Source organism: Pedobacter lithocola (genome assembly GCF_042650845.1).
Classification (GTDB): Bacteria; Bacteroidota; Bacteroidia; order Sphingobacteriales; family Sphingobacteriaceae; genus Pedobacter; species Pedobacter lithocola.
The window spans coordinates 173,015-285,602 of sequence record NZ_JBHSBW010000003.1 but is presented as its reverse complement, the minus strand read 5'-3'; the positions used below and the strand labels follow the sequence as shown (position 1 = coordinate 285,602).

Here is a 112,588-nt window from a genome sequence, read left to right as displayed (position 1 = left end):
ATAAAAAAGGTAAAAACTTTGTCATGTTTGGATAGATAATTTTTGGACTAAAAAAATCCTCCCAATAATTTGCTCCCCACCGTTGAAGCGCATACCATTCGTATCTAATTCCTGTTTCTGCTTTATTTCTTCTTTCGAGATTATTTTTATAGGAATAAAGATGGTTGTATACTGCTGGATAAGTTGTTTTAAAAGCTTCCTCCGCTTTATCTGATGATCCAGTAACCTTTGGGTCATTGTGTAACGGAAAGTGCCATGGTATAAAAATAATATATAGATTTGAATACTCGTGCCCATAACGTTTAATATCTCTTCCTCTTAGAATTGGCTTAATTACTTCGATACTATTGATATCCTTTTCAATTAATTCCAATTTCTTCTCTTCAGTAATAATGAAAGCATCATTAAATCCAGTTTTAATGCCGTAATTAATATTGATTTTCCAGTCTTTAAGTGGTGTTCCGATCGCTTCTATTTTAGATTTAATTTGTCGTTCTATTTGTGACAAAACTACCCAACTACCTGCTGTAGTAAATTTTGTTACGTTACTATTCTGTTTAACAAAAACGCTCAAATTATTTAACATCTTATCTTTCACAATACAGGTTAAAGTTTGCTGTCTATTTTTATCCTTTGCAAACATTAAAATATTCGTATCAACAGTTGCGGTGTCAAAAATTTGTGAGCCACCAAAATCAACTAATATCAAAGGATTTGTTTTTTCCACAAAAAACTTTCTTAAACTTTCACCATAACCTGCACGCATCCATTTGTTTGAAGTAATAAAAATCAATAACCCGCTGTTTTTTAAAATCCGATAACCTAATTCGTAAAATAAACTATAAATATCACCCGTGCGGGCAAATGTTTCATAACCTATTTTCTCTAAAGCGTCACTATTTGCTCCCATTTTTTGCAATTGAATATATGGTGGATTACCAATTATCGCATCAAAGCCAATAAAATCTCCGTCGTCATTCAATACCTCTGGAAATTCAAAGCGCCATTCAAAAGCATTTTCGTAAATTTTATTGCTTTTAATTTCTTGTATAAAATCCTCTACTTTTTTGACTTTGGCTTCGAGCTCTTTTTTGTCTTTCTGTTGGGCTTTGGTTAGTGTAGTTTCAAATAGTTGGTTACTTCCATATTTTGTAAAATGCTCGGTCTTCCATTTTTGAAGAGATTGACTTTCCTTGCTGTTTTTATTAATCTCCGATTTAAAATCGGTCTTAATCTCATTAATCAGATTTTCTAATGCTCTTTTTTCCTCTTTGCTTTTAGCATTTCTATAATTTGCAACAGCATTTTTATAATCGTCGATAGAGATTTGTTTTCCTTTCAGCGCAACTTTTAAGTCACTATCTAAAGCAAACCTGCTAATTAATGAATTGCCATTTTTAATGTTGATATCAATATTAGGTAGCGTTTCTAGTTCTGTTGCGTTTTTGTAATAGGCATTTTTCAATAATTCTATCCATAAGCGTAAACGGCATATTTTTACAGAGTTTGGATTGATATCTACTCCAAATAAACAGTTTTCTATAATGTATTGCTTCTCATTAAATAAAGTTTCCTGAATACGCTGACTTTCTTTGTTCTTAGGATTATACTCAAAAAGATGTCCTTCTTCGTCGGTTACAATCATTTCATCATTCTCAACTTCAACCTCATAAAATTTAAGCAATTTTCCATCCTTATCTTGTAAGATTTTTAAATCACTTTTAATGGCGATAAGTTCATTTAAAGCTGATACTAAGAAGTGGCCAGAACCAACGGCAGGGTCACAAATTTTAATACTGTTTACAATCTCATTAGCTTCTTTTTTATCCTCAATTTTATTGTATAACTCATCAAATTCTAAGCAATTCCATCTTTTTATATCATTAAATTTTTGCAATACTGTTTTGCGTAGCGTTTCACGGCACATATACATGGTAATCATTCCTGGAGTAAAGAATGAACCATCTTTGTAGCCATTAATTTTCTCGAAAATTAATCCAAGAACTGAAGCATTGATTAAAGTCTTGTTTTCTTCCTGTATAGCTTCCGAACCTTCACTGCTAAAATCGTAGGCATTTAAAAATTCGAAAAGATAGGCTAGTGTAGTTAGGCTACCTGCACGTTTTTTTCCTTGCTCATCTTTTAATACCGTATTTGAAACAAGAGGAATTGTTTTATCATCTTTTAAATTACTAATGAAAAGTGTCTGATGTTCAATTTCAGTTGGTTCAAAAAGAGAACTATTTAAATATGGAACTTTTTCAAATAGTTTTTTTACATCATCATTTCTATTCTCATGTTTAACAGCAAGCACTTGAAAAAAAAGACTATTCAAATCATCATATTCTTTTATTCTATTTAAGTTTAGGAAAGCATAGGATTTATCGCCTTTATGATATGTAATTAATTGAGCTTCTAAAAGTTTTAAAAACAGAATACGATTTATCCAAGTAATGTTTAGTCCCAATGCAACATTAAATAAGCGTTCTTGATGATTTTCGCCATAAATGAATGCTTTACTTAGTCTACTAATTTTATCAAGACTATCAAGATGTATAATCGTATCTTCTAATATTGTTCCAGAATGTCGCTGACCTTCTTTATTTCTTTCTATCAATCGTTTACCACCGTCTTTTGTTTCAACTAATCCGATAATATGTAAAAGCTCGCTATAAAAGCGTTTATCTAATATATTACTATCATTTGTAAAAGGCAGTTTAAGTAAATGCTCAGGAGATAAAAGTTTAAATAACGCAATAAGTTGGTTATCATCTTCACTATTGTTATTGGTTACGATTTTTTTGTAATCTCTTATGTCAAAATGGGTAAACTCAATTTCATCAGTTAATCCATCTATAAATGGCTTTGCTATACTCGAATAAAATAAGTCAGTTGAGCTTCCAGAAAGCCTATTGTTTTCAAAATCTTCAAATTGCTTAACCAAGCTTTTATTTTCTGCAAATAAGCCTTCGAATGTTTTGGCATTAAAAATATACCATTCGTAAATGTTAGTAATTACAAGATTTTTAACTTCTAAATTTTTATGGGTTATTCTTTCTCGTAAATAATACAGTACCAATTCTTGAAATGCTTTAGTGTTTAACTTTGTTGCACTAACCATTTCTGATTTATTGACAGGGCTTTTAGCTTCAATAATTACACCTACTGAACTTTTTGCGGTGTTACCATTATGAATTACTAAATCATTTCTGCCTTTAGTATTTATGAAGTTATTTGGCTCGTAATATGTTTTCTTTAAAAAATCACTTACAATGTTCTTATGAAATTCCTCAGACTCTTTGTCATTAATCCTATCCAATAACTGAATAAGGTTGGCTTTGAAAAGCTCTATATCAGTTCTGTTTGGTTTTACTTTTAAGAATGCTTTGTTAATCGCTTTACGAGGGTTCAGTTCCTTTAATTGCATCTGAGTTTTATTGAGAGGGTTAAATTACCGTTTTTTGTTAATATCCTAAACTATTACTAATGACTTAGCTCAATTCAAGTTTTTTAATTATTATATTATAAGATATTTAAAATGCGGTTTCTCGTAAAGATGGTACTTTGATTATGATTAATTTAAAAGTTTAAAATTATCTGATATAAAGAATAGCTTTGTAAGCAATTAACAAATGTTAGAGCTAATTAAAAAAAAGACTTTAATGTTGCATGATTTGCTAAACTTTTAGATGCGACATATATTCAAATTAAAAGATGGGAGCTAAAGCAACAACTGTAGACGAGCAAATAGTATTATTAAAAGGGCGAGGTATGGTCATAGCGGATGAACTTAAAGCAAGAGAAATTTTACTCGATATTGGTTACTACAGATTAGGCTTTTACTGGAATTGTTTTGAATGTGATGATAAGCACACTCTTACTGCAGGAACAAAGTTTGAAGATGTTGTTTCTTTATATTATTTAGATGTCGATTTAAGGGAATTGCTTTTAAAATACATTTATCGAATTGAGGTTCACTTTCGTACCCAAATCATTTATCACGTTTCCAATCAGCATCAAAGTTCGCCAACTTGGTTTGTAGACCCTAAAGTGGTATCTTCAGATTACATCAGTGATTTTGATAAATTTTATACAAGCAAATTTATAAGAAACAACAGGCCTATTTATAAACATCACCAAAAATACATTAATGATAAATATGCTCCAGCTTGGAAAACTATAGAGTTCATTACTTTCGGAGCGAACTTAAAACTTTTCTTAGCACTAAAAGATAATGCAATTAAAGAAACCATTGCATCATCATATAAATTAAGAAAACTTAAAATATTTATTAATTTCATTAATTCTATAGTCTATGTTAGAAATATGTGCTCCCATGGAGGAGTACTCTATGATTTGGCACAACCTAAAAGTATTATAAATATCCCCGGGGGGATTACGCCTTTTTCAGATAACCATTCGTTAGATGCCTCGATTAAAGTAATAAGATATTTATTAAGTCAAATTTCGACCAATAGAGAAAAAGATTTAAAAAATAAATTAGAAGATTTATTTTCGAAATTTAAAGATAATGAGCCAATTAAAAATATTATTCAAACAAAAATAGGCTACAAACTGTAATATACTTGTTAAATAATGTTAATACATTTTGTATGTTATCAACATTATATTACTTTTGTTCCTATTAGTGCCTGACTAAACAGGCTTTAGTTGTGCACTTTAAAAAAAGAACATTTAAACCCGAGCAAGCCTCGGGTTTTTTGTTTTTATCTATTTTTACTTCAGAAATTCTGAGTTTTGAAATATAGCGATTTAGTGTGATACTTCGATAATTCTGCCACAATCCCCATACTAAACGCTACATCAACACAAAAATCCTTTTCAAGAGCAAAGCAAACGCTCGAATTATTCTATAAAAATTGTAGAAAACGTCAGTTACCCCAAACTTAAGTCTTAATCAAAATTGCGTGTGAGATTTGTTTTGGCCTCATGGAAATTCCTAAACTGCAGTTGGACAATTGCAGAAATTTGTTTTGCAAACGGTCATGGTAGTTTATCCGAAACGGAAACGTAATTAAGGGAGTTGTTGAAATTTGTGAGATCAGATAAAGCTATTCCGGCAATTTAACGGCTCTTGGAGTTTCTTGTGGGATTTGTGAGGATTTCTGCAAGAAACTTTTCTTTTTGATTTGTACGCTTTTTTAATTTTTCCTCTGAAAAGTGTAAGCGATGGATGTCATTGACCTTTTTGGCTAGTTCTGAGACGATATCGAAAAGTAGTTGATTGCTAACCTCGATATTTGGAGACTTATCTTCATTTTTCATAATATTTATCTTCACTTATGATGTGAAATTATGATTCACAACTGAAAATAAACTACCTTACCCTAGGAATACCTATAGTTTTCTTGAATATAGCTGCTCCCATTCAACACAGACAATGATGAATTCTTTGAACACCTATTTTGCTTCTTTGAGGTATTAGAAAGCATTTTGGAGAAAAATAAATTACAGAAAGCACTCCAAAATTCCCATAAAAAGTAAAAATATTGTGTTCTAAAAATTTTTCATCCTCATAGTCCGAGAGGTTTTTAGAACACTCTTTGATTGAACATAATATCCAAGTAATTTTAGTTAAAAAACTAGATTTATTTTCTGTTTTTTCAGTTTAACTAATTATAAACATTCTCGCAACCGGACTTTCAAATACAAATGTGATTGCTGTTTTAGTTCAATGAAAGAACCTAAAGGATATGTGTTACGGACTTTTGGAATTTTGCTGTCTGAAAATTATTTTAAAAATCTTTTTGTAGGGCTTAGACTAACAACCAGTAAAGATGATTTAGGTATCAGAATTGGGTATTTCAAAGCACTGTCCGGATACGATAGCTCATGGTTTTTCGGGGGGACGTTAGGACGTTACGAGTGCCTCATCTGTGGAAAATGATCCTAATGGACATGGAATCCAAAGGTTAACTGAACTTAAAAATAAAAAGAACCCTGATCGATAGATTAAAACAACCAGTTTGGCGCGGGGTAAAATGTAACTTTGGAGCGAAATCGGCTGTCAACAAAAATGCGGCTTATATGAACATGTTGGCCGAAATACGCATGCTACGGAAAACCGTAATAATTCCTAATTACATTTTATCATCTTCGGCAAAGCAATCAAAAGATAGCTTATGGGCATATTTTTTCGCAAATCTTTCAAAGTTGGACCCTTTCGCCTGAATTTTTCCCAAAGTGGGATAAGCTATTCAGCTGGTATTAATGGTGCCCGGCTGACCTCGGTTCCTCGGGGCACTTATGTCACCCCTGGTGGAAATGGGATATATTACAGGCAACGTATTGGAAGCGTGGAAAAAAAACAGCCCCGGCATAATCCGAGGGCACTGAAAAACTACCTATGAAAAAAGGGCTTATGACTTTTTTTATTCCATAAGCCCTTTTCTTTGTGATATTCGCAATCTTCTAAATTTTATTTTGCAATTAGACGATTCTAAGAGACCTTATCTGCCGTTTTTCTCAATATTTAATACGACATTTTTTTACAAGGACTTTTTCAGTGCCCTCGCATAATCCCCCACAGCCTTTTATTACCGAAAATCAGGGCGCCCACACCATCACCTCTGCCGATATCGACCAACTGACGGACGTGGATTTCAAAGCATTTATTGATGAGCTGACACAGAAGGCTTCCAAAATATCTTTTTTTCAATGGTTTGGAGCCCTGCCGATGATCGCTTTTACAGTCATCTTATCTGTTTTTTCGCTTAAGACAAAAGAGACGGTGTTGCACCCGGGTGGACGAAGGGAGGTTGTAACCGTCGATTCTTATGTTGGCTGCTACATCCGGGTGAGGGCTGATGCCGGTTCAGCTGTATTGGCAACCGCAAAAAATGTGGAGATATTTACGCTGCTATATGCCCCCAGCAGAAAATGGTTTAAGACCAAGGTCAAAGATACGGCCGGTTACATTGCCTCAAAATTGGCGAAAAAGGGCGTGGTCAACGACCCTAGGGAAGTCAGTTTGGAGCAGTATCTTATCAACCCCAGATATTACTGGCAGTTGGGCCTAGGGCTGGCGTTTTTCACCGTTTTGGTCATCTACCTGGCAAAGGTGGACAGAAAAGGTTTGAAATAGGGGTTTATTATCAAATGGGCCAGCAGATGGGCCTTACCTATCAGGCAATAGGCACCCATTTCCAGGCTTTTAATTCCTCAAGAAGTAAATGGCAGTACTTGCAGGAACAGCGGAATGACGATTGGAAGAGAAATGCGGGTGCGGGCAGGAACTTTGCGTTCAGCTTCGGGTGTCAACGAAGTCATTTCCACCTCAAGGATTGGGGCATTTGAAGGGTTTGCAGGTTTTATTCGACAAATCGGCAAGTTGCAAGCTGCTATGAAAGATGCTTCGAAGCATATAGGATAATCGTTTGAAGTAGGCCGGGGAGAAACCCGACGCCTGATATTCATTCACGCTCGCCCCAGTTGCCCGGCCTTGCCGGGCAACTTTTTTTATTCCAGCAACCCCGGGTGCGTCAGCACCCACCTTAACATTTTTTGCCCGGGACGTCTCAAAACTATCGGTTTATTGCCGAGTCGGGCAACTGCGCACTGAAATATTTTCTCAGCAGGTATATATTCAAGGGTTTTAGCTCCTTTGAGGGATATAAAGGGTGATGGCCATCCGCGGTAAAACATTCCAGCTTTGCGCCAACCGAGGTGTACCAAGTCCTGCCGACAGAATAAGCGGTCATGGTGTCCGGTTTTGTTATTTTCCTGAAGTGGTTAAGCTTCATGGTATCCAAGGCTATGCTCTGCACGCCATAAATGGGCTTATTGCAATCTACCGCCTCGTAGTGGTCGCCCGCCCAGTACATACACTGTTTCCCAGGTGATATTATCGATGTGACCAAAGTGATAATCGCCGCTGTCGCCAGTGCCATTACGCTTTGGCGCTGATATTTGCCTATCCAGACCTGTATCCTTGTAAAAATTGGTTTTTCATCTTTTTTCCCTTGCGGGGCCCTCGGCGGTAAAGGATCCTTTGGCGTTGCTGGGGGCAGGTCCGGATCTTTAGGTTTCATAAAAGTATCGAACCTAAAGGGCCTAGGCTCATAACCGGTCAGCCAGGCCAACAGTTCAACATTGCGGCTATGCGAATCCTTGCCGGTATCCTGCATCAACTGTTGCACCGGCCTGAAATTCGGCGTTTTAAAGGTGTTTATCGCCTCCCAGTAATCACCGTTTTTGTCTGGTGCACCAAAAAAATCTTCGAGTATCCGCCGATCGGTCTCCGGGCGGTACCTGAGCTCATATACCCTGAGGCACTCTGTTTTAAGGTTTGCAGGGCTGGGGTTTTTCAGGTAGGTCGATGGATCGGAGGAATGCAGGACCTGAAGATAGTGGTTGATGACAAGCTGCTTGTATTCTGGGAACATTTTTAAAAGCGTAAACGCCTGCAATGTAGTAGAATTTCAGGAATTCCAAAAGCTTTTTGCGCATTCGGCCGGTATTATCGGCACGATCGGAATCCGCTGCCTTCAGGTCGGTTAGGCGCTATACATTTGCATCATCATTCGTTCCTGGCCTATAAGATAAAAGGATAGTAACGGATAATAAAAACATGAGGCCCGGGAACGGTAGCCAACAGGTAAAACGGAAAGCTGCCACCGGCTTCCGTCCCCAGACCTCAAGCTTTCCAAAAATTTCAGAAGGCCTTCTGAAAAATTACAGCAACCCCAACGGCGGTCGTAGGGGCCTACATTTTTCAAACTTTTAAAATTAAGGAACCATGTTTTTACCTTATTTCATCGCACTTATGTTGGGATTAGTGTCCCCATCAAACCAGTCTAACAGCAACTGCCACCAAACCACACAGGTGAGTACTACCAATGACGATCCCGGCCAAGGGGGCGACACAGGTGATGATGATACCGATACAGGCGGCGAGACCGGACAGACCCCGCCACCGAAGATCGATTGATCCCAGGCGCGCTAACACTCTGGTCAACAGGATAAGGTGTCCGTTGACCAGTTGTTCTCCAAGCTGGCGTAAGCCGGCTTTTTGTGTTAGGCGGGATTTTTTGGATGGTTTTTGGCACATGCGGATATATTTTATAATTTCGGATAAAAACCCAGATCCCTTGAGACGCTTTCTTCATCCCTTAATCCTACTCGTGTCCCTCTGCTGTTGTAAGCGGCCATCGGAACAAAAAAAGGCAACTACCAATCCCGCCTATGACCAGGCTTTCGATTACCGTCAAAAGGAGATGACCGATAGCGCCTTCCGGTATTTCAATATTGCCAAGGACGTCTTTTTGCAAGAAAGGGATAGCTTGGGGGTAGGGAAATGCCTTTTGAACATGGCTATTTTTTCGACCGACAAGGGTGATTATTTCGGCGGTCAGGAACTCTCCTTATCGGCAATTAGGTTCTTTGACCCATCGGACACCCTGCAATATGTTTTCATCAGGTCGAACTATAACAACCTTGGCATTGCAAGTTACAAACTCAAAGACTATACCCACGCTTTGGGGTTTTATGACCAGGCCATCCGCTTCTCGGATGATCCTTTGGACACACGTGTTTATCTGAACAACCAAGCCAAGCTTTACCAGGAAATGGGCCGGTACGGAAAAGCGCTGGAAATATACACCCAGGTACTCTCAGGGTTGAGCAGGAACAGGAAAGATTATGCTCGGGCGCTATCCAACGTTGCCATGGCAAGGTGGCTCCAGCGGCCAAAGGCGGACGTACTGGAGGATTTTAGGCAGGCCTTGCGGATTAGAAAAGAAGAAAAGGACAATTGGGGGCTGAATGCCAGCTACTCGCACCTTTCGGATTACTATGCCTCAAAATCCCCTTCCAAGGCGCTTGCCTACGCCGACAGCATGTACCACGTCGCAGTCTTGTTGAAAAGTAGCGACGATGAAATCCTGGCGTTGAAAAAAATAATCCGCTTGAGCCCAGGGGAACAGGCAAGGCCATACTTCAAGATCTATGAGCAGCTCGATGATAGCCTTAAAACCGCCAGGAGCGGCGCCAAAAACCAGTTTGCGCTCATCCGCTACGAGAGCGAGAAGCATAAGGCCGATAACCTGCTTTTACAGAAAAAGAACGCTGCCAAGAACTATCAACTGGGCATGGTTGTTTTCATTGCTCTGCTCGTGCTGGTGCTGGTGGGCGTTCAATTCCGCATACGCAGGAAAAAACTCGCCCAGGCCGCGGAAAAAAAGATACAGGAAAGTGAGCTGACGACCTCCAAACAAGTACATGATGTGGTTGCCAACGGGCTCTACCGCATAATGAAAGAAATCCAGAACCGGCTTCATTCTAGCGCGGAGAGTTTGCTCGACAGGATAGAAGTGCTATACGAAAAATCCAGGGACATCTCCTATAACCGGCCGGCCCAGCGCGAGCAGCCCTTTGAGCTCCACTTAAGCGGGCTGTTGGGCTCTTTTTCGGGCGAGGAAACACGGGTGGTAATCGTTGGCAACGGGCCAGAGATTTGGGCTAACGTAGCATTGGACGTACTTTACGAGATTGAACAGGTCCTTCAGGAATTGATGATCAATATGAGCAGGCACAGTGGGGCAGACCATGTGGTGCTGCGCCTCCAGCGGGAAGAAAAAAGGGTAACCATCACTTACCGCGACAATGGCAAAGGCATGGCTGAAGGTGACGTCCAAGGAAATGGGTTGCGCAGTACGGGAAACCGTATTGATGCGATTTCTGGATCTATTATCTTTGAAGCCATTCCAGGGGCACGGGGACTTAAGGTCTCGGTTAGCTTTCCGGTGTAAAACAGTTTACCATGATCAAAAAAGTACTCATCGCCGAAGACCATTCCATGGCCAGCATCTCTATCGTTAAGATAATGGAAGATTTGTCCATCCCAGAAATCCTATACACTTATTACTGTGACGATGCGCTGATGCATATCCGAAAAGCCATCCAGGTGGAGGCACCCTTTGATCTGCTAGTTACCGATCTTTCTTTCGAAGCAGATCACCGAGAGCAGCATTTAAAAAACGGTGAGCAGCTTATTGCCTCCGCCAGGGCCATCCAACCAAGCTTAAAAGTACTGGTGTTTTCCGGTGAGGGCCGTCCGGCGATCATAGGTGCACTTTACCGCGACCTGGTCATAGACGCTTATGTTCGCAAAGGAAGGGAGGATAGTGCAGAACTCAATGCTGCCATGAAGGTCATCGATGCCAATAAACTATATATGCCGGCGGAAATCCGGCGCAGCGTTAACCAAAAGAACAGTTTCGAATTCAGCACGCTCGATGTCACCATAGTCTCACTGCTTTCCAGCGGGACCAAACAAAAAAATATCCCTGCCTTCCTACAGGCCAATGCCATCAAACCTTCGGGGCTCAGTAGCGTAGAGAAGCGCCTTAGCACCATGCGCGAGGTACTCGGGTTTTCCAACAACGAACAGCTGATCGCCTATTGTAAGGATTTTGGCATTATTTGATCCCATTTAATAGGCCAAACACAACCATCCCCGCCTTAGGGTTTCCCGTATAAATTTCATCTGCTAGGCTACTAGTTTTGGGCTACACCAAAAAGATAAACAGATGAAAAAGTATTATGTCAACAAAGTGGCCCAGTCTAATGGCGACCATGAAGTCCATCACCAGGACTGCAGTTTTTTGCCCGCATTGCAGAACAGGGGTTATTTAGGTGAATTTGTTTCCTGCAGCGGCGCGGTCACTGCGGCAAAGAAAACCTATCCATCGGCCAACGGCTGCTACTTCTGCAGCAATAGTTGCCATACAAGTTAAAAACCAATAAGTGCCTGCGCGAAAGTGCAGGCACTTTTGTCTGCACCGCCTAGCTTCCAGGCCGCCCCCCTTAGAAAAAAAACAGAAATATACCGCCCTTACGGTTTCCCGTAAGGAATCGCAAACAACCTTAGGTATTTTTGGATAACCTATCAGGCCTTGATACCATTTTAACCGCAAACAGAAGCATAACTGGCTTCAAGCAGGGGCAATGGCTAAATCCGTCCTGGTAATCATCCAACAAAACAAATATGAAGATCATCGATAAACCTCATCCATTTCCGCCCAAGCCTAACGGTGCCGGCATCCACCTAAGGCACATGAAAACGTATAACGCAAAGCACGTTATCAGCTGCTTACTGGCCTTGACCGCTATGCTTTCCGCCTGCTCGAGGGATGGCCAAAGCGAAAGCGAAGCGATACTCAACAATGACAATTGCTTACCGGTTGTGAAAGCAGTTGGAGATCAGCTAAACAGCGCGGAAATCAATCTTTTCGTGGAGACCTCGGGTAGTATGTCCGGGTTCATGTCCATAAAGGGCACCAGTTTCCAAAACAACATCTGGTCCATAGTGGAGGGGTTTGAAAGTAAAGTCGGGGCGCGTTTCGGGATCTTCCAGATACGTTCCAAATCGGAGGCTATCACAGAGGTCCCAGTTGCCAATTTTAAGCAAAAGCTCAATACAGGTGGCTTCCAGTCGGCCAAGTCCACCGATATCCCCGAAATGTTAGATAGTATTTTCCGTAAGGCAAACGACAATACCGTATCGATATTGGTTTCCGACTTGATCTTTTCGCCAGAAAATGGTAACCAGGCGCAGTTAAGCCAAATCAGTACCGATATCAGGCAAAGGTTCAAAGCAAAGAACAGGTCCAGCGAGCTGATCCAACTATATTCCAATTTTTATGGCAAGAGCAGCGTTGGGGCAAGCCCTTACTATATCTGGGTTATCGGCGAGGCCAAGCGGGTCAAGTCCGCCTCGGCACTGTTGAGGAAAATGATAACGGGGCCATTCAATAACGTCGATTTTGCCATTACCACACCGCGCCCCAAATACTCCGTTTTTCCGGCCTTTAGTCAAGTGACCAATGCATTGCCTATGGCCTGTCCCACAGATGGCTGCTATTATGTTTACCGGGAATACAGCGATGAAGATACCCCTGGGTTTAAATTCTGGGTGGGCATGGATTTTTCCGCCCTTCCCAGTTATATGTCCGAACCGGCATACCTCTTTAAATACCTCAGCGTTTCAGGCGGGACTTTGGTCCAGGTTAAAGCGGTATCCTCGCTTAAGGAAAAAGCCGACCGGCAGATCGCGGCCAAACATGGCCTGACCCACATGGCCCAGGTCCAGGTTGACCAGATAGGAGGCGAAGGGATCGTATCGCTCGACCTCGAACGCCATTTGCCCCAGTGGATCGATGCGCTCAATATCGATAGGGAGGATGGCCTACGCAAGCAGACCTATGGCCTTAAAAAGATGGTCAAAGGATTGGAAGAGGCGCAAGATGACAGGCCAATACCTGTTTTTACCGAACCTGTTAAAATTTATATCACCAAACAATAAACAATATGTGGAACTTTATCTATGACCGCCTGGTCCAACTGTTCGCCGGGCTTAAATGGTCTATTTTCCTTTACCAAAACAATAGCGACATCAACAAAGCAACCCAGTTGAGGAACCTTTTCAGGAATGACCTGTACACCATTTCCGGGATGGTCATGATAGCCATCACCGCGCTTGTAGCGGTTCTCTATTATTTCGTACTAAACCGAAGGGGGGGATCGGGCTATGCCTTTAAAACCAGGTTCTGGTTAACGGCGTTATCGGTCAACTCCTTTGTTGTGGCCATTGTGATGCTCTCAGTCAGCATCAGCATGACCAGAGGGTACAGTTTACTCCATCCCTTCAAGTATTGCCTTTCGCTGGGTTTTGTGAACCTGGTTTATTCGGCCATACTCTTTGTTGCACTGTCCCTTGTTTTTAAGCGGTACTCTGTTGCCAGAACCACACCTTTTTAATCAAAGTTATGCCAAGATTATTTGTATTTGCCATTGGGGGCACCGGGGCACGCGTGCTCAAGTCGCTCACCATGTTACTGGCTTCCGGGGTGAAGACTAGCGGTTATGACATTATCCCCATTATTATCGATCCACACAAGGATTTGCCTGAGCTAAAAGACTGTAAAAATATGCTCCGGTTGTACTCAAAGATCCATAAAAGCCTATTCAGTGGGCATCAGCCTGCATCAGAACGTATTTTTTTCCAGGTCAACATGCAATCCCTTTCAGAGACCGCAAAAAGTGGATTAAAGGAAGGTTTCGATTTTGACGAGCGCATCGATGAGACATTCGGGGAATTCCTATCCTATAACGCAATCGATAGCCAGGACAGTAACAGGGGTTTATTGGATTTACTCTACAATGAACAGACCTTGAATACCAAGCTATCAGTAGGCTTCAAAGGGAACCCTAATATCGGCTCGGTCGTACTCAACAGTTTCGAGGACAGCGATTGGTACAAGAGTTTCGAAAAGATATTCGATAGCGGGGACAGGATATTTGTGATCAGCTCGATTTTCGGTGGCACCGGCGCTTCGGGTTTGCCCTTATTGATCAAGAATCTAAGAAAAAGCAAAAATAAAGAGATCAAAAGTGCCTTTATCGGTGCCTTGCCAGTCATGCCTTATTTCAAGCTGTCCGAGCCTGATGCCGAGTCACAGCACAAGGACATCGATTCCAATAATTTCATCACCAAGACCAAATCGGCGTTAAGCTATTATGAAGGCCACTTGCAACAGGTCAACGCGCTTTACTACCTTGCCGATCCCCATGAACAATCGGTCCCTTATGTAAACGATGAGTCCAGGCAAAACAACAAGGCACACTTGGTCGAGCTCATTGGGGCTTCTGCCATACTTGATTTTGCAGGCCGGGATTTTATCGGAGACTCAGAAAACCAATTTCAATACTCGCTTAAAATGGGTACAAGTGACGTTGATTTCCGCAACATCGGCGAAGATTTAAACGATCGCATCCGTACCGAGCTCATCAATTACCACACTTTCAACATCATCCACCCATATATCAAAACCATGCCAAAGGCTACTGTGAAAGACACAGAGGGTTTTGACCAAGACTTTTTCAGGAGCGGTTTTATCCGTGACCTAGAGGAATTCAATACACAGTATTTCCAGGCCTGGCTTAGCGGCCTGGGTGAAAACGACAGGAGGTTCTACCCGTTTAACCTTTCCATCAAAGATGACCGCCTGCACAATATGGTCATCGGGGGCGAAGTGGGCGAGCGCACGATGCTGGGGTTTAGGAAGGTAAATTATGATACCTCCAATTTTATCAATCAAATGGAATCCATCAGGAAGGATTTTGCTGCGATCCCTTCCGCATTAAAGGCTACCAGGTATATCGTACTGGCAGAAGAGGCTATCCGTACCGTAAACGCAAATAAAATTAAAGTAAACTAATATGAGTGTCCTAAACATATTCGATGCGACCGGCGACCCGAACACCGGGTGGAGGCATACCGAAAAACTAAACGAGTCCGCCATCAGCCAACTTAAAGACAAGTCGGCCAAAACCACAAATGCCCTGAACTCGGTCCCTTCGCCCTTTTCTAGGCTGCACACCTTCGATACTGCTTTTAAACTGGTAACCAGGGACTTAAAAGAGGGGCAGGACCGCGCGTCCGAAATTTACAAAGAGCTCGTTTCGGACTGCCTGGATGCACTGGAACTCAGCTTTAACGCAAACTACCACGAATCCCAAGGCGATCCGCTCACCTTCGTGAACTGGGAACCGGCCGATCTGGAACGGCTTTACGGGGGGGATTACGGGCAGCAAGTATTTGCCAAAACGGTCAAGACCTTCATTGAGGCAGATTTTGGCCCCGGAAAATTGGATATTTCCATGATCAAATACAAAGGCCTTGCGATTGCCGGTAGCTCTCCCTTTACGCTGATGTTTACCTCGTCCAACCTGGATAAGTCTAGGTCCGATCAACCGGGCAACCGTTTTCGCAGTGCAAGGTATAATTCCACTTTTGATCTGGTAAACCCTGGCAGTGGAAAAGCCTATTTTTCCCGGGCCATTCCTTTTTCCAAACGGGGCGAAGCCTTTAAAAATTATCTCGTAGGCCTTTTCGCTAGGAACAGGTCGCTCAAGGAAGGCCGCTCCAAAGTCTTTTGGGACTATCTGGTCGCCGAGGGCGCAGAACAGGTCCAACTGAAGGACACGCCCACAAAGCCCAACCTTTCCGCAAATGGAGGGGTGTTCCGGCTGGGCGCCGTACAGCTCGACAGCAATGCGGATATCTTTTCGGCGGAAATATTCAACGACCATATCATCAGGGTGGAATACCGGCTCAATGAAAACTGTTTTTTCCTGCCCACCTTCCAGCATGAGCCAGAGGACCGGAAATTTGATTTCCTGCTACCATTGAAACCGGCCTTTTTTACCCACTTCAAACCGCAGGATATCCCTAAGTTTTTCAGCTACGAGCTGCTCGGCGAACGGGTACGGGTTAGTTATCGCAACCCAGGCCTGGAAAAGCCCTTTACCAAAGACTATGTCCTGCAAGGAAAGACCAAAACCGAAGGCAAGATCGTCAGCGCAGGCAAGGAAATGGGTTATACCTTTATGCTGGGCATCTTCCCCTTTATCAGGGTATTGGGGAACGACGGCTCGGTGCTGGGCAATTATAACGATTTTTACAAGGTCAGCCTCGCAGTAGATGGCGGACTGAAGCCGGCCCTTTTGGATACCGGCAGCTTTGGGCTTGATTTTTTCAGGATAGAAGCAAACGGCGTGGAAAAAATTTCGGCCGATGGAGAGCTGTACCATGCCAAACGCGAGATAAGGCGGGCATTTGAGACCCCGGACGTCTTGGCATCGATCTATTACCAGGTCAACGGGACCCATTTTGATCTGATCAACATTTCTTTGCAAAAGGTCGCTGGGCTGGACGCGGTCAATGGGCTGGCCGTGCCTAAGTGGAAGGAAAAGCGGGTCGGTGAAAAACAATTCGACTTTTCGGTTGATTTCGGTACCACTAATACCTTCATTGCCTACACCGATGATCCCAGGCACCATTCCATGCCAAGGCCATTCGATATCGACGTGTCCGAACTACAAATGGCCATGCTCCAACAAATACCGGCACCCTCCGGGGGATCTACCCTGACCGAGAGTTTCTGGCGGGAACCGACCACGCGCAACCTGGTCAAACTCACGGTCTGCAATGAATTTGTCCCACCGGTATTTCTTCCTACAGAACCCAACAGCATATTCAAGATGCCTTTTAGGACTGCCGTTTATCAAAAGAAGAACATTAAAAGCTTTAACCTTTTCAGCGACATGAACATCCATTTCGGATATCAAAAAACCGAAATCGACAGTACCGCGACCGAGAACCAGGAAATCATTGCCAATTTGAAATGGAATATCTCGAGCCTAAAAGACCTGGGTTCAAAATCGCGCGTGGAAAAGTTCATCGAAGAGCTTTGCCTGCTCTTTAAATATAAAGTCCTGCTTAACAACGGCAACCCAAAATTGACCAAGCTCAACTGGTTTATCCCGCAAAGCCTTTCGGAGGCTTCCATTGAACTCTACGAAAAAATCTGGGCCGAAAAAGTAAGCAAGGTCCTCAAGTCCAACCATCCTCCAAAAAGGGTCTATGAGTCCGAGGCACCCTTTTATTTCCTGGAACGTACCGGAAGGATCGAGAACAATGATGCCGTACTGTCCATCGATATCGGCGGGGGGTCAACCGATGCGATGCTTTTCGTCAATAAATTGCCAAGATTGGGTACCTCTTTCAATTTTGCAGGCAATATCCTGTGGTCTAATGGCTATAACCAATTGAGCAATGATGCGAAGGACAATGGCTTTTACCAAAAGATCAATGCCCAAATCGGCCAGAAGGTGCAAGGGGACACCTTCCTGAAAAGCTCGATGGATGCCTATTCGGATAAATCAACCGATGAGATCATCAATTTCTGGCTCAACAACGATGATAAGACCAACGTGACCAATTACCTCCGCGACCCCGAGTTTAAGATCGTTTACCTGTTGCACTACTGCTCGGTGCTCTATCATTTGGCACAGTTGCTCAAATCGAACAACTACCAGGAACCGACCTGCGTGATCTTTAGCGGGAACGGGAGCAAATACATCGATTTTATTTCCAATGAAAAGACATTGGCACAGATTACCGCTTATATCTTTGGCAAGGTATTCGAAAAAGAGGTCAAGCGGCCCCAGGTCATCTTGCCCGCAGAGAACCGGAAAGAAGCAACCTCGTACGGTGGGATATTCAAGGTCAATGAGGTGGAATTCCGTTCAAAGTCTTACCTGGGCACTACGCTCGATTTTGAAAGGGATTCCTTTGTCAGGACCTACAATGATGTGGAGAACCAAATCACCGAGATTAAGCCCAGCATCAAAGCGAATATCGTGCAAATGCTCGATATGATCGAAGGGCTGAACGAGGTGGTAAACTTCAAGGCCCAGCTGAATATCGAATTCAGCATCGGGGCAGTGCGCAACTTTATCGAACAGCAGCTGGATTCCAATTTTGACAAAGGTTACGGTATCCGCAAGGAGAAAATCTCCTATGAGGAAAATGTATCGGACAGCCTGTTCTTCTATCCGCTAATAGGGGTAATTTTTGAACTGTCCAAGATAACTAAAAGCCAATTGGAAGACTTTACGCCCAAGATCAGAAAATATTCGGTTGAGCCCAGTTCAGAGAACACCTTCGATTTCAGTGCGCTGACTGAGCAGCGGAGCTTCAACAGTGTATTCGAATTGGCCGTACCTACCAACAACCCAAATGAGGCGACTTTCTCGATCCTGGCCGAAGACCCGGTTTACCAAAGGGCCTATACCTCGAGGGAATTCGTACTTGCCCCGGTCTGTGAACTGATCAATATCCCAAGTGGGCACAAGATCACCATAAAACAGCACAATGTGGGCAAGTTGCGAAAAGATGGGAACAAATGGATTGTGACCGAGAAGTTGAAATTGGAATTTATATAAACCCTATCGCCATGTTAGTTTTAGAGGGGATTTCCCTGATCGTTATACTCATACTGCAATTCAAGGCCTACTGGCGTTCCATCACCGAGATCGCTGAACTCAAGGGCTTGTTCCCTGTGCGGGAAATCGGGCCGGAGGCAGTTTTATTTCTAGATGATGACCCAATCGCGCTTTACAGCTTTGGAGCAATTCTTAAAGATGCCGGTTATGAAGTAAGGTGTGTTGAGTCGACTGAATTGTTCTCTTCGCAGGTTGATGAATTTTTGCCCAATCTGATTATTTTGGATATAAGGCTAGGAAATACCGACGGCAGGAAGATTTGTAACGAATTGAAGCTTAATATGGCTACCCGGAATATTCCCATCGTAATGCTTACAGCATTATCTCATGAAGAAATCAGCGAGATGGAATGTGAGGCGGATGCTATTATTGGAAAATCCCTTGAATCAGCAAATTTACTCTTGACTGTGGGAGTTCTTTTAAAAAACCAAGTGTTCAGTGAGTATATTTAGAATATTGTCTGCAAATTTTCACTCACTCACATAGCAAACGCTACCTATTTTGTAAACCGACTAAAAGGGGCAGTTAAGAATATTTTTGATGCAGTTTTGTCGGCTTTAATATTTATGGAGTTGAAAGCTAGGGGGATCTAGGTTAGCCCTCAAATTGATTATACTGTAATGTTAGGTTGACCATAGGATGTACCCATCATCCGCCATAAACTCTGGTAAACGGATTAGTATAACTGTTTGTTGTGGTTCGTTTTCATGGCGTAAAGCCGCAACTCGACAATGGTTTTTTAGACAATTCTTCTCTTGCTTGAGAAGACGCTCTCATGTACGCTCACATAATCCACCGTCAATCAACAAAATAATCACGATTTAGCTACATCATTCATTGATTTGGTTACATCAGAAATTTTGCCAAAAGTTAATTTTGTAACATCAATTCAAATAGAAAATATAAGAATATGGAAACTAAAAAAGTGTGGTTAGTTACAGGAACTTCAAAAGGGTTAGGACTCTCTTTGGTTAAAAAGTTGTTAAAAAACGGTTATTATGTAGTTGCCACTTCACGAGACACAGAATCTTTAAATAAAGAAATCGGACAAATTTCTGAGACCTTTTTACCACTTAAAGTAAATTTAACAGATAACAATGATGTAAAAATTGCCATTGAAAAAAGCATTGCACATTTCGGTAAAATTGATGTGGTTGTAAACAATGCTGGCTATGGGCAAACAGGAACGTTAGAAGAACTCACTGATGAAGAAGCAAGAAAAAATTTTGATATCAATGTTTTCGGAACCTTGAATATTATCAGAAATGTAATGCCTTATCTAAGACATCAAAAATCTGGTAGCATTTTTAACATTTCATCGGCAGGCGGATTTTTTGGGGGTTTTGCAGGTTGGGGCATCTATTGCTCTACCAAGTTTGCAATTGCTGGATTTACAGAAGCATTGGCAGAAGAAGCAAAAGAGTTTGGAATAAAAGTTTCGGTTGTTTATCCTGGCTATTTCCGTACAGACTTTCTTAGCAATAGTTCTTTAATGTTACCAAAACATCCTATACAGGATTATGAAGCTGCCCGCCAATCAGAGCAATTACACAGCAATGCCATTAACGGAAATCAGCCAAACGACCCCGAAAAAGCGGCAGATGTCTTGATTGCCATAAGCGAAGAAGAAAATCCACCTGTTCATTTACTTTTAGGAAAGGATTCTTTTGAAATGGTGCAAAATAAAATTGATATCATAACCAAAGACCTTGAACAATGGAAAAAATACACTTTCTCCACAGCATGTTAATCCTGACTGTATTGACCACGAGCTGTACAATTAATAAGAATCGACCCATGGAAAAAAACAAAACGATGGAAGAAACCAAAGATTATATTGGTTTGTGGGTAACAAAGGACGACCATATTCGCCATGAACTATTGGCTAACAATAGATATGATGAAGCACGGGGTAATCTCAAGAGTGCCTATCAAGGTAGTTATAAAGTCACGGGAAATCATATTGACTACAAAGACGATACTGGTTTTACCGCAGATGGAGAGTTTAAGGAGGGAATTTTGTATCATGGTGGCATGATTTTGCGTAAAGAAAAAAAATAAATTTGTAGTTATGGAAAAAACATTTCGCTTTAATTCAATAGCAGAGTTTCATACATTCTGCAATTTGCCCAATCCTGAACATCCATTGATTAGTCTGATAGATTACAGCAAAGTTTCGTATTCGGCTAATGAAAATGAATTGAAATGGATACAGAATTTTTATTCAATTGGCTTAAAGCGAAATGTTAATGCCAAGTTCAATTACGGACATCAAGAGTATGATTTTAATTCTGGTGTTCTAACATTTGTTTCACCGCTTCAATTTTTGAAGATAGAAATCAATCAGAATGCTGTGGTCCAGCCAACAGGTTGGCTTCTGCTCATTCATCCCGATTTTTTATGGAATACCGCATTAACAAAGAAAATAAAGTCTTATGATTTTTTCCAATATGCTGTAAACGAGGCGCTGTTCCTGTCAGATAAAGAAGAGAAAGTTATTGTAGATGTTCTTGAAAATATTGAAAAAGAATACCAGTCTAATATTGATAAATTCAGTCAGGAACTTATTATTGCCCAAATAGAATTGTTACTTATTTATTCAGAACGATTTTATGAACGCCAGTTTTTAACCCGAAAGAAATCAAGCCATGAATTATTAGAACGATTTGAAAAAGTAATTGCCCAGTATTTTGAAAATGGAAAATTATCCGAAAATGGAATACCCCACGTAACAGACGTTGCAAAGCAACTAAACATTTCACCCAATTATTTAGGAACACTGCTACGATTGCAAACGCAACAAAATACGCAGCAGCATATTCAAAATAAACTGATAAATTATGCCAAAGAAAGATTGAGCACTACAAAATTATCTGTAAGTGAAATAGCTTATGAATTAGGCTTTGAACATCCTCAATCATTCAGCAAACTTTTCAAAAGTAAAACCAATCTTTCGCCTTTGGAGTTTAGGCAGTTATTTAATTAAAGTCTAAGACAATCCAAACAATTTGACTAGTTAATCCATCTATTCAAACTATAGCACAGCAAGATCTGCCAAACAAGAACATATACTTAATTTGAATGCAAATGGTCCGATTTGCCTAAAGCATCAATTCTTAAACGTAAAAAATTGCGGTATATAATTTTAAATAAAGGTAAATTATGCAAGCAACTTAAACACGGAAATTAAGTTGCAATCTTTCGATGGAAAAAATGTTTTTGTAATAGGTGCCAATCAAGGCGTTAATTTTTAAATCTACAAAGCCATTGAGTAGAATGGATATAACTTCCCCTTACTTTTGTCATGTATATATTTCGACATTTTTACTATAGCTTCAATGTTTCAATGGTTATCTGGCCGTAGCCGATTATTTGATTTTACCTAATGCTAAATTGTGATTCATATCACATCACAATATGTATTAAACCTTGGAACTTTGCTTTAAGAATAGCGGTTAAAAATTTCTAAGATTACAAATCATGCAAAGTTGCATAAGCAGGGGCTTAAAAATCTACCCTCAAAGTAATCAATAGTAATAGAGTAACCATAAAGGGAATCGATATGAAAAATGAAAAAATCAAAAATGAAGAAAAGAAAAATTCTACCCTTCGCCTTTTATTCCCTCAATGGCAGGGAGGCAATAATGAATCTTATGTCTTTGGATCGGAAATGTTGTCGTGGCTTGCCCCCGATGCTTCCGGACCAATTGAACGGGTCACAGTGCAACAGCCAGATGGCAATCCTTTAACTGTGGAAGATGGTATTGTAGCCAGGAAAGTGCTGCTTGAACAAGCCCGTGACGCCCGTAGATTAATCGATAAACATCAGCCTGAACGAATTGTTGTTCTTGGTGGAGATTGCTTGGTTTCTCTGTCTCCATTTGCTTACCTAAATGAGATATATGAAGGAGAATTAGCGGTATTATGGCTAGATACACATCCTGATATCATGACCAAAGATGTATTTCAACACGCGCATGCAATGGTCATGGGCAATTTACTTGGAGAGGGAGAAACAGATTTTACTCAATTGGTGAAAAAACCTATTAAACCTGGTAACGTAATGTTCGCCGGTATTCGTGATACTTTGCCAAGTTTACCGGATGTATTGAGAGTGGAAGAAAATTTGTTTAAGCGTCTTGATCTGCGTCGTGCTGGACCAAATACCCTAGCCAAGTCAAGCGAACCCGTTATTGAATGGTTAAGGGGCATCGGTGCTAAACAACTTGCTATACACTTTGACCTCGATGTTCTTGATCCTACACTTTTTCGATCACTACTTTTTGCCAATCCAGATCCATCAGTACCTAAAATTGAAGGTTCTCCTTCTGGCGCTATGAATATGGCACAAGTAATTCGACTTCTTTCTGATGTTTCCAAGGAAGTTGATGTTGTAGGTCTTACTATTGCTGAGCACCTTCCATGGGACTCGATGGCCTTAAAAAATATGCTCGGCAGACTACCACTAATAGGTAAAGTGCAAAAATAAACTTTACTATCATATTGGTGAAAAGTGTTTTTAAAAAAGCGAAATGCTTTTTTACCCATTGATTTTATCGTGATTTTACTATAGGACAGTAACAAAAATTCTATAAGCTAGATTATTGTAAATCAATGGGTTGTTTTATAAACGCAATTGCATATACTGCTAGTATTTGTAATTAAAAAACCCTGTTCGTACAGCCTTTCTAGGATTAAAACTCTTTATAGAGTTCAGATTATGCCTGACAACATACAATTGACTGGGTTTATTTTAGTTTCTGGGTTTATTACCAGTATTTATGTTACTCAGCGTTGCCGCTATGTTCATACCTAGGTAAATGAATATTAATTTCCTTTGCTTTGGATATTACATCCTGAACATAAGATTTTATCTCAATTGGGTTTGAATGGCTTGTAAGTATTATTCTTAAAGCAGGAACCCATTTGATGACAAGATTCATTATGATTGCTAAAAGCCAAGGCGGTAAATTAAACATTTTCAGATCTGATGCCGCATCTAAATCTACCTTCCTAAGTTTAAGCAATGGTATCAATTCTTTACCATTCAGAACAACATTTTTCCAAAACGTCGTAGTTTTCATAGCCTCCAATGAAATTAATCCTGTATTGGACCTCGCAGCTTCAAGATGTAATGCTGCATTAAAAACAAAGTGCCCAAATAGCCAGGAGCGAAAGTCTTTTGATTCTTTTATTTTAAAGTAAGAAGCTCTAAATAAATTTGCTACTGCCTCACTGCGTTGGCTTTGGACTACACCCAAAGTACCCATATAAATATGGTCAAGTAGTGCGCCATTTAATGTGCCTTTATCATCAAATCCACCACCTGCCATAGGAAAACCCCAAACCAACTGACCTTCTGGAAGTTTATGAACTGCTTGTTGAGGTTCTTCCCATAGATTGTTAAATACTAATACGGTAGCACTTCCAATCTTATTGGCTAAGAAATCAACTGCATCTTTAAAATGATAATGTTGTACACTCAAAATTATCAGCTCGTAATCGTGATTAGCATTCAAATCATCGATCATTGTAATCTTCCATTCATGCTTTATCTTAATTCCTTTGATGTTTTTACGGGTGTCTAGAATATTTAGATCAACGGTTGGACCATATTCAGCAATCCTGCCGGGCCTAACATAAAACGTAACCTCATTTCCTGCATTTTCAAGTGCCCAGGCATATTGTGTTGAAATTACCCCTCGACCAAATAATAATATTTTCATTTTTTCTCTTTCTTTTTCAACAAATATATGCTTCCTTTGGTATGTAATGTATATCAGTATACTAAAGTATACTAATCTGGATCTGCTATGTATAAAAATATTAAAACCTTAATAGACCTTAAAAATTGCAAACCTGATCATGCTATGGCACTAATTGAGATACTCAATATTTTTTCCGGAAAGTGGAAAATGATTATTATCTGTGCCTTATTTCAGGAAGATATTCGTTTTACTGATATTCGAAGATTAATTCCCGCCATTACACCTCGTATGCTTTCAAAAGAACTCAAAGACCTGGAAATGGATGGCATCATCAAAAGAACTGTTATAGACTCTACTCCAGTTCTAATTAAATATGGACTCACGTCATCTGCAATGGACTTGAGTGATGTTATTTTAAGTCTGATCGAATGGGGGGTAAAGCACAGAAAGGTTAGTATAGAGAGCAATGATTTACCATGCGCATCTTTATCAAAGTAGTTCGTATTCTGAATTTTTTTCATGATTACTGATTAAAACGCTTTGATGAGTTATCTTAATTGCCCAGGTAGATTTTGTCTGGAAGATTAATAATACATATCAGCCTTCCTAATCGATGAGGACAGCGCCTACATGTTAAATGTGCTAACCCGAGGTATCTAAACCATGAGTAATAATTTGATACTGTACTATTCGTTTAAATTCACAGGTACATCGGAGTATTATTAGATTTCTTTAACATAGATAACGTATTCACTATTTTACCAACAAGTCTATTTCATTAGTTCGGCAGGAAAAGTAAATGATCAACTATCTTGCTTGCAACAAGAGTGTTTTACTAACCAAAATTTTTCCTTTAATTTTTTGATTGCGTTTAGCTATAAACCCCTTATCGATAAGGTTCGGGCGAATAAAGTTCGTTTGTTGGGGAATACTTATACTCACGCTTAGGATCTCTAAATTCCTGCTTATTGCAGGACAGATTGTAATTAATGATGTGTGTTGGGCTTAAGAATCTGAATTTAGTGATTCATGTCACATTATTAATATTGCAAAGTATTTGATCTTTATGCCTATGTAAAAAAAGATATTATGAAAACAGCATCAGAAAATGAAAACATTATTCGCGAGCTTTACAGAGTTGCGGAAATTCAGGATCTCAAAGCCTTTGTTGACCTTTTTAGCAAAGATGGTTACTTTCTGGACGTTTCATCCGGTATTAAATATCAAGGGCAGGAAATCGGCGAAGCAATTAAAATTTATGCTAAAGCTTTCCCTGATATGCATAGGGAGCTCTTTGAATTTTATGTAAATGCGGAAGACAATGTGGTTATCGTTGAGCTTGCTTTGCAGGGTACACATAAAGGTCCGTTACAAATGCCCCTAGGAACTATTCCTTCGACCAATAAAAAGATCAACGTACCGTGTTGCGATGTATTTCACATGGAAAACGGAAAGGTAAAATCTTTTCACTGCTATAATATCGCTACTGAACTATTGGCCCAAATTGGTGTGCTTTCGAACCTAAGCGAAGTTGTAGAACCATCTTAATAGCTAATTGATATTCATTGCTCTAAGCAAGTTATAGATTAAGCTGCTAAAATGAGAAAAATAAGGATCTGTTTTTGTTAGAAGAAAAAGGTCTGTATTCTCATCCATCTTCCGATAAATGCATCGGTAAGTTGGCCACAGAATGATTAATATGCGTTTGGTGGGCACAGACAAGCATCGGCCAACTTAGTTCCTCGAGTTCTTTACCCTAATATGTCTTTTTAAAAAACCAGAATCAAATGGAAAAATATCAAAATGCAACATCATTACTGTTTAGCTATCTCGAAAACATTAATGACACGGAGAACGTTATCGAACTGTTCGCCGAAGATGCTGCTATAGAGTTACCATACCTGAATAGTTTGGGTATCTCCTGGCAGTGGAAAGGAAGAGATGCAGTATATGAATTTTTAAAAGCAATACCACGAACTTTTGTCGGATTTAGATCTGAGGATATAACCATCCAAATGGAAACATCCGAAAAGGTTTTTGCGGAATATGCTATAAGTGGCAAAGAAGTGGTTACAGGTAACCCTTATCAACAGTCTTTCATGGGTAGGCTGGTTGCCGAGAATGGAAAAATCACTTTGTTGAGGGAATTTATGGACATGACGCATGTTCCTGCGACGCTGTCATTTAATCATCCATATGATTTACTCAATGTAAAAAACAATATTACTGTTGGAATTGATCATATTGGTATCAATGTGCCCGACATAGAAAGCGCAAGTAGCTTTCTACAACAGGCATTTGATGCGGAAATTCTATATGAATCCTATAGCAAGCAACAGCCTCCTCTTGAATTTGATGGTAATGAAGCCAATTTGAATTTGTCGCCTCAAACAAAACTTTTCGCCTGCCGAATGATCAAGATAGGAAGTGGGCCAGACATTGAATTGTTTGAAGTTCACGTTAATGGGCAGCGCGAAGCTGTTAAGTCCAGTGATCTCGGGATACAACATTTTGCAATCTATACAGAGGACATTAAATCATCACTGGAAAAATTTTCGAAGGCGGGAGGGAAGTTATTATCAGACCCAGATCGACTCTTGTTTCCTTTGGAAACAGGTGAAAAGAATTTTTTCTGCTATGGTGTGACGCCTTGGGGCACTTCAGTCGAATTCATAACCTATCCCGATGGGATGCCTTATGAAAAGCAAACCAATCTTCGCAGATTCAAAGCTGGAAGATCAGTTTTCTTTACTCCAGATATTAGATGAGTTAATTTTTTTTAATAGCGAACTGAAACATTGAAAAGTGTTTTGAGATCAATGTTAAAAATGCTGCTGGGTTTTTTTAGAAGTAAACCTTTCGGATAAAACGATTGAGGAACGCTACAATGATATTAAAATTTGGCCTAAGTCTTGGACTTTTACGATAGGAAAAACAATTAGATAAAAAAGAAATCGAAATTCCAAGCAATGTTCTTTAAATCCATTTTATGATATCGAGCAGCATTATGGAAGATTTTTTCAAAGCCTCCCAAACACATGTTTCATAATGTATAGATATCCCATTTTGACTGAAAAAACAATATAAAGATCTTTTAAGCACCCATTGGTATGGGCTGTCTAGGCTACATTACATCGGTTTGGAAACCACAAACCATATTGTCCCTTCCGAATTGAAAACTAAGTATTTTAAATGAAAAACTTCATTCCATATTTATTCTGTCTGCTTTGTGCAGCACTAATTTTTGTTTTTTTAGGAATTAACTACTTTGCTGTTTATCAGCTTCTCCCAATTCTGATCTTTTGCGTCTTTCAAAGAAAACTATTCAGGGAAGTGAAAACACGCTCTTTACGTATATGCTATCTTTTATCCTTCGTGGCATTATTATTATATCCGCTCGCAATGCAGATCGGGTGGTATTTTGATATTAATAAGATGGCTTCAGGATCATCAACCAGCGGGCTATTATTTCTATATCTTCCCCTATATTCCACAGTCCTCGGTCTGATCCCATCGCTCACAGCGCTATTTATAAAAAGGGCGAGGCGATAGGTTCTTTGCAAATAAATGTATTGTTACAATGACCATCATTCTTAAAAGAACAGGCATTGAAAAAAGCGGTAGCTACATCGAAATACAAGGAGGTTTAGACGAGCCAGGGTTTGGGCATTTAAGCTGTTTTTGTATTTTAGCAGCTCGTTTTCTCTAAAGCGAATATTAAATTTATAAACCGCTGCCCATTTATAGGTAGTATAGAACAAAATTATGGAAAAGTTTAAAAAAGTAAAGGAGCTAGTATCCTCGATTGAGACAGATGCTTCAAAATTTTATGATGCTGGGAACGCTGCGGCAGGTACACGCGTGCGCAAAGCAATGCAGGAACTCAAAGTCCTTGCTCAGGAAATCAGAACTGAGGTTACAGAGAAAAAAAATAGCGATAAATAAATTCAGCTGTTTTGGGAAAAGATAAGTCCCGGCCAATGGCCGGGACTTATCTTATTCAATTGAATTGGTATCAGGTCTCTATTTGCAATCTGAAATCTTGCTCTTATAGCCTTTAACCTATCTTCGCTAAACCAAGCGCAATTCAGCTGATGGCGCTAATGATGATATAAAAAATTGATAACCGTCAGAAAAAGAGCACGATGGTAATTTGAAAGCATTCAGCAGCAGCGAAGGTATTACTACCGCTATGTATTTGAGTATAGCTTGTTATCACTTGTTCTTACTTTCATTTCTTATAAATTTATTTCTACGATAAATAATATGGTAGGGTATAAAATTCACCAGCTATTTTCCGTTAGTACTGCTTTAGGTAATTCAAAGTAATTTGCCTCCTCTATAAATCAATTTAAAATGACTGATCCAAGGTTTCCAGTTCTAACCCAGACACAAATTAATACACTAAAAGAGTTTGGTACCATTATAACCTTTGCAAAGGAAACCTTCCTTTTTAAAGTTGGTGATCATGATTATCCCTTTTATGTCGTATTAAATGGTGAAGTATGCATTACCGATCCCAATAATAAAGAGATAAAGGGTACACATGGAATTAATGAGTTTACAGGAGACAATAGTATGCTATCCAATAGGAGTATTCCATTCAACGCCCTAGCCGCAAAGGGCACTACCGTACTCAAGATAGAGCCTAAAGTGTTAATCCAGGTGATAGCAACCCATAGTAGCATAAGTGATGTACTGTTGGGGGCTTTTCTGCGCAGGCAGGAATACATGTTGAAAGAATATACCGGGGGGATAAAAATTATTGGTTCAGAGCGATCTAAAGAAACTTATGTTCTACGGGACTTTATGGAGAAAAATCATATCTGGCACTCTTTTTTAAATACCGATATCTCAGACAAAGCAAAACAACTGTTGCAAAGCTTCAATTTATCTGACATGGACCTACCTATAGTGCTGAGTATGTCGGGGGAAGTTTTTAAGAAACCTTCAATAGCAGAACTTGCCAAACTCACGGGTGTGCTTGTTGAGTTCGATGACCAAATCTATGATGTGCTGGTTGTTGGCGCCGGACCGGCAGGTCTGGCAGCAAGTGTTTATGCAGCTTCAGAGGGCCTGAGCGTAGTTGCTATAGATGGTAATGCACCTGGTGGACAAGCCGGAAAGAGCTCAAAAATCGAAAATTATCTGGGTTTTCCGATAGGAATATCTGGGAATGACCTTGCTAACAAGGCTTACATGCAAGCTCAGAAATTTGGGTGTAACATCTCTATTCCACGAAAAGCAGTAAAGCTTGAATACAACGGTGACTATTTTAACTTATGCGCTTCAAATGATAAGAATATTAAGGCAAAGTCGATTATTGCTGCTACCGGAGCGGAATACAGACGGCTACCCTTAGAAAACACCGAAAAATTTGAAGGCAATGGCGTTTTTTATTCTGCAACCGGAATGAATGCCTCGGCCTGTAAAAATGAAATCGTTGGTGTGGTCGGAGGTGGAAATTCAGCTGGGCAGGCAGCCCTGTTTCTTGCAGATCATGCATTTCAGGTTCATATTATCATTCGTAGTAATGATTTAGGGGATAAAATGAGTGATTATTTAGTTCAGAGAATCCTTACTACGACCAATATTATTGTTCATACCAAAAGTAATATCATTCAGTTAAATGGAAGCCATTACCTGCAATCGATAGTCCTGGATAGGCTTGGAGAAACACAAAAGATAGGGGTTTCAAATTTGTTTACTTTTATAGGGGCAAAACCATGTACCGAATGGCTTAATGGCACCGTCTCAATGGATGCCAAGGGATTTATCCAGACCGGAAATGATATAGAACAATCTGAATTGTTAGCGTGTTCAATATTTAGAAAGAGAAAACCACAAAGCCTAGAAGGGAGCGTACCGGGATTTTTTGCCATTGGTGATGTGAGGAAAGGCTCAGTAAAGAGAGTTGCATCTGCAGTTGGTGAGGGAGCGATGGCCGTAAGTCAAATCCATCAATATCTAACGGACCTTAAATCGCTCAAATAATCAGAAAGGTTACCGGTTTAAACTGCTTAGCCGGATCTTCCAGCCTATTTTAATCAAAATTGCGTGCAAGCCTGCTTTCTTCGGTTCAAATCGTATTAAAGGGATAATTTTAAACAAATTCAGCATCATTCCAATGCATTCTAAGCAGGCCAGAGCCGATAGATAGCTGTCCTGAGTTCCAAATATTCGCGTATGTTAACCCGTAAACTAATAAAAACCCAGGTTATCATTAATCCTTGTATACTTCATGCAAGAGTTATCCGCTAACATACATTTAAAGGCTTTTCCTTTACCGTTAAATTGAGACGTTTAGGATAAGTATTGATACACCATATATTTTGGGGTTTTTTATATTGCATATTAGCGCACCACAGCGAGCAGGGATGGTAAAGGGTTATATTGGTAAATAATGCTAGCGCTAAAGATATTCGGAATAGCAACTTTCCGTGAAATAGATTTGACAGTGATGTGCATTTGAAAAATCCTAACCATATAAACTATCATTATTATGAGAACTAGTATCACTCGCCGCCTTAAAGGCCTAACAGCTGCAGCAACTATCATCCTATTATTGTCCTCCTGTTTAAAAAAGGATCTCGATACACTGCCGTCGGCAAAAATTGATGCTCATCCTGATCTCATGGTTTCATCCAGTAATCTTATCGCGATGGCAGCACTAGGACAGATGAGTGGAAACCCCATACTACCCTCACCAACAGCTGATCCGGATATCTTATACACAAACGGCAAGTATTACATCTACACGACCGCTACAGGTCCCGGTGCAAGCCAGTTCCACTGTTACTCATCAACTGATTTGCTATCTTGGAATGATGAGGGTATTATACTGGACTTGGCAGGTGTCAGCTGGGCACAGCAAGATGGCTGGGCTCCAAGCGTTGTGGCCAGGAACGGAAAATATTATTTTTATTATACGGCAGAAAAAAAGATTGGCGTTGCGGTAAGCACAAGTCCTACAGGGCCATTTATCGACAAAGGATCGCCACTGGCAACTGGAGACGGCACTGACCCAATAGACCCGATGGTTTTTATTGATACCGATGGTCAAGCCTATATGTATTGGGGCAACACCTTGTTAAACATCCAAAAACTTAACCCTGATATGGTCTCCTTAACCGGAACGCTTGGCCATCAGAAACCGTCCAATTATTTTGAGGCTCCATATGTGATCAAAAGAAATAGCATCTATTATCTGATGTATTCTGTTAAATGGTATACTGATGATGACTATCATGTTGAATATGCGACCTCCAGCAGCCCGATGGGGCCTTGGACCAGTAAAGGAAGAATAACATCTCCCATAGGTGAGATAAAAGGTCCCGGACATAACGCGGTACTGGTAAAGCCAGGCTGTCCGGATGAATTTCTATTTATCTATCATAGGCGAACAAGCACCGTTGTCGACCAGAGGCAGGTGGCAATAGATAGGATGTTCTTTGATGCCTCGGGGAATATAATGCCGGTAAGCATTACCAAGTCTGGTGTCATCAAAGCTGCCGGAACTGCGGCTTGCATAGTTCCAAATCCGATTGCCAACGGCCAGTACGCAATCAAATCCAAAATGATTACCTCTTCAGGCGCCGGTCTATTTCTCGATATTCCAGCATGCTCAAATTTGAACGCAGATGTACGAACCTGGACCAAAACAACATGCAACGGGCAAAAGTGGAACATTAGCTATCAGGGAAACGGCTTCTATAAGATAATATCAGAACAACCTAGCCACAAATCTCTGGACTTGAGCAGCTGTGGCCTTGATAGGGGAACAGATGTGGGCGTTTTTGACGCTAATGGGAGCAATTGTCAGCTATGGAAAATCGAATCAGCCGGCAATGGTTGGTACAGGGTGATGGCCCGAGCAAGCAATAATGTATTAGATATCGAAGATGCGAGCAACGTAGCAGGAGCCAATGTAAGATCCTGGTCCTGGAATGCAACCGATGCCCAGTTGTGGAAGTTTGAGGCGCCTTAGCAAGATATTGGTTATGTGCTAATGTCAACAATATACCCTCCATAGTTAATCCTTCATTAGGAGGAATTTCTTTTCCATAAATATGTTTGTCTTTTGCTGTTAGTAAAAAGTGTCATTCATGCACGAGTTTTACTAACAGCAAGGACAGGCGTTAATTCCTAAATTTTTTACCAAATCAAAAAGTTTAAAATAGTATTTTGTCTTTGCCAACAGTTTGGGAAGAATAGTGCAATCACTACTAATTATGCTCAGAGAAATGGAGGGCTTGGCATATTCCCCTATTTCCATGATTCTTATTTTACGATGTCTGCCAATAGTCCCAATGTTATTAAATCGGTATGCGCTTGCAATTTCCCAGCAGCTCAATTTCCCAATCGGCATAATATGTATGTTCGGAAGGAGGCATCACCTTTAAAAAATGCAAGGGTTAAATTTCATCGAATAGACTTTTGTCGCAGGAAGCCCTACGTCCTTTTTATTCGTATATTACCTAATCGGGGGAAAATGGGGGGAGGTCAATCCTGCAATCCTATGTGCATCGATCTAATGTTATCAAGCCCGGATTTCTTCAGCGAAATCATGCCACCACCTAAGCACATGCCGAATGGTCAGAAAGTACCCTGCGAGCAGTGCCATCTCTCAATTTACTTGATATTCTGGAAAGACCATGCTAAGATAGCTGCCACAAATTCACAATATTCTGAGGTAGTTTTTTCTGACATTCAGCGTTGGTATATAAATATTTTCATTCTGAAAAAGTTTGCCCATGGCTATAAACTTGTCATAAGCTGGTTCTTGTTTTTAACTTTGTCTCCAAATATAAACTCAGCCAGTGCTACAAGATAAATGGATAATATTATGCATCAATGAAAAACTTAAACAATTTTAAATACTATCTGGCAGCAATAGTTGCGTTTTCAATCTGGGGTTCTTTTAGCTTAGTGTTACGACCACTGCAAAGTTATTCTTCACTGGATATCTTATTTTACCGCGTTTTTAGTTGTGCTGTATTGATGTCGGTGGTTTCCATGATATGGAAACGTAAGAAAATGAAAGAAAATCTTGAGCGCTTTATTGGTTTGCCAGTCAAAAAGCGAAATAAAATTCTTTGGCTGAATATTGGTGCAAGTATACTTTTAACCATAAATTGGTTTTCATTTATCTATGTAATGAACCACATTAATGTGCGTGCAACCTCAGTAGCTTATCTGATTTGCCCAGTGTTGACCACAGTATTGGCATATCTTTTTTTACGGGAAAAACTGAACTCTTCGCAATGGTTTGCTGTACTGCTAAGCTTTACGGGATGCATATTACTTTCCTATACAAGCTTGATTAACATGCTTTACAGTGCAATCGTCGGACTGAGTTATGCATGTTATCTGATTAGCCAAAATAAAAACGATGGCTTTGATAAGTTTTTGACCCTGAATATTCATATTGTTTTATCAGCAATTAGCCTGCTTCCTTTCTATCCATTCTATTCCGGTCCTCTTCCTACACAAATTCAATTTTATTTTTATGTTGAAATTATCGCAATCCTTTACACCATTGTAGCACTATTTCTGAATTTGTATGCGTTGAGTGGGATAAGTTCTTCAAAAGTTGGAATGATTCTAAATTTAAATCCCATCATTGCTTTCATTTTATCCATCACGCTATATCATGAGTCCTTTAGCTTGATAACAATTATCGCTTACAGCATTATTTTGATGGCCGTTGTTATTTTCAACAGTAGTAACCTGGTTCAATCGAGTAAGAGTAAATAGAAATGGTTTATGCCCCAATACAGAGAAAGGTGCTGTATTGATGCACTCTTTTTAAGAAGTTTAATACAATTCCAGTCTTGAAAAAATAAATTTATATCCTTATGAAAGACCTTAAACACTTACTAGATATTAATTACCCAATTGTTCAGGCACCCATGTTAGGGGTGAGTACCCCAGCTATGGTTGCAGCAGTAGCCGATTCGGGTGGATTAGGTGCTCTTCCTTTAGGCGGGCTTTCACCGGAAAAAACTTTAGCCTTAATTAGAGAAACCAAAGCTAAAGCTGATAAGCCTTTTTCGGTAAACCTTTTTGCCCATTCTCTGGAGGTTGAGCTTATAGAAGCGCATATTGCAAAAATGGAGACTTTTATGGAGATCCTTCACAAGAAATATAATTTGCCCTTCAAATCTCAATCAATTTCTGGTTGCCGATTTTATAACCATCTTGATCAAATCGATATCCTGCTGGATGAGCAGGTGCCCATTGTAAGTTTCACTTTTGGTTTACCGGAGGCAGGCGTAATTGAAAAGTTCATACAACGCGGTGTCAAACTAATCGGAACAGCAACCAGCGTTGAAGAAGCGGTCTTGCTGGAAAATGCAGGCATGGATGCTATCGTTGCCCAGGGTATTGAAGCCGGTGGGCATAGGGGCAGCTTTATAGTAGGTGAAGAGCTTCCGCAAACTGGCTTGATGGCACTTATTCCGCAGGTTGTAGATAAGGTGTCAATACCGATTATTGCTGCCGGGGGAATTTTTGACCACCGAACTATCAAAGCGGCATTTGCCCTTGGTGCAGTAGGGGTACAGCTCGGCAGTTATTTTCTTGCGGCAGATGAAAGTGCGGCGGGCGAAGTGTACAAAGAACAGGCACTAGCAGCTACTGATACCTCAACTGAACTAACCCAGGCATTTACGGGCAAATGGGCAAGAGGAATCAGAAACAGCTTTATGCAGGACATAAAAAATGCTGATTTGAATATCCCGCATTATCCCTATCAGAACAGTTTGACAACTGCATTAAGGGACTTTGGTAAATTAAATGGAATAGCGGATATCATCTCGCTCTGGGCTGGCCAGTCTGTATCTAAAAGCAAACGTGGAAGTACCGAAAACTTATTTAAAGAACTTATCAAGCAAATGCAGGTGAATCCTAATCCTGTATTTTAGATGACAATCTATTTTGTCAAAATTCTAATCCATATTTAATGCGCAGTGCCTTAAATTCAAATCAGTTCAGTGCCGCATGCGAGACCTGTTGGAGCGTTTTGAACCCCTCCCCAAAAACTAGCCGGGCAAATCTATGAAATTGACTGTTTTTGGGGAGAAATCTAGTCCTCACAGTTATAAATGAATTAGAATTGATAAAAATAAACATCTCACATACCAAGGCAAATATGGCGCACGTGCAGCAAAGTAAATAATATTTTACCACAACCGCAGGGGTGATTGGTCGCCTTGATATTGAATGAACTATTATTGTTATGAAAGATTATTTTTTAACTATATTATTTAATTCTGCGTCAAACAGTTTTGCAAATTCGGTGCTTGGTAAAATATAGCCTTTATTAAAAGCATTTTTGGCCAGTTTGTATCCCCACTCAGTGGCTGCCTTTCTTTGAGCAGGTGTGCCGTGGTGCGAATCAACAGTAAAATCGCAATCACCTGTATTGAAAAACACCTCAGCAACTTGTTGCAAATCATTAAGTTGCATATTTTCCCCCTTCGCATGCGCCAAAAAGTAGGCGGCATAAGCATCGGCCATTAATTCGATACGGCGCGATGTTTTCGGGACGAGTTTCATACCTGTTTTTAAAATACCCAATTCATATTGAATGTGATGCCCGAATTCATGGGCAAGAATTGCCTGAGGAGCATTATCTCCGTAACCAATTGCATCGAAACCTTCCAATAGGCCATCACAAATGATAATTTTAGCTGGAATTTGACCCACATTCGCAATGGTTGTGTCAGGAATAGCATATTGATTAAAGGTAAAAGCTGGATGTTTCCCGTTAAGATACTGCGGATAGGTTTTAAGCAATGTAGCTATCGAGTCGGCGTAGAGGTTTGCTTTGTCATCACTGTAGCTATATACATTCTTATACATTTTAAGTATTTTACTTCGATCCTGCAGCATGGATCCGTGCGCTGCGACTTTGATAATTTTATTGGACTGGATATTCCAAAAGCGTTTTACATCGATAAAGGCCTTATCAATTTTTTCGGTATATTCACCATTAACACCAAAGTATTGGTTTTCAGGGCTATTTTCATAATGCAGTGCGTACATATTTGGCAAGTTTGACATCTGCAACGCTTCACTAGCTGCAATGAGCGTTGGCTCCTGGCCCCACTTTTTAAATTCGTCAAATAACCAGACACGTATAGGAGGATTAATGCAGGCACTCGGTTCCACTTCAGCTAAATCCGGTGTTTGGGGATGTTCATTTGTTTTTCTACAGCCAGAAAATAAAATAAAACAGGTAGCAATTGTTGTAGTAAGAATATTAATGTGTTTCATAGGATGTTCGTCGTTTAAAACGATTTTTGCGGTAAATAAAAATTTATAGATTTAAAATTATAAATGTGCTTTGCTATTTAAAAATTGCACTTGCAAGCATAAAGTATAATCTGCTTTTACTAAGACTTGTTAGGAATATTTCTGTAATAGAAGGCTAAACTTTGCGTCTTTATATTCAATGTTGAATTCATATATATCCGCAAAAGTATACCACAACCGACAGCTTAAACTTAGCAATCAGGCGAACTGACCAAATTTAGATATGAACCAGCCAATCATTACCTTGGATAACAAAATTTACATCCCGTCCTGAGCAATTTTCAATATCACTATTTGCATTATTATCTGCGCTTTTGAAAAATTAAATCACGCCTAATGTTCAATTTGTTCACATTTCAAGACTGGATAATTTTTGATTTTGAATATTTATCTTGCATTGCGGTTTAAGCTCGCTTTAGAATGGTTTCATTCTTCCCGAAAAATGGATGTATGTCTGCTGTTTAATCTTTGAATTGTAGATGGTAAAAATACAGAAGGTTGTCAATAGTATTTGATATAGTAAATCATGCAGTTTTATGGAGCTGCTTAAAATCATTCTGGTAATATGTGAAAAGCATACTGGGCGTTGTAAACTTTTTCAGACAAGATATATTTAGTGAAGTACCCGATAAAGTCCATTTTTACAATTACGCTCAAATAGGTATACATCCATATAACTTTCAATTAATCCTCCCCCAGGAAACTCAAAAAGGAGTAAATCTTATCTGGAAGCATGATTGATAATAAAAAGGTTGTGCCAAACCAATACTGTTAAATAACGTTATTTAAATTTTAGCTAAAGCATGAGAAAAGGGGTGATAACAAGTATTATAACAACCGCGGGGTGTGGATACCTAGTTGATGAGAATGATCAGGAGATACAATTCTGTTTAAGGAATCTAAGGGGTCAGCTGAGTGTTGGGGATGTAGTATGGTTTGAAATAGACCTAACCAATCATGGACTTACCGCAATAAATATTAGGCTGGGAGCGAAATAATGGTTGGTCTAGGTGTTTCATCGTCTAATTTATTAACTGTGATACCTCTTAATGAGTCCGTTGTTAAAGTGGAAGATCAGGGAACAGCGCAATATTAGGGATATGGAATTATTTACATTGTGGGAGGGTCTAGTGGCAAGGCGAAGAGCATGGACCTGAAAGCTGATGGATCGGCCAATCTAGGCCGCTAAGGCAATGTGATTCGCTACATTTTTTTGATTTGGCGCCGCTACCATCAGCGATGAGGATAGGTATCGTTTTTTGGGGATCACACCAGTGCAGCAGATGGATTTGGCTACCTCGAGGCTGATAGGCGGGCTATTTTTGGCTAGAGCTTGCAGCTGAACCAGTTAAGCTTATTGATGAATTGTCAACAGATGAGGTGAGCCACCAAGCTGACACTATTTTATTTACCATACCCGATACATTGGGACTAGCATATATCGTTCACATTCTTTCTGCTATTATGGAACATATCGCTCCTGCATTAGGCTGGCGGTGAAAAGACTTAACATAATAACTATTTTTTTAATTATTCTAATTGGAATGCAGTGCCTGCCTGAGGTTTATTTACCAAATCAGGGCAGAGTATATCTGGTTATCTAAGTTCCCTGATATCAACTGCCCTTAATCCAAAGGTGGTAAGTTCGATATCGAAGCTAACCCAATCAAATTCTGTAATTTTGGAACTTCGACAGTCATCGAGCGAGAAGATAATATCCTGACCGTTTTCGTCAAAAATTATTCCCTTCATTTCGTTGGAATTAATCTCACTGATGATGCCTATCCTCATAGTGGTTGTTTGCTCTAATTAACAAATCGAAAAGTCGTTTCCCTTGTTGATGTTTTTCTTTCTATGGATAAAAGGAAAGTAAATGGTTTCTATGCATTCCCCAGTCAGTGATCGTTTCATCGCTAAAGATTTTTTTGAAAGAAGGGAATAAGTTTCTTCAGCGCCTCAACAGTCGCTTCTGGCTGATCATATAGGTCGTAATGGCTTGCACCTTTAACAACATGTATCTTTTTATTAATAGATGCTGCCTTGTTGAAAAGCGTAAATCCGTCCCGGTATGACCCAAACGCGCCAACCTGGTCGCCAACAATGATTAGTAGGGGCTGAGTGAGGTAACGCTCTGCAAGATGGTAGGCATCAAAAACCACCAAAGCGGACATACTATTGAAAAGCAACTTATTGTTCGCTGTTGGATATGCTCCACGGGGCGTTCTGTAATAATCAATAGCACCCAACATATCAAATTCTGCCGATCCTTTTTCTTGTGCATCCTTAGCAGATGCTGGCGTCCAGGGAACGATCATAGCGCTCGCTCCCCTGGCTTGTGCGGTTCGCTGTTTACCTACAGCCTCTAAGGTGCTTATGGCATCTGACTCTCCGAATGCTCTGCTGGCACTGGTCCCGACCACGGTCGCTACCGCTTTTACCCGCCGTTCGGTGAGTGCGGCATTGGCAGCATAACCACCACCCGCGCATATCCCCATCAAGCCAATTCTGGCCTCATCCACATACTCCAATGTAGTCAGATAGTCTATCGCGCAACGGATATCCTCCACCCGGGTAGCAGGATCTTCGAGATAGCGGGGCTCGCCACCACTCTCTCCCTGAAACGATGCATCAAATGCAAGGGCTACAAATCCGTTCTGCGCCATTCTGGCGGCATATCTTCCTGCGGTTTGCTCTTTGACGCTGCTACCGGGATGCACGCAGACAATTGCCGCGTATTTTTTATTAGGGTCAAAATCCATAGGCAGATGGATATCGGCCGCAACCTTCCAATCTCTATTATTAAAGCTTACTTTCTGCATTTGTTTATAATAATGGTTTAAATTTTGAGTTTTTGTGCCATCAGGATGATTAACGATAGGGTTGTGAGGATTACTTGGTTGTTTCGCACTTATACAGCTGGTCATAAATACCTTTGGTATGCCCAGGCTTGCTAGTGGTAAAATGGCAAGGTTTCGGATAAAAGTCCGACGGCTGTTTTTCATATCGCGAATATTTCTCTTAAAGTTCAGTATCCATCTGGTATAAAAAGTTTCCAAAACGGACTTTGTTGTATCCATAGCGGATTGATCAATCGCTGGTGCAACAGGCCCAGATAATAGAACTGAAATGGATACAACAAAGTCCGTTCTGGAAACATACCAATAACAGCTTTAGCTTAATTTGGCAGCATTTAACAAAATACAATGAGAAAGACGATATTTATCACCGGTGCGTCATCCGGTATGGGAAAGGCAGCTGCTAAACTATTTCAACAGCGTGGTTGGAATGTTATTGCAACGATGAGAAGTCCCGAGAAAGAAACGGAGCTTAATGCGTTGGAGTTTGTATCTGTACTTCCGCTCGATGTTACCAGTGCTGAACAGATTAGCTTAACCGTTTCCAAAGCAATAGCACTGCATGATATTGATGTCGTATTCAATAATGCAGGCTATGGTTTGATGGGTGCCCTGGAGTCTTATTCCGATGAACAAATAGTAGATGAGATCAATACCAACCTCCTTGGCGTGATTCGCGTCACGCGCGCCTTCATTCCAAACTTTAGGGAAAAGAAAAGTGGCCTATTTATCAGTACCACATCTATGGGAGGATTTTTAGGATTTCCACTGCACTCTATCTATCACGCTACTAAGTTTGGTGTTGAAGGGTGGTCCGAGAGCATGTCCTTTGAGCTAGCCCCCCACAATATCGGTATTAAGACGGTTGCTCCAGGTGCAACTGAAACCAATTTTTTAGTCTCTTCACTAAAAACAGCTCTACATCCCGCTTATACCGATATTGAGAATAGCTTATTTGCAAGCGCAGCAGAGATGATGGGCATGGCCATATCAGCCGAACAGGTAGCCGAAGTAGTTTATCAGGCCGCCACCGACGGTAAGGATCAGATACGCTATCTTGTTGGCGAGGATACGAAGGCCTTGTACGAAAGACGCTTGGCAATCGGTAGTGAAAAGCATCGGAAGGAAATAAGGAAGCAAGTAATGGGATAATATTTGATAGTTTGTAAAAAACTAATGAAAACTGCGTTTCTTTGAGGAGCATAAATTCAAAAGCATGAAGGTGATTAATTCCATATCCGAGAAACATCGGCTACTATCCCTGCCCGAACCACTGCACCCCTTAATCAGCATGGTTCATATCGCTAACATCCGTGTACTGGATGATTCTGTATGGAAATATTTTTCCCTGGATTTCTATTGCATATCACTAAAGAGAAATGTGATTGGCAAAATGAGATATGGCCAACAGTATTATGATCACACTAAGGGTTTGATGACCTTCGTTGCCCCAAGGCAAGTGTTCTCTTTTGATTCCCCACCACGTTACCATGCCGGAGCTGATGCAGGCTACGCACTGTTTTTTCATCCGGATTTCTTATATGGACATCCACTTGCCGCTGCCATAAGAAATTATGATTTCTTTTCATATTCGCTGAATGAATCACTCCATCTTTCTGAGAAAGAGGAAAATATTGTTGAGGATATCTTTCTCAAGATTGAGGAGGGATTACAGCATATCGACCGGTTTACCCAGGATATCATTCTTTCCCAGATTGATCTTCTATTGAATTTTAGCAAGCGTTTTTATGAAAGACAGTTTATTACCCGTAAAGCAGTCAGCCACGATGTTCTTTCTACTATGGAGCAGGTCCTGGATGAGTATTTAAATAGTGGCAAGAGTTCCCAGACTGGTCCACCTACGGTAGAATACCTTGCTAATAAGCTTAACCTCTCACCACATTACCTGGGCTCACTGCTGCGGTCCTTAACAGGAATGAACACCCAGCAGCATATACATGAAAGAATAATCCATAAGGCCAAAGAGTATCTATCCCTAACCAACCTTTCAGTCGCTGAAATCGGATACCGCTTAGGTTTCGAATATCCACAGTCGTTTAATAAGCTCTTTAAGAGGAAAACAAATATGTCTCCGCTCACCTTCAGAGAGGCTTTCAGTTAGGCCAGCTGCTAGGTAATTCTATTAGGCTTGGTCGCCAATGGACTTTGTAAAGGCTTTTCCATGACTAGGGGTATCAAGGCTTGCTCTCTTATTTAAGGAGTGTGACGCATGACTTTGCGCAATTCAACACAATAGTAAAAATGAAAATGCAACAGCAGTGTTCTTAATCGCTCACACCTGAAACATCAATGATGCTGGTGAAGCTATTGCCCAACGAAATAGCTGTGAAACTCAATATAAAAGCAATGCTGTTGTAATCCCTAGCCCAATACCAACTGAATCTTGATAAATCTGCTTATACAGCATGTCTCTATTAGAATAATCAATAGCGAACCAGGAGGTTTCACTTCAATGACTGTAACTCGAGGCTTTAATGCGTGTCGTACTAGGCTAGGGATTTCATGTAATCAAAATTAAACCACAGATAGAGAACCGCCATCAATTTGATAAACCGCTCCGGTGATGTAACTTGCCTCCTCAGAAACAAGAAATCTAACCAAGTCGCCAACTTCTTCAGGATTAGCAGGTCTTCCCAGTGGAACTCCCCCTAATTTTTCCATTATTGACTGTGTTGCTTCCTCCACCGTGATTTCTAATGTTTTAGACATTTCTTCCATTGCCAATTCCATTTGTGGCGTTTTAACAAGTCCGGGTGATACCGTGTTAACTCTGATGCCTTTACTTCCCAGTTCTGATGCTAATGCTTTGCTATATGCATTCAATGCTGCTTTTGCTGCTGAATAAGCCATGGTCATGTCCCAAATGGGTTGAATAGCGGGGTTCATTGATATGTTTATAATCACTCCAGTCTTATTTTCTAATATTAAGGGGAGTAATGCTTTATTTATACGAACAGCCGACATCAAGTTTAATTGTATCTCATTATCCCAATCCTGGTCGGTAAGTATGCTATACCCGCCGCCCGGTGATAGATGCGACCCCGCATTGTTTACAATAATATCTAGTTTTCCATATTTTGCCTTGATTTCGCTTAATATTAAATCTGCGCTCTCTGCTTTTGCGAGATCAGCTCCTATGAAGTAATGTCCGCTCGAGCTTTCTTCCGGCTTTGTTCGGGCGCTAATAATAACCGTTGCTCCTGCATTACTCAATTTATCTGCTATTGCTTTGCCTATACCCTTGGTGCCACCTGTAACAAGTGCCGTTTTTCCTTTTAGTGAATCATTCATAACAATTATTTAAATTATTTCCAAAATTACTCCCAAAACTTTACTTTTGCAAGTAGTTACATAAATGGTAAGTAATACCAAAAAGTAAAGTTTAACTGTAAATCAGCTGGTTATAAGATGAAAAAAATAAATAATTTTGAAGAGCAGTGTGCTTTTCAGGAAATTTTGAAGATTATTGGAGGAAAATGGTCGATGTCAATCATCTTTATTTTGTTTTCGGGAAAAAAGCGTTTTAGTGAGCTTGAGCGTACCGTTCCTCACATCAACACCCGGATGCTCGTTAAGGAGTTAAAGAATCTGGTAGCGCACAAAATTATTAACCGGGAGGTTTTTGCAACCGTTCCACCCACAGTGGAGTATACCCTAACGGATAAAGGTCAAAATCTGGAGCCCATAATTAATGATTTATACAACTGGGGCGTGACTAACCTGGATTGATGTCATTTAAAATTTAGGAAGTTTATTTATTTGAAGTAGCTACCTCACATAGACCCAGCCAGTTCTTAGCTTTTAACATTTTATCATACCATCATAGTATTAGAGGCAACTAAACATATACATAATGAACTGAGCTAACAATAATTTAGCTCAAAATAACTAACTCTAGGTTTTTCTTTTGATTTGTTTATTAAGTTCGAAGGCTGCACTAATCAAGGCCAAATGTGTAAAAGCTTGAGGAAAGTTACCTAAGTGTTCACCTCGTTTACCTAGCTCCTCGGAAAATAAAGAAAGGTGGTTGGCATAGCCAATCATCTTCTCAAAATGCTCGGCAGCCAATTCGACCTCGCCACTTTTTGCCATCGCCTCAATATACCAGAAAGAACACATATTAAAAGTTCCTTCCTCGCCTTCTAGACCATCAGAGCTCTCCTCTGTATTCCTGTAGCGGTAGACAAGTACATCTTGGAGAAGCTCTCTCTTTACCGCATCCAGTGTGCTAAGCCATCGTGGTTCAAATGGGGAAATAAAATGCGTGAGCGGCATTAGTAGTACACTTGCATCCATTTTGTTAGCACCTTTATATTGAACCCAAGCCTTCAAATCCTCATTCCAGAAATTAGTATAAATATCGGTGTAGATTTCACTTCTTACCTGATGCCATTCCGTCTCGGGATAAGGGAAAGAGCGAGACTGAGCAATCTTAATTGCTCTATCCAGTGCCACCCAGCACATTAACCGACTATGCAAAAATGCTTTTTTTTCACTGCGGATTTCCCAAATCCCATGATCTGGTTTTTTCCAGTTTTTTATTACCGTCTGTACCTGCTTTTCTATTAACGTCCAAAATTCGAAAGTAATAGGCACGCAGGACTTGTTATAAATATAGATTGTATCAATTAATTCCCCATAAATATCAATTTGGAACTGCTCGGCAGCAGCATTCCCTATTCTCACCGGGCTGGAATTTTTATATCCTTCAAATTGGGTGGCGATTTCTTCTTTGATATCTGACTTACCGTCTATAGAATAGACCAGCTGGAGGTCTATTTTCTGACATAAGCCGTGTATCCAGTCCATAAAGCTTTTTGCTTCCTGGGTGTAGCCTAATGTTAAAAATGCATACATGGTAAATGCAGCATCCCTAATCCAGGTAAACCGGTAATCCCAATTTCGGTTACCGCCGAGCGTCTCAGGAAGTCCAAAAGTGGGTGCAGCAACTACTGAACCATATTTACTGGAGGTAAGTAGTTTTAAGGTAATGGCCGAACGCATAATGAGCTCAGCATAGCGGCCCGAGTAAGTTGTCTGATTGACCCATTTTCTCCAGTATTTTGCTGTTTTATGATAAGATTCACTTTTGTACCAGTTTAAATCGTAATCACTATCATCCTGGGAGAGTTTCAATACGATAAATGCAGTCTCACCTTCCATCAAAGTGAAATCTGCAAAACCACCCTCTTTTTTTATACTGATTGGAACATCAGCAATCATCTGTAGGTGCAAAGACTCAGCGGTGCATTCAAAATTAATTGCGTTCTCTTTAATATATGTTTTATGTGGAACTTTAGAATACCCAAATCTTGGTTCACAGTTGACTTTGAAACGAATGTTCCCCCGGACAGTCTTTATGATTCGGACAATTGAACTATCCTTCAAACTCTCTGTTAACGGCATGTAATCCATGATTTCAGCGATACCTGAATCCGAAAAATATCTTGTTAAAAGTATGGCTGTTCCTGGCAAATAAAGCTGCTTGGTTGTGTAATCTTCCATATCGGGATCAATTGCGAAATACCCGCCCTTCTTGGAGTCAAGCATCGAAGCGAAGACCGTCGGAGAATCAAAATTGGGTAGGCACATGAAATCAATTGAGCCTTGCTTGGATACAAGCGCAGTGGTTTGGAGGTTACCGATGATTCCATAATTTTCGATAGGCTGGAAAGGTCTCTTATTGTGATTCATAGGGTAACTCATTTTAGGAAATAGTAACGCTTAAATATCAGAATTTGTTTGATCCCAAATGTTATGGTCCTGACCTGAAAGATGTTTTAAAGCTCCAAATATTTAAATGGTACATCCATTCTTCTATGATTATTTTCTTTTTGTGTGCGACTTTCGGAACTACTGATATGCTTATAATATCTGAGTTATTTGTCGTGGTCATATGATTGCAGATTCAGAAAAGGAGATCAACAAATCAACAATAAGACTTCTTCCATTGCATTAAAGAAAGTTAAATCGTTAGTTCTATAATATACCGGAGGAGGCATACTGACCGCGCTTTAGTGTTTATTCATATAACTTGTGAGATTGTTGGTTTGTATTCCAAAAGCTTTAAAAACTTCAATCTGACTTACGGTGTAATTATAGATGAATAGCCAAAATCAATAATTCAGACGACCACAGAGACTGATAGCTGAACGCTATGCCGACCACCAGCCAAATCTTGTGCATCTTTCTTATTATTGTCTACTATGTTTAGCATCCTCAAGATTTATAACTAAAATCTCATTTAATTAACCTGAACCTCGCCCTTACGGATTAAAATTCCATAATCGGCAAAAATCAGGATTTTTCATTCGGAAGTAGGTTAAGGAATTTCTGGAAATTAGCATGGTATTTTTTTTTATCCAGTTTGAAATAAAATGCCCCCTTTTTTGATCCCAGTCTGTCTTTCTCCTCAAGCTTTTCTAATAGCCCCGTAGAGGTTATCTTTCTGCTGAAATTCCTGGTATCAATCTTTGTATCATTAACCTCTTCAAACAAGATATGCAATTGAGGAATGGTGAATTTCTTTGGTAACATTTCAAAAAGGATAGGATGGAGTGCTGCCTTGTAACGTAGTTTTTTTCTGGCATCGGCAATCATGGTGTCATGGTCGAAAATCAACTTTGGTCTTTCGTTTATTAAAAACCATTCGGCATGAAAATCATCATTGATCTGCGTTTGGTATTTGTTGATGTCAATTAAAGCAAAATATCCAACCGATAAAGTTCGTTCTATCGGATCCCGGGTGGGTTCTCCGTAGATTTGTAGTTGTTCAAGATAAATTCCTGTGAGTCCTGTATTTTTTTTAAGGACACGGTTGGCCGCATCGTCTGGGGTTTCATCTGGCCCTACAAAACCACCAATTAAACTCCATTTGTTAATTTCTGGCTCAAGCCCCCTTTTGACTAGTAATACTTTAAGATGCTCACCGTCAAATCCGAAAACAATGCAATCTACTGCCACAAGATAATGGGGTTGTCCTGAATACTCTATCATTAATTAAATTGCTTGATAATCTCCTAAATTTTCAGCTAAAATAAAGAATTATAAATAAATTATTAATTGTCAGTTTGACAATTAATAATTTATTTATAATTTAGCCCTGGTTGTGATTTTAAACAACGAAATATTTTTAGCCAAATTAATACGAAATGAGCAGCACATTCGAACTCGATAGTAGCCCCCACAGAAGACTCAATATATTAACAGGAGAATGGGTATTGGTATCTCCACACCGAAGTAAAAGACCATGGCAAGGTCAAACCGAGGTTATGCACGATGAGGATAGACCAGAATACGACCCTAAATGCTATTTGTGCCCTGGAAATGTTAGAGCAGATGGTGAGCTTAATCCGCCTTATGAAAGGGGCTTTGTTTTTAGAAATGACTTCTCTGCTTTGCTTGAGGATACCCCTGTATTTGCCTCCAATGAAAACGATTTATTGGTTGCCAATAATCAAAGAGGAATTTGTAAGGTTATTAGCTTCAGCGCAAAACATAATTTGACGCTGCCGGAACTCTCTGTAGAGGAAATAACCGATATAGTAGCGCTTTGGCAACAGGAGTTCAAAAGTCTGGCAGAACTTGAGTGGATAAAATATATCCAGATTTTTGAAAATAAAGGCAGTATCATGGGCTGTAGCAACCCCCATCCTCATGGGCAAATCTGGTCACAGAGTGACGTGCCAATGGAAATATTAAAAGAAACCGAACGTCAGAAAAATTATTATGCGATACACCGGGAAAGTCTTTTATCAGCCTATCTTAAATTGGAATTAGCTAAAAAAGAACGTATCGTTTACCAAAATAATCATTTTGTCGTTTTAGTTCCATTCTGGGCAACCTGGCCGTATGAAACAATGATTATCAGTAAAAGACATATCAGCAATATCTCCCTTTTTACAGAAGGCGAGAAATCTAGCCTAGCAGATGCGCTTAAAGTGCTGACAACAAGGTATGATAATCTTTTCGAATGTTCATTTCCATATTCTGCCGGTATGCACCAGGCTCCGGTTAATGGTGGCGAATATGATGAATGGCATTGGCACATGCATTTCTATCCGCCACTTCTGCGCTCAGCTACGGTAAAAAAGTTCATGGTTGGCTATGAATTGCTTGCAAACGCGCAACGGGACATTACTCCCGAATTTGCGGCCAACCGCCTTCGGGAAATCTCTGATTTACATTACAAAATGAAGCTGAATATCAATGCCTAATCACTACAGATGAATATAAATGAGTTAAAACTGCGATTTTCGGATATTTTCGAATCACAGCCCCTTATCGTAAAATCTCCGGGAAGGATAAATATTATAGGAGAGCATACCGATTATAATGATGGATTTGTAATGCCTGCAGCGATCAACAAAGCAATTTATGTGGCGCTTTCAAAAAGAGCAGATACAGAAGTTCATTTGTATGCGGAGAATTATAAGCAGCTTCACATCGTATCCCTTGAAAATATAGTTAAAAGTGAAAAGGGATGGGCTAATTATGTGCTTGGCGTAATTGACCAGCTACAAAAAAATGGGTACATCTTAGGCGGCTTTAACCTTTACCTTACCGGAGATGTACCCCTTGGTGCAGGTTTGTCATCATCTGCAGCTTTGGAATGCGCAGTTGCCCATGCATTAAATCATACATTCTCCCTGAATCTTTCCAAGATGGATCTGGTGTTGACCAGCCAGAAAGCAGAGCATGAGTTTGCCGGAGTAAATTGCGGGATAATGGACCAGTTCGCCTCCGTTTTTGGTAGAGAAGGGCATGCAATGCTTTTAGATTGCAGGTCAGTGGAACATGAATATATTCCTTTGGATCTCAAGGGACATAAATTTATTTTATTTAATACCAATGTTAAACACAAACTTTCTGAATCTGCATACAATCAAAGACGCTCTCAATGTGAACTAGGTGTGGAATTAGTTAAAGCCAATAATCCGGAAGTAAAAAGTTTGAGGGATACATCCCTGGCAGAACTGGAAGAATTTGTGAAGCCGGTAGATAGGCAAGTCTACGAAAAGTGCAGGTATGTGATAGAGGAGATTGATAGAACGAAATTGGCTTCTGATAAACTTAAACAGGGTGATTTAGCCGCACTTGGAAAACTGATGTTTCAAACGCATTCGGGTCTAAGTAAAATATACGAGGTGAGCTGCCCGGAACTGGATTTTCTGGTCGACCAGGTGAGCAGTCATGAAGGGGTACTGGGTAGTAGGATGATGGGCGGCGGCTTTGGTGGCTGTACAATTAACCTGATAAGAGCAGATCAGGTAGATGAACTGACAAGCAAAATGATTTCGCTATACCAGAGCGAATTCGGTATCTCATTAGACACCTATGTAGTAGAAAGTGATGAGGGTACTTCTATTGTGTACTGATAAAACTGTAATTGAAAAAGATTGCCTTTCCACCTGATTTTTAAATTGACTATTAAATAATAACCAAATAAATATATGAAAAATAATATTCTCGATACGAAGGATTATATCGTTTTCGCGGTCTATTTCGTAATCGTTACCGCCTATGGCCTGTACATTTATAATAAAAAGAAGTCAGTTTCCACGGGATCCAAAGATTACTTTTTAGCTGAAGGTTCACTTACCTGGTGGGCAATCGGCGCTTCTTTAATCGCGTCGAATATTTCTGCCGAACAGTTTATCGGGATGAGTGGTTCTGGATTTAAGATGGGGCTTGCCATTGCTACCTACGAGTGGATGGGGGGCTTAACGCTGATCGTTGTTGCCGTATTTTTTATCCCCGTATACCTTAAAAACAAGATTGCGACAATGCCGCAATTTCTTCATCAGCGTTATAATGGAACTGTGGCCATGATTATGGCCGTTTTTTGGCTGCTGCTATATGTAGTGGTCAACCTGACATCAATACTCTATCTGGGCGCTCTTGCAGTGAGTAGTATCTCAGGGTTTAATTTGGAACTTTGTATGTATGCCATTGCCGCATTTGCCATTATCATCACTTTGGGCGGTATGAAAGTAATCGGATATACTGATGTTATACAGGTTTTCTTTCTCATTCTTGGTGGTCTTGCTACAACCTACCTCGCTTTAAATTTAGTTTCATCCCATTATGGTACCACGGGAGTTTTCGAAGGATATCGACTCATGACCAGTAAAGCTGCTGAACATTTTCATATGATACTTAAGCCAACGAATCAAAATTACATTGATCTTCCAGGATTAAGCGTGCTTATTGGCGGTATGTGGATTGTAAATCTGAATTATTGGGGCTGCAATCAATACATTACCCAGCGTGCTTTGGGCGCCGATTTAAACACTGCAAGGGGAGGGCTGCTCTTCGCAGCGTTTTTAAAACTATTAATGCCCATAATTGTCGTTTTACCTGGTATCGCAGCCTATGTTTTATATAAAGACGGCGCCTTTCAGAATGAGATGATGCAATCCGGTTCGGTGAATCCAGACCGGGCTTATCCGGTTCTGCTGAACCTACTGCCCGCAGGATTGAAAGGTCTGTCTTTTGCTGCCCTGACAGCAGCAGTCGTTGCATCCCTTGCCGGTAAGGCAAATAGCATTGCAACAATATTTACTTTGGATATCTATAAAAAGGTAATCAATCCATCCGCCTCGGAAAAAACCTTAGTGCTTACAGGTAAAATATCAATTGTTGTTGCCATGATTCTCGGAGTGCTAATTGCACCCCACCTGGGTATCGATAAAAAGGGGGGATTCCAGTACATTCAGGAATACACTGGATTTGTATCACCAGGGATTTTTGCGATGTTTATTCTCGGATTTTTCTGGAAAAAAACAACTTCTAATGCAGCTTTGTTTGCTACTATTGGGGGTTTTGCCATGTCTTTGCTTTTAAAGGCATTACCAAACATTGCCGATTTGTCCTGGCTGGCCTCGACCGGTTTTTCAGTAAAAAATTCCGAGGGGCTGTATGAAATACCATTTCTGGATCGAATGGGTTTCGTATTTGTTTTCTGTATAGCAGGAATGGTATTGATAAGCCTTGTGGAAGGTAAAAACAAAATTAATCCAAAGGGTCTTGAAATTGATGCTAGAATGTTTAAGACCTCAAATGCTTTTGCAGTTGGCGCCTTAATAATTATCGGGTTAATCGTTGCCCTTTATAGTGTTTACTGGTAATTTATCCAGCAATATGACAAACCGTAAAAATAAAACTTTAACTCGCTTTAGCCTTCGTTTTAACGCTAACGCTTTCAGTTATCTGTATTCCCAATGTTTTAAAATGCTTCAATTATAATTCATTTAATCTTTAACCAATTTAATCTTTATGAAAAAAAATATAATCCAGGGCTTATCCATAGCCACATTGTGTGTGAGTACGTTCTTATTCTCTTGTAACACTGCCACAGATCAAAAAACGGACCTCGCAGGTGATTCCTCCGTATTTAGTACAACTATTGATGGCAAGAATGTAGCGCTTTATACACTAAAAAATAAAGAAGGTGCATCAGTATCGATTACAAATTACGGTGGAAGAATTGTTTCACTCCTGGTTCCAGATAAAAATAATAAGCTAACAGATGTTGTTTTAGGTTATGATAGTATTGGTGCTTATCGTAAAAAGGGAGAACCATTCTTCGGTGCGCTAATTGGTCGTTATGGGAACAGAATTGCCAAAGGAAAATTTACCTTAAATGGTAAGCAATATAGCCTGCAATTAAATGATGGTCAAAATACTTTGCACGGTGGTACTGATGGATTCTTTTCGAAAGTTTGGGATGCAAAACAAATTGATGGACAAAAATTGGAATTGACCTATAGCTCAAAAGATGGTGAAGCTGGTTATCCGGGTAAACTTGATGTTAAAGTTATTTATACTTTAACGGAGGATAATGCCTTGAAAATCGATTACCAAGCGACTACCGATAAAGCTACAGTGGTTAATTTAACAAATCATGCATACTTTAATTTAAATGGCGAAGGCAATAAAACCATTCTTGATTTGGAATTATATATTGATGCAAAAGCATATACGCCAGTTGATTCAACGCTTATTCCTACCGGGAAATTCAATGAAGTTTCGGGAACAGCTTTTGATTTTAGTAAAGCAAAAGCAATTGGTAAAAACATAGATGATGCTGATCAACAATTAAAGTTTGGTAAAGGTTATGACCATAATTTTGTTTTAAATGCACATGATGATAAAAAAGCAATAGCGATTGTAAAAAGTCCTGTTACCGGTATTTCGATGGAAGTTTTTACAACCGAACCTGGTCTACAATTTTATAGCGGAAACTTTTTAACCGGCGCAGATAAAGATGGTAAAGGCGGAAAGTCCTATCCATATCGTTCTGCAATATGTTTAGAAACACAACATTTTCCTGATTCACCAAATCATCCAAATTTCGCATCTACAGAACTTACGCCTGGTCAGGTTTATAAAACTTCAACTACTTATAAATTCTTAAAGTAAATTGGGGTTTCTATTGGAAGGATTCTCTGGTCGTATGTATGATTTAGCTTAATAAAATTATAAATACGACCACAGACTTCGACCAGCGTCTTGAAGGTACCTAGGCGGGACTGCCACATCATTCCATCTGCGGGCTTTGAGGTTTGTAGAAACCTATACTACTTTTAGAAAAATGGGTATGAGCTTCATGGCGTTGAGAAAAGTCAGGAGCTTATTATCCAGCTTAAGGCAATCGCTGAAGGATTCCCCAGGCTAAACACAACAGAAAACTTTTCAAGTAGCTACTGTAGAAACAATGCCTTTTGAAGGCGAATATTTTCATCTCGTGACCAGCAGTGCTGAGGTTTTGTTGAAACCCTCGAACATTTTATCGCTACGCCCACTAAAATGTATCGCGGGCGAATTACCTGGGCGTGATTGGTTTTGCCCTTTGTCCTGTGATATCGGTAATAAGCTGTAAATTCATCGGGTATTTCACTGTTTTCTAATAATTATATAGAGGAAATTGACGGTGAAAAGTCTGACAAATACCTTCTAAAAATAGGGAGATGCAAGAAGTACCCCCCCCCCTCACCATATTGATGCCAGCAACGTTGCACGAGTCAGTGTAAGATTCTGGTCTTGGAATGCTAGCAATGCCCAACTGTAAATGTTTAAAGCGCCTTAGCGATATGATCGTTGCGGATGCCAAAGCAACCCTACGCAGTTGCTAGTTGAACCACCATAAAAAGGTGCTTTTAATTAAAATTTTTTTGTCATGCAAGCTATGGGTAAAAAAGTCATATTTCCTGCATTAATTTTACTGAAAGCAAAGGTCAGGATACCTAATCCTAAAGTCTCATCACAAACAATATTTTCGGGATAGCATCCTATCTTGCGCCGATATTTTTGGAAAGTACAATTCTGTCAATTTCCTTTAATAATAGCGGAAAGGAAGGCTTGGTCATATCGTGGCCGTATCCTTGTAGCTCCATAAGTCGTGTTTTACGATGTCCAGCAATAGTCATCATTCTCATGAGATAGGCATTCTCCTCATATCTTCCCAATAATTCTAGTTCCCTATCGCCCGTAATGAGTAAGATTGGTGGGGCATCCGCCCTGACAAAATACAAAGGTGCCAGTTCATCGACCACGACCTTTGTAGCTGCAAGCCCTTTTTCTTTTCTAATGGTAAAGTGTGTGATCGCCTGCCCGCTGAGCGAGATCAGGCCTGCAATCCGATTGGCATCAATTTTATGTTTATCGAGCCAGGATTTGTCCAGGGTAATCATGCTGGCCAGGTAAGCACCTGCCGAATGCCCAGAAAGAAAAATGCGGGAAGTATCACCTCCCAGTTTCTCGATATTCCGGAAAGCCCATGCGACCGCAGCTGCAGCATCTTCAATATATCCTGGCGCAGTCACTTCAGGAGACAGGCGATATCCAACACTGACCACACAGATTCCCTTGTCCTTCAATTCTGCGGGAATTTCTTTGTTCCCTGCTGTAAGCCCCCCGCCATGGAACCATATGAGGGTACTAAATTTTGTTGAAGACTTCGGATAGTAAACATCCAGCTTGCAACGCGCACTTATCAAGGCATTCGGCTTTTGGTTGTAATCCTGGTAATAGAGGATGTTGTTTTTCTGTAAATAAACCTCTTTTTGACCGGAAGCAAATACAGAAAGGCAGCAGAGTATTATAGTAAAAATCTCTCTTTTCATATTTTGTATTGATTAATTTCAGTTATCAAATTTAACTTTATCTTTCCCCAAGATAAATTTTTCCATCACCATTTATCAATGGCAAATTTTTTCAACTTGATACACCATGTTATACCAAAGCGCTAATCTGAGAAAATGATAGATGTAGATAATAGTTCACCTAAATCAACATATTCCTCATTTCTGAACTGTATCATGCACTTCAAAAAATTCCCAGGCAACTTTTGCTATATCTGCGATTATCTTTTCGTTAGTGTCCATATTTTCTTTCGAATCCGAAACGAAGATGCTTATGAAGAAAAATTTTCGATCTGTTACAACGACCAAACCCACATCATTTACGGCCGAAGTAATGCCCACTGAATTCGTACCTGAGGTTCCGGTTTTGTGTCGAACAATTGTGCCTTTTGGAAGTTGACCCTTGATCCGCGCAGGCCCTGTCTCGGTGTCCGTCATCATTTGCCACAGCAAAGAGTGGCTATGTTCAGAAAGCAATTGATTACCGTTAAGGTAAAAAGCGCTCATCACCTCAGTGGCAGACACCGGATATGACCAATTCATAAACTGCGCATCCCAGCTTGCCTGTTGCCTCTCTTCATTGATCTTGATTGAAATTCCGCTGAATTTATGTTTCAGAAAAAAACTTTCAACTGCCTGTGGTCCACCAATCAGACGGAGCAAGACATCACAACCTATATTGTCGCTCTTTGATACCACATATTCCAGGATCTCTTTAAGGCTCATCACAGTTCCCTTCGGAAATTTTTCTTTTATTGGACTGTAGATATTCGGTAGCAGATCTGTACTTGTTATCTGAATCTTTTGTTCCAGGGACAATTCCTGCTGATCAACTTTTGAAAGTATATAAGCCGCTACGTGAAATTTAAACACACTCTGTAGGGGAAACCTGTCTTTTCCATGAATGGTTATTATGTTTTTTCCTGTTTGATCAGCGATGGAAACGCCAACTTTGGCTTTTTTACCCTCCAAGATATTCAGAATATTTTTTTTGAGGATTCCAGCTTCCTGCCCTTGGACAGTACCCAAAAGCAATAGCATGGGAAGAAAAATAAGTATCAGCATTTTTTTCATTGGAAATGGTATTTGGGTATTTAACGTATTTAATCTCTCTGTTGTATCTATGTGGTTGACAACATCTGAGTTGGTTAAAGCTTTCGCTTTAGCAATATGGGTGGAGAATGGATTTACTCGGGCAATCGTAAAACGAGTAGGATAGGGATTTCCTTAGAGCGGTTACTTGTACTAGGACTGTCACCAACATTTTTAAATAATGATAAACTCATTTCTTAATTTCTTTGGCGTCTCCAAAGAGGGTTATATATCTTCATCACCTCGACACCTTACTAACATCCGGAAGCAAATCATGGAGGTAAATAACAAAACCCGAGCAAAATCGGTCAGGTAAAATATGGATTTACCTGACCGATTCTAGATCTTAGCTAAAAATAGAGCAGCTTTTTAGCAACCCCAAAAGTTTGAGATGAATTTAATTAATCTCCTCGTTATCGGCTATTTGCTCCAGTAGCCACTTTGATTACCTCAATTTCATCTTGCCTGTATGGTGAACCATCTGGTCTGAAAATATCATGAAACCATAATTTTGGCTCACTTCCGTCCTTTAATGGTGTGTCCCAAGCATATTTGGTGTTGGTTTTTCCAGCGACCAACCCCCAATTGTAAGCGCCTATATTCTCTGACTTCAACATTGGCATAATATTGCTAAATAAACTATTTCTGGATCTGGCCATATATTCTGTACAGATCAATGGACGTTTTGAAACACCTCTCAGCGAGTCTAGCCATTTGCGGTGATCTGCCGGGTCACCGTAATTGTGATATGTGGTCACATCTGAGTTTTCGACCTGATATCTGTTTAACTCTTTCAGGGCCAATTTCCATACCCCGGCAGACAATGGTTGACTCGGATCAACTTCTCTTCCCCAGGTAAAAACTTTTTTAAGAAGCGGGAGGCTCTTGTTATCATATCCAGAATTGCCGGGCTCATTGTACAAGTCCCATAGTACAATTCTTTTATCATCGCGAAAAGTAGTCAGGATATCCTTAACGTAGCTTTCCAATGTATCCACTAATTTTGGATCTTGGTAATACAAGTCTCCTGGATCTCTTACCCAACCAGAATTGTGTATGCCTGGCTTGGGCTCAGGCTGTTTGCCAATTTTGTAGTTAGGGTTCCAGCAGTCGTCAAATATCACAAAGATGGTTGATATTTTATGGCTATCAGCGATGTCAAGATACTTAGCTACACGGTTTTTAAAACCTTTGGGATCTTGCTGCCATGCTTTATGATGAAGGTAAACACGCATGGAGTTCATGCCGATTCCTTCCGCCCATCCAAGTTCCCTGCTTATAGTTGCAGTATCAAAAGTTGCCTCCTGCCACATCTCCAATTGATTGATCGCTGTACTCGGGATAAAATCACTGCCACGAAGCCATCCCCATTTTTTATACCATTCGTTAGCTTTATCTACACTCCAGACCTTTCTGGTTTCATGTTGACTTGTTTTTTGGTCATTTTGGTTCTGGACACAAGACTGAAAACCAAGTGTCAGTAATGCAAAAGCCAGAAAAGGGATTTTGAGATTTTTCATCATAATTGTTTTCAACTGTTCCATTGTCGGTGATTTAAGGTTGGGTGGATTTCAATAGCTTGAAAGTCGTCGGGTCGGCCTGTATTACTTCGGCTTCTCCATCTTTAATCTTCTGAAACTTTATATCAATTAGGCCAGTCAGTCTTGGTGATACCTGGGTGTTGTTATTATGGGTATGCATCACATATTTATAGTCCCCGGCTGGGGTGATAAAAAGATCTCCGTGGCCCGTTCCGTTCAGTTTTAAAGTTGCCCTGCTGATGATCGGATTTCCTTCATATTTTCTCCACGGTCCGATAGGTGAGGATGAGGTGGCATAACCTACCGCATAATCTTTGTTCCTAAAGTCATTTGCGGAGTAAATGAGATAATAAAGGTTCTTTAACTTGATCACCGTTGGACCTTCTGCCACAGCCCATGGTAGCGACTCTGTATTTTCCCATGGCAAAGAGGCATTGATGCATTCAACCGCTGTTTCCTTTAAAACATCAGAAAGATCTGCTTTCATTTCCGATACGAAAATTCTGTTTCCATTTTGAAGCTTGACATGGTATAAATATGGCTTGCCATCAGTATCGAAGAATAGAAAAGGATCGATTTGCTTGCCGTTCCCAGCTAGAGATTTTATCTCAGTCTGCTTAAATGGACCCAAAGGGCTGTCGCTTTTGGCAATGGCAATTTGCTCATTTGCTGTATAGGCCATGTAGTAGGCGTTCTGATATTTGAAAACCTGCGGCGCCCAAAATCCACTTGTGCCAAAAGACTCCCCCTTACTGAGGGCATAGCCATTATTTTTTCCCACTGGGCCTTTCCAGTTAACCAAATCCGATGACTCGTAAACTTCAAAGCCTACATCGCCGCTTGTACCATAGAGGTAATATTTGCCATTGTCAGCAAATATGGTTGGATCTGCCAGACCAATATTATAAGCTGGCAGATCAGAAGGTTTCGTTGGAGGTTTAATTCCAGTATCTACACTTGGCTTGCTGCAGCCAAATAAACAAAGAAGATAGATATAAGCACTTGTTTTCAAAATCATATGTTTAGTAATTAGGGTTTTGTACCAAATTCGGGTTATTACTTACTTCAACTTCTGGCAAAGGCAACCTGATGCTCTTTCCAACAACAAAATTTCTGAAATCCGGGTCACGCAGCGCCACCTTAGCCACCCCAGCCTGGGTATCGAGTTCGCCCCACCTTTTCAAATCGGCAAATCTTACGCTCTCTCCACATAGTTCCAGTACCCGCTCTATTTTTAGCCGCTCCCGGAAAAGATCCTTATCAGTTCCTATTGCCGGATAAGCTACAGATAGCGTAGCCATTTTTGCTCTTGCACGAACACGGTTTACATACTGGTAAGCCTCAGTGGTTTGGCCAAGCTCATTCAGCGCTTCAGCATACATTAAAAGTACATCCGCATAGCGAATTAATCTATTGTTGACCTGGTTGAAATAATCTTCATTGGTTCGCATGTAATCTCTCGAATACTTTTTGAACCAAGCCTCATCGGCACCCCATTGCCAGCTTCTTCCATAGGTTTTGTCTCCAAAATCTGCCTCAAGGCCTGGGTAAAATAATGTATATCTCAATCGTGGATCAGTCTGATTAGTCGTGGTTTTCTCTTTCTTGAATTCACTTACCATCCAGAATCTTGCTTGACCATCTGACCAGCCTACGCTGCGAGGGGCAAAAAACTGACTCCTGTTACTGCCCATGTTTGCATTGGGACCATCGCCTTCGCCAGTTTTGTTGGCATCTGAAAACTGAATTTCAAACACAGACTCACGATTGTTTTCATTCTCTGCCCTGAAGTTATCCTGATAGTTCGCAACCAGATCATAGTTTGCTCTTCCAGCTCCTGTAACCAGGTAATCAAATGCTGTTTTCGCCTCATTCCATTTTCTTTGCTGCATAAATGCTTTTCCGAGCAGGGCTTGTGCAGCACCCTTAGTGGCTCTTCCAAGTTCTGCCCCAGTCCACTGTTCAGGAAGGCCTGCGCTCGCTTCGCTTAGGTCTTTTTCTACCTGCGCCCAAACCTGTGCCAGGCTGCTTTTTTGTGGGAGATCAACCGGGTTTTGAAGTTCAGTAACAATGGGGAAGTTTTCCCAAAGAATTGCTGCATAGTAATAATATAAGCCCCTGAGAAATTTCGCTTGCGCCAGGATTTCTGTTTTCTTTTTCTCATCAGCAAACTGGATTGCTGGCACATAAGTAAGCACCTGGTTGCATCTAAAAATGGCTTTATAAGTATCTCTATATGAGTTTACATTGCCTTCCCAGAAGTTATAATTGATGTATTGGAAGCGGGTCCAGTCACCTAACTCTACCCACGGGCTATTGCTCCATCCCTCATCTGAGGTCAAATCTAGGCGGAAATATATCCATCTGTTCCAGACGCCGTTTTGATAGAACATAGCATAAGCGGCGTTAATGCCTTTTTTGGCATCACTTTCAGTTTTCCAGAACTGTTCTACAGTTATTGTATTGGGATTGTTTTGATCCAAAAGGCTTTTTTTACAGCCGTAATTAAGTGTCAAAACAATTGTTAATATGATGATTGAAGTAATTTTTTTCATCTTTTCTCTTAATTAAAATCCAAAATTTAAACCTAATGAAACTGTTTTCAAGTTAGGAAATGCACCAAAATCATATCCTTTCTCGAAAATACTGGAGTTGCTAAACTCGGGATCCAATCCAGTATATTTAGTAATTGTGACCAGGTTTTGTGCAGACAGTGATATCCTCGCATTTTTAATACCCCATTTGCTGATTAATTGCTCGGGGAGGCCATACGATATTCCTACATATTTCATTCTCGCAAAGCTCCCATTTTCCAGCCAGCGGTCTGTATCTCCTCTTGAATTTACAGAACTGCCATAAAACGCCCTTGGAACATTTGTGTTAGGGTTTTCAGGAGTCCAGGGTTGCACACCTTTAAGATAATTTGAGTTATCTGAGAAATTTTCTGTTATACTTCTTGGCCCATTGAAAACCGTAGCGCCAAAAGATCCAAACCAATCCATTGAGAATTCAAAACCTTTATAGGAAGCATTAAGATTTAAGCCAATCTCATAGTCAGCCCACGGACTGCCCACTACCATCTTGTCCTTATTGGTGATTTCCCCATCACCATCATTGTCGCGGAAGCGAATGTCACCTGGTTTGGCATTTGGCTGAATGATCTTTCCTGCCGAATTTCTGTAGTTGCTGACCTCAGATTGGGTTTGAAATAAGCCATTTGTTTGTAACACGTACCACATACCGATCGGCTGGCCAACCTCGGTTACTGTATTTCCAACAAAGGTTTTGTTTTGAGTGTAGCCCAAACTTTCAACTTCGTTTTCTAAGGTGGTAAGATTGGCAGTTACACTGTACCTAAAATCCTGCACCTGGCCAGCATAGGTAGTGGTCAGCTCAAAACCCTTATTCAGTAAGGTCGCTCCATTTACCCTGGGATTGCCTCCATCATTTCCTGTAGAGATCAATAACGGAAATGCAATCAGAACATCTTTTGTTCTGGCATTGAAGTATTCTGCACTAATGGTAAGCTTATTGTTAAGGAAAGCAGCATCCAGACCATAGTTTTGTTGGATTACCTTCTCCCATTTCAGATTGGAGTTGGCTAAACGTACCTGTGTAGCCCCAGGCTGTACAGCTTGATTTGATCCCAATGCAATTGTAGAAAAGGTATTAATAAATCCCTGGTATTCATATTCTCCGATGTTGCTACTGCCCAGGGTGCCATAACTGGCTCTAATTTTTAGGTCGTCGATCCATGATACCTTGAAGAATTCTTCCTTGCTAACTCTCCAGGCGGCTGATGCAGATGGGAAATATCCGAATTTATTTTGCGGGCCGAATTTCGAAACACCATCACTTCTAAATACGCCATTGAACAGGTATTTGTCATTATAATTGTATTCAAGCCTGCCGAAGTAGGATATTAAATCGAACCGGTTTCTGTATCCACCCGTCTGAGGTTCATTTCCCTGATCTAAAACATCATAGTATGTTCCCGTACTTGGGTTGAATAATACATTTCGTTTTGTGCCAGATATCTGCGCATATTTTGTCTTTTGATAAGACTGACCGACAAGCAAATTAAAAGAGTGCTTGTTAAAGGCTTTATTAAAAGTCAGGGTGTTTTCATTCAAAAGAGAAGAAAACTCTGCCCTATTTTCGTTGTAGATAGCTGGATCAAATGCTTGATTCAGCGTCCAGAAACCATCCTTCTTCAAATAAGTATAATGGTCTAAACTTGTTTCATAACCCAATGTAGTTTTGAATTTTAAAGACTTCAACAATTGAAGTTCTGCAAAAACATCACCTCTGATTCTCAGGTTTTCGTTGATTCTGTCTTCAATATTTGCAATGGCAACTGGATTGGTTCCAAATGTACGTGCCCTGGCTTCGTCGCCATAACCATAACCACCAGGATGGCTTGCATCATAAACTGGGATGGTTGGAAGCATTCTGAAAACATCAACAATAGGATTGCCAGACATCTCATCTCGTTTGGCTTTGCTTATCGCCAGATTTTCACCAATCGTAAATATGCCTCTGGTGCCTTTTGTATTTACCCTGAAACTAACCCGGTCAAAATCTGTACTGATTACCGTACCTTTATTTCCAAAATATCCCCCAGAAACATAATAACTTGCATCCTTGGTGCCGCCAGAAAAACTCAGGTTATAATCCTGAATGTTACCGGTTTGATAGGCTTCGTCCTGCCAGTTGGTATTTACGCCAAGGTCCAATCGTTGTCTCTGCACACCCGCATTGTCATATGCCATGAAATTAATCCTCGAAAACTCATCCGTTTCTGCAAGATCATACCGGGGAATGGACTGTAAACCGCTTTTCCCTGAAAACTCGATTTGCATGGGTCCCGCCTTACCTTTTTTGGTAGTGATGATAATCACACCATTGGCAGCCCTTGAGCCGTAAATCGCTGCAGCTGACGCATCTTTCAATATCTGTATGCTTTCAATATCCGCTGGGTTGAAATCTCGGTTTGCAGTGGTAATAAGTCCGTCAACTACATAAAGTGGATTTGTTCCTGAAAGGTTTTTTAGTCCCCTGATCTGTATCTGGGCTTCTGATCCAGGTTGTCCACCACCGCGAACCTTTATACCTGTTGCAAGCCCTTGCAATGATTCGGCTACAGTTGTCGCCTGCCTTTTTTGAACATCTGCGGCCTTTACTATCGAGACTGCACCGGTAAGGTCTTTTTTACGTTGAACACCGTAACCTACGACCACCACTTCATCCAGGTCGTCAGCAGCTTCGATTAGAGCAACGTTTATTACTGATCTGCCAGCAACTGAAATTTCCTGCTTTGTATATCCTACATAAGAGAAGATCAATACTGCATTTTCTGTGTTAGGAACGCTGATGCTGAAAGAACCATTCTGGTCTGTAGTCGTGGATAACGATGTTCCTTTTACCTGTACGCTAACCCCAGTGAGTATACCACTTTTGTCGGATACACTTCCTGAAATTCTACCCTGAGAATAGGCAATCTGACAGCAAAGGAAAGATAGTAAACTGAGCGTAAAGCAAAGCCTCAACACTTTGCCAAGTTTTAATTTTTTTTTCATACTCATTTTGGTTTATATATGGTTAATGCGGTTTCAGCAACCTGAGTCACTGAAAACTTTTGCTAAATGAGTAATTTACATTTGAGGATATAGATCAAAAAGACACTAATTTGTCTCAATTAAGCCTAAAAATGGCCGATCCAAAGATCGATGAGCTTACCTCTGCGCTTTTCATCCTATATTTAGCCTAACCAAATACTTGAGACAAATGAAGAAATTGCTGATATCGATGTTGCTGTTCCTCATGATCCATGCCTCGGCATTTTCACAATCCTATACTTTCAGGCACTATCAAGTGGAGAACGGCTTATCTTATAACTCAGTGATCTGCAGTATTCAGGATAGGAAGGGTTTTCTGTGGTTTGGAACAAAGGATGGTCTAAACAGGTTTGATGGGTATATTTTCAAAACCTTCCGGAACAACCCGGACGATCCAAAAAGCCTTGGCAGTAATTTCATTCACGCTCTATATGAAGATCAAACGCAGCACATCTGGGTAGGAACTCTTAGCGGTCTATACAAATACAATTCCGCAACCGAAAGTTTTGACTTCATAAAAGCTACTAAAAATGAAGATATCAGGGATGTTCGATTAGATGAACAAGGTAATGTCTGGTACATTGCAGGCTTGTTGCTTTGTAAATATAATCAGAAAACTAAAAAACTGACGAAATTTGAGCACAGGATACACCCAGGCGCAACCTCCATATCTATAACGCCAACAGGAGATTTGTGGGTTTCTACGAACGATGGTTTTATCCAGATGTATAACAAAATGGGCAATAATTTTGAAAGCTATAGCGTTTTCGATAAATCACAACCCACCATTTCGGGATGGATCGAAAAATTGTATGATACCGGTAAAGGATATTTTCTTATCGGGACATCCAACCAGGGTGTTAAGGTTTTCGATCAAAAATCTCTGACCTACAAAGACCTCAATATCAAGAATCCAGATCGGACGGCTTTATACGCAAGAAGTTTCCTGGAAAAAAACAGAGATGAATATTGGATCGCTACCGAATCTGGCCTTTTCTCATACAACATGATCACTGGTGGCTATTCCAATCTTCGTCATGAATTCAATAATCCATATTCAATGTCTGATAACGCAGTTTACACGCTAACCAAGGATAAAGAAGGAGGCGTTTGGGCAGGTACCTATTTCGGGGGGATAAATTATCATTCGAATCAGCCGGTCGTTTTCGATAAGTATTTTCCCAAAGAAGGAGCGGGGAACCTTAGCGGCCACGCCGTTCGCGAAATTTGCAATGATCTTAAAGGGAATATTTGGATTGGAACAGAGGATGGTGGTTTAAACAAACTAATCCCAACGGCTAACCTATTTAAACATTTTAAGCCTACGGGAGATAATACGGGCATTGCTCATACCAATATTCATGGTTTAATGGCGGCAGGCAACGAACTTTGGGTAGGAACTTTTGAACGTGGGCTAGATGTGATAGACATTAATACCGGAAAAGTAATCAGGCACTACAGTGCCGGGCCTGGAAATAACGAGATGAAAAGCAACTTTGTTGAAAGTTTGTTAAAAACAAAGTCCGGAATCCTTCTTATCGGCACTTCCAATGGACTATACCGATATAATAGATCAGCTGATAAATTTAATGTGGTGAGTGAAGTACCAGTTGATATTCACTATTCCAGTCTGCTTGAAGATAATAAGGGTACAATTTGGGCGGCATCACTCAGAACCGGTCTATATTTCTATGACCCCATCAGTAATACTTCAGGTTCATTTACCACGGACGAACAAAATAAGAACAGCATCAGCAGCAATGCCGTCAACAGCGTTTTTATCGATTCGAAGGGTAGCTTATGGGTGAGCACAGAGAATGGGCTTAATAAAATTGATAGGAAAAACAATAAAATCCGAAGATATTTCAGTAAAGACGGGTTCCCAAGTGATGTTTTCTACAAAATTCTTGAGGATGAGCATCAAAACTTATGGATCAGTACCTCTCGTGGTTTGGCTTGCTTCAACCCAAAAAATGAAAACATCAAAACCTATACAAAAGAAAATGGATTGCTCAGTGATCAGTTCAACTATAGTTCCGCATTTAAAGATCAAGACGGCAAGATGTATTTCGGTAGTCTAAAAGGTATGATTAGCTTTTCTCCTGATCAGTTCAGTATTAATCGGTTTCTATCCCCTGTCTACATTACAGGTTTCCAGGTATTCAATAAAGAACTGGAAATTAATAGGGAGAATTCTGTATTATCAAAGTCGATAACCTTTACAAAAGCGATCCGTTTGCCTCATGATCAATCCACATTCAGTATTGATTTTGCCGCATTGGGGTATACCTCTCCGGAAACCACAGAATACCGTTACATGATGGAGGGCTTGGACAAAAACTGGGTTTACCTGAAACGCAATCGTAAAGTCTATTTTACCAACCTTTCGCCAGGCACATATACGTTCAAAATTAGGGCTTCCAATGGTTTCGGAAAATGGAATCAGGACTCAACTGAAATGGTCATTTTTATAGACCCGCCAATTTGGGCCAGTGGTTACGCACTTTTTATTTACAGTTTGGCGCTTATCCTAATTTTCTATCTTACTATCCGCTATTATCGCAGACGTCTGATTGATAAACAGGTGCGTGTGTCTGAATTATGGGAATCAAACAAGCAAAAAGAACTCTATAATTCAAAGCTGGAGTTCTTTACCTACGTTACACATGAAATTCGAACACCTTTAACTTTAATAAAGGGGCCATTAGAGGATGTGATAAAAAATTCTCAGGAGATGCCCTCCATTAAAGACAGTTTGGTAACGGTAAGAAAAAACACCGATCGACTGCTGGAATTGACAGACCAGCTGCTGGATTTTAGAAAGACGGAAACTAAAGGTTTTAGCCTGAATATGGTTACGGTCAATATCAACCAACTATTGGAAGAAAATTGCATTCGCTACAAGTCAGAAATGGCCACCAAAAATATAGAACTCAATATAAAGTTCCCACAACCTACATTCTTGACTATAGCAGATCCTGAAGCTTTGAATAAAATGCTAAGCAATTTGATTGATAATGCAGTTAAGTATGCAAAAAATAAGATTTTTATGGAGGTCATTCTTCATGATCAAGTTTTTGAAATTGGGATCAAGAGTGACGGAGAACTTATTCCTGATGATCTCCATGAAAAGATTTTCGAGCCATTTTACCGGCTTGAATATAACAAAGACCAAAGGGGAACGGGGATTGGTTTGCCACTTGCCCGTTCTTTAGCAGAATTACATCAGGGGACGCTACGGTTGAGTATTGCCGAGGGACATTATAACCTATTTTCCCTGATGCTCCCAAGAAGGGATCAAGATGTAACAATAGCCGGCAAAAACCCAACGGAACCTGAAACCGAAGAAACGGAAGATAGCCAACAGCAAAAACCAGTGATTTTATTGGTTGAAGATAATGTTGAAATAAGAGAATTTATAACCGCCAAGATTTGCAAAAAATTTCAGGTCTTAGAGGTAGGTAACGGTGCTGATGCATTGGATCTAATACAGCAAAGAAGTATTCATCTAATCGTTAGCGACGTGATGATGCCGATTATGGATGGTTATACTTTATGTAATAGCGTTAAAAACAATCTCGAGTATGCCCACATTCCGGTTATTTTACTGACTGCCAAAAGTACACTTCAGTCTAAGATAGAAGGCCTGGAATCAGGTGCTGATGCTTATATTGAAAAACCATTCTCGCCAGATCACCTGCTTACCCAAATTCAAAGCCTATTGGCAAGCAGGGAAAAAATAAAAAAATACTTCGCGACCTCTCCACTAGCGCATTTGAAAAGTATGGCATACAACAAGTCAGACGAAGTATTTCTCGACCGGTTGAATAAGATTATTCTGGAAAACATCAGCAACAAATCACTCGATGTTGAATTGCTGGCAGGTTTGATGAACATGACTAGGCCAACCTTCTATCGGAAGATAAAGGCTATAGCCAATCTAAGTCCCCACGAGCTAATCACAATTACCAGGTTGAAAGAAGCTGCGGAGCTTTTGGTAGTGGAAAACTTTAAAATAATGAAAATTGCCTCAATGACCGGATTTGGATCACAGGCGCAGTTTACAAGATCTTTCACCAAACAGTTTGGAATGTCTCCAACAGAATATATCAATAGCATGAAACCAACCCGGGCCAAATCTGAGTAATTCATTCCAGTCCGTTCAAACTGCGCTCGAAGTCTAAATCGTGCGGGTAGCAATTTCTGTTATTATCCGGCCATAGGGTGCAACCTCTTCATTACATGAATCGTAGCTTCCCGTATATTTATATTCCGGCCAAGCATGCCCTGAGACTTAAAAACCAGATATACGATAGCGAAATTTTCCGGTAAAGCCATAATGATTACTTTGGATAATCGAAAGAATAAATCGTCAAAGAAGGGTTCGAAGAAACGGTATGCCGGTGCAGGATTTATTTAGTTAAAGTTTTTATCATATGGTAAATAAATTGTTTTAAATAAATTGGAACTTTAAGGTTATGAAAGAATTCATCGATTACCTATTACAGTTCGGGAATCTGAACACACATCAAATAGATCTGATCAAAGGCAAGGCTAAGGTAATTTACATTCAAAAAGATGAATATTTTTCCGAAGCCGGAAAGATACCCAAACAGGTTGGATTCATACTTGAAGGTGTCGTTCGTTTCCTTTACTACAATAATAAAGGCAAAGAAATTACACAATATTTTATTGACGAAAATAACTTTGTGTCCGACCAACAAAGGTTTGAAGCCCAAGTGGTTGCTTCGGAGTATATACAGGCAGTTACCGATTGTAAATTGCTTGTGTTTTCAAAGAAAGACTGGGACGAAATTGGAAATACAATTGTCGGATGGCACCATATTACCGAATTGATAGTTAAAAACTGTCTGTTAAAAACAATAGAAAGAAGAAGCCCTTTGGTTTCGGAAGACGCCACCTCACGATATAACTCCTTTATTGAGCAATTTCCTGGTCTTGTGAATCGTGTTCCCCTTTCTCACATTGCCTCGTATCTTGGCATTACTCAGCAGTCTTTTAGTAGAATAAGAAAAAATATACGCTAAAACTGCTTTTTACCAAATGGTAAATGCTTTATTTTTTTAGATGTGAATATTTGTATAATTATTTATATAGAGAAAACATGGAAAAAAAAGTTGTGTTAATTACCGGAACGAACAGTGGGTTTGGGTGGCTGAGTGCTAAATCTGTTGCGGCCATGGGCCATATGGTTTATGCTACAATAAGAGATACCAAAGGAAAGAATGCTGCTAAAGCAAATGAACTCGAGCGGGTAGAAAATATCACCGTCCTGGATGTTTCATTAACAGATGAGAAAAGTGTACAAAGCGCGTTCGACTTCATCATTGAAAAAGAGGGCAGGATAGATGTATTGGTAAATAATGCAGGAACGAGTATGTTTGGTGTGGCGGAAACTGCTACTTCAGATGATCTGAATCGGATGTTGGACGTTAATGTTATCGCACCTTGGAGAATGATCAAACTGGCGCTGCCTTTTATGCGCAAACAATCAGAAGGCCTTATAATTAATGTATCAAGTGGTTGGGGTAGATTTTCAGCTCCTTTTTTTGCTATATATTCTTCCTCAAAATTTGGTTTAGAAGCATTGAGCGAGGGATTACATTACGAACTTCGTCCATTAGGTGTCGATATTGCTATTGTTCAACCAGGCGCTTTTCCCACAGAAATGTCTCAGAAAACCCAATTCGGATCAGATGCAGCCATTGCAGAAGAATATAAACTCATTGCTGACTTTCCTAATAAGATGGGCGCTGCAATTGGACAGATTTTCGAAGATACAAAACCAAATCCCCAAGATGTTGCTGATGCAATCGTAAAGCTGATTACATTACCAAAGGGTCAAAGGCCACTAAGGACAACCGTCGACAGCGCAACCGGACATATTGTTGAGGCAGCTAATAAGGCAGTTGAAATGGAATATGTTAAAGTAATCAAAGCATTTGGTTTGGAGGAATTGTTGACCTAAGCGATGCCAGGTCTACATTAATGCGGGTGATAAGTCTTTAGGATGATGTACTGATTAGCATCGAGTTAATCTATGCCTTTTATGAGCGCAAAAGCTCTCCAATGAATCAAATCCAACAGTATTCGAATCTTATTGCCGGATAGAATTCAATTTTCAAGCAGATACAGAGCCGGTTTTATTAGACTCTTTGTTTGCTTGAATTTTTTTTTAAGATGTCTTTGCAAACTCCTTCGAAAGCCGAGCATTTAGCCTTAAATTCTTGGTCTAACCCAACGGATAAATTGATAATATCCAACTTAATTTGATTTTGAATCTCGTTTTCAACCCTCAGTGCGTAATTGAGCTGCTGGACTAATCTTTAAGCACTCAATCTACGCTTATGCTAAGGTATCCGCCAAGTGCAAGATTTAGAAACAATATAATGACGGCCAACGCTTCTTTATTTGGTCATCTACAGTTTTATTTTTGCAGAGGCTTATAGCTTTCGAGCATATGCTGTAAATATCAGTTCAACACAATTCCCCAATGTATTCGATTATAATGGATTTTGGCAATATGAAGTTTAATATGTTGCTTTCAGAGCATTTTTTAAGATCTATGCTGATTTAAACTGTTAAATGTATTTGTGAAAAGGATATGATTTATTTTATATCGAATGAAATCCATTACCCCCATAAAAATGAAAGATAAATTTGCTACACCATCTTTTATTAAAACAAAAAAAATATTTTGATGTATAAACCATAATTACATTATTTTAATCTTTGTTTTATGCGCATTTTTAATGAAATACATGAAACAACCAATTTCAATTATATATTTTTGTCCAAAGCGTTAAGCCTATCACAATGGGGTTGTTATGTAAAATGCATTCCTGAATTATTGGATAAAAATTATGAATTGTAAACAACAATAAATTATTATGATATTAATCACTGGAGCTACAGGGCATCTAGGTGCGGCTGTAATAGAAAATTTGCTGGAAAAAATCAATCCTTCGGAGATCGCAATATATGCCAGAGATGAAAAAAAGGCGCAAAAATGGAAAGACCTAGGTCTTTCTGTTAGACTAGGCAATTACGACAATAAAAAGGATGTTGAAAAAGCATGCGTTGGTGTTGATAGTTTACTCCTCATTCCCATAGCAAGCCCAGGTGCGTTCGGGCAGCATAAAAATGTTATAGATGCCGCGGCGGAAAGTGGGATTAAACATTTATATTTTGCCAGCGGCGCGCTAAACCGTCATGTACAAGAAAGTAAATTAGGCTATTTAAATGATTCCTATTTTCTTACCGAAAATCACATTAGGCAGAGCGGTTGTCAATACACCATTTTTCAGAACGGACTCAATTCAGATACTATACCCTTTTTTATTGGAGAACATTTACCAATTAATGGGATAAATTTTCCTGTGGGACACGGAAAATCAGCATTTGCCACCATTGCAGATATAGCAGAGGCAATGGCGAAAATTATTATTAAGAGAGATGATTCAAATGTTACTTATGTGCTTACAGGTAACCAGTCATATTCTTTCATTGAGGTGGCCGATATACTGAGCGACCTTTCAGGGCATGAGGTACCTTTCCTTAATTCTAACCAGGAATTCTTTGTTTCAGCATTGAAGCAACATGGAGTCGAAGATGAAAAAATATCTATTGCCCTGCGCTTCTCACAGATTATAAATAATGATGAATATAATTATTGTGATGGGACATTGGAACAAATATTACAAAGGAAACCGACTACACTCAGAGAATATTTGAAATTTACCTACGTCCCTTAAAAACAATAAAGATAAAATCTATCTTACGCACCGTTTAAATTCCTCACTGAACCCCATCACTCATGCCAGAGGCAAGAATTCAGAAATGTATTGTTTTTCCAGGAAGAGGATATTTATGGTTCATACGGAAATGTTGTTAGCAACAAAAAGATCCGATAAAAGGGGCTCATAAACAGTGCCCAATGTTAAAGCTAAAACTCTTTTTGGAATTGTAAGGGCACTATTATTAATTAGTAAATAATTTTAGCGTTATAATTGCCACTTTTTACAATTTTGAATTGAGAACCAGTTTAAAAAATGAAGGATCTTATTTATATAATTAGTTAAGAATATCAGTTAAACAAAATATCAGGATATATATCTAAATTTAAGATTAATACATACCTAGGATACTCATAGTTTACTTAATAGCTTTTCATAATGCACCCAGTAAAAAACTTTGATTCAATAGCGTACCTTAAATACGGAAATGATAGACAAATTAGTGTTTATGATATGCTAAAAAAACAGCTTATTCTGGAAATGATTTCTGAATTTGATCCAATAGTTGTTGGAACAATACCAATTGATATTGATATCGAAAGTAGCGATATTGATATTATATGCTATTCCAGCAATAAAGAATATTTATCAAATGTGTTAACCAATTTATTCCAGTATGAAGATGGCTTCAAGATCTGGGAATACAATAAAACCAATCCAAGCGCCATAGTCGCAAAATTTAAGGTCGCAGATTTCGAAATTGAAATCTTTGGACAGGATGTTCCTACCCGTCGCCAGGTTGCCTATCGCCACATGATGATTGAATACCAAATACTGTTGGAAAAAGGTGAAGCTTTTCGAAAGCAAATTATTGAACTAAAACGGCAAGGTATGAAAACCGAACCAGCTTTTGCTACATTGCTTGGCCTGCAAGGCAATCCTTATGAGGAATTACTTAAATATGAAAAAGCTTGGGCCTAGGATTTATAAGGGTGGTAAGCCCGGATTTCAGCTTTACGCCTGCCCTTGACATTTCTGGCATTGGTTATTACTTTCATTGGCAAACCACAATTAGTCAAAGAGGTTTAGAAAAACTTATCAATTCCCAAATCGTTTTCTCTTCAGAAATGTTCTAACCACACAACTCGAACTATGAATATAAATATTGACTGGCAAAATTTCTTTATCGGAGAAGATCGATGGGAATTCATGCCCGAAATCGCACTTCGTACCCTCATCATGTATTTCATCATTCTTACCGGCTTACGGCTTTTAGGGAAACGTGGGGTAAGGCAACTGTCCGTTTTTGAACTCGTTGTCATTATTAGTTTAGGCTCGGCTGCAGGTGATCCCATGTTTTACAAGGAAATTGGTTTAATTGTACCCATCATAATTTTCACAATTATTGTTGGCGCTTATCGGTTGACTACCTACCTCACCGCTAAAAATCAAAAGTTAGATGACTTAATTGAAGGAAGATGTGTTTATCTAATTAAAGACGGTCGGTGTAATACTAAAGAATTTGGAAAGGAAGCACTTGGCCTAGATGAATTTTTTGCTGAATTGAGGCAAAAGAGCATTTCACATCTGGGTCAGGTAGAAACCGTAATTCTGGAAACATCGGGAACACTAAGTGTTTATTTCTATCCGGATGATAGAGTACAGCTGGGTCTTCCGATCCTGCCGGCCTTATTTGCGCAAAAAACCAAAATGCTTTCTCCCAATAAAGATTATGCATGTATTTTCTGCGGAAACATAAAGCGTATTAAAACTGAGGCCCCCTTAAAGTGTGTAGATTGTGGCTGTGACGAATGGGTTGTAGCAATCGACAACTGCAGAGTGAGATAGCATCTACAGACTATTGACAATAGTAGCCTAGAGACAAATAAAAATTGTTTATTGATCTCTACTGTGATGTATTTTTTTTTATTTAAAGCAAAATATGGAGACAAAATAAAAGCAAGTAATCTATCGCTGCAGCGCGCAGATTTGAATTTCAAAAATTCATCCTCAAATTTTTTGATTGCTTTATTTTTGACCCAATAGCATTTGCAAAAACTTAATTGCTCGGAAAATACCATTCCAACGCATATCAGTCTTATCGGGTTCTATAATAAAATGTTAATTATGATCGCTTAAATCATTGTTTTACACTCTGCATGGGGAAGTTCAAGTAAATTGATTTTTGGATGTTGATGAGGATTTTCCAGATATTGCGAACCCCAGTTATCCATAGATTGGATCAGGGGAATCAGCGAAGATCCAAGGTCTGTCAAAAAATACTCAACTTTTGGAGGAAGAATAGGATAAATGGTCTTGCTGATTATGCCATGATCCTCCAGCTCGGTAAGCTGTTGATTCAAAACCCTACGACTTGCCCTAGGGTTGAGACGCTGAAGCTCACTTGGCCTGCGATGACCCTTCCAGATGTTGAACAGTAGGCAAGGTTTCCATTTTCCTCCAATGATATCCATAATCATCCCCATTCCGCAATCAATTTCCTTTGGTATCTTTCTTTCCATTTTTCATAAGATGTTATCATTACAAAGATAAGCAATATGTTCAAAGATGTAATTGGCGTTCATTTAACCCACTACGAAAGCTGATTTGTGCTTAGTTTTATACCCATGTTGATTGAGGGCTTATTCCGGCCTTTTGTTAGTTTACAGTGTAACATCAATCTTCCTAAGGCCTTATGTCTCTTTTAGGAAATACAGTTCTTAAAGCTAGAATGCCAAATTGAAAAATGAGCTAAGCTCGTCTGAAAGTCTTACTGGCTGCGCACTGCGTCAAACTAAACCAGATACATAATTATCTTGTCGTTATGTCACCTGCTTATCTATTGGTCGATTTCAGCATCTTGCGTGATAACCTTGGCTGATTCAAAATTTCCTCAGGTATCTTGAAGATTAAATACACGTATTGCTGCAACCCATAGCTGTTTACTCTGCAGACAGATTTAACAAGGATGTGCCATTGATGATTGGTGCCAAAGCAATACGCATCAAAGCGGTAGCAGTTTATCCTAGCCCATTTGTGTTTAGCTGTCTGCTTATAATTATGAGATGGACCCAGGAAGGTCGAGAAACGAAAGGAATGGGGCTATAGGGATAATTTTAACCCTATGCTATAATGAAGTGCGTACTTTTAAGTTTTGTATGTAAGCCATAGTTTTGTCGCACGATAAATATTTTAAAAATGAAAACATACAAATATCTTCTAAAGCGGGTCAAAAGCTCTGCTGCTTTCTATATTACCTTTACGGTATTCGTTTTAACATTCATGCAGGTGGCTAAGGCACAGCATCAAGAAGGAGTTCTTGCTCAGCCCGGTAGCTATCACATGAAGCTAGGCAGCATAGAGGTTATCGCTTTATCAGATGGAAGCATCCCTCAGGAGCTTGATAAGCTATTAACCAACACCAATGTTGACGAGGTAAAAGCGTTGACCAACCTGAATTTTCAGCAGCCGGTTGTTGAAGCCTCTGTCAATGCCTATATAGTTAAAGTTGGCGGAAAGACCATTCTGATTGATGCGGGAACCTCTGAACTATACGGCCCGACACTTGGACACCTACCTGCAAATATGAAGCGTGCTGGCTATAATCCCGAAGAGATCGAGGTGATATTAATTACTCACATTCATACCGATCATACAGGAGGGCTGATGGACGGCGATAAAATGGTATTTCCCAACGCTACAGTTTATGTAAGCAAACAGGAAGCAGATTACTGGCTCAATGATGAACAATATGCCAAAGCCACTGATAAAATGAAACCTTATTTTGACCAGGCGAGGCTTAAAATGTTACCATATCTGAAAGCGGGTAAGATCAAAACCTTTGATTATGGTAAAACGCTTTTTCCCGGAGTAACTCCGTTAGCCAGCCCCGGACATACGCCAGGCCATAGTTTTTACCAAGTAACCAGTGAAGGAGAGAAGATTTTGTTCTGGGGTGACATCCTGCATTCTGGAGCAGTACAATTTGCCAAGCCTGAAATCACCATTGTTTATGATGTTGATCCTGCCTGGGCAGCGAGGACTCGCAAAAAGGCTTTTGAGCAGGCTGCAAAAGAAGGGTACTGGATTGCTGCAGATCACCTATCCTTTCCGGGAATCGGCCATATCAGACCGCTAGGAAAGGGCTACAGGTGGTTTCCGATCAATTATACGACCACAGGTAAAGGACAATAAGGAATGAAATCTATTCATCAAACCATCTCTATGGTTTCGCTTGGCTTTGCGCTGCTGATCTTTAATCCTGCCTTAGCCCAGGTAGATGCAGATTCTGTAATGATCCGCAAGATTTATACCCAGGTACTGAAGGATCATACAATGGATCAAAACCTGCGGGAGCTGGTCTATAAGATAGGTCCAAGAATTAGCGGATCTGCAGCCGCGGAGCAGACGGTTGTATGGGCAAAATCCGTAATGGAAGGTTACAAGCCCGATAGGGTATACCTCCAGCCAGTAACTGTTCCCCGCTGGGAAAGGGGGGATACTGAGCGAGCCTATTTCAGCGCATCTGGTGGAAAAAGCAGACTTGATATCAGTGCGCTTGGAGGATCGATTCCTACAGATGGAATTCTGCAGTCCGAGGTCGTCGAGGTAAATTCATGGAAAGCTTTAGCGGATATGACAGATGCGGAGATTGCTGGTAAATTCGTATTTTTTAACCGGGCGATGGATCCTACCGAGGTGGAAGTTTTTAAGGCCTATCTTAAGGCAGTGGATCAACGATCTCTTGGCGCCATAGCTGCCGCTAAAAGAGGGGCTGTAGGGGCATTAATTCGATCCTTGACGCTTTCAAAAGACAATGTTCCCCATACCGGCGCTGTTAGCTATGATGAAAAAGTGAAAAAAATCCCTGCTGTCGCATTAAGCACAATAAGCGCAGACCGGCTTAGCGCTGCACTAAAAGCCGATCCACGAATGATACTATCTTTGGAGCTGAAATGCAGGCTTTTATCACCAGTTAGGTCCAACAATGTGATTGCGGAAATCAAAGGTTGGGAATTTCCACAGGAGATTGTGACCCTTGGTGCACATCTTGATTCCTGGGATCTTGGTCAGGGTGCCTCTGATGATGGAACCGGGTTGGTCCAGTCGATGGAAATGCTCAGGGTGTTTAATCAATTAGGCTTCAGGCCCGCCCGTACTGTGCGTGTTGTGCTATACATGAATGAAGAGGCAGGTGCACACGGTGCAGTAGAATATGCCAGGCAAGCCACATTGAATGGTGAGAAGCATATCGCTGTCATGGAATCTGATGCGGGCGGTTTTGCAGCCAGAGGCTTTAGGGTGGAAGCAGGCTCCAAGGCCTTAAAGCAGTTTAGGCAATGGGCGAAGTTATTTGAAACCTACAAGGCTGGAGACATCCAGTTGGAGCAGCGTGGAATTGATTTGGTTCCAATGAAAAACAAGGCTCTTGCACTCATTAGCCTGGATTGCGATGATAGCCGTCTATTTGATATTCACCATAGCAGATTGGATACCTATGATAAAATTAACCCTAGAGAGGTGGCCATGGGTGCGGCAGCAATGTCTGCTATGGTGTTGCTGATTAGTAAATATGGATTACAATGAAAAAAATATCAATTACTGCAATAGCAATATTGTTTTCAATCGCATCGTATGCTCAAAATCTGAACGATAAACCATTTAGCGCATTCAGGGAAGCTGGTGGTCTTATCTTTTTGTCGGGACAGGTTGGTGTGCCAGCACCAAGTTTTGATCAGGAAGTCAATCAGGTTTTTGAAAAAATCAATACAATCCTAATCTCCGCCGGGTCATCAATGGATAAGATAATTACAGTTACTGTTTATTTGAAAGATTTTGGACAGTACGCAAAGTTTAATACACTTTACAAAAATTATTTTAAACCACCTTTTCCTTCCAGAACCTGTATCGGGATCGCTCATTTGCCACAAAAGGCCAGTGTAGAGATTACCGTTACCGCCCGGAAATAGGCTCGCTTAGAAAAATGATGAAGTCTGTGATGCGCTCCGTAACGGCGATTACGAGCATCATGTTAGGCAAAGAATTCGGGAAAGCTTAGCATTGGGAAGTAGTGCTTCCATTCTAGTATCTATGGAAGGTATTGAAGCGATGTTTCCAGATTTGCAAGAAAAAATAAATAGACTTTCTCTGAAATCATTACCCATCACGCCGCATGGTACCATGTTTCTCATCTTAATTTTGTTTAGGCCGTAATATTCAAAAACTTAAGCGCATCACCCTGCAATTTTCAATGCAATTCTGTAGCAGATATCAGTGATGGCTGTGGAAGGTAAAAAAATAGGTTAAAAACAATGCTTTTTCTTGTCGAAGGCGCAGCTGTCCCAAAGATTGTCTCGTAGCAGATTTTATATCGTGTTTTCTACTGTTGTGGATATTTCATTGGTAAACTCACTTTTAGATTTATCAAGTATGACTGACAAAATTCAGGCAAAAAAATAGATTTTTTTTGATTAAAGTCCCTGCCGGTTGAAAGCAATTTTAGGCGAATTTCTCCACTAACAATGCATTAGTTTTAAACGCTCTGGATTGGTATGTACAAATTTATAACCAAATTGTACCAAGTTGTAAAAGGTATATGTCCTAATTTTGTTCTTAGGAGAAAAATATAGATACCATTGTATTACTTAGCTCCTAAATTTAAAGGATATATCCACGTGAGAGATTACAAAACCTACAGTGCACTCAGAAGAAAATTTTGTGGATCTTTTGTTGATGATAATAGATTATTTATGCAGCAAAGCCATTTGATGAGGGCGTAAGTAATAGTAGTTTTGTTTTGCATGCCTTCAAGGATATGTATCAAGATTATCTTTTTATAGAAAAGATGGCAAATTGGTTAGTGCCACAAATGAATGAAGAAATTGCTTTTGGGAACGTAAGCTGACAAGGATTAAAACTTCTTTGAAAGATTGCCAGCCGGAAAGCAACAGGATATGAAAAACTATCGAGTACTATTGGAAGAAGGCATTGTTTGGTATTCCATTTTTTATTTTGATTTAAAAATAAAAAGTGCGAAAAGTTAAAATGAAAAGAAGATTTTTTAGAAAAATTTTACCATTAACCTTAATAAATTTAAACAATATGATAACAATAACAGCACTTATCCGCGCGAAAAACAATAGCGCAGATCTTGAAAAATTAAATGGTCTTTTTGTCCAACTTATACAAGAAACCAGAAAAGAGCCAGGATGTCTGAAATATGATTTACATCAAGTTACTCAACAACCAGGATTTTTTATCATGATGGAGGAATGGGCATCAGAGGCTGCAATGGAAGAACATAATACATCCCCGCACTTTAAGAATTTTTTAATTTCAGCTGAACCCTATTTTACGGTTCCCATCGAAGAGTTTGAATCTACCTTACTTACTTAGCGCATTAAGTAAACGTAATGTTTTAGGCTATATTCCACATTGGAACCTGGGCGATGGTCTTGAAGAGAGAATAATCGCATCGGGCCAAATAATGTCCTGCGCGCCGGGGGAATGGCAGTGCTTTTCTTAGCTGATAATATTTCATGAAGACAGAAATCATAAGTGAGGCTATTAATAAAGCCAGTTATTAAAATGTTTTTCGACCTTTCTACTTACGCCCTTTTATTTTGATAATTAATTGTCCAGCAACATTGGTTGCTGGTAGTGTTACCTGAAGCAGCCCGGGATAAGGCTGCAGGTGTTGGATTACCCTTCCATTGAACATTGCCTGATACTGATAAGACGGATTTAAACAGATAAGCATGCTACGCGCGTGTGCGGGCGTCGAATCATCAAAACTTAGTAATGCTTCATAATTGGAAAATTCCGAATTAAACTCGCTTTTTTCTTGTAGAATTTCAAAACCGGTGGTGACGTTTCCGATCTTAAAAGTGGAATTATACCAGTTTAAAACCGGAGTAGAAAGACCTGAAAACTGATGCCAGCCCGCGCCCCGGCCGGTTTCGGAGAGGTAATGCTCAAAAGTATAATAGGAATGATCCGTTTCCCGCTTGAAGACCTCAAGGCCCGTGCTCGAGATTCGCATCGCAAGTTCAGGTTTGCCTAAATCAAGCATGGTCTTCCACATAAACCATTGATGCGGCATCCACACTGACCCATTCCAATATCCATCGTTGAGGTAATAAGCTGCCGCCCGGTCAACCACGCCCATGCCGTAAGGGGTCCACATATGATCAGCCGAGAAAAGTTTTTTTAGCAATATGTTCTGTTGCGCTGGGGTGCAAATCCCGGCAAATAGAGGATAAGCTCCATCCATACCCTGATTATAATCACTACCATCTTTATAGCGGAAGGCACCTATTGCTTTACCACTTGAATCATGACGCACATAGCTGAAATAACCGCTTTCCTCATTCCAGCTGTAAGCCTGAAGACTTTTGGAAAATGCTTTAATTTCGATGTCATAATCCGCAGCATCTGCATTTTTGTTCAACTTTTTTGCAAGCATGCGCAATATTTTCGCGAAACGTATACACTGGGCAGTTGTAATTACGGGTGAGACAGTGGATTCCAGCCGCTGCTGATGAATACCTACCTGCGCTGGGTAATCATCCCATCCACCTGAATTGTAAAAGTAATCCCAGGTGTTAAGTAATCCCGATTTCAATCGTCCTGTTGAGGAGCTACCTAGCTTGCCAGATAAAAAACTATAATATTGCTTTAGCCTAGGATAGAAATATTCAAGTAGTGGCAATGACTGCGTTTTGTTTAATAAATCAAAAAATGCGTAAACCTGCACCGGAACTGGAGCGCCATGATGAATAAAGGCGGATTGGCTGCCAGGTTCAGTTGTGTAAGCATTGATGCATTCTACGGCTCTGTTTATATCTAACTCATTAAGCCCTAAAGCGATAAAACCCGAATCCCAGGTGTACAAACTATTCCACCATTTCCCGGGTGTATAATGCCTGATGTAACTTCGCTGGGTGTAGATAGGATAGACGATATTCTCCAGTAAGGCTGCCCGGAGCATTTTCTGACTAAAAGCATAGGTTTTACTTTCTGGGAGAAAAGTTGGGCCAATAAAAGGTTTTTGCGCTTTTTGTGGTATGTTTTTAGGTGCAGACATGTTTTGTCTAGCTGCAGCCATACTAGGGTTGTGCGTTAGTACACAACTAAAAGTTTTTTCACTTCCCGCCAATAGCACGAGTGGTCTGATAAATATATTTTCAAAATGACCCTGATTATTTCCTTTCAGGATGCTATCGACATGATTATGAATAGCTTTACGAAAGTAGACATCAAGTTCATCATTGCGGATTTCGCGAATTTTATATGAGGAATTACCCCAGCTCATACCATAATAGCCCGGAGCATGTTGATATTTTAGAATTGCCTGACGATTTTTAAAATCCGTTGATACTTTCGGATTTACCACCTTAAGATTATCTTCAATCGCGAATTTTGTGTCTTTTTTAATGCTCCAGAGTAGACCATTGAGTTCCACGCCATCTCCCTCAAGCGATGTTAGTATCAACCGGCCTGACCCATCCCACTCAAAAGGAATTTCAATCCATTTAAGTTTGCCATCTCCCTCTAGAATGATTTGCTGATGAATCGCTCCGGAAGCTGAAATCCTGCTCACCGCGCCAATATCAGCCCGATAGAAGATGGTGAGATAACCCTTTTTGAATTGAGCTGGAATTGAGTAGGATAACGAGTTACCCGCTGACTGTCCAAACTTTTTTGTCAACGCAGACCCATCAATAAAGCCTTCGTTACGCATTTCTCCATTCATCAGACCATCAGTAACTAGATTATCTTTAGGCTCCTGTCTTGCAAAACGTATTTGTTTATAATCCACTGCATTTATCCAGACATCTTGCGAAGACTTTTGTAATTTAAACCTTGGCCATACCTCGGGATAATTCATCGAAGCCATTAGGTTTAAAGCAAGACTTTGAGGAAGTTCTGTGCGGTTTACACACTTAATACTTACAATTACCTTACTACTATCTACTATCTGATAATTTACGTCCACATACACCTGATCTTTCCAGATCAATTCATACCGGTAAGTATAGGAGCCTTGCCTAGAATCTGCCTGCCAGGGGAAATACCCAGATTCAAAATTTACATTGGGAATCAAAACTTTATTTCGGTAAAAACCCGGCATCACAAAAAAATCGAAGCGCATCCCAGCGGCTATATCAGGGATATGTGATATACCAGCATATTTCTTAGAATAAGGCCCCCATGGTCCCAGACGGATGTCATGAGTGGTATTCATTGATTTTAGAGTGGAAGTATCTAATAACTGCTGACCATGCATGGACTTACTACAGCATAGAAAACAAACAAGAAAGATTGTAATATTCGTTTTCATATAGATTTTTCAAAACCCCTGTGAGCTGCCCTTTGAACCTCAAAAATTAAAAGATTAAATGGCGATGAAATCTCAATATTCCGATCCAACTGATTTTAATCTTTTAACACAAATCATCCTCAAAAACATTAAAGTACTTTAATCGCTTCTTTAAGTTCATTTTTTGCTCTATAATAGGCAAGAGAAATCGGCTTCATTTTTTTTATAAACATTAATTCCCCACCCTGTTACTGAAATCTTTTATAGGAGCTATTCCTATTGTTAAATGCTAATACCCTGGGTTCTGTTTTAACTTACTCGCTTTATTCAATTCTGACTGAGGTATTGGAAATAAATTATTTTTTTCTGTGAACACTCGGTTTTCAACCTGAAAGGGGACGTATGTTAAGCTGGTTCCGGTTTTTGTAATTTGTATACCCGAAACTGATTTGTTGAAAAGTTCTGTACCTTTCCTCCATCGGCGCACATCGAAAAAACGATGCCCCTCAAAGCATAACTCAACGCGGCGCTCATTCTGGATTCGCTCACGCATTTGTGACTGCGTTAATCCTGCTGGCAACACTGGCATGCCAGCACGTAGGCGAATCTGATTTACATAAGTATAAACATCAGTAACAGGTCCACTAGCTTCATTCAAGGCTTCGGCATAGTTCAACAAAACTTCTGAATAACGGAAAAATATCCAGGGACGGTTTCGGTTTACACTTGTAGCACCCGTCGCCCAAGCTGAACTCTCCGAAAGAAACTTTCTTAGGTAATAGCCAGTTTTGGTGTTATTGATGTTTATTGGCATATTATCCCGGCCACCTGTGAAGGTTTCAACAGCTCTTGATTTAAAGGATTGACCATTATAAATGATAAATAAAGACAGTCTAGGGTCTCGCGCACTTGCACCAGTTGTGGAGTAGGGATCTGTAGGAGAAAACCCTGAAGTGTTGTCCGTAATTGGCTTGCCACTTACGCGCATCTCAAAAGCATTTACCAACTCCTGAGTAGGGTTGGTCCTTCCTTTACCTTCGTAGCTTATCGGTGCATTGTTGCTTTCGATAGAATTGGTGGCACTAACATTTGTTGCGAAAATAACTTCCGGGCTGTAATTGGAGGCAGCAACGGAAAAGTCCCATAAATTTCCCAATTGGGCTAAAGGCAATAGTGAATTCTTATTGAGGTTTATGAGCTGCCTGGCGGTGGCGGCTGCAGCAGTCCACTTAGAAAGATCGCCATTGGTATTGTAAAGCGGACTGGCTGCATAAAGCAACATCCGAGACTTTAAAGCAAGCGCAGCCCCTGCAGTTGCCCTTCCTTTATCCGCCACTCCCAAGTCTGATTGAGAAGCAGGCAAAACCTTTATTGCCTCATCGCAGTCTGCACTGATTTGCGCAATAACTTCATCGAGCGTATTTCTTGGTAAATCCAAATCGTCTGTAGTAGTATAGGATCTGGTTGCCAATATTATCTGCCCATAGCGTTTCATAAGTTCAAAATGATACATAGCCCTTAAAAAATATGCTTCCCCCTTTAACCTGACAATATCACTCGCTGGCGTTATCGCACTACTACCACTTTTCTCTAAAAACAGATTCGTTTTACGGATATTGGTATACATATTATTATACTGGTCATCAATTGTACGCAGTGCTCCCCAGGTGCCATTATTGATGATGTTTATCCTAGAGTTTACGTTAGAGTTGACCGCTTCATCGGAAGCCGATGCCAACAAAGCCCCATCACCATCCACACTGTAGCCATTAATTAGCCCGGCATATGTTGTATTTAAAAATCCCCTTGAATTGCGATCGGATTTCCAGACATCTTCTTCCCGAATGCTTCCATCAGTGTAATCAAATTTTAAGTAATCTTTTTTACATCCCATGCAGATCACCAATACAATCAACAGATATTTTAGATGCTCCCTATTGTGGTTTTTCATATTTTATTCCTTTGTAATGTTTATAAAGCGACGCTGATTCCCAGTGTATAAGTTCTTGAATATGGATACGTGCTGCCACTTCCGGCATTAGGCACCTCGGGGTTAACTCCTATACCTAAATCATTGGTGGTAAATAAATTTAAAGCGCCAATGTATAGGCGTGCATTGCTTACGCCCAGCTTTGTGGTCAATTTACTAGGTAAATTAAACCCTACTTCTAGGGATTTAAGACTTAGATAATCCGCAGAACGCAACCAGTAATCTGATGCAGCAGTATTGTTTCCTCTATCTGCTATCCCAAGTCTTGGGAATCTGGCATTGGCGGCATTAGACGGCGTATAACGGTCTAAACTTAATGCATTGAAAGCACTCGGACCGCTATTCACCAGACCCTGGATATTTATCGTCCGGCCAACCACCCCCTGAAACTGAAACACTAAATCAAGGATGCCGTAGCGCAGATTACCACCAAATCCATAATAGGTATTGGGAAGTGCGGTTTTATCGATGCGGACTTGGTCATTGTTGTCTATTATACCGTCCGGAACCCCCAGTGGACCGCCAATATCTTTGTATTTAATATCTCCGGGAGCTACTCTTCCTGCCAGAGTTTGTTGGGGATGGCTATTTATCTCTGCCTGAGATTGAAAAAAGCCATCGGATAGGAATACTAGTGTCGAGCCTGCAATATGACCAACAGTCTGTTGATAGAGGGGGAGTCCTTCTTGACCATTCTCTGCAAGAACCTTACTTTTTGAAATAAGAACATTGCCATTGAAGTTCATCTCCAGCTTACCTAATTTTTTAGAATAAAAAACAGATGATTCCAATCCACGGCTCTGTACTTTTCCACCATTGACCAATCCAGCGTCTTGACCAATAAGGCTAGGAAAAATGTTTGCGGTCAGAATGTTGTCTCGGCGGGTCTGGTAATAATCTACCGATAAGCCAAGCGCATCATTCAGAAAGCGTACATCAAAACCTGTATTTAGCATTCGAACCGTCTCCCAGGTAATATTGGGATTTCCAAGATTAGATTCTGAAGCGGAATTCGTTGCTGTTGGTGTCAGACCAAAGCTATAACCACCACTAGAAAGATTTCTGCTGTAAAAACTTTCAAAAGGAAAACGCGAACCCCCAATGTCCCCATTACCGGCGCTGCCATAGGACGCCCGCAATTTTAAGTAGCTAAGGATTGGTACAGATTTTAAAAACTTTTCTTCAGAAAGTATCCAGCCTGCCGAAATGGCTGGGAAAAAGCCATAACGCTTGCCTGGTGCAAAATTCTCCGAACCAGAATAGCCTGCGGTAAATCCAGCGAAATACCTTTGCTTATAATTATAATCAATACGCCCTGCAAGTCCCTGGTTACGAAAATCCAGTCGTTCAGGGGCTTTATCGGCGAAGCGCTGTCCTTTCAGTGAAATATTTAGATGATGACTCCCCAGTGTCTTCTCATAATCGAAGCCTGCCCAAAACTCATTCTGCAAAGCATTGTTTCCATAAGTGGTTGTGCGGTAGGCCACTGGGCTAGCCGTTAGGTAGTTGGCTGGATTTGCAAGCGTTTGGTCGGCAACCGAATATTGCTGGGTAAGTCCTGAAATGTAATTTCCAACCCCGTCATATGAACCTACAGCATTGAATGATAGGCCTGGTATCCAAAAGTCCAGCTTCTGTCTGACGCTTAGCGTTGCCAGTAAAACCCGGTTTTGGTCACTCGTATAACCACTTTGCTGTAATAAACCTAGCAGGTTTTTTGTATACTGCGCCGTACCACCTAGGGAACCATCTGCATTTAAGATAGGGTAAGCATTAGGTGGGGTATTGTATATATTATTCATGACATCAGTCAGGCCAGTACCGGGCGAAAGCCTGTTTTCAGTGCGCACTCCTGCATGCAGGCTAACGGTTAAGTATTTATTGGCTTCAAAATCAATGTTCCCACGGAAATTGAGCTTCCTAAAACCAACATTTGAATCGAAACTGGGCGTTTGAGTATTGTTTAAAAAGCCCCGCTGATTTAAGTAGCTTACCGAGGCAAAATAGCGAACCGTTCTTTTACCACCGCCCATTGAAAATGCATAGCGCTGGATCGGAGCGGTTTTACGCAAGTAATCTTCTATGTAGTTGTTGTTTGGAAACAAAAAGGGTAAGGTGTTATTGCGATAGGCATCAAGCGCTGCCTGATTATAGGGCGCCACAGCACCATCATTTAAAGAAGCCTCATTATAAAGACTCGCATAGTCATATGAATTTAATGGTTTTATCAAATTGATGGCATTCTGAAAACCCACTTGAGCATCAAAATGAATGTAAGAGCGGATTGAATCTCCTTTTTTCGTGGTCACCATAACTACCCCATTGCCGCCCCGTAAACCATACCAGGCTAGCGTCGAGGCATCTTTAAGTACGGTTATGCTTTCTATCTCGCTGATGTCCATATCCCCAAAATCTCTTTCGGTACCATCAACAAATATTCTGGCTGTTCTAGCATTGAAAGAATTGATGCTTCGCATGAATACATTTGTTACCGTTGTTCCGGGGGCGGTACCAACCTGTGACTGATACAGACCAGATAAACGTCCGGCGAACAGGTTGCGTAAATCATTAGTTGGTAACTGAGGGATATTACTTCCGTTTAACACGGTAACTGCACCAGATACATTCCTTTTTTTAAGAATGGCAAATGGTGTGGTCGCATTATCCTCTTCTCCCGCATCTGCATCCGCTCTGATTAAGGTTATGCTCAAAAGATTTTCATTGCCTAAAATCTGTTGTTGGGTTATGTAGCCCCGGTTTCGAAGGATAAGCACATCACCCACGTTAGCCTTAATCGCAAATTCCCCCTTGAGATCGGAAGACACCGTGCCTATTTTTTCCTGAATATAAACCGATACTCCAGATAGCGGTTTACTTTGCGCATCCAGCACAATACCCTTAAAAATAGTATCTGACTTGGCTTCCTTATCCTGTTGTGCAAAGGTTCCCAATACACACAGGCAGAGCATGGAAAGCAGCAAACTATACTTGCTAAAAAATTTCATACGATTGGATTTGATTGTTGTAAGTAATGGTCATTGATTTACCAGCCTGGGTTTTGAATTAAAATTCCTTTGGACTTATTAACCTCAGTCAATGGAATCGGATATAAATATTGACGCTCCTGAAAAGCCGTTCGCTGATAAGCTGCCTCAACGGGAACAATGGAATAACTAAAGCCATTTCCAACCCTCAAAACGTTCATCGCGGTAAGGGTCTGTGAAACCAACTCGGGACCTTTCTTCCATCGCATGATATCCCACCAGCGAATATCCTCGAAAGCAAATTCAACTGCTCTTTCATTTTGTATACGGGTACGCATATCATTTTTGGATAGCCCTGCTGGCAGACCTGGCATACCAGCACGGGCCCTTACCAGGTTAATATTTTGGTAAACTTCAACGCCCGGACCATTTGCCTCATTCATTGCTTCAGCATAATTTAAAAGCACTTCAGCGTAACGGAAATAAATGTAATTTATTAGACTGCGTGCAGTTGCACCTGCTCGGTACACTTCAGGCCATAATTTTTTGCAATAATAGCGCGTTCTAGTGAAGGTATTTGTTCCGATTCTAAAATCACTTCCTCCTTCATACATTTGGATCTGGCGCCCCTGCCAGCTCATATTGTGGTAAATGATATTTGCATAAAAGCGGGGATCACGGTTCGCATAGGGGTTCTGCGGATCATAACCAGAGCCTGCGGCATTTATCGGTGCACTGCTAACAATAGGTCCGGTGGATGTATTGCGCTTAACCGCTTCATATAAATCCACGTGATTTTGGGTCGGATTGAGTAAACCCTGTGCGCCACCCGAGCCAGGAGACATCACAAAATCATTTGGAAAACTAGAACCGCCCATTTGCCTGGGTGCTCGTACCTTTATCATGATATATTCCGGAGAGGTGTCCACATTAAGCAAAGTATTGTAATCGGGTTGCAGGGCATATTTGCTCATATCGATAATCTCTTTTGATGCCGCGGCTGCGATAGCCCATTTGGCCGGATCGCCAGAGGCGTTATGCAATGGGCTAGCATCGAGCATTAATAATCTCGCGCGTAAAGCCTTAACCGCACCTACAGTCGGCCGGCCAAAGTTTCCCGCATCCCAATCTGTAGCCGGAGAATAATTGAGTGAGGATTCCACTTTTAGAATATCTTCAGCATCTTTAAGGTCTTTGAGAATAAAGTCCAGCGTTTGCTGATAGCTGCTTCTTGGCAAGTCGATGTCTTCGGTAGGGGTAAATGGCCTATCGGCGATAATTACGCCCCCGTAACGCTTGATGAGTTCAAAATAAAACATTGCACGCAGAAAAAGCATTTGTGCACGAACTAACTTTGGATTAAACATGCTGCCCGACCAGGGAACCTTATCTATATTAGCCAGAACGGTATTTACAATCCGTATGCCTTGATACATCCGGGGATATGTACTGGCAATTTCGGTGTTTGCGACCAAATAATTGCCCGCCCAAATAGGAGCTAAACTGATTACTACCCCTGTCGCCTCATCGGTTAGCTGTCCGGTGGTGCCTTTGTAAGTATCCTGCAAACGACCATAATCATCAATCATGAAATTGTATGCATTATCGGCAAAGCGAGTAGTTAGCAAGGGATCTGCAAAAACTTTTTCTTCGGGCAGGGTAGTTCCCAAATCCAATTGTAGGAAGTCTTTTTTACAACCTGCCTGGCCTAGTAATATCATTAATAGACAACCGGTAAATATCTTTTTAAACATATGCTTCGAATTAGAATTGAACATTAACACTAAAGTTGTATACTTTGGATAAGGGGTAAATGTTGGAATTGGATAGTCCACCTGCGGTAGCTCCGTTGGCAATTTCCGGATCAAGACCACCCTTGAATTTAGTCCAAGTGTATAGATTCTGACCAGTCAGTGAAACCCTTATGCTTTGTACATTCAGACTTTTTGCAAGTGTTGATGGAAACTGATAGGCAAGTTCCACATTTCGTAGCTTAACATAACTAGAATTTTGCAACAGGAAAGAGTTCAACACATAACTGGGATTGTTGGGATAATTTGTTGGTTTGGCAACCGGCCAACTTGCAGTTTCATTATCTGCCGGCGATTTCCATCTGCCAAGCATTGGTGTATAGACTTGCGAACGTCCCGGGTCATAGGGCAAAACAGCAGAATTCACTTCAAAAGCACCCTGGAAAAGAGCTGATAGCGATATTCCTTTATAGCTTACCGTTGGTTCAACCCCCAATATGCCTTGAGGAATATCTGTGCCACCTATAGTAACCCTGTCTTGTGAGTCAACTGTTCCATCCCCATTGGTATCCTGATATTTTAAATCTCCCGGAATCACTCGAACACCGGTTGCGTTATTAACTGGGCTTGCGGCGATATCAGCAACATTCTGGTAAAAGCCAATCACTTGATAGCCAACAAATTGTCCAAGGCGTGTTCCTAAAAGACTTTGATAAGCTGGTAAATTAAAAGCCTCATCGTTAATGACCACCCGGTTTCTGTATCGAGAATATTGAATATTGATGCCATAATTAAAATTGTTACCTAAATTATTATAAGAGAGTTCCAAGTCATATCCCTTATTATAATTAGCTCCGTAGTTGACAATCGGCAATGTCGCTCCATAGATTAGCGGCGCGGAATTCGTACGACGCAATGCAATCTGGGTTCGGTCTTCATCATAAGCATCAGCGGTTAACTTTAGTCGGTTTTTGAAAAAGCTAGCCTCAATCCCCAGATCTCTTTTAACAGAGTTTTCCCAAGTGATATCCGGGTTTCCAAATTGACTCTGAAAGACGACCGAATTTGCTGTCGCACTTGTGCCGTTTCCAAAATATACAATGTTGTTAGCCCCTGAAATCCCGCCATTGGCATTCACACCACCCCCGCCACTGGTAAAGTTGCTATTGTATAAGAAGCGGGTTTCTCCTGTGACTGCCGGATTAGAATAACCTGTTCTTCCCCAGGATCCTCTGATTTTTAGAAATGACAACCAGTGGATATTTTTTAAGAATTTTTCCTCGCTCACATTATACGCTGCGGAAACCGATGGGAAAAAACCATAACGTTTACCAGCTGCAAAGTTTTCTGATCCATTGTAAGCCCCGTTGAATTCCACAAAATATTTGCCTGCATAGTTGTATTTTGTACTTAATACTAGACCCTGGTTAGCAAATGGTGCGTTGGCTATATTGCGTTGAACCCCGCGTACTTCCCTCTGAGCAAGCGCCAGTATGGATACTCGGTGTTTACTGAACTCACGGTCATAATTGAAGCCCAGTTGAATATTTGTTTTATTGTATCCATCACGGCTACTATTAACCCCGCCAAGGTTATCATTAAAAAAGCCAGAAAAAGGGATCAGCTCGCCTGTCACCGGATCAACCTGATATTTCGCGTAACTGCCCGACTGCGCCCGAACGCCGATAATAAAAGCATCAAGTCCTAATGTACCCTTAAAGCTTAATCCTTTGGTAATCACATCGAGCTTTTGATTAAGTACAAATACACTTTCTATGGTATTATTGATTCTGTTGAAATATCCGTTTCGGGTCAACTGAGAGTAGGGGTTAAAGGTATTCACCCCAATTCGGGGATTTTCAATATTATTGTACAAATCATCCAAAGCGGCCAATTCCGGCGTAGCTCTGCTGGTATACTCTGGAAAAAATGGAACTCCCCAGGCTGGAATAGCCAATAACCTGCTGATAATCGCCGTAGTTCCGCCGGTATCGCCAGTTCCGGCTACCCCGCCACGTATACCAAACGTATCTTCCACTCGGCCACCGAATTTGATACTGAAAACAGTTGATTTACTTAGGTTAAAATCCAAATTGCTCCGGAAATTATATCGCGTAAAAGAATTCGAAGTTCTATAGCCATTAATGGGCTGAAAGTTTTTAAACATCCCGTCTTCAAACAAATAACCCAGGGAAATAAAAAACGTCGCAAATTTACTGCCGCCGCTAAAGTTCAGGTTATGCTGGGTTCTTAACCAGTTTTCTTTGGTTACCGCTTTATACCAGTTGACATCCGGATAGCGGAGCGGGTCGGAACCATCTTTGAACTTAATGAGTTCTGAATCCTGAAAAGTTCTCTGTGCAGGCGTAAACAGTCCGGCAGCAATCAGGTTGTTTTCTCCTTCAGTTGTGTAACTAGCGGCATCAAAGGCATTTACCGTATTGGGCAGGCCCGTTAAACTTACCAGACCTACTCCACCTGAATAGGAAATCCTAAAGGGGCCTGCTTTACCAACTTTAGTGGTTATAACGATTACACCATTACCTGCTTTAATACCATATAACGCGGTTGCAGAGGCATCTTTTAATACGCTGATGGATTCAATTTCATTAGGGTCAATGTTTCCAAAAGAAGTTCGTTCTACCCCATCTACAATGATTAGCGCTGCGGAATTAGCAGAAGAGCGGCCCCGGATAAAAATGTCTGCAGCGTTTTCTCCTGGTACTCCGCTTCCCTGACGCGTCACCACACCCGGAATTTTTCCGATAAGTGCATTGGTCATATCAGGAACCGGCGCTTTTAGGAGCTCCTTTCCTGAGAGTGTGCTATAAGCAGCGGTTTGCTCGCTACGCTTTTGTGTAGAGCCAAAGCCCAGCACAACTACATCATCCAGATTACTTGCTTCACTGAAGAGCTTGATGGTCATATTTGCAGCAGCTGGGATTTCGAGTGTTTTGTATCCAACAAATGATACCGTAAGTATGGCCCCTTCGGGCGCAGAAAAACTGAATTCTCCATTGTTGTTTGTTGTTGCTCCTAATTGGGAGCCTTTTATCTTGATGGTTACCCCAGGCATTGTTTCTCCTTTATCATCCACAACTTTACCTTTTACGGTGATGTCCACAAACGGGAAAAAAGACAGCCCTTTGGTCTTTTTGGCCATCATTAATTTTTCATCTTTAAATAAAGGAGTTTCTTTTCTTTTAGTTGTAAGGCCATAAGCCGGTAAACAGGCGCAGGTTATTAATAGGATCCAGAATTCAGGCTTAAATACGTGCTGAAAAAACATAGGTAGTTTTACAGAACGAACCAGATACATGCGTTCTTTCTTCATAGTTGAAATCTCATAAGGGGGTTATTAGTTGGTTAGTGCCTTCTTCCGGTAGCCGGGATTAAGCTTGTTCTGGGGAAAATTGTAAATTTTTTCCTGATTTGAATAGTAAATTTTTATTTCATTCGCCTGCCATTTTTTTATGTGAAGTTTATTTTGATCGTGATTTTGGCCACAGGCCTTTGGTTATGATATACTTTGCTCGGTATTAAATGTTAGTAGACTCGACTTTTACGGAATGGAAAACTTGCTTAAAATTTATTTTTAAAAGTAGGAGTGACCTTAGCTTTACAATGATATTTGGTTTATAACTCAAATTAAAGCAGTTTGGCGGATTACTTTTGCTCAATCATTTTCTTAATCGTCTCATTATAGCGAAGATACGAGTCCAAAAATTGAATAACCATATCCTATTGATAACTGCCGTCTATGACTTTGCTATATTTGGTATATATCTTTTTAGCTTGGTCAATGGTATTTCCCTGAACTGCAACAGGATAATCTTTTCTGGCATTTACCCATTCCCACTCCCATACCTTAATTTGCCGTGTAAAAGCTTTGTTATCCAAAGATTTTTTACCCTGCAAGTCTAAGCTAAGTGCAGAAAAAAACTGTGTCCAGCGAGGCTTGTAATAATCATTCAACAGCCCGCTCCATTGCCGACAAGCATACTCATGTAAAATAGCGTCTTTGTCTCCCCAAAGGGTAATCAGGTTTTTAGCATTCTGCTCATATAAGTTTCGTTCTTCATCAGTACTGCCCCACCTGCGGGCTTGTGCCACCCACTTGCCTAATAAAAAATCCGGGTGCGATGCTAGCATTCCATCCATATCTTCGATCAGGCTAATAAACTCATCACTATATAATTTAAATTTTTGCGCGTCTTTTGCCCGGTAAGCCGTGACCCATTTCTGATGAACGACCAGCGCATAGTTGGCCAGCACCTGCCTGCTCACATCTATCAAGTCAAAACGGAAACCTTCACTTTTTTTTAACTCATCTGCGGCAGCGACCAGTGCATGCCAGGCGGGCAGGAGATCCTTCGGATTATAATTGAGTTTAGTCTTGGTCCATTGGGTTGTAGAATCTAAAGTCGGCCTGGCCTGCAAAATTGATTCCGCCCCATCCCTAATGTATTTATCTTTAGGTACTGTGTAGACCGTACCCCGAAGTACGCTCCAGGCTTTCAGCCCCTGCTTATTGACTGTACCATACCGGTTGCGGACATATTTTGGCAGCCACTCGTTTAAGTTAATACTATCCCTTGTCCATGTATTGGCTGTGAAGAGTTCATAAATGACTGGATTTTGTTCGATACCTTCCATTGTGAGTCCTATTCCTGTTAATCTACCAGACTGAGTACTCTGGAGCGCCTTGGAAGGGCCAGTTGCAGCCTCCTCCATTCGTCCAAAGATATTGGTATTTCCACCAAAATTATTCACCATCGACCAAATCCAAGGCTTCCCATAGAACGCTTCTGTACGCTTCCATATCGGCTCTACCTCGGCTGCAAGATCAAGGATAATCATCTTATCATCCGGTACCGATTTAAGTAAAGCCTCGGTCTGCGCTTTGCCCCAGAATTTACGGTCCGCGTAAAACAGCCAGCCTTGCATCACCCAAACCGCATTGCTATCTGCCTGATGCATTGCATCATATACGCGTGCACTTAATTTGCCCAGATATTCAGGTTCATTGGTTGGAGGTTCATTCTCGTTGAAAGTATCCGCCGAGTAATAATGATCAGTACCCAAAAGCTCAGTTTGCTTTTTTAGAAACATTTTACCTATCCGGTTGAATAAAGGATCTTCTGAATCAAGGATGTAATTATCAGCAAATCCATTATTCCAATTGGTTGTCTTAAGTTTTGCATTGGGAAATTTTTTCGAAAAAGCGGGCGGTACATGTCCAGTGAATGCTGACAGTATAGGTTTCATGCCTAGCGCGCGCTGACGGGTAAGAATCTTTTGTTGTAATTCCATATGGCTTTTCATCCATCGTAATGGCAATGGTCCGCCCCAAGCGTCCATATTTCCCATCCAGAACCAGGCCAAGTAGGCCGGACCAGTAAAGAAGTTTTTTAGCTCCTGATCACTAAAACCGAGTTCTTTGTATACTAAGTACCAGGTATACTCCTGACCGGTAATCGCCAGTGGCATATTAATCCCATGTAGGGCCATCCAGTCAATTTCCTTTTCCCACCTGGGCCAGTCCCACCAGCTCATAGTATAATTGAAAGTGCAGTAATTTAGATAATAACGAAAATTATAGGGCGTTTCTTTAATCACTTTATGCTTGAGCATAGGTAAATTTGACGGCATCTTTAGATTACTGCCATTCCAGGTCAGCTGGCCCCCGGCGTACTCAGTAATGTAGTGATATAGCGCTGAAGCTATAGATACCCCATTATTTCCCCTTAAAATGATTTGCCCATTTCGGCTCTCCAGCTCAAAGCGGTCTGTGCTTTTGGTTGATTTTAGTGTCTCCACTCTGAATCGATGAGCATGGGCAGGTAAGACCCGTTTAATCAGCGCGATGGAAGAATCAACAGTCGTTTGCGCTTTTACTGAATGCAAAAGACCAAACATAAATAAAGTGAATAGGAAAGATTTAACAGTCATTGTGAGGCTCATACAAATTATTGGTCACACCAAATATAATAGGGAATCCACAGCATGCTTTGCTCAAAAGTTAGGCTAATCGTCTCAAATTTTTAAGGTAACAACTTAAAAAAGGCTTTAAGCATCCCTTTCTCATCGCTATTGCAAAAACACTAGCCATTAACACAACTCATTTTTCTTCAAATAGCTGACATTTCATGGAAATTCAATTATATTTGAAATAACCACCTATGAGCCGCATATTATTAATTCTTTGCACGATTTTAGGGCTATATTTAGCTCCATTTCCTTCTCAGGGACAGCCTCATTACTTCAAGCATTTTGAAACAGATGATGGATTAGTCAATAACTCAGTCAGTAGCATTACCCAGGACCATTATGGCTTTATCTGGATAGGTACCCGCGGGGGATTGATGCGCTTTGATGGTTACTCATTCAAATCTTTTAACAACCGGACCGGCCAGCGTGGTAACCTCTGGAATAATTTCATTACCTCTATCTGTGAAGATAAAAAAGGCATACTTTGGATAGGTACCGGCAGAGGGATATTTAAATATGATCCTTTAACAGAGGTGCTCACATCTTTAAGCGTGGCGCCTCAGGTTTACATTAATGGCTTTGTGATCGATCGCCAAAATAAGGTATGGCTACTCGGGCAGAACCGCTTATATTGTTATGACCAGACTACCAATAAAATAGAAGATCTCAAAATACATGTATCTCGGATAGCGTTGAACTTTGATGGTAATTTGCTGCTTGGTAATTATGACGGAATCTTTTTCACCTGCAATACCACAACCAAAGCCATTACCAAAACACGAATAATTGGTACAGATACCGCTCCAAATATGCGGGCGATCACTGAAATCTACCCAATAAGTAAAGATTTAACATTTATCGGACATAAGCAGGGTCTTATTACCTACCACTCCAGAACGAAACAAATTGATACTATCCCTCTTCGCAACGGCACCGATAATCGGGTGATGGTCCGAGACATCTGCAGGAGCAAAGGAGATGAATATTGGATAGCTACCGAAAATGGGCTGTACATTTATGACCTGAAAAAACATCTCCTGTCTAGATCCGTAAAAAAACTAGGCGACCCTTTTGCAATATCAGATAATGCAATTTATTCGGTTTATAAAGATAAGGCTGGTGATATGTGGGTAGGCACATATTTCGGCGGATTGAATTATCACTCCCAGCAGAATGCAAAATTTGAAAAATTTTACTCAATACCACTGAAAAACAGTCTCTCGGGAGACGCGGTCAGCGAATTATGGAATGATCAAAACCAATTTTTATACATCGGAACCGAAGATGCAGGACTAAACCGTTTAGACATCAGAACAAAGGAAATTACCAATTACCTATCTAATCCGAAATTAGATAATGGTTTTTATTCTAACATCCATAGCCTGCTGGGATCCGGAAATGAACTTTTCATTGGATCATATTACCATGGTATGCAGGTTATGGATAAGAGAACAGGACAGATCAGGGAACGGTATAAAATCGTGAATGAAGCTGGTGAGGATGGTAGTGATTTTGTTTTAAGCATGTGCCTGATGAGAGACAGCAATCTGGTTCTGGGAACAACAGGTGACTATGGCGGCTTATACCGCTATCATAAAAATAAAAAAAAGTTTACTCGTTTTAAGCAAATTCCCCTAGGGAGTACAATATATCATATTCTTCAGGATCACCAAGGAATGTTATGGGCAGGCTTGAAGTCCCAAACCACCGTCTATATCAATCCTAAGACTGGACGTCATGGTAAAATCGTGTTTGGTGACCCCAAAAATGAATCATCAGTACATTTCATTCTGGAAGACAGCTCTCACGCGATATGGTTCACAACAGTTGGTGCTGGTTTAATTCGTTTGGCCCCGGATCGTAAAACTTTCAGAAAATTCACTACCAGGAATGGATTGCCAAGCAATGTCCTTCATGGGATGATGGAGGATGATAACAGGCGATTGTGGATAGGGTCGAGCAATGGCCTGGTGTGTCTGGACCTGACTAGCTACCAAATAAAAGTATATACCCAGGCCAATGGCTTAATTACCAATCAATTTAATTTTAATTCTGCATCTAAAAGTGCCCAAGGTAGATTGTATTTCGGCTCGGTCAAAGGGCTCATAGCTTTTGACCCTAAGCAATTGCATCAAAGGGAGCGAGCACCTGAAACTTATTTTACCAGTCTACAGATAAATAACAATGAAGTTAATCCCGGTGATGTTAATAGTCCGCTGATTAAATCAATCACCCATACTGATAGCCTCATACTCAGCCCCAGCCAGCGCAATTTTAGTATTGAATTTGCTGCTTTGAACTTTAGTTCCGCAAAAGCCACCCGTTACCAGTATCGGATGAATGGATTAGACCGAAAATGGACATATTCTAATACAACCCGTAAAGCCTATTTTACAGATCTTTCCCCAGGGCGTTATACCCTTACTGTAAAGGCGAATAGTAATGTAGAAACGTGGGCGGGTAAAGAACGCAGTTTATATATTGAAGTCCTGCCACCTTTTTGGAGAAGCGGAACAGCCTACTTATTGTATGTAATTTTTACTCTTTCAATCGCTTATTTTTTGATGCGTCAATACCACGCTTATCAACGTAAGCGAAATATGGCAGAATTGAAGCTGTTTGAACATCAAAAGGAAAAAGAGGTTTATCAAGCGAAGATTGAATTTTTTACTCATATTGCCCATGAGATTCAGACTCCCCTAACCATGATAAGTGTGCCTGTATCTCGCTTATTAAAACAGACAGAAGACCACCCAGGGCTAAATAAAAGCCTATTAATGATTAATAAATACACTACCCGCCTAGTAGATTTGACTAGCCAGTTGTTAGATTTCCGTCAGACCGAGATTGAACAATTTGGATTGAATTTTGTCAATGTTGAAATCAGCCAATCAATTCTGGAAATTACTGACTCATTTCAGGATCTTGCGATCGAGAACAACATCAACCTCAATGTTAATCTACCGGAAAAGAGCTTTACCGCTTTTGTAGACCGAGAAGCATTTATTAAAATATGTAATAACTTAATTAGTAATGCCATAAAGTACGCACGTTCCAGAGCTGAAATCAGCCTGCATCCTGCAGCAGGAGCGTATTTTTCCGTTTCGTTTGAAAACGACGGAAAATCGATTCCCGAGGAATACCAGGAGAAGATCTTCCAACCATTTTTCAGGCTCAAAACTACCGATAAACCGGGAACTGGAATTGGCCTTCCTTTGGCCAAATCTCTAACAGACCTACATGAGGGAACCCTTAGCTTAACCTCAGGCAAAACAGATAAAATTATTTTTGTTTTAACCTTACCCATACACCAGCGATACGAATTTAATTTAGGAGTCTGGAAAAAGATTGATGTATATGAAAAATAGTATTTTAGTCATTGATGACCATCAGGATTTACTAATCCTTCTCAAGGATATTTTAGAAGAAGATTACCTCGTGCACCTTGCAACAAATGCCGAGCAAGCTAAAAAATTATTAGATGAACAGGTGATTCACCTTATCATATCGGACGTAATGATGCCTGGAATGGATGGCTTCCAGTTATGTCGATTAATTAAGTCAGATGTTGCTTATTGCCATATACCTATCATTCTGTTAACCTCAATGAATGGTATTCGTGCACATATTGAAGGACTGGAACATGGGGCAGATGCCTATATTCCAAAACCCTTTTCTGAAGAACTCCTTAAAATACAGGTTGCCAGTTTGCTACTAAACCGTACAAAAATCAAAGATCATTTCGCCAGCGTTCCCTTCGAAGATGTGCGTGTGATGGCCCACTCAAAAGCTGATGAGATTTTTCTTCAGAAATTGGATGAATACATTCGAAAAAATCTTAAGAATCCAAATATTGATATGGTTAGCCTTGCCGATCATATGTTCATGAGTCGGCCAACCTTTTACAGGAAGGTTAAAGCCTTATCTTCACTGACACCAAAGGAGCTTATCGATATTACACGGCTAAAAAAAGCGGCAAGCCTTATTGCAGAGAATCGGTATACCTTGTACGAAGTTAGTGTGATGGTCGGCTATAGTTCACAAAGTTTATTTAGTCGTAATTTTTTCAAATACTATAAAATGAATGCATTAGAATATGCCGGATCGTTACCCAAAGCAATTCGTGATGAGTAACCTACCAACAGATTCCCAATCTTTTAATGGAGGTAATCTGATACAGCCAAATGAAATATAACAGCTAATTTTTCTAACGGGTATCATCTCTGTTGAAGCTCAATGGCTCATACAATTTTTCTTCGAAACTTTGGTAATTTAATAGAATCAGCACCTTTATCAATTAATTGGGCTCATATATAGATAACTAAAATCTGACCACCAAAACCAAAAACCTAAATCACAACAACGATGTCGCATAACCCCCCTCATTATGATGAACTCACTCAAAAACACAATTATAATACCAAGGCCTTTGCTTTTTTATATCATGGTAAGAGAAAAAAGATGACAAATTAATTTGTAGGGATGCCCAGGGACAACCCTTAAACTCCAGATAAAGCGTGGGCAAATTGACTGCTACTGAAGCGCTGGTTGCCTAACAGATTATTTCATTTGGTATAGCTTCATTTGATATTTTATAATTGCCTGTTTTCTTTTGAACAAGTTTGTTGAACAGAATTTTATGATAAAATTTTATGAATTCAATAACTGATAAAACTTTGTAAAATTTAAATCGATGCATAATAGCTAGTCGAAAAGGGAGACTATAACCTAATCGCCTAAGGTCTAAAAGCAACACTTTAAGTGCGTTTTTTTCACTTGTTCGCATTATGGGTTGGGGTAGTTTAGCATAATTCAAAGGCAGTTTTGCAAGGTGTTTTTGGTGTACTTTAAGAATCGTATCCATCCAATCTCTTCCAGGATTACCCTCTGAAAAGTGGCTTATCAAAATTTCATGCGTAACATATATCGGATAGGAGCCAACAATTTGTAAGGACAGATCAAGATCATAACCGTGAAAACCGGGTAGAAGTTCTTCATCAAAGCGATGCTGCTCAAATACATACCTGGGCATGCACATCCATACCCCATCAATGGTAGTTACCTGAGATAATTGTTCTTTCAGAGGATTTATCCGGTGTTGGATAGGGCTGACAGAGGTGTACTTGAAATGCTGGATCATATTTACCCTTACTGGATCCCCAAGTATTCCATCTGCTACCCACATTGAAGGAGTTAAAGACTTGTAGGTCGAACCTGCGACGCCCAAAAGACCGATGGTACGCGAGGCAAAGGTGTCAATTAAAATCCGTCCCCAACCGTAGGTCATATATTCGATGTCTTCGTGCATAAAGCATAAAAGCTCAAATTTAGCAAGGCTTGCTGCCTCATTATACATTTGTGAAAGGCCCTTTTTCTGATTTTTATTGTCAGTAATAAGCAGCTCATATTGCACACCAATAGTTTGGGCAATGTTGTCTTTAAGTTTTTTTAAATACTCTGGATTTGCTGAGGCAATTATCAGACTTATCATAATTATTTAAATGTTATTATATTAATTTTTGATGGAACCATTTTAACCACGCAACTGAAACAAAAGGCATCTGTCTTGTAGAATTAATATCTGAACGGTTTTAATGGTCTAAACGCAACAGCGTCCTTGAATTTTTCCATTATAGTGCTCATTTTGTTTTAAAGAAATTTAGAGTAAATAAGAATTGCTTTAGTTTTATCTAATCTTTTACGCTACAGAAAAAGATTAGGTTCATAGATTTCAGATTTTTATTAATTGACCTGTTGCGTTGAATGAAGTTTCTGCGTTTTAGCTTAAAACTAAATCATTAAAATTCACATGAACAACACGAAAAACATCGGCATGAAAACATTGAGAAAAAATTTATTCTTTGCATTTTTAACCCTTTCAACAATTACTATCTTTTATAGCTGTAAAAAATATGATAACCAGCCACTACAGCCAATTTGCGCGGTTTCTGTATTTAATGCTCTTCCCGATGCGACACCACTTGATTTTTATCTGGGAGGTAAAAAAGTGAACATCGAAGGTCTACCATTTGGCAATAAACTCAATTATGTGGAAGCTTTCCTTGGTAAAAGAATGGTAAAAGTCACTACAGCAAATGCTTCGGCAACGTTGATAGACAAAGAGGTAGACTTATCCGAAAGCGTATATTATTCACTTTTCTTGGTTAATCAGTCTCAGACAGCAGACGTACTATTGTTAAAAGATGCCTTTTTGGAAAGGAATACTGAAAAGGCGCAAGTTCGGTTTATCAACCTTTCCCCCGATGCGCCATCTTATAATTTAGAAATACAAGGTGATACCACAACGTTTAGTGACAGGGCCTTCAAGACAGCTACTCCGTTTAAATACATAACTGATAATGCAAAAGCCACACTACTCTTGAAGGACAAAGCCACGGGACAAGTACTATCTACTTTGCCTGATGTAGAGCTTAAAAAAGGATTTGTCTATTCGGTTTGGGCTAAAGGATTAAATGCCACGACAGTTGATACTCAGAAAATAAGCCTTAAGGTTTCAGCACACTAAGGATAAAATTCTTTCCTACTTAGGCCTGGAGCTGCTTTGCCCCAGGCTTTTTTTTACATCAAGGCGTTTGCTCATCATGAGTCCACCCTTTATAAAAGTTAGTTTGAAAATATAGGGAGGTCTAAAAGAAATTAAAATACGTAGTATTTCTGCATAAAAAAGTTGGTAATATATGTTCTCTCTATCGAATTTTCACTTTGTTTTTTATCGCTGAATCTTAAATATCTAATTGCTTTCTTTTCCCTATAATTGTTCGAGAGTGGATTTAACAATGATTTTAACTATTAAATTTGGTAATTTATCTTCTTTATTTTTATGATATTGTTTTCACTATTTTCCAATTGTTTTGTGTCTCCTTGAGTGTGTTTTTGACATTTTTGGGAAGTAAAATCTTTTGGATTGATTGATGCCGCATCATTTTGTTTTGTTAAACAATCTTTGAAGCTAAAATGGTCTAAGTCTTTTTCTGGCAATTGTGATACAAATTTCTTGTCTACTTTCAGGACTTTATTCTTTGTTTTTTTGGTTTCCATAACTAGTTTTAAATGTCGAAGGCGGTCAATATGATTTGCTAACTGACTATTAATTATTGATTTTGGTTGATTACCAAAGTTGCCAAGAAAATCTAAGCTATTGATGATATTAGGTTGGTAAGTACCAACGAAATTTTTAGAGATTAAAATCTTCCTGAAAGTTAAAAAGCTTACAGGTAGTGTTTTGAGATCGATGTGGATTTAGAAAATTAATCAAGAACATGCTACTTCGCGGAATAATAATTGATAATGGCACCATGTCATTTGCTCATTCAAGACCACATCAATTATAAAGTCAAAAAAATAATGGTTGGAGATGTAATTTATTGTGACGATTATAAGCTAAAGAAGTTGGTGTATTCGTTAGGAACAGCTTTTAAGGCAGTGTTAGCTATGTACTGAATGCAAGCCTGGTGGAAGTAAATACTGATATAGAGACGGAATTGCTAAAAAATGAGCAAAACCAAAATTTATTTTATTTTAATTTGCCAGTTGAAATATTTAAAGATATGATCCTAACGTTAACCATTTAAAAATTGTCTCATTTAGTTATGGATGATCATGAGGGTTTGGTGTTATATAATTTACTAAAAATATTGTTCTGATACAATTACAAATTCAAAGAGATATTTTAAATGGAGAGAAGAGTTTTTTTGAAAAATAGCAGCATACTTGCTGGAGGATTACTAGCTGCCAATAAGCTAAACGCAGTTAATCTTGAGGTGCCTCCAATTCGTATAGCAATTATCGGCTGTGGAGACCGCGGAAAGGGAATAATACACATTCTTAACAAAATGCCAGATAAGTATCGAATCATAGCAGTATGTGATGTTCTTGATTTCCGGTTAGAGAGTGCTAAAAAAATTAGCGGAAGTGCGAGCTGGAAAACATATAAAGATTACGGTCAAATGTTAAGTTCTGAAAAACTTGATGCGGTTGTGATTGCCGTACCATTATATCTGCATTATCCCATCGCGGTCGAAACTATCAAAAGCGGATGTCACCTCTATTTGGAAAAAACCATGACTTACGATATTCAGCAATCTATTAATCTAGTTGGCTTAATGAGAGGTAGAAAACGGCAAATTCTGCAAGTTGGGCACCAGTACCGCTATTCTCCATTGTACTATCGCGTGAAGGAGATGATTGAGAAGGGAAGTTTGGGAAAGATTACCCAGGTGGACTGCAGATGGGACAGGAATGGCAGTTGGCGTAGAGAAGTTCCAAACAAAAATCTTGAGCGTGCTGTGAATTGGAGGATGTACAAGGCTTATTCCGGGGGGCTGGTCGCTGAATTATTGTCCCATCAAATTGACTTCATAAACTGGCTTTTCGATACACACCCTGACGAATTTTTTGCCACAGGTGGCATTGATGTCTACAAGGATGGAAGGGAGACATATGATAATGTCCAAGTGATGCTAAGATATTCCAAAATCGGACTTATCGGAAACTTTGGTTCAATGTGTGGTAATGCACGAGATGGATACCTTTTTAAAATTAAAGGCACTCTTGGAACAGTATCTTTATTAATTGACCAAGGAATGTTTTATCCAGAAAAAAAGACCCAGCCATCGAAGGAAATTATAGATGGTGTAACAGGTGCGAGCAAAATTGGTTGGGATAAAGATGGGGGTTTTCCTATTTTACTGCAAAAGCCACTGGATGGTACAGTCTATGCATTTGAAGATTTTCACAAGCGTATCCTGGACGGCTCAACTCCGGACAGCAATGTACTAACTGGCGCAAGAACTGCTATAAGCGTTCATCTGGCGAATGAGGCGCTATATACCAAAAAAAAGATTCTTTGGAATAAGGACTTTGACGTGTAAATAATCTTTTAAGCATTTAACAACCTGCTAATGCCCACTTACCTGTCTGGATTGTACATATTCTTTTGGAGACATTCCAAACTGTTTGAAAAAAGTTCTCCCAAAATGTTTGTGAGAACTAAAACCAACCATTTGAGAAATTTCATATATTTTCAGCACGCCTTGGCTGAGTAATTCAGCAGATTTCTTTAGCCTGGTGATGCTTATGAGCTCATTGCTGCTAAGGTTGGAGATAGATTTTATTTTCCGGTATAGTGTTGGTCGGCTCATATTCATTCTGTCTGCGAGATAATCAACATTTAATCCAGGGTCATCAATTCGGTCATTAATTAGGTTTTGAAGTTTTTCAAGAAAAAGTTCATCACCTTTGGTATAGGCCATGCTTTTGATATGGATAAGCGGCGAGCTTGCAAAGTACGCTTTTATTTTATTCCTGTTCTTGAGTAATGAGGCGACTTGAACCAGCAGGAAATCCGAATGGAATGGTTTTTCCACATATGCATCAGCACCCATTTCCAACCCATCAATCGTTGCCTGTAGACCAGTTTTTGCGGTAAGCAGTATTACAGGTATGTGGCTGTACTCGAAATTAGATTTAATTTTCTCACACAGTTCATAACCGTCCATCTTTGGCATCATCACATCGCTAATTACTAGCTGAATGATTTCCTGATGGAGTCGTTCCAGGGCTTCTTCTCCACTTGCTGCTGTTAACACATGGTATTTTTCGCAAAGTAAATCTGCCACATATTCTAAAATATCTTCTTCATCATCTACCAGCAAAATAACAAATTTGTCCTCCGTTGTTTCCGAGATACTTAGCTTAGGGATTATTTTCTTTTCCATTTACCTTTTAGGTTAAATTCGATTAATTGGTGTATCGGCAACTCGACAACAAAGAGGTTATGTCCGTAGGCATTATTTACCACAATTATATTACCCCCGTGTAATTCAGTTAGCGATTTAGTTAGGGATAAGCCAATTCCTGTTCCCTGCTTCATTTGCGTTTCAGTCGCCCTAAAAAAAGGTTCAAATATCTTTGTGTGGAGATTATCGGGAATGGTTTTTCCATCATTTGCTACTGAAACCTGAAATACGTCCATCTTATCCTCAGCAAGATATAATTTTACTTCAATTAGTGTGTCGCTATATTTGATTGCATTATCGATAAGGTTACTTATGATCTTATAGAACGCTTCTGTGTCAATATATGCTTCTATATCTGCCGAGGAAACAATCAATCTATAGGTCAGATTCTTCTCTCTAGCAACAGGTTGGAAAATAGTGAAAATCTCATGCAGGACTCCTGAAATATTAGCCTTCACAAAATTCAAAGAAAATCCATTAACTTCTGTTTTACGAAAATCAAGCAACTGATTGGTGAGGTTGAAAAGTCGATCCGTGTTTCGTTCCATCATTCTTAGCTTTTTCTCTATAAATGGCACACTTGAAGCATCCTTAATCAAATCACCCATAGGTCCTTTTATCAACGTTAAAGGGGTTCGGATTTCGTGAGCAATATTGGTGAAGAATTCAATCTTAGCGCGGTAGATTTCTTTCTCCTTGTTGTACTCGAAGCGCTCCATTCTTTGTTTAGTCTTGTTCGCCATTCGCAGGTGATAGAACCTAAAAAGATACAATACAAATAACAATATTAAAATGGCATAGATAAAATAGGCAAGGTGACTTCTATATAATGGCGGTAGTATGGTGATGGCTAATTGGGGATTATCGAAAGTCCAAGTGATACTTCCGTTTTCTAACGCTTTTACTTCGAAAACATAATGACCAGCCGATAGCTTAGTAAAGTAAACTTTTCGATTGGTTTTTAGGTAATTCCAATCATCGCTAATGCCTTTCATCCGGTAAGCGTATTGAGTCATTTCTGGAGAAAGAAAGCTGATTGCTGCAAAATCGATACTAAATGAAGACTGTGTATCATTTAGAACTATTTTTTTCGTGCTTAATATGGATTCAAATAAAACCGAGCTGTCTTGAATGCTGATTTCCTCATTATCAACCTGGAATCCGGTAATTTTTAGTGGCGGTTGAGTGTTAGTGGTTTTAAATGATCTGGGGTTAAAGCTGATTAAGCCTTTTACACTTCCAAAATAAATGTACCCATTGTTATCTTTAAAGCCCGAACTATAGTTAAATTGATCGGTTAGCAAACCGCTCGAGCGAGAGTAAACCTTAATCAACATTCTCGCTGGGTTAAAATTTATTAGGCCTCTGCTGCTTGCTATCCAAAGATTTTTTTCATCATCTTCAATAATCTTAAAGAGAAAATTACTCGGCAGCCCATCTTTCACCTTGATGATGTCGAAACCATTTTTTTTAACATTAAAGCGATTAAGCCCTCCGCCATCTGTTGTCACCCATAAATTTTTGCTGCTATCTTCAAATATACCATTAATGGTGTTGTGGGAAAGACTAGACGATTGTTTCTCGTCGTATTGGTATTGAACGAATGCTTTTTTACCAAGTCTGAACCGAATAAGGCCATGATTGAGTGAACCCGCCCAAATGTTTCCACGGCTATCCTCAGTAATAGTAGTATAAGAAATTAATGGTAGCCCATCAATTAGTTCAAAGTCATTTTTTGCGCGGTTATAGCGATACAAACCTACAATCGTGGCCAAAAGAATATCTCCAGATTTTGTTTTACAAAAGGTGAAGATAAATCCATTCCGCAAGGAATTTCCTTTTCCCGGTGTATAGTGTTTGATGACCTTTTTTGTTCTGATATCCAAAATGTCAAGGCCATGTTCAAAAGTTCCAATCCACAAACTGTCCCCATCAATGAGTAGTCCATGTATATTAGAATGAGAAATGCTTGAAGGTTTCTCATCCGGTAGGTAATTTGTAAATAAACCGGTTTTGGTATCTAGCATATTCAATCCCGCGTCTTCGGTTCCTATCCAAAAATTACCATAACCGTCTTTGCAAATTTCCCTCACATCACTTCCACTAATTGAATTTACACCTTTCTGAGGGAAGTACTTTGTGAAAATCGAATACTGACTCGAACAATAGTTCAATCCACCAAAATAAGTTCCAGCCCAAATGCCATTTTCGCGATCCTTTAAAAGGGAATACACAGCATTATCTGATAATGCATAGATGTTCCCATATTGCTTACTCAAATGGACCATTTTATTTCGATCGTAAACATAGATTCCAGATTCAGATGCAATCCAAAACTCATTATCAGAAACTTTAATCATGTCCCTAACATAAATTGAAGTTTTTGTTTCATTATATGTAAGCAGGGCTTTGCTTAGGCCGGTTATTCGGTTAAATATCCTGATGCCCTGATTAGCGGTCCCGACCAGTATATCATTATTGCCTAAATCTAAAGTTTTTGTCGCCCAACTATTCTCTTTTGCATTTGACTTATCCATTACGTAATATGACTTAAAGCGGTCCTTTCTTGGTTCATATTGCTCAATGGTACCCATCAAAGTTGTTATCCAGATACTGCCATCGCCCATTTTGGAAACCGATGTAGCCTCAAAGGCTGCATTTTCTTTCAGTTCATGTAATATTTGTGATGAAATGTTGTATCGATAAGTTCGCCTTAGGGAGATTATCCATAAATTTCCATTATCATCTGTTGCCAGGTCATTTATACGTAGCCCTTTTGTCCCCTTTACGACCTGAAATTTTTCTGTCTTTGGCAAATAAAGATAGACCCCACTATTGGTTCCAATCCACAAATGATTTTCTGCATCCTTGTGTATTTCGTAAACCAGATCATTTCCCAAACTCCCTTGCTGAGATGTATCATGTCTATATGTTTTAAATTGGTAACCGTCAAACCTGTTTAATCCGTCTTTGGTTCCAAACCACATAAATCCTTGGTTGTCTTGCGCAGCGCATAGAACTGTATTATTGGATAAGCCGTTTTCAACCTGATAATGCCTAAAGTAATAGGGCTGTGCAAAACTAATTGCAGCAATACAACAAAAAATGCTAAGCAATACGGTTTTTTTAATATTTGGCATAATGAATATCAAATATACCAATATCGTGTTATGATAAACAAGTTGTGCCTACCTCAGCTTATTTGTCCAAAGCATTAAATACTAAAGAAGCTTCAAAATTGGCGTAAAACACGCTTTATTGAATTCCAAAAAGTACCTTCAGTTAAAAAAGAATCAAAAAGGGTAAATTTTGAATTATTTAGGGCATAATGAGATTAATAAATCAATCATATTTGAATAATTCATTTTGTCAAAAATTTTTGATTAAATGACTAACCAAATTATAAAAATGTATCCCATTATTTATCAGGTATCCTGTTTGCCTAAACATATATTACTTCTATGAGCAAAATTATATTGTCGATATTTCTTTTTTTGGCCTCCCTTGCACATGCACAGACCTTCACAAATCCACTTCTTCCTTCTGGAGCGGATCCGTATAGTTATTATAAGGATGGTTACTACTATTATACCCATACAACAGGCAACCGAATTGAACTTTGGAAGAGCAAAAGTTTGCAAGGCTTAAAAGATGCACCACATAAAACAATCTGGAAGGCACCCGAGACCGGTCCGTATTCAAAAGAAATCTGGGCGCCTGAAGTAATGTTCCTCCAAGGAAAATGGTATGCGTATTTTGCTGCGGACGATGGCAAAAATGATAATCACAGAATGTTTGTCTTAGAAAATTCATCTACTGACCCAATGCAGGGCGAGTGGATCTTTAAGGGTCAAATTAGCGATAAAACTAATAAATGGGCAATTGATGGTGATGTTGTTGAATTTAAAAACAAGCTGTACATGGTTTGGTCAGGTTGGGAGGGAAATGAAAACGGTAAACAAGAGATTTTTATTGCCACACTTAAAAATCCGTGGACGGTTGACTCAGAAAGGGTTAAAATCTCAACTCCAACTTTGGATTGGGAGAAACATGGTGATCTAAATTCGGCAGGCAATCCTTCCCAAGTTGATGTAAACGAAGGACCACAGTTTTTGATACACAATGGCAAAACTTTTATTGTGTTTTCAGCAAGCGGGTGCTGGACTGACTTTTATGCTCTTGGAATGCTTTCAGCGAGTGCTAATAGTGATTTAATGAATCCAGCCTCATGGATTAAACATCCTAAGCCAATATTTGAAAAATCTGAAGAAAATAGTGTATATGCGCCTGGACACAATTCATTCTTTAAATCACCGGATGGATTAGAAGACTGGATTCTCTATCATGCAAATGATAAGCCCGGTCTAGGGTGTGGAAGGTTCCGTTCACCGAGAGCTCAAAAATTTACATGGAATAAAGACGGAACGCCAAACTTTGGAGTGCCTGTTAAGACCGGCGCTTCCCTGACTATACCATCAAGCAAAAACTAACATATCCCACCTAAAATACATGAAGATCACAAACATTTTCTTTCCCGGCCTTATAGCTTTAATCATCACTAGTAATGTGTTCGCTCAAAAAGCCGCAAAAATACCTGGACAGGTCTGGTCTGCGGAAAAAGCAAATCAATGGTACGACAAGCACAAATGGTTAACCGGTGCTAACTACATCCCAACTAATGCCATAAACCAGCTTGAAATGTGGCAGGCAGACACTTTTAGCCCCGATTTGATAGATAAAGAACTTGGTTGGGCGAATGCGATCGGTTTCAATACCTTAAGGGTGTTTTTATACAGCAAGGCATATAAACAAGATCCCGAAGGATTTCTTAAAAGAGTGGATCAGTTCTTAACGCTGGCTGATAAATACCAAATTAAGCCAATGTTTGTATTTTTTGATGATTGCTGGAACAAAACATCAGCAATTGGTAAGCAGCCAGAAGTAAAGACAGGTATTCATAATTCAGGTTGGTTACAAGACCCGGGCGACCCCGACTATAAAGAAAAAGCCAATTACCCGGAACTAGAGATATATGTAAAAGCTGTATTAAACCGCTATGCAAACGACAAACGAATTCTATTATGGGACTTATATAACGAGCCAGGAAATAGCGGAAAACTGGAAACTACAATTCCATTGCTTACCAAAACAATTGAATGGGCTAGAGCTGTAAATCCTTCTCAACCCCTGACTGTTGGCTTATGGAGCTGGGGCTTTGAAAAACTTAATGCTTTGCAGATTGCAAATTCTGATATAATAACCTATCATAATTACGAAGCTCCAGACTGGCATCAGCGCACCATAGATTTGCTAAAAGCCACTGGTAAACCATTGATATGTACAGAGTATATGGCACGAACGCGCAACAGTCGCTTTTCAAATATTCTTCCCCTGCTAAAAAAGGAAAATGTTGGTGCAATAAATTGGGGTTTTGTAGCTGGAAAAACAAATACCAAGTTCGCCTGGGACACTCCCCTTGCTGATGGAAGTGAGCCTATAGAATGGTTCCATGAAATTTTCAATCCCGACGGAACGCCGTACCGAAAGGATGAAATAGACCTTATTAAAAAACTCAATGGAAAAAATTAAATCTCCTTAATGATATAAATGAATGAAACATTGGAAAGACGCTTCTGTAGCATTAAGATTTTACCGAAGCTCTTTTTCCAATGCTATATCCAGTATTCAATCTATAAAGATTCAACAGGAAAGCGGATTCAAGATGTCAATGTTAAATAACTATTCTAAAAATAAATTAATTAAATATTATGAAGCAAAAAGTTTTACTCCTTAAAATTATGAGCATTGCCTTTTTGCAGTTCATTATTCTGGTTGCATTTATTTCAAATGGCCACGCGAATGGTACTACCCACCGGAAAATCAATGCGTCTACAGGTAAAGTGAGACTTCCTGTATTCTATGATTTTGTCGTAAGCGGTAGAGTGCTTGATGAAAAAACGAGTACCCCAATACCTGGTGTAACTATTAAAATCAAAAACAGCCAGTTAACTGCATTATCAGATAATAATGGTGAATATAAAATCACAGTTCCAGATGATCAAGCAATTTTAGTATTTTCCTATGTCGGTTACGAAATTCAAGAGAAATCCATTGGTAGTGCAAGGGTTATAAATATCGCATTAAAAACCAGTCAGGCTAACTTGGAAGAAGTAGTTGTAGTAGGATATGGAACGCAAAAAAAAGCTGATGTTACCGGCTCAGTTGCTAGAGCAAATTTAGACGACTTTAGAAATGCGCCTACTACAAACATCGCTAATCTTTTACAAGGTACCGTTCCCGGTTTAAATGTTGGTCAGGTAAATCGTGCTGGCGCAACCCCAGCAATAAGCATCAGGGGGCAGAACACCTTAGGTGGAAACCAAAACGTCCTTATTATCCTTGACGGCGTTCAATACAATGGTTCCCTTACATCCATCAATCCCGACGACATTTCAACAATTGATGTGTTAAAGGACGCCAGTGCTACAGCGGTATATGGGGCGCAGGCAGCCAATGGTGTTATTCTAATTACCAGCAGGAAAGGAACCATCGGTAAAACTCGGATTTCTCTCTCTTCTCAATATGCAACACAAGAACCAAATGTTGCTTTAAAGCCAATGGCCAGAGATGAATATCTTGACCATATTAAATACCTATATTACGACCAAGCCTTTCTTGCACCGAGTTATACGCAAGCAAATCCCAATTTTAATCTGGCCAGTTTCGTAGACTTATCAATGAAAGACGCGCAGGGAAATATTCTTCCTAATAACTTTAGCTGGTATGAGGAGGCAACTAGAACAGGTATTATCCTCGATAATCAATTGAGCGTATCTGGAGGAAGCGACAAACTAACCTTCCTCTTATCGGGAAACTTTACTAAAAACGCAGGTTTTATAAATAATGACCTATTTAAAAGAAGGGGCCTTAGGGCAAACATCGAAACAAAAGCAACAAACTGGTTAACTATAGGCCTGCAGTCTTTTGGAAGTTTTGTCAATGAGGATGGCGTAGAACCAGCTTTTGCAACAATTAATGGAATGTCGCCTCTAAGCCTACCATATGATGCGAATGGAAATCTGATTATTAATCCTTACAATACAAATATAACAAACCCTTTGCTGAGCTATCAGGCCAAAGATTTTGACCGTAAAAACTATTTTTTTGCAAATGTTTATGCCACTGTCCAACTACCACTTAAAGGCCTCAGCTACAAAGTAAATTTTGGAAATAATTACAGGATCGAGCTTAAAAACATTTCAAACCAATATGATGCCAACCTTACCGGGCAGGCCTCAAAAGAAAATACGACGTATTACGATTATACCTTCGATAACTTATTGACCTATAATAAGGCTATTGACAGGCACAATTTTACAGGTACACTATTATATGGGGCTATAGAACGGGATAATAGTTATACAAGGGCATACGCCACTGGGTTTTCAAGATTGACATTAGGTTATAATAACCTCCAACAGGGAACCAACAGGTTTGCGATTTCAAATGCATGGAAAGAAACATTAAACTATCAAATGTTTCGCTTGAATTATAATTTTGATAGTAGATATTTATTTACGGGAACCATACGAAGGGATGGGTTTTCGGGTTTCGCAGAAAACAATAAGTATGGAGTGTTTCCTTCTGTATCTTTTGGATGGGATATCTCTAAGGAATCATTTTTTAAAGTGGGCTGGGTAGATAATCTGAAACTTAGAGCTGGATACGGTGTAGCAGGTAATCAAACCACTAGGTATTCTTCATTAGCAAATGTGGATGTAAATGCCGCTTATATTTTTGGGGACGGGGGTTCGACGCAATTCGGTCAGCAGGTCAATTCCCTCTCTAACCCTGATTTAAGGTGGGAAAAAACCAGGGGTTTGAACTTAGGACTGGAATTTACATTTTGGAACAACCGGTTTTCAGGAGTTGTTGAATACTATGATACCAAAACCACTGATCTTCTTTATCTGGTCAATATCCCCAATATTACAGGTTTCACAAATATTTTGACCAATGTAGGACAGCTTGATAATCAGGGGATTGAGTTGTCGTTTAATTCCAAAAATATCTTAACTAAACAGTTCCAGTGGACCACAGCATTAAATTTTTCACGTAATGTAAACAAAGTCGTTAAACTTTTAGGGGATAAAAATGGTGATGGTATTGAGGATGACCTGCCGCAGTCGGGTTTGTTCATCGGGCAAACCACAGGGGTAATATATGATTATCAAACAAATGGTATTTGGCAAATTGGCGAACAAATTCCAGCGGGCTATTCTCCCGGCACATATAAAATTGTTGACCAAAATGGAGATGGCGTCATAAATGCAAGCGATAGGTCCATTTTAGGGACATCCAATCCCGGTTTCAGATTGAGCATGTTGAACAATTTCCAGTACAAAAACTTTACATTAACAGTATTCTTAAATTCAATCCAAGGTGGGAATCGCTCCTGGCTAGCGAGTAATACCCCTCGTAAAATTAGAGATGATAATAGTATTCGCGATAACTATCTCAGCGGTATAGACTTCTGGGCACCAGATAATCCAGGAGGAAAATATCCAAGATCTATCGTATCGGCTACGCTAAATCCATCGCTTTATCAAAACAGGAGCTTCGTTCGCTTACAAGACGTGTCCCTATCTTATAAATTTGTAGGGAAATTCATTGAACGATTGAAACTGCAAAACCTTAATGTATTTATCAGTGGTAGAAACCTCGCTACTTGGACAAATTGGGAGGGTTGGGACCCTGAAACCAATCAAGGATTGACCAATGATGGTCGTCCTGTTTTTAAAAGTTATTCTGCAGGACTTAATGTTACATTTTAAACAAAAAAAGATGAGAAAAATTACCATAATATTATGTGTTTTAATTAGTATCAGTTTTTCCTGTAAAAAGTCTTTTCTCGATGAAGAGCCGCTTGATTTCTTGAGTACCTCAAATGCGTATATCAGTACCAAAGACTTTGATGCAGCAATAAATAATCTATACAGCCGTATAAGAAGCGAATTTTACACGAGTGGTGAACAAAGACCATTCGATTATGTATTCGGAACGGATTTAATTTTTGATGGACAGCCCTCTACAACCAGGCATACTAACATGGTTGCAGCTTATTCACCCTTGAGTACGGAAATTCCATTAATTCACTGGGTATCACTTTATAAAATTGTAGCCGAGTCCAACACGATAATTGATAGAATTCCAGCTTCATCGATGTCTGCTTCCGATAAAACATTGATGGAAGCCAGGGCCAGATTTTTTCGGGGGATGGCTTATCGTACCCTTGCATATTTATATGGTGGCGTTCCATTAAACTTAAACGAAGTGCTTTCTCCCAAAACAGACTTCACAAGAGCAACTAAAGCCGCGGTATTAGATCAGGTAATCGTCGATCTGAAGTTTGCTGCTTCTAATTTGCCTGCTATAAATGCGGTACAGGATGGCCAAATAAATAACCTTGCTGCTAACCATTTACTGTCTGAAGTTTACCTAGCGGCAGGCCAGTTTCAAAATGCGGTAGATGCTTCAACCCTAGTGATTAATAATCCAAATGTAGCTTTGATGAAAACTCGATTTGGTATAAAACAATCTGATGTGACTAAAAACGTGTATTGGGATCTTTTCCAGCAAGGTAATCAAAACAGGAAAAATGGCACCAATAAAGAATCCCTATGGGTTATTCAGTTTGAAACCGATGTACCTGGTGGCAGCACCGTCTCAACAGGTATTGGAGGTTCATATCAAATGGAAAGACATTTCGCTCCACAATTTATTAATTTCAGGTTATCCGGTAGCACCATTCAACCGTTTCTCTATCCCATCAGTGATTATTCAGGTGGAAGAGGTATTGGATGGGCAAT

General features: G+C 39.9%; 75 protein-coding genes (1 of these 75 only partly in view). 48 read left to right on the top strand and 27 right to left on the bottom strand.

Features of this window, described 5'->3' with window-relative positions:
- Nucleotides 1-3,427: DUF7149 domain-containing protein (locus ACFOWA_RS01910; protein ID WP_378981202.1), on the bottom strand; the 3,427-nt coding region annotated here is incomplete at its 3' end.
- 287 nt (nt 3,428-3,714) lie between these two features.
- Between ACFOWA_RS01910 and ACFOWA_RS01905 the strand changes: the two genes are divergently transcribed.
- Nucleotides 3,715-4,581, top strand: coding sequence for an Abi family protein (locus ACFOWA_RS01905; protein ID WP_378981200.1), 867 nt, complete (start codon nt 3,715-3,717; stop codon nt 4,579-4,581).
- Between the two features lie 504 nt (nt 4,582-5,085).
- Here ACFOWA_RS01905 and ACFOWA_RS01900 read toward each other — a convergent pair.
- Complete coding sequence (locus tag ACFOWA_RS01900; RefSeq protein ID WP_378981199.1) at nt 5,086-5,286, bottom strand: hypothetical protein; 201 nt, start codon at nt 5,284-5,286, stop codon at nt 5,086-5,088.
- Between the two features lie 857 nt (nt 5,287-6,143).
- On the opposite strand from ACFOWA_RS01900, the gene ACFOWA_RS01895 reads away from it, so the two are divergent.
- Together ACFOWA_RS01895 and ACFOWA_RS01890 are read left to right on the top strand one after the other, a co-directional pair.
- Complete coding sequence (locus tag ACFOWA_RS01895) at nt 6,144-6,371, top strand: DUF4236 domain-containing protein (protein WP_378981197.1); 228 nt, start codon at nt 6,144-6,146, stop codon at nt 6,369-6,371.
- A 155-nt stretch (nt 6,372-6,526) separates the two neighbouring features.
- A complete protein-coding gene (locus ACFOWA_RS01890; RefSeq protein WP_378981196.1) occupies nt 6,527-7,105 on the top strand; it encodes a hypothetical protein in 579 nt (192 codons plus the stop codon).
- A gap of 439 nt (nt 7,106-7,544) precedes the next feature.
- On the opposite strand, the gene ACFOWA_RS01885 is transcribed toward ACFOWA_RS01890, so the two are convergent.
- Nucleotides 7,545-8,405: a hypothetical protein gene (locus ACFOWA_RS01885; RefSeq protein ID WP_378981194.1), complete on the bottom strand. Its 861-nt coding sequence runs from the start codon at nt 8,403-8,405 to the stop codon at nt 7,545-7,547.
- A gap of 831 nt (nt 8,406-9,236) precedes the next feature.
- Here ACFOWA_RS01885 and ACFOWA_RS01880 point away from each other — a divergent pair.
- From ACFOWA_RS01880 to ACFOWA_RS01825, 12 genes are all read left to right on the top strand, one after another.
- Entirely contained in the window at nt 9,237-10,769 is a 1,533-nt protein-coding gene (locus ACFOWA_RS01880; RefSeq protein ID WP_378981192.1) for a tetratricopeptide repeat-containing sensor histidine kinase, read from the top strand.
- A gap of 11 nt (nt 10,770-10,780) precedes the next feature.
- Nucleotides 10,781-11,446: a response regulator gene (locus ACFOWA_RS01875; RefSeq protein WP_378981190.1), complete on the top strand. Its 666-nt coding sequence runs from the start codon at nt 10,781-10,783 to the stop codon at nt 11,444-11,446.
- A gap of 103 nt (nt 11,447-11,549) precedes the next feature.
- A complete protein-coding gene (locus tag ACFOWA_RS01870; protein WP_378981188.1) occupies nt 11,550-11,756 on the top strand; it encodes a hypothetical protein in 207 nt (68 codons plus the stop codon).
- A gap of 251 nt (nt 11,757-12,007) precedes the next feature.
- Entirely contained in the window at nt 12,008-13,324 is a 1,317-nt protein-coding gene (locus ACFOWA_RS01865; RefSeq protein WP_378981186.1) for a hypothetical protein, read from the top strand.
- Between the two features lie 5 nt (nt 13,325-13,329).
- Nucleotides 13,330-13,779 carry a hypothetical protein gene (locus tag ACFOWA_RS01860; protein WP_378981184.1) on the top strand — a complete coding sequence of 150 codons (450 nt, stop codon included), beginning with the start codon at nt 13,330-13,332 and terminating at the stop codon, nt 13,777-13,779.
- Between the two features lie 8 nt (nt 13,780-13,787).
- A complete protein-coding gene (locus tag ACFOWA_RS01855) occupies nt 13,788-15,239 on the top strand; it encodes a hypothetical protein (RefSeq protein WP_378981182.1) in 1,452 nt (483 codons plus the stop codon).
- A gap of 1 nt (nt 15,240) precedes the next feature.
- A complete protein-coding gene (locus tag ACFOWA_RS01850; RefSeq protein WP_378981180.1) occupies nt 15,241-18,810 on the top strand; it encodes a hypothetical protein in 3,570 nt (1,189 codons plus the stop codon).
- A gap of 11 nt (nt 18,811-18,821) precedes the next feature.
- Nucleotides 18,822-19,322, top strand: a complete 501-nt coding sequence (locus tag ACFOWA_RS01845; protein WP_378981178.1) for a response regulator — start codon at nt 18,822-18,824, stop codon at nt 19,320-19,322.
- Between the two features lie 458 nt (nt 19,323-19,780).
- On the top strand, nt 19,781-20,620 hold the full coding sequence (locus tag ACFOWA_RS01840; RefSeq protein WP_154282905.1) for an SDR family oxidoreductase: 840 nt from the start codon (nt 19,781-19,783) through the stop codon (nt 20,618-20,620).
- A 47-nt stretch (nt 20,621-20,667) separates the two neighbouring features.
- Nucleotides 20,668-20,931 carry an Atu4866 domain-containing protein gene (locus ACFOWA_RS01835; protein WP_209437695.1) on the top strand — a complete coding sequence of 88 codons (264 nt, stop codon included), beginning with the start codon at nt 20,668-20,670 and terminating at the stop codon, nt 20,929-20,931.
- Nucleotides 20,932-20,941: 10 nt separating this feature from the next.
- On the top strand, nt 20,942-21,856 hold the full coding sequence (locus ACFOWA_RS01830) for a helix-turn-helix domain-containing protein (protein WP_154282907.1): 915 nt from the start codon (nt 20,942-20,944) through the stop codon (nt 21,854-21,856).
- A gap of 576 nt (nt 21,857-22,432) precedes the next feature.
- Nucleotides 22,433-23,359, top strand: coding sequence for an arginase family protein (locus ACFOWA_RS01825; RefSeq protein WP_154282908.1), 927 nt, complete (start codon nt 22,433-22,435; stop codon nt 23,357-23,359).
- A 295-nt stretch (nt 23,360-23,654) separates the two neighbouring features.
- Here ACFOWA_RS01825 and ACFOWA_RS01820 read toward each other — a convergent pair whose 3' ends face one another.
- The gene (locus ACFOWA_RS01820) at nt 23,655-24,596 is read right to left on the bottom strand and encodes a ketopantoate reductase family protein (RefSeq protein ID WP_154282909.1); all 942 of its coding nucleotides are present in this window, start codon (nt 24,594-24,596) and stop codon (nt 23,655-23,657) included.
- Between the two features lie 87 nt (nt 24,597-24,683).
- On the opposite strand from ACFOWA_RS01820, the gene ACFOWA_RS01815 reads away from it, so the two are divergent.
- The 8 genes from ACFOWA_RS01815 to ACFOWA_RS01780 all read left to right on the top strand — a co-directional run bounded on the left by ACFOWA_RS01815 (nt 24,684) and on the right by ACFOWA_RS01780 (nt 35,503).
- Nucleotides 24,684-25,076, top strand: a complete 393-nt coding sequence (locus ACFOWA_RS01815; RefSeq protein WP_378981174.1) for a winged helix-turn-helix transcriptional regulator — start codon at nt 24,684-24,686, stop codon at nt 25,074-25,076.
- A gap of 591 nt (nt 25,077-25,667) precedes the next feature.
- A complete protein-coding gene (locus ACFOWA_RS01810) occupies nt 25,668-26,126 on the top strand; it encodes an ester cyclase (RefSeq protein ID WP_154282910.1) in 459 nt (152 codons plus the stop codon).
- 239 nt (nt 26,127-26,365) lie between these two features.
- The gene (locus ACFOWA_RS01805; RefSeq protein ID WP_378981172.1) at nt 26,366-27,346 is read left to right on the top strand and encodes a nuclear transport factor 2 family protein; all 981 of its coding nucleotides are present in this window, start codon (nt 26,366-26,368) and stop codon (nt 27,344-27,346) included.
- Nucleotides 27,347-28,343: 997 nt separating this feature from the next.
- Nucleotides 28,344-28,523, top strand: a complete 180-nt coding sequence (locus ACFOWA_RS01800; RefSeq protein ID WP_154282911.1) for a histone H1 — start codon at nt 28,344-28,346, stop codon at nt 28,521-28,523.
- A gap of 411 nt (nt 28,524-28,934) precedes the next feature.
- Nucleotides 28,935-30,572, top strand: coding sequence for an FAD-dependent oxidoreductase (locus ACFOWA_RS01795; protein WP_154282912.1), 1,638 nt, complete (start codon nt 28,935-28,937; stop codon nt 30,570-30,572).
- Between the two features lie 508 nt (nt 30,573-31,080).
- Nucleotides 31,081-32,565, top strand: a complete 1,485-nt coding sequence (locus tag ACFOWA_RS01790; protein WP_154282913.1) for a family 43 glycosylhydrolase — start codon at nt 31,081-31,083, stop codon at nt 32,563-32,565.
- A gap of 866 nt (nt 32,566-33,431) precedes the next feature.
- Nucleotides 33,432-34,334: an EamA family transporter gene (locus tag ACFOWA_RS01785; protein WP_154282914.1), complete on the top strand. Its 903-nt coding sequence runs from the start codon at nt 33,432-33,434 to the stop codon at nt 34,332-34,334.
- A gap of 101 nt (nt 34,335-34,435) precedes the next feature.
- Nucleotides 34,436-35,503, top strand: a complete 1,068-nt coding sequence (locus ACFOWA_RS01780; protein ID WP_154282915.1) for an NAD(P)H-dependent flavin oxidoreductase — start codon at nt 34,436-34,438, stop codon at nt 35,501-35,503.
- Nucleotides 35,504-35,825: 322 nt separating this feature from the next.
- Here the strand turns inward: ACFOWA_RS01780 and ACFOWA_RS01775 are convergent, their stop codons facing one another.
- From ACFOWA_RS01775 to ACFOWA_RS01765, 3 genes are all read right to left on the bottom strand, one after another.
- Nucleotides 35,826-36,857 carry a neutral zinc metallopeptidase gene (locus tag ACFOWA_RS01775; protein WP_154282916.1) on the bottom strand — a complete coding sequence of 344 codons (1,032 nt, stop codon included), beginning with the start codon at nt 36,855-36,857 and terminating at the stop codon, nt 35,826-35,828.
- A 1,635-nt stretch (nt 36,858-38,492) separates the two neighbouring features.
- Entirely contained in the window at nt 38,493-38,648 is a 156-nt protein-coding gene (locus ACFOWA_RS01770; protein ID WP_154282917.1) for a hypothetical protein, read from the bottom strand.
- Between the two features lie 161 nt (nt 38,649-38,809).
- Nucleotides 38,810-39,973: an alpha/beta hydrolase gene (locus ACFOWA_RS01765; RefSeq protein WP_209437698.1), complete on the bottom strand. Its 1,164-nt coding sequence runs from the start codon at nt 39,971-39,973 to the stop codon at nt 38,810-38,812.
- A 126-nt stretch (nt 39,974-40,099) separates the two neighbouring features.
- Between ACFOWA_RS01765 and ACFOWA_RS01760 the strand changes: the two genes are divergently transcribed.
- Both ACFOWA_RS01760 and ACFOWA_RS01755 read left to right on the top strand, forming a co-directional pair.
- On the top strand, nt 40,100-40,903 hold the full coding sequence (locus ACFOWA_RS01760) for an SDR family oxidoreductase (RefSeq protein WP_154282918.1): 804 nt from the start codon (nt 40,100-40,102) through the stop codon (nt 40,901-40,903).
- Nucleotides 40,904-40,967: 64 nt separating this feature from the next.
- Nucleotides 40,968-41,873 (top strand): helix-turn-helix domain-containing protein, encoded by a 906-nt coding sequence (locus tag ACFOWA_RS01755; protein ID WP_378981167.1) that lies wholly within the window; start codon nt 40,968-40,970, stop codon nt 41,871-41,873.
- 413 nt (nt 41,874-42,286) lie between these two features.
- Here ACFOWA_RS01755 and ACFOWA_RS01750 read toward each other — a convergent pair whose 3' ends face one another.
- Nucleotides 42,287-43,063, bottom strand: coding sequence for an SDR family oxidoreductase (locus ACFOWA_RS01750; protein WP_378981165.1), 777 nt, complete (start codon nt 43,061-43,063; stop codon nt 42,287-42,289).
- A 117-nt stretch (nt 43,064-43,180) separates the two neighbouring features.
- Between ACFOWA_RS01750 and ACFOWA_RS01745 the strand changes: the two genes are divergently transcribed.
- Nucleotides 43,181-43,501, top strand: a complete 321-nt coding sequence (locus ACFOWA_RS01745) for a winged helix-turn-helix transcriptional regulator (protein ID WP_378981163.1) — start codon at nt 43,181-43,183, stop codon at nt 43,499-43,501.
- A 165-nt stretch (nt 43,502-43,666) separates the two neighbouring features.
- On the opposite strand, the gene ACFOWA_RS01740 is transcribed toward ACFOWA_RS01745, so the two are convergent.
- Both ACFOWA_RS01740 and ACFOWA_RS01735 read right to left on the bottom strand, forming a co-directional pair.
- Entirely contained in the window at nt 43,667-45,466 is a 1,800-nt protein-coding gene (locus ACFOWA_RS01740; protein ID WP_378981161.1) for a glycoside hydrolase family 15 protein, read from the bottom strand.
- Nucleotides 45,467-46,069: 603 nt separating this feature from the next.
- Nucleotides 46,070-46,768, bottom strand: coding sequence for an NUDIX hydrolase (locus ACFOWA_RS01735; RefSeq protein WP_378981159.1), 699 nt, complete (start codon nt 46,766-46,768; stop codon nt 46,070-46,072).
- Between the two features lie 155 nt (nt 46,769-46,923).
- Between ACFOWA_RS01735 and ACFOWA_RS01730 the strand changes: the two genes are divergently transcribed.
- The 4 genes from ACFOWA_RS01730 to ACFOWA_RS01715 all read left to right on the top strand — a co-directional run bounded on the left by ACFOWA_RS01730 (nt 46,924) and on the right by ACFOWA_RS01715 (nt 52,195).
- The gene (locus tag ACFOWA_RS01730; protein ID WP_378981157.1) at nt 46,924-47,988 is read left to right on the top strand and encodes a UDP-glucose--hexose-1-phosphate uridylyltransferase; all 1,065 of its coding nucleotides are present in this window, start codon (nt 46,924-46,926) and stop codon (nt 47,986-47,988) included.
- Nucleotides 47,989-47,997: 9 nt separating this feature from the next.
- The gene (locus ACFOWA_RS01725) at nt 47,998-49,149 is read left to right on the top strand and encodes a galactokinase (protein WP_378981155.1); all 1,152 of its coding nucleotides are present in this window, start codon (nt 47,998-48,000) and stop codon (nt 49,147-49,149) included.
- A 75-nt stretch (nt 49,150-49,224) separates the two neighbouring features.
- Nucleotides 49,225-50,901, top strand: a complete 1,677-nt coding sequence (locus tag ACFOWA_RS01720) for a sodium/sugar symporter (protein WP_378981153.1) — start codon at nt 49,225-49,227, stop codon at nt 50,899-50,901.
- Nucleotides 50,902-51,049: 148 nt separating this feature from the next.
- Nucleotides 51,050-52,195, top strand: a complete 1,146-nt coding sequence (locus ACFOWA_RS01715) for an aldose epimerase family protein (RefSeq protein WP_378981151.1) — start codon at nt 51,050-51,052, stop codon at nt 52,193-52,195.
- Nucleotides 52,196-53,064: 869 nt separating this feature from the next.
- On the opposite strand, the gene ACFOWA_RS01710 is transcribed toward ACFOWA_RS01715, so the two are convergent.
- From ACFOWA_RS01710 to ACFOWA_RS01685, 6 genes are all read right to left on the bottom strand, one after another.
- On the bottom strand, nt 53,065-53,898 hold the full coding sequence (locus tag ACFOWA_RS01710) for an alpha/beta hydrolase (RefSeq protein ID WP_378981149.1): 834 nt from the start codon (nt 53,896-53,898) through the stop codon (nt 53,065-53,067).
- Nucleotides 53,899-54,075: 177 nt separating this feature from the next.
- Nucleotides 54,076-54,990, bottom strand: coding sequence for a class A beta-lactamase (gene bla / locus ACFOWA_RS01705; protein WP_378981147.1), 915 nt, complete (start codon nt 54,988-54,990; stop codon nt 54,076-54,078).
- A 431-nt stretch (nt 54,991-55,421) separates the two neighbouring features.
- Complete coding sequence (locus ACFOWA_RS01700) at nt 55,422-56,552, bottom strand: glycoside hydrolase family 2 TIM barrel-domain containing protein (RefSeq protein ID WP_378981145.1); 1,131 nt, start codon at nt 56,550-56,552, stop codon at nt 55,422-55,424.
- Between the two features lie 10 nt (nt 56,553-56,562).
- Complete coding sequence (locus ACFOWA_RS01695) at nt 56,563-57,561, bottom strand: glycoside hydrolase family 43 protein (protein ID WP_378981143.1); 999 nt, start codon at nt 57,559-57,561, stop codon at nt 56,563-56,565.
- A 10-nt stretch (nt 57,562-57,571) separates the two neighbouring features.
- Nucleotides 57,572-59,104 carry a RagB/SusD family nutrient uptake outer membrane protein gene (locus ACFOWA_RS01690; RefSeq protein ID WP_378981141.1) on the bottom strand — a complete coding sequence of 511 codons (1,533 nt, stop codon included), beginning with the start codon at nt 59,102-59,104 and terminating at the stop codon, nt 57,572-57,574.
- A 12-nt stretch (nt 59,105-59,116) separates the two neighbouring features.
- A complete protein-coding gene (locus ACFOWA_RS01685) occupies nt 59,117-62,128 on the bottom strand; it encodes a SusC/RagA family TonB-linked outer membrane protein (RefSeq protein WP_378981139.1) in 3,012 nt (1,003 codons plus the stop codon).
- 208 nt (nt 62,129-62,336) lie between these two features.
- Between ACFOWA_RS01685 and ACFOWA_RS01680 the strand changes: the two genes are divergently transcribed.
- From ACFOWA_RS01680 to ACFOWA_RS01655, 6 genes are all read left to right on the top strand, one after another.
- Nucleotides 62,337-66,314, top strand: a complete 3,978-nt coding sequence (locus ACFOWA_RS01680; RefSeq protein ID WP_378981137.1) for a hybrid sensor histidine kinase/response regulator transcription factor — start codon at nt 62,337-62,339, stop codon at nt 66,312-66,314.
- 331 nt (nt 66,315-66,645) lie between these two features.
- A complete protein-coding gene (locus ACFOWA_RS01675; protein WP_154283201.1) occupies nt 66,646-67,215 on the top strand; it encodes a Crp/Fnr family transcriptional regulator in 570 nt (189 codons plus the stop codon).
- A gap of 77 nt (nt 67,216-67,292) precedes the next feature.
- Nucleotides 67,293-68,156 (top strand): SDR family oxidoreductase, encoded by an 864-nt coding sequence (locus ACFOWA_RS01670; protein ID WP_154283202.1) that lies wholly within the window; start codon nt 67,293-67,295, stop codon nt 68,154-68,156.
- A gap of 922 nt (nt 68,157-69,078) precedes the next feature.
- Nucleotides 69,079-69,942, top strand: a complete 864-nt coding sequence (locus ACFOWA_RS01665) for an NmrA family NAD(P)-binding protein (RefSeq protein ID WP_154283203.1) — start codon at nt 69,079-69,081, stop codon at nt 69,940-69,942.
- A 420-nt stretch (nt 69,943-70,362) separates the two neighbouring features.
- On the top strand, nt 70,363-70,905 hold the full coding sequence (locus ACFOWA_RS01660) for a DUF4269 domain-containing protein (protein ID WP_154283204.1): 543 nt from the start codon (nt 70,363-70,365) through the stop codon (nt 70,903-70,905).
- A 171-nt stretch (nt 70,906-71,076) separates the two neighbouring features.
- Complete coding sequence (locus ACFOWA_RS01655) at nt 71,077-71,772, top strand: DUF421 domain-containing protein (protein WP_378981134.1); 696 nt, start codon at nt 71,077-71,079, stop codon at nt 71,770-71,772.
- Between the two features lie 287 nt (nt 71,773-72,059).
- Here ACFOWA_RS01655 and ACFOWA_RS01650 read toward each other — a convergent pair whose 3' ends face one another.
- Nucleotides 72,060-72,446, bottom strand: a complete 387-nt coding sequence (locus ACFOWA_RS01650) for a winged helix-turn-helix transcriptional regulator (RefSeq protein WP_154283206.1) — start codon at nt 72,444-72,446, stop codon at nt 72,060-72,062.
- 676 nt (nt 72,447-73,122) lie between these two features.
- Here ACFOWA_RS01650 and ACFOWA_RS01645 point away from each other — a divergent pair.
- The 4 genes from ACFOWA_RS01645 (at nt 73,123) to ACFOWA_RS01630 (ending at nt 77,319) form a co-directional block, all read left to right on the top strand.
- The gene (locus ACFOWA_RS01645) at nt 73,123-74,118 is read left to right on the top strand and encodes an MBL fold metallo-hydrolase (protein ID WP_154282727.1); all 996 of its coding nucleotides are present in this window, start codon (nt 73,123-73,125) and stop codon (nt 74,116-74,118) included.
- 3 nt (nt 74,119-74,121) lie between these two features.
- On the top strand, nt 74,122-75,510 hold the full coding sequence (locus tag ACFOWA_RS01640; RefSeq protein ID WP_154282726.1) for a M20/M25/M40 family metallo-hydrolase: 1,389 nt from the start codon (nt 74,122-74,124) through the stop codon (nt 75,508-75,510).
- A complete protein-coding gene (locus ACFOWA_RS01635; RefSeq protein WP_154282725.1) occupies nt 75,507-75,893 on the top strand; it encodes a RidA family protein in 387 nt (128 codons plus the stop codon). The genes ACFOWA_RS01640 and ACFOWA_RS01635 overlap by 4 nt, the downstream gene beginning before the upstream one ends.
- 1,075 nt (nt 75,894-76,968) lie before the next feature.
- Complete coding sequence (locus ACFOWA_RS01630; protein WP_378981131.1) at nt 76,969-77,319, top strand: putative quinol monooxygenase; 351 nt, start codon at nt 76,969-76,971, stop codon at nt 77,317-77,319.
- Nucleotides 77,320-77,527: 208 nt separating this feature from the next.
- Here ACFOWA_RS01630 and ACFOWA_RS01625 read toward each other — a convergent pair whose 3' ends face one another.
- From ACFOWA_RS01625 to ACFOWA_RS01600, 6 genes are all read right to left on the bottom strand, one after another.
- Entirely contained in the window at nt 77,528-80,170 is a 2,643-nt protein-coding gene (locus tag ACFOWA_RS01625) for an alpha,alpha-trehalase (RefSeq protein ID WP_245228027.1), read from the bottom strand.
- Nucleotides 80,171-80,534: 364 nt separating this feature from the next.
- Nucleotides 80,535-82,148 (bottom strand): RagB/SusD family nutrient uptake outer membrane protein, encoded by a 1,614-nt coding sequence (locus ACFOWA_RS01620; RefSeq protein WP_378981218.1) that lies wholly within the window; start codon nt 82,146-82,148, stop codon nt 80,535-80,537.
- A gap of 68 nt (nt 82,149-82,216) precedes the next feature.
- The gene (locus ACFOWA_RS01615; RefSeq protein WP_378981128.1) at nt 82,217-85,240 is read right to left on the bottom strand and encodes a SusC/RagA family TonB-linked outer membrane protein; all 3,024 of its coding nucleotides are present in this window, start codon (nt 85,238-85,240) and stop codon (nt 82,217-82,219) included.
- Between the two features lie 38 nt (nt 85,241-85,278).
- Entirely contained in the window at nt 85,279-86,973 is a 1,695-nt protein-coding gene (locus tag ACFOWA_RS01610) for a RagB/SusD family nutrient uptake outer membrane protein (RefSeq protein WP_378981126.1), read from the bottom strand.
- A 10-nt stretch (nt 86,974-86,983) separates the two neighbouring features.
- Nucleotides 86,984-90,304: a SusC/RagA family TonB-linked outer membrane protein gene (locus tag ACFOWA_RS01605; protein WP_378981124.1), complete on the bottom strand. Its 3,321-nt coding sequence runs from the start codon at nt 90,302-90,304 to the stop codon at nt 86,984-86,986.
- A 407-nt stretch (nt 90,305-90,711) separates the two neighbouring features.
- Nucleotides 90,712-92,922, bottom strand: a complete 2,211-nt coding sequence (locus ACFOWA_RS01600) for an alpha-N-acetylglucosaminidase (RefSeq protein WP_154282728.1) — start codon at nt 92,920-92,922, stop codon at nt 90,712-90,714.
- 230 nt (nt 92,923-93,152) lie between these two features.
- On the opposite strand from ACFOWA_RS01600, the gene ACFOWA_RS01595 reads away from it, so the two are divergent.
- Together ACFOWA_RS01595 and ACFOWA_RS01590 are read left to right on the top strand one after the other, a co-directional pair.
- Nucleotides 93,153-96,329: a ligand-binding sensor domain-containing protein gene (locus tag ACFOWA_RS01595; RefSeq protein ID WP_154282719.1), complete on the top strand. Its 3,177-nt coding sequence runs from the start codon at nt 93,153-93,155 to the stop codon at nt 96,327-96,329.
- Nucleotides 96,319-97,095 (top strand): response regulator transcription factor, encoded by a 777-nt coding sequence (locus tag ACFOWA_RS01590; protein WP_154282718.1) that lies wholly within the window; start codon nt 96,319-96,321, stop codon nt 97,093-97,095. Before ACFOWA_RS01595 ends, ACFOWA_RS01590 begins: the two co-directional genes overlap by 11 nt.
- A gap of 418 nt (nt 97,096-97,513) precedes the next feature.
- Here ACFOWA_RS01590 and ACFOWA_RS01585 read toward each other — a convergent pair whose 3' ends face one another.
- Nucleotides 97,514-98,452, bottom strand: a complete 939-nt coding sequence (locus tag ACFOWA_RS01585) for a glycosyltransferase (RefSeq protein ID WP_154282717.1) — start codon at nt 98,450-98,452, stop codon at nt 97,514-97,516.
- A 318-nt stretch (nt 98,453-98,770) separates the two neighbouring features.
- Between ACFOWA_RS01585 and ACFOWA_RS01580 the strand changes: the two genes are divergently transcribed.
- On the top strand, nt 98,771-99,487 hold the full coding sequence (locus ACFOWA_RS01580) for a DUF4397 domain-containing protein (RefSeq protein WP_154282716.1): 717 nt from the start codon (nt 98,771-98,773) through the stop codon (nt 99,485-99,487).
- Nucleotides 99,488-99,771: 284 nt separating this feature from the next.
- On the opposite strand, the gene ACFOWA_RS01575 is transcribed toward ACFOWA_RS01580, so the two are convergent.
- The gene (locus ACFOWA_RS01575) at nt 99,772-100,020 is read right to left on the bottom strand and encodes a hypothetical protein (RefSeq protein WP_154282715.1); all 249 of its coding nucleotides are present in this window, start codon (nt 100,018-100,020) and stop codon (nt 99,772-99,774) included.
- A gap of 635 nt (nt 100,021-100,655) precedes the next feature.
- On the opposite strand from ACFOWA_RS01575, the gene ACFOWA_RS01570 reads away from it, so the two are divergent.
- Nucleotides 100,656-101,852 (top strand): Gfo/Idh/MocA family protein, encoded by a 1,197-nt coding sequence (locus ACFOWA_RS01570; protein WP_154282714.1) that lies wholly within the window; start codon nt 100,656-100,658, stop codon nt 101,850-101,852.
- A 27-nt stretch (nt 101,853-101,879) separates the two neighbouring features.
- Here ACFOWA_RS01570 and ACFOWA_RS01565 read toward each other — a convergent pair whose 3' ends face one another.
- Both ACFOWA_RS01565 and ACFOWA_RS01560 read right to left on the bottom strand, forming a co-directional pair.
- A complete protein-coding gene (locus ACFOWA_RS01565; RefSeq protein WP_154282713.1) occupies nt 101,880-102,698 on the bottom strand; it encodes a response regulator transcription factor in 819 nt (272 codons plus the stop codon).
- Entirely contained in the window at nt 102,683-105,859 is a 3,177-nt protein-coding gene (locus ACFOWA_RS01560; protein WP_378981119.1) for a ligand-binding sensor domain-containing protein, read from the bottom strand. Before ACFOWA_RS01560 ends, ACFOWA_RS01565 begins: the two co-directional genes overlap by 16 nt.
- A 336-nt stretch (nt 105,860-106,195) precedes the next feature.
- On the opposite strand from ACFOWA_RS01560, the gene ACFOWA_RS01555 reads away from it, so the two are divergent.
- The 4 genes from ACFOWA_RS01555 to ACFOWA_RS01540 all read left to right on the top strand — a co-directional run.
- Nucleotides 106,196-107,209, top strand: coding sequence for a glycoside hydrolase family 43 protein (locus ACFOWA_RS01555; protein ID WP_378981117.1), 1,014 nt, complete (start codon nt 106,196-106,198; stop codon nt 107,207-107,209).
- Nucleotides 107,210-107,228: 19 nt separating this feature from the next.
- A complete protein-coding gene (locus ACFOWA_RS01550) occupies nt 107,229-108,308 on the top strand; it encodes a glycoside hydrolase family 2 TIM barrel-domain containing protein (protein ID WP_378981115.1) in 1,080 nt (359 codons plus the stop codon).
- Nucleotides 108,309-108,487: 179 nt separating this feature from the next.
- The gene (locus ACFOWA_RS01545; protein ID WP_378981113.1) at nt 108,488-111,553 is read left to right on the top strand and encodes a SusC/RagA family TonB-linked outer membrane protein; all 3,066 of its coding nucleotides are present in this window, start codon (nt 108,488-108,490) and stop codon (nt 111,551-111,553) included.
- Between the two features lie 10 nt (nt 111,554-111,563).
- Nucleotides 111,564-112,588: the 5' portion of a RagB/SusD family nutrient uptake outer membrane protein gene (locus ACFOWA_RS01540; RefSeq protein ID WP_378981111.1), read on the top strand. The gene runs 643 nt beyond the window's last position; only the first 1,025 of its 1,668 coding nucleotides appear in the window; the start codon lies at nt 111,564-111,566; the stop codon falls past the right edge of the window.

Excerpts from the sequence above, each read along its gene's own strand:
- ACFOWA_RS01905 (WP_378981200.1), top strand. The coding sequence starts at position 3,715 with ATGGGAGCTAAAGCAACAACTGTAGACGAGCAAATAGTATTATTAAAA.
- ACFOWA_RS01900 (WP_378981199.1), bottom strand. The coding sequence starts at position 5,286 with ATGAAAAATGAAGATAAGTCTCCAAATATCGAGGTTAGCAATCAACTA.
- ACFOWA_RS01895 (WP_378981197.1), top strand. The coding sequence starts at position 6,144 with ATGGGCATATTTTTTCGCAAATCTTTCAAAGTTGGACCCTTTCGCCTG.
- ACFOWA_RS01885 (WP_378981194.1), bottom strand. The coding sequence starts at position 8,405 with ATGTTCCCAGAATACAAGCAGCTTGTCATCAACCACTATCTTCAGGTC.
- ACFOWA_RS01880 (WP_378981192.1), top strand. The coding sequence starts at position 9,237 with ATGACCGATAGCGCCTTCCGGTATTTCAATATTGCCAAGGACGTCTTT.
- ACFOWA_RS01875 (WP_378981190.1), top strand. The coding sequence starts at position 10,781 with ATGATCAAAAAAGTACTCATCGCCGAAGACCATTCCATGGCCAGCATC.
- ACFOWA_RS01870 (WP_378981188.1), top strand. The coding sequence starts at position 11,550 with ATGAAAAAGTATTATGTCAACAAAGTGGCCCAGTCTAATGGCGACCAT.
- ACFOWA_RS01865 (WP_378981186.1), top strand. The coding sequence starts at position 12,008 with ATGAAGATCATCGATAAACCTCATCCATTTCCGCCCAAGCCTAACGGT.
- ACFOWA_RS01860 (WP_378981184.1), top strand. The coding sequence starts at position 13,330 with ATGTGGAACTTTATCTATGACCGCCTGGTCCAACTGTTCGCCGGGCTT.
- ACFOWA_RS01855 (WP_378981182.1), top strand. The coding sequence starts at position 13,788 with ATGCCAAGATTATTTGTATTTGCCATTGGGGGCACCGGGGCACGCGTG.
- ACFOWA_RS01850 (WP_378981180.1), top strand. The coding sequence starts at position 15,241 with ATGAGTGTCCTAAACATATTCGATGCGACCGGCGACCCGAACACCGGG.
- ACFOWA_RS01845 (WP_378981178.1), top strand. The coding sequence starts at position 18,822 with ATGTTAGTTTTAGAGGGGATTTCCCTGATCGTTATACTCATACTGCAA.
- ACFOWA_RS01840 (WP_154282905.1), top strand. The coding sequence starts at position 19,781 with ATGGAAACTAAAAAAGTGTGGTTAGTTACAGGAACTTCAAAAGGGTTA.
- ACFOWA_RS01835 (WP_209437695.1), top strand. The coding sequence starts at position 20,668 with ATGGAAAAAAACAAAACGATGGAAGAAACCAAAGATTATATTGGTTTG.
- ACFOWA_RS01830 (WP_154282907.1), top strand. The coding sequence starts at position 20,942 with ATGGAAAAAACATTTCGCTTTAATTCAATAGCAGAGTTTCATACATTC.
- ACFOWA_RS01825 (WP_154282908.1), top strand. The coding sequence starts at position 22,433 with ATGAAAAATGAAAAAATCAAAAATGAAGAAAAGAAAAATTCTACCCTT.
- ACFOWA_RS01820 (WP_154282909.1), bottom strand. The coding sequence starts at position 24,596 with ATGAAAATATTATTATTTGGTCGAGGGGTAATTTCAACACAATATGCC.
- ACFOWA_RS01815 (WP_378981174.1), top strand. The coding sequence starts at position 24,684 with ATGTATAAAAATATTAAAACCTTAATAGACCTTAAAAATTGCAAACCT.
- ACFOWA_RS01810 (WP_154282910.1), top strand. The coding sequence starts at position 25,668 with ATGAAAACAGCATCAGAAAATGAAAACATTATTCGCGAGCTTTACAGA.
- ACFOWA_RS01805 (WP_378981172.1), top strand. The coding sequence starts at position 26,366 with ATGGAAAAATATCAAAATGCAACATCATTACTGTTTAGCTATCTCGAA.
- ACFOWA_RS01800 (WP_154282911.1), top strand. The coding sequence starts at position 28,344 with ATGGAAAAGTTTAAAAAAGTAAAGGAGCTAGTATCCTCGATTGAGACA.
- ACFOWA_RS01795 (WP_154282912.1), top strand. The coding sequence starts at position 28,935 with ATGACTGATCCAAGGTTTCCAGTTCTAACCCAGACACAAATTAATACA.
- ACFOWA_RS01790 (WP_154282913.1), top strand. The coding sequence starts at position 31,081 with ATGAGAACTAGTATCACTCGCCGCCTTAAAGGCCTAACAGCTGCAGCA.
- ACFOWA_RS01785 (WP_154282914.1), top strand. The coding sequence starts at position 33,432 with ATGAAAAACTTAAACAATTTTAAATACTATCTGGCAGCAATAGTTGCG.
- ACFOWA_RS01780 (WP_154282915.1), top strand. The coding sequence starts at position 34,436 with ATGAAAGACCTTAAACACTTACTAGATATTAATTACCCAATTGTTCAG.
- ACFOWA_RS01775 (WP_154282916.1), bottom strand. The coding sequence starts at position 36,857 with ATGAAACACATTAATATTCTTACTACAACAATTGCTACCTGTTTTATT.
- ACFOWA_RS01770 (WP_154282917.1), bottom strand. The coding sequence starts at position 38,648 with ATGAAGGGAATAATTTTTGACGAAAACGGTCAGGATATTATCTTCTCG.
- ACFOWA_RS01765 (WP_209437698.1), bottom strand. The coding sequence starts at position 39,973 with ATGGATACAACAAAGTCCGTTTTGGAAACTTTTTATACCAGATGGATA.
- ACFOWA_RS01760 (WP_154282918.1), top strand. The coding sequence starts at position 40,100 with ATGAGAAAGACGATATTTATCACCGGTGCGTCATCCGGTATGGGAAAG.
- ACFOWA_RS01755 (WP_378981167.1), top strand. The coding sequence starts at position 40,968 with ATGAAGGTGATTAATTCCATATCCGAGAAACATCGGCTACTATCCCTG.
- ACFOWA_RS01750 (WP_378981165.1), bottom strand. The coding sequence starts at position 43,063 with ATGAATGATTCACTAAAAGGAAAAACGGCACTTGTTACAGGTGGCACC.
- ACFOWA_RS01745 (WP_378981163.1), top strand. The coding sequence starts at position 43,181 with ATGAAAAAAATAAATAATTTTGAAGAGCAGTGTGCTTTTCAGGAAATT.
- ACFOWA_RS01740 (WP_378981161.1), bottom strand. The coding sequence starts at position 45,466 with ATGAATCACAATAAGAGACCTTTCCAGCCTATCGAAAATTATGGAATC.
- ACFOWA_RS01735 (WP_378981159.1), bottom strand. The coding sequence starts at position 46,768 with ATGATAGAGTATTCAGGACAACCCCATTATCTTGTGGCAGTAGATTGC.
- ACFOWA_RS01730 (WP_378981157.1), top strand. The coding sequence starts at position 46,924 with ATGAGCAGCACATTCGAACTCGATAGTAGCCCCCACAGAAGACTCAAT.
- ACFOWA_RS01725 (WP_378981155.1), top strand. The coding sequence starts at position 47,998 with ATGAATATAAATGAGTTAAAACTGCGATTTTCGGATATTTTCGAATCA.
- ACFOWA_RS01720 (WP_378981153.1), top strand. The coding sequence starts at position 49,225 with ATGAAAAATAATATTCTCGATACGAAGGATTATATCGTTTTCGCGGTC.
- ACFOWA_RS01715 (WP_378981151.1), top strand. The coding sequence starts at position 51,050 with ATGAAAAAAAATATAATCCAGGGCTTATCCATAGCCACATTGTGTGTG.
- ACFOWA_RS01710 (WP_378981149.1), bottom strand. The coding sequence starts at position 53,898 with ATGAAAAGAGAGATTTTTACTATAATACTCTGCTGCCTTTCTGTATTT.
- bla (WP_378981147.1), bottom strand. The coding sequence starts at position 54,990 with ATGAAAAAAATGCTGATACTTATTTTTCTTCCCATGCTATTGCTTTTG.
- ACFOWA_RS01700 (WP_378981145.1), bottom strand. The coding sequence starts at position 56,552 with ATGGAACAGTTGAAAACAATTATGATGAAAAATCTCAAAATCCCTTTT.
- ACFOWA_RS01690 (WP_378981141.1), bottom strand. The coding sequence starts at position 59,104 with ATGAAAAAAATTACTTCAATCATCATATTAACAATTGTTTTGACACTT.
- ACFOWA_RS01685 (WP_378981139.1), bottom strand. The coding sequence starts at position 62,128 with ATGAAAAAAAAATTAAAACTTGGCAAAGTGTTGAGGCTTTGCTTTACG.
- ACFOWA_RS01680 (WP_378981137.1), top strand. The coding sequence starts at position 62,337 with ATGAAGAAATTGCTGATATCGATGTTGCTGTTCCTCATGATCCATGCC.
- ACFOWA_RS01675 (WP_154283201.1), top strand. The coding sequence starts at position 66,646 with ATGAAAGAATTCATCGATTACCTATTACAGTTCGGGAATCTGAACACA.
- ACFOWA_RS01670 (WP_154283202.1), top strand. The coding sequence starts at position 67,293 with ATGGAAAAAAAAGTTGTGTTAATTACCGGAACGAACAGTGGGTTTGGG.
- ACFOWA_RS01665 (WP_154283203.1), top strand. The coding sequence starts at position 69,079 with ATGATATTAATCACTGGAGCTACAGGGCATCTAGGTGCGGCTGTAATA.
- ACFOWA_RS01660 (WP_154283204.1), top strand. The coding sequence starts at position 70,363 with ATGCACCCAGTAAAAAACTTTGATTCAATAGCGTACCTTAAATACGGA.
- ACFOWA_RS01655 (WP_378981134.1), top strand. The coding sequence starts at position 71,077 with ATGAATATAAATATTGACTGGCAAAATTTCTTTATCGGAGAAGATCGA.
- ACFOWA_RS01650 (WP_154283206.1), bottom strand. The coding sequence starts at position 72,446 with ATGGAAAGAAAGATACCAAAGGAAATTGATTGCGGAATGGGGATGATT.
- ACFOWA_RS01645 (WP_154282727.1), top strand. The coding sequence starts at position 73,123 with ATGAAAACATACAAATATCTTCTAAAGCGGGTCAAAAGCTCTGCTGCT.
- ACFOWA_RS01640 (WP_154282726.1), top strand. The coding sequence starts at position 74,122 with ATGAAATCTATTCATCAAACCATCTCTATGGTTTCGCTTGGCTTTGCG.
- ACFOWA_RS01635 (WP_154282725.1), top strand. The coding sequence starts at position 75,507 with ATGAAAAAAATATCAATTACTGCAATAGCAATATTGTTTTCAATCGCA.
- ACFOWA_RS01630 (WP_378981131.1), top strand. The coding sequence starts at position 76,969 with ATGAAAAGAAGATTTTTTAGAAAAATTTTACCATTAACCTTAATAAAT.
- ACFOWA_RS01625 (WP_245228027.1), bottom strand. The coding sequence starts at position 80,170 with ATGAATACCACTCATGACATCCGTCTGGGACCATGGGGGCCTTATTCT.
- ACFOWA_RS01615 (WP_378981128.1), bottom strand. The coding sequence starts at position 85,240 with ATGAAATTTTTTAGCAAGTATAGTTTGCTGCTTTCCATGCTCTGCCTG.
- ACFOWA_RS01610 (WP_378981126.1), bottom strand. The coding sequence starts at position 86,973 with ATGTTTAAAAAGATATTTACCGGTTGTCTATTAATGATATTACTAGGC.
- ACFOWA_RS01605 (WP_378981124.1), bottom strand. The coding sequence starts at position 90,304 with ATGAAGAAAGAACGCATGTATCTGGTTCGTTCTGTAAAACTACCTATG.
- ACFOWA_RS01600 (WP_154282728.1), bottom strand. The coding sequence starts at position 92,922 with ATGACTGTTAAATCTTTCCTATTCACTTTATTTATGTTTGGTCTTTTG.
- ACFOWA_RS01595 (WP_154282719.1), top strand. The coding sequence starts at position 93,153 with ATGAGCCGCATATTATTAATTCTTTGCACGATTTTAGGGCTATATTTA.
- ACFOWA_RS01590 (WP_154282718.1), top strand. The coding sequence starts at position 96,319 with ATGAAAAATAGTATTTTAGTCATTGATGACCATCAGGATTTACTAATC.
- ACFOWA_RS01585 (WP_154282717.1), bottom strand. The coding sequence starts at position 98,452 with ATGATAAGTCTGATAATTGCCTCAGCAAATCCAGAGTATTTAAAAAAA.
- ACFOWA_RS01580 (WP_154282716.1), top strand. The coding sequence starts at position 98,771 with ATGAACAACACGAAAAACATCGGCATGAAAACATTGAGAAAAAATTTA.
- ACFOWA_RS01575 (WP_154282715.1), bottom strand. The coding sequence starts at position 100,020 with ATGGAAACCAAAAAAACAAAGAATAAAGTCCTGAAAGTAGACAAGAAA.
- ACFOWA_RS01570 (WP_154282714.1), top strand. The coding sequence starts at position 100,656 with ATGGAGAGAAGAGTTTTTTTGAAAAATAGCAGCATACTTGCTGGAGGA.
- ACFOWA_RS01565 (WP_154282713.1), bottom strand. The coding sequence starts at position 102,698 with ATGGAAAAGAAAATAATCCCTAAGCTAAGTATCTCGGAAACAACGGAG.
- ACFOWA_RS01560 (WP_378981119.1), bottom strand. The coding sequence starts at position 105,859 with ATGCCAAATATTAAAAAAACCGTATTGCTTAGCATTTTTTGTTGTATT.
- ACFOWA_RS01550 (WP_378981115.1), top strand. The coding sequence starts at position 107,229 with ATGAAGATCACAAACATTTTCTTTCCCGGCCTTATAGCTTTAATCATC.
- ACFOWA_RS01545 (WP_378981113.1), top strand. The coding sequence starts at position 108,488 with ATGAAGCAAAAAGTTTTACTCCTTAAAATTATGAGCATTGCCTTTTTG.